This window comes from Streptomyces sp. NBC_00727, from assembly GCF_045161745.1.
Lineage (GTDB): Bacteria > Actinomycetota > Actinomycetes > Streptomycetales > Streptomycetaceae > Streptomyces.
This window is the reverse complement of the sequence record NZ_CP108981.1, coordinates 6,566,732-6,678,419: the sequence shown is the minus strand read 5'-3', so window position 1 is coordinate 6,678,419 and position 111,688 is coordinate 6,566,732. Positions and strand designations below refer to the sequence as shown.

Annotated in this window: 102 protein-coding genes and 4 pseudogenes (2 of these 106 cut by a window edge); 48 read left to right on the top strand and 58 right to left on the bottom strand. The window is 71.7% G+C overall.

The window, feature by feature from the left end:
• On the bottom strand, nt 1-23 hold the 5' end (the start) of the coding sequence (locus tag OG242_RS30145) for a TIGR02452 family protein (protein ID WP_405901165.1). 808 nt of this gene lie to the left of the window's left edge; 23 of the gene's 831 nt are visible here — the first part of the coding sequence; its start codon is at nt 21-23; its stop codon lies beyond the left edge, outside the window.
• Nucleotides 24-170: 147 nt separating this feature from the next.
• Here OG242_RS30145 and egtA point away from each other — a divergent pair, with 147 nt between their 5' ends.
• Genes egtA through egtD form a run of 4 tightly spaced genes read left to right on the top strand, consistent with a single transcriptional unit; the run spans nt 171 to nt 4,526 of the window.
• Complete coding sequence (gene egtA, locus OG242_RS30140) at nt 171-1,484, top strand: ergothioneine biosynthesis glutamate--cysteine ligase EgtA (RefSeq protein ID WP_405901164.1); 1,314 nt, start codon at nt 171-173, stop codon at nt 1,482-1,484.
• A complete protein-coding gene (gene egtB / locus OG242_RS30135) occupies nt 1,481-2,812 on the top strand; it encodes an ergothioneine biosynthesis protein EgtB (RefSeq protein ID WP_405901163.1) in 1,332 nt (443 codons plus the stop codon). The genes egtA and egtB overlap by 4 nt, the downstream gene beginning before the upstream one ends.
• Nucleotides 2,812-3,567, top strand: a complete 756-nt coding sequence (gene egtC, locus OG242_RS30130) for an ergothioneine biosynthesis protein EgtC (protein ID WP_405901162.1) — start codon at nt 2,812-2,814, stop codon at nt 3,565-3,567. Before egtB ends, egtC begins: the two co-directional genes overlap by 1 nt.
• A complete protein-coding gene (gene egtD, locus OG242_RS30125) occupies nt 3,564-4,526 on the top strand; it encodes an L-histidine N(alpha)-methyltransferase (protein ID WP_405901161.1) in 963 nt (320 codons plus the stop codon). The genes egtC and egtD overlap by 4 nt, the downstream gene beginning before the upstream one ends.
• Nucleotides 4,527-4,577: 51 nt before the next feature.
• Here egtD and OG242_RS30120 read toward each other — a convergent pair whose 3' ends face one another.
• Complete coding sequence (locus OG242_RS30120; protein ID WP_405901160.1) at nt 4,578-5,834, bottom strand: extracellular solute-binding protein; 1,257 nt, start codon at nt 5,832-5,834, stop codon at nt 4,578-4,580.
• 202 nt (nt 5,835-6,036) lie between these two features.
• On the opposite strand from OG242_RS30120, the gene OG242_RS30115 reads away from it, so the two are divergent.
• Nucleotides 6,037-6,252: a dodecin gene (locus tag OG242_RS30115; protein WP_018523108.1), complete on the top strand. Its 216-nt coding sequence runs from the start codon at nt 6,037-6,039 to the stop codon at nt 6,250-6,252.
• A gap of 37 nt (nt 6,253-6,289) precedes the next feature.
• On the opposite strand, the gene OG242_RS30110 is transcribed toward OG242_RS30115, so the two are convergent.
• Nucleotides 6,290-6,775 carry a hypothetical protein gene (locus OG242_RS30110; protein WP_405901159.1) on the bottom strand — a complete coding sequence of 162 codons (486 nt, stop codon included), beginning with the start codon at nt 6,773-6,775 and terminating at the stop codon, nt 6,290-6,292.
• Between the two features lie 74 nt (nt 6,776-6,849).
• On the opposite strand from OG242_RS30110, the gene OG242_RS30105 reads away from it, so the two are divergent.
• A complete protein-coding gene (locus OG242_RS30105; RefSeq protein WP_405901158.1) occupies nt 6,850-9,270 on the top strand; it encodes an ABC transporter in 2,421 nt (806 codons plus the stop codon).
• 247 nt (nt 9,271-9,517) lie between these two features.
• A complete protein-coding gene (locus OG242_RS30100; RefSeq protein ID WP_405901157.1) occupies nt 9,518-11,287 on the top strand; it encodes a glycosyl hydrolase family 18 protein in 1,770 nt (589 codons plus the stop codon).
• Between the two features lie 69 nt (nt 11,288-11,356).
• Here OG242_RS30100 and OG242_RS30095 read toward each other — a convergent pair whose 3' ends face one another.
• Genes OG242_RS30095 through OG242_RS30085 form a run of 3 tightly spaced genes read right to left on the bottom strand, consistent with a single transcriptional unit; the run spans nt 11,357 to nt 14,758 of the window.
• Nucleotides 11,357-12,103: a succinate dehydrogenase/fumarate reductase iron-sulfur subunit gene (locus OG242_RS30095; RefSeq protein WP_405901156.1), complete on the bottom strand. Its 747-nt coding sequence runs from the start codon at nt 12,101-12,103 to the stop codon at nt 11,357-11,359.
• Complete coding sequence (locus OG242_RS30090) at nt 12,100-14,049, bottom strand: fumarate reductase/succinate dehydrogenase flavoprotein subunit (protein ID WP_405901155.1); 1,950 nt, start codon at nt 14,047-14,049, stop codon at nt 12,100-12,102. The genes OG242_RS30095 and OG242_RS30090 overlap by 4 nt, the downstream gene beginning before the upstream one ends.
• Before the next feature lies 1 nt (nt 14,050).
• Nucleotides 14,051-14,758 carry a succinate dehydrogenase gene (locus OG242_RS30085; RefSeq protein ID WP_405901154.1) on the bottom strand — a complete coding sequence of 236 codons (708 nt, stop codon included), beginning with the start codon at nt 14,756-14,758 and terminating at the stop codon, nt 14,051-14,053.
• A gap of 95 nt (nt 14,759-14,853) precedes the next feature.
• On the opposite strand from OG242_RS30085, the gene OG242_RS30080 reads away from it, so the two are divergent.
• Nucleotides 14,854-15,738: a LysR family transcriptional regulator gene (locus OG242_RS30080; protein ID WP_405901153.1), complete on the top strand. Its 885-nt coding sequence runs from the start codon at nt 14,854-14,856 to the stop codon at nt 15,736-15,738.
• A gap of 105 nt (nt 15,739-15,843) precedes the next feature.
• Here OG242_RS30080 and OG242_RS30075 read toward each other — a convergent pair whose 3' ends face one another.
• Nucleotides 15,844-18,018: a putative bifunctional diguanylate cyclase/phosphodiesterase gene (locus OG242_RS30075; RefSeq protein ID WP_405901152.1), complete on the bottom strand. Its 2,175-nt coding sequence runs from the start codon at nt 18,016-18,018 to the stop codon at nt 15,844-15,846.
• On the bottom strand, nt 18,015-18,833 hold the full coding sequence (locus OG242_RS30070) for an SAM-dependent methyltransferase (protein ID WP_405901151.1): 819 nt from the start codon (nt 18,831-18,833) through the stop codon (nt 18,015-18,017). Before OG242_RS30070 ends, OG242_RS30075 begins: the two co-directional genes overlap by 4 nt.
• A gap of 1,115 nt (nt 18,834-19,948) precedes the next feature.
• Here OG242_RS30070 and OG242_RS30065 point away from each other — a divergent pair.
• Both OG242_RS30065 and OG242_RS30060 read left to right on the top strand, forming a co-directional pair.
• Nucleotides 19,949-20,716 (top strand): hypothetical protein, encoded by a 768-nt coding sequence (locus OG242_RS30065; protein WP_405901150.1) that lies wholly within the window; start codon nt 19,949-19,951, stop codon nt 20,714-20,716.
• Nucleotides 20,717-20,880: 164 nt separating this feature from the next.
• Nucleotides 20,881-21,435: a hypothetical protein gene (locus OG242_RS30060; RefSeq protein WP_405901149.1), complete on the top strand. Its 555-nt coding sequence runs from the start codon at nt 20,881-20,883 to the stop codon at nt 21,433-21,435.
• Nucleotides 21,436-21,530: 95 nt separating this feature from the next.
• Here OG242_RS30060 and OG242_RS30055 read toward each other — a convergent pair whose 3' ends face one another.
• Nucleotides 21,531-22,193: a hypothetical protein gene (locus OG242_RS30055; protein ID WP_405901148.1), complete on the bottom strand. Its 663-nt coding sequence runs from the start codon at nt 22,191-22,193 to the stop codon at nt 21,531-21,533.
• A 313-nt stretch (nt 22,194-22,506) separates the two neighbouring features.
• Here OG242_RS30055 and OG242_RS30050 point away from each other — a divergent pair, with 313 nt between their 5' ends.
• Nucleotides 22,507-23,166, top strand: coding sequence for a class F sortase (locus OG242_RS30050; RefSeq protein ID WP_405901147.1), 660 nt, complete (start codon nt 22,507-22,509; stop codon nt 23,164-23,166).
• Between the two features lie 9 nt (nt 23,167-23,175).
• Here the strand turns inward: OG242_RS30050 and OG242_RS30045 are convergent, their stop codons facing one another.
• Nucleotides 23,176-24,015 carry a polysaccharide deacetylase family protein gene (locus OG242_RS30045; RefSeq protein ID WP_405901146.1) on the bottom strand — a complete coding sequence of 280 codons (840 nt, stop codon included), beginning with the start codon at nt 24,013-24,015 and terminating at the stop codon, nt 23,176-23,178.
• A gap of 163 nt (nt 24,016-24,178) precedes the next feature.
• Between OG242_RS30045 and OG242_RS30040 the strand changes: the two genes are divergently transcribed.
• Nucleotides 24,179-24,640: a universal stress protein gene (locus tag OG242_RS30040; protein WP_405901145.1), complete on the top strand. Its 462-nt coding sequence runs from the start codon at nt 24,179-24,181 to the stop codon at nt 24,638-24,640.
• Nucleotides 24,641-24,806: 166 nt separating this feature from the next.
• Complete coding sequence (locus tag OG242_RS30035) at nt 24,807-25,376, top strand: sigma-70 family RNA polymerase sigma factor (protein WP_405901144.1); 570 nt, start codon at nt 24,807-24,809, stop codon at nt 25,374-25,376.
• Here OG242_RS30035 and OG242_RS30030 read toward each other — a convergent pair.
• Complete coding sequence (locus tag OG242_RS30030) at nt 25,310-25,507, bottom strand: zf-HC2 domain-containing protein (protein WP_405901143.1); 198 nt, start codon at nt 25,505-25,507, stop codon at nt 25,310-25,312. The two genes, OG242_RS30035 and OG242_RS30030, sit on opposite strands and share 67 nt — an antisense overlap.
• Nucleotides 25,508-25,636: 129 nt before the next feature.
• Here OG242_RS30030 and OG242_RS30025 point away from each other — a divergent pair, with 129 nt between their 5' ends.
• Nucleotides 25,637-26,140, top strand: coding sequence for a hypothetical protein (locus tag OG242_RS30025; RefSeq protein WP_405901142.1), 504 nt, complete (start codon nt 25,637-25,639; stop codon nt 26,138-26,140).
• Nucleotides 26,141-26,150: 10 nt separating this feature from the next.
• On the opposite strand, the gene OG242_RS30020 is transcribed toward OG242_RS30025, so the two are convergent.
• The 10 genes from OG242_RS30020 to OG242_RS29975 form a co-directional block, all read right to left on the bottom strand.
• The gene (locus OG242_RS30020) at nt 26,151-27,341 is read right to left on the bottom strand and encodes a sensor histidine kinase (RefSeq protein ID WP_405901141.1); all 1,191 of its coding nucleotides are present in this window, start codon (nt 27,339-27,341) and stop codon (nt 26,151-26,153) included.
• Nucleotides 27,338-28,819 (bottom strand): cation acetate symporter, encoded by a 1,482-nt coding sequence (locus tag OG242_RS30015; RefSeq protein WP_405901140.1) that lies wholly within the window; start codon nt 28,817-28,819, stop codon nt 27,338-27,340. The genes OG242_RS30020 and OG242_RS30015 overlap by 4 nt, the downstream gene beginning before the upstream one ends.
• Nucleotides 28,816-29,178, bottom strand: coding sequence for a hypothetical protein (locus OG242_RS30010; RefSeq protein ID WP_037710719.1), 363 nt, complete (start codon nt 29,176-29,178; stop codon nt 28,816-28,818). The genes OG242_RS30015 and OG242_RS30010 overlap by 4 nt, the downstream gene beginning before the upstream one ends.
• A 64-nt stretch (nt 29,179-29,242) precedes the next feature.
• A complete protein-coding gene (locus OG242_RS30005; RefSeq protein WP_405901139.1) occupies nt 29,243-29,995 on the bottom strand; it encodes a LytR/AlgR family response regulator transcription factor in 753 nt (250 codons plus the stop codon).
• Between the two features lie 39 nt (nt 29,996-30,034).
• Nucleotides 30,035-30,895, bottom strand: coding sequence for an Fpg/Nei family DNA glycosylase (locus OG242_RS30000; RefSeq protein WP_405901138.1), 861 nt, complete (start codon nt 30,893-30,895; stop codon nt 30,035-30,037).
• 33 nt (nt 30,896-30,928) lie between these two features.
• Nucleotides 30,929-31,786 carry an amidohydrolase family protein gene (locus OG242_RS29995; protein ID WP_405901137.1) on the bottom strand — a complete coding sequence of 286 codons (858 nt, stop codon included), beginning with the start codon at nt 31,784-31,786 and terminating at the stop codon, nt 30,929-30,931.
• Nucleotide 31,787: 1 nt separating this feature from the next.
• Nucleotides 31,788-32,099: an L-rhamnose mutarotase gene (locus OG242_RS29990; protein WP_405901136.1), complete on the bottom strand. Its 312-nt coding sequence runs from the start codon at nt 32,097-32,099 to the stop codon at nt 31,788-31,790.
• Nucleotide 32,100: 1 nt separating this feature from the next.
• Nucleotides 32,101-33,084 carry an aldo/keto reductase gene (locus tag OG242_RS29985; protein WP_405901764.1) on the bottom strand — a complete coding sequence of 328 codons (984 nt, stop codon included), beginning with the start codon at nt 33,082-33,084 and terminating at the stop codon, nt 32,101-32,103.
• A 131-nt stretch (nt 33,085-33,215) separates the two neighbouring features.
• Nucleotides 33,216-34,595, bottom strand: coding sequence for a wax ester/triacylglycerol synthase family O-acyltransferase (locus tag OG242_RS29980; RefSeq protein WP_405901135.1), 1,380 nt, complete (start codon nt 34,593-34,595; stop codon nt 33,216-33,218).
• A gap of 149 nt (nt 34,596-34,744) precedes the next feature.
• Complete coding sequence (locus tag OG242_RS29975; protein WP_405901134.1) at nt 34,745-36,811, bottom strand: SpoIIE family protein phosphatase; 2,067 nt, start codon at nt 36,809-36,811, stop codon at nt 34,745-34,747.
• Nucleotides 36,812-37,095: 284 nt separating this feature from the next.
• Between OG242_RS29975 and OG242_RS29970 the strand changes: the two genes are divergently transcribed.
• Entirely contained in the window at nt 37,096-38,463 is a 1,368-nt protein-coding gene (locus OG242_RS29970) for an FAD-dependent oxidoreductase (protein WP_405901133.1), read from the top strand.
• Nucleotides 38,464-38,579: 116 nt separating this feature from the next.
• Here OG242_RS29970 and OG242_RS29965 read toward each other — a convergent pair whose 3' ends face one another.
• A complete protein-coding gene (locus OG242_RS29965) occupies nt 38,580-39,179 on the bottom strand; it encodes a hypothetical protein (protein WP_405901132.1) in 600 nt (199 codons plus the stop codon).
• A gap of 183 nt (nt 39,180-39,362) precedes the next feature.
• Here OG242_RS29965 and OG242_RS29960 point away from each other — a divergent pair, with 183 nt between their 5' ends.
• Entirely contained in the window at nt 39,363-40,796 is a 1,434-nt protein-coding gene (locus OG242_RS29960; protein ID WP_405901131.1) for a carotenoid oxygenase family protein, read from the top strand.
• On the opposite strand, the gene OG242_RS29955 is transcribed toward OG242_RS29960, so the two are convergent.
• Entirely contained in the window at nt 40,693-41,994 is a 1,302-nt protein-coding gene (locus OG242_RS29955; protein WP_405901130.1) for a DUF6777 domain-containing protein, read from the bottom strand. The two genes, OG242_RS29960 and OG242_RS29955, sit on opposite strands and share 104 nt — an antisense overlap.
• Nucleotides 41,995-42,159: 165 nt before the next feature.
• Here OG242_RS29955 and OG242_RS29950 point away from each other — a divergent pair, with 165 nt between their 5' ends.
• From OG242_RS29950 to OG242_RS29940, 3 genes are read left to right on the top strand one after another with little or no spacing between them, the layout of a single operon-like run.
• Nucleotides 42,160-43,011 (top strand): YndJ family protein, encoded by an 852-nt coding sequence (locus OG242_RS29950; RefSeq protein ID WP_405901129.1) that lies wholly within the window; start codon nt 42,160-42,162, stop codon nt 43,009-43,011.
• Nucleotides 43,008-43,544 (top strand): DUF1990 family protein, encoded by a 537-nt coding sequence (locus OG242_RS29945; RefSeq protein ID WP_405901128.1) that lies wholly within the window; start codon nt 43,008-43,010, stop codon nt 43,542-43,544. The genes OG242_RS29950 and OG242_RS29945 overlap by 4 nt, the downstream gene beginning before the upstream one ends.
• 33 nt (nt 43,545-43,577) lie before the next feature.
• A complete protein-coding gene (locus OG242_RS29940) occupies nt 43,578-44,981 on the top strand; it encodes a lipase maturation factor family protein (protein ID WP_405901127.1) in 1,404 nt (467 codons plus the stop codon).
• Nucleotides 44,982-44,985: 4 nt separating this feature from the next.
• On the opposite strand, the gene OG242_RS29935 is transcribed toward OG242_RS29940, so the two are convergent.
• Genes OG242_RS29935 through OG242_RS29895 form a run of 9 tightly spaced genes read right to left on the bottom strand, consistent with a single transcriptional unit; the run spans nt 44,986 to nt 53,129 of the window.
• Complete coding sequence (locus OG242_RS29935; protein ID WP_405901126.1) at nt 44,986-46,335, bottom strand: ammonium transporter; 1,350 nt, start codon at nt 46,333-46,335, stop codon at nt 44,986-44,988.
• Nucleotides 46,336-46,375: 40 nt separating this feature from the next.
• Nucleotides 46,376-47,335, bottom strand: coding sequence for an urease accessory protein UreD (locus OG242_RS29930; RefSeq protein ID WP_405901125.1), 960 nt, complete (start codon nt 47,333-47,335; stop codon nt 46,376-46,378).
• 1 nt (nt 47,336) lies between these two features.
• Nucleotides 47,337-47,957 carry an urease accessory protein UreG gene (ureG, locus tag OG242_RS29925; protein ID WP_405901124.1) on the bottom strand — a complete coding sequence of 207 codons (621 nt, stop codon included), beginning with the start codon at nt 47,955-47,957 and terminating at the stop codon, nt 47,337-47,339.
• A 31-nt stretch (nt 47,958-47,988) separates the two neighbouring features.
• Nucleotides 47,989-48,732: an urease accessory protein UreF gene (locus tag OG242_RS29920; RefSeq protein ID WP_405901123.1), complete on the bottom strand. Its 744-nt coding sequence runs from the start codon at nt 48,730-48,732 to the stop codon at nt 47,989-47,991.
• 5 nt (nt 48,733-48,737) lie between these two features.
• Nucleotides 48,738-50,462 carry an urease subunit alpha gene (gene ureC / locus OG242_RS29915; protein ID WP_405901122.1) on the bottom strand — a complete coding sequence of 575 codons (1,725 nt, stop codon included), beginning with the start codon at nt 50,460-50,462 and terminating at the stop codon, nt 48,738-48,740.
• The gene (locus OG242_RS29910; RefSeq protein WP_405901121.1) at nt 50,462-50,947 is read right to left on the bottom strand and encodes an urease subunit beta; all 486 of its coding nucleotides are present in this window, start codon (nt 50,945-50,947) and stop codon (nt 50,462-50,464) included. Before OG242_RS29910 ends, ureC begins: the two co-directional genes overlap by 1 nt.
• Nucleotides 50,944-51,810, bottom strand: a complete 867-nt coding sequence (locus OG242_RS29905) for a sirohydrochlorin chelatase (RefSeq protein ID WP_405901120.1) — start codon at nt 51,808-51,810, stop codon at nt 50,944-50,946. The genes OG242_RS29910 and OG242_RS29905 overlap by 4 nt, the downstream gene beginning before the upstream one ends.
• A 2-nt stretch (nt 51,811-51,812) precedes the next feature.
• On the bottom strand, nt 51,813-52,118 hold the full coding sequence (locus tag OG242_RS29900; RefSeq protein WP_405901119.1) for an urease subunit gamma: 306 nt from the start codon (nt 52,116-52,118) through the stop codon (nt 51,813-51,815).
• Nucleotides 52,119-52,169: 51 nt separating this feature from the next.
• Entirely contained in the window at nt 52,170-53,129 is a 960-nt protein-coding gene (locus tag OG242_RS29895; protein ID WP_405901118.1) for an urea transporter, read from the bottom strand.
• Nucleotides 53,130-53,319: 190 nt separating this feature from the next.
• On the opposite strand from OG242_RS29895, the gene OG242_RS29890 reads away from it, so the two are divergent.
• Both OG242_RS29890 and OG242_RS29885 read left to right on the top strand, forming a co-directional pair.
• Nucleotides 53,320-53,790: a fluoride efflux transporter FluC gene (locus OG242_RS29890; protein WP_405901117.1), complete on the top strand. Its 471-nt coding sequence runs from the start codon at nt 53,320-53,322 to the stop codon at nt 53,788-53,790.
• Complete coding sequence (locus OG242_RS29885; RefSeq protein WP_405901116.1) at nt 53,787-54,161, top strand: fluoride efflux transporter FluC; 375 nt, start codon at nt 53,787-53,789, stop codon at nt 54,159-54,161. The genes OG242_RS29890 and OG242_RS29885 overlap by 4 nt, the downstream gene beginning before the upstream one ends.
• Before the next feature lie 70 nt (nt 54,162-54,231).
• On the opposite strand, the gene OG242_RS29880 is transcribed toward OG242_RS29885, so the two are convergent.
• A complete protein-coding gene (locus OG242_RS29880) occupies nt 54,232-54,408 on the bottom strand; it encodes a hypothetical protein (RefSeq protein ID WP_405901115.1) in 177 nt (58 codons plus the stop codon).
• A gap of 348 nt (nt 54,409-54,756) precedes the next feature.
• Nucleotides 54,757-56,241 carry an SDR family NAD(P)-dependent oxidoreductase gene (locus OG242_RS29875; RefSeq protein WP_405901114.1) on the bottom strand — a complete coding sequence of 495 codons (1,485 nt, stop codon included), beginning with the start codon at nt 56,239-56,241 and terminating at the stop codon, nt 54,757-54,759.
• A 202-nt stretch (nt 56,242-56,443) separates the two neighbouring features.
• Here OG242_RS29875 and OG242_RS29870 point away from each other — a divergent pair, with 202 nt between their 5' ends.
• The 5 genes from OG242_RS29870 to OG242_RS29850 all read left to right on the top strand — a co-directional run bounded on the left by OG242_RS29870 (nt 56,444) and on the right by OG242_RS29850 (nt 61,409).
• Complete coding sequence (locus OG242_RS29870) at nt 56,444-57,346, top strand: RNA polymerase sigma factor SigF (RefSeq protein ID WP_405901113.1); 903 nt, start codon at nt 56,444-56,446, stop codon at nt 57,344-57,346.
• 200 nt (nt 57,347-57,546) lie between these two features.
• The gene (locus tag OG242_RS29865) at nt 57,547-58,806 is read left to right on the top strand and encodes a PP2C family protein-serine/threonine phosphatase (protein ID WP_405901763.1); all 1,260 of its coding nucleotides are present in this window, start codon (nt 57,547-57,549) and stop codon (nt 58,804-58,806) included.
• The gene (locus OG242_RS29860) at nt 58,796-60,415 is read left to right on the top strand and encodes a CHASE3 domain-containing protein (protein ID WP_405901112.1); all 1,620 of its coding nucleotides are present in this window, start codon (nt 58,796-58,798) and stop codon (nt 60,413-60,415) included. The genes OG242_RS29865 and OG242_RS29860 overlap by 11 nt, the downstream gene beginning before the upstream one ends.
• Nucleotides 60,412-60,855 (top strand): response regulator, encoded by a 444-nt coding sequence (locus tag OG242_RS29855; protein WP_405901111.1) that lies wholly within the window; start codon nt 60,412-60,414, stop codon nt 60,853-60,855. Before OG242_RS29860 ends, OG242_RS29855 begins: the two co-directional genes overlap by 4 nt.
• 98 nt (nt 60,856-60,953) lie before the next feature.
• Nucleotides 60,954-61,409: an ATP-binding protein gene (locus OG242_RS29850; RefSeq protein ID WP_405901110.1), complete on the top strand. Its 456-nt coding sequence runs from the start codon at nt 60,954-60,956 to the stop codon at nt 61,407-61,409.
• A 39-nt stretch (nt 61,410-61,448) separates the two neighbouring features.
• On the opposite strand, the gene OG242_RS29845 is transcribed toward OG242_RS29850, so the two are convergent.
• Nucleotides 61,449-62,624: a PP2C family protein-serine/threonine phosphatase gene (locus tag OG242_RS29845; RefSeq protein WP_405901109.1), complete on the bottom strand. Its 1,176-nt coding sequence runs from the start codon at nt 62,622-62,624 to the stop codon at nt 61,449-61,451.
• Between the two features lie 80 nt (nt 62,625-62,704).
• Between OG242_RS29845 and OG242_RS29840 the strand changes: the two genes are divergently transcribed.
• The gene (locus tag OG242_RS29840) at nt 62,705-63,217 is read left to right on the top strand and encodes a MarR family transcriptional regulator (RefSeq protein ID WP_405901108.1); all 513 of its coding nucleotides are present in this window, start codon (nt 62,705-62,707) and stop codon (nt 63,215-63,217) included.
• Nucleotides 63,218-63,464: 247 nt separating this feature from the next.
• Nucleotides 63,465-63,797, top strand: a complete 333-nt coding sequence (locus OG242_RS29835; protein WP_405901107.1) for an STAS domain-containing protein — start codon at nt 63,465-63,467, stop codon at nt 63,795-63,797.
• A gap of 72 nt (nt 63,798-63,869) precedes the next feature.
• On the opposite strand, the gene OG242_RS29830 is transcribed toward OG242_RS29835, so the two are convergent.
• A complete protein-coding gene (locus OG242_RS29830) occupies nt 63,870-66,218 on the bottom strand; it encodes a GH92 family glycosyl hydrolase (protein ID WP_405901106.1) in 2,349 nt (782 codons plus the stop codon).
• Between the two features lie 253 nt (nt 66,219-66,471).
• Between OG242_RS29830 and OG242_RS29825 the strand changes: the two genes are divergently transcribed.
• Nucleotides 66,472-67,674, top strand: coding sequence for a DMT family transporter (locus OG242_RS29825; protein WP_405901105.1), 1,203 nt, complete (start codon nt 66,472-66,474; stop codon nt 67,672-67,674).
• On the opposite strand, the gene OG242_RS29820 is transcribed toward OG242_RS29825, so the two are convergent.
• Nucleotides 67,644-69,053 carry a transglycosylase family protein gene (locus tag OG242_RS29820; protein WP_405901104.1) on the bottom strand — a complete coding sequence of 470 codons (1,410 nt, stop codon included), beginning with the start codon at nt 69,051-69,053 and terminating at the stop codon, nt 67,644-67,646. The two genes, OG242_RS29825 and OG242_RS29820, sit on opposite strands and share 31 nt — an antisense overlap.
• 314 nt (nt 69,054-69,367) lie before the next feature.
• On the opposite strand from OG242_RS29820, the gene OG242_RS29815 reads away from it, so the two are divergent.
• Nucleotides 69,368-71,908, top strand: a complete 2,541-nt coding sequence (locus OG242_RS29815; protein ID WP_405901103.1) for a glycoside hydrolase family 3 C-terminal domain-containing protein — start codon at nt 69,368-69,370, stop codon at nt 71,906-71,908.
• Between the two features lie 8 nt (nt 71,909-71,916).
• Nucleotides 71,917-73,014: a LacI family DNA-binding transcriptional regulator gene (locus OG242_RS29810; RefSeq protein ID WP_405901102.1), complete on the top strand. Its 1,098-nt coding sequence runs from the start codon at nt 71,917-71,919 to the stop codon at nt 73,012-73,014.
• 74 nt (nt 73,015-73,088) lie between these two features.
• On the opposite strand, the gene OG242_RS29805 is transcribed toward OG242_RS29810, so the two are convergent.
• On the bottom strand, nt 73,089-74,447 hold the full coding sequence (locus OG242_RS29805; RefSeq protein ID WP_405901101.1) for an ROK family protein: 1,359 nt from the start codon (nt 74,445-74,447) through the stop codon (nt 73,089-73,091).
• A 229-nt stretch (nt 74,448-74,676) separates the two neighbouring features.
• Between OG242_RS29805 and OG242_RS29800 the strand changes: the two are divergent.
• Both OG242_RS29800 and OG242_RS29795 read left to right on the top strand, forming a co-directional pair.
• Nucleotides 74,677-74,990: pseudogene (locus OG242_RS29800) on the top strand (extracellular solute-binding protein); the annotation flags it as partial.
• A gap of 59 nt (nt 74,991-75,049) precedes the next feature.
• Nucleotides 75,050-75,294: pseudogene (locus OG242_RS29795) on the top strand (family 1 glycosylhydrolase); the annotation flags it as partial.
• A gap of 983 nt (nt 75,295-76,277) precedes the next feature.
• On the opposite strand, the gene OG242_RS29790 reads toward OG242_RS29795, so the two are convergent.
• Together OG242_RS29790 and OG242_RS29785 are read right to left on the bottom strand one after the other, a co-directional pair.
• The gene (locus OG242_RS29790) at nt 76,278-76,859 is read right to left on the bottom strand and encodes a TetR/AcrR family transcriptional regulator (RefSeq protein WP_405901100.1); all 582 of its coding nucleotides are present in this window, start codon (nt 76,857-76,859) and stop codon (nt 76,278-76,280) included.
• A 272-nt stretch (nt 76,860-77,131) separates the two neighbouring features.
• Nucleotides 77,132-78,520, bottom strand: a complete 1,389-nt coding sequence (locus tag OG242_RS29785) for a cellulase family glycosylhydrolase (RefSeq protein WP_405901099.1) — start codon at nt 78,518-78,520, stop codon at nt 77,132-77,134.
• A gap of 240 nt (nt 78,521-78,760) precedes the next feature.
• Between OG242_RS29785 and OG242_RS29780 the strand changes: the two genes are divergently transcribed.
• The 7 genes from OG242_RS29780 to OG242_RS29750 all read left to right on the top strand — a co-directional run bounded on the left by OG242_RS29780 (nt 78,761) and on the right by OG242_RS29750 (nt 86,317).
• Nucleotides 78,761-79,783, top strand: coding sequence for a LacI family DNA-binding transcriptional regulator (locus tag OG242_RS29780; RefSeq protein ID WP_405901098.1), 1,023 nt, complete (start codon nt 78,761-78,763; stop codon nt 79,781-79,783).
• A 322-nt stretch (nt 79,784-80,105) separates the two neighbouring features.
• Nucleotides 80,106-81,218, top strand: a complete 1,113-nt coding sequence (locus tag OG242_RS29775; protein WP_405901097.1) for a lytic polysaccharide monooxygenase — start codon at nt 80,106-80,108, stop codon at nt 81,216-81,218.
• A 141-nt stretch (nt 81,219-81,359) separates the two neighbouring features.
• On the top strand, nt 81,360-82,100 hold the full coding sequence (locus OG242_RS29770; protein ID WP_405901096.1) for an MgtC/SapB family protein: 741 nt from the start codon (nt 81,360-81,362) through the stop codon (nt 82,098-82,100).
• A 49-nt stretch (nt 82,101-82,149) separates the two neighbouring features.
• Nucleotides 82,150-83,766: a PucR family transcriptional regulator gene (locus OG242_RS29765; RefSeq protein ID WP_405901095.1), complete on the top strand. Its 1,617-nt coding sequence runs from the start codon at nt 82,150-82,152 to the stop codon at nt 83,764-83,766.
• Between the two features lie 183 nt (nt 83,767-83,949).
• Nucleotides 83,950-85,326, top strand: coding sequence for a diaminopimelate decarboxylase (locus tag OG242_RS29760; protein ID WP_405901094.1), 1,377 nt, complete (start codon nt 83,950-83,952; stop codon nt 85,324-85,326).
• A gap of 77 nt (nt 85,327-85,403) precedes the next feature.
• The gene (locus tag OG242_RS29755) at nt 85,404-85,880 is read left to right on the top strand and encodes a MarR family winged helix-turn-helix transcriptional regulator (RefSeq protein WP_405901093.1); all 477 of its coding nucleotides are present in this window, start codon (nt 85,404-85,406) and stop codon (nt 85,878-85,880) included.
• A gap of 2 nt (nt 85,881-85,882) precedes the next feature.
• Entirely contained in the window at nt 85,883-86,317 is a 435-nt protein-coding gene (locus OG242_RS29750) for a hypothetical protein (RefSeq protein WP_405901092.1), read from the top strand.
• Between the two features lie 358 nt (nt 86,318-86,675).
• On the opposite strand, the gene OG242_RS29745 is transcribed toward OG242_RS29750, so the two are convergent.
• From OG242_RS29745 to OG242_RS29710, 8 genes and pseudogenes are all read right to left on the bottom strand, one after another.
• Entirely contained in the window at nt 86,676-87,314 is a 639-nt protein-coding gene (locus OG242_RS29745) for an aspartate/glutamate racemase family protein (protein WP_405901091.1), read from the bottom strand.
• Between the two features lie 20 nt (nt 87,315-87,334).
• The gene (locus OG242_RS29740; RefSeq protein WP_405901090.1) at nt 87,335-87,688 is read right to left on the bottom strand and encodes a GNAT family N-acetyltransferase; all 354 of its coding nucleotides are present in this window, start codon (nt 87,686-87,688) and stop codon (nt 87,335-87,337) included.
• Between the two features lie 31 nt (nt 87,689-87,719).
• On the bottom strand, nt 87,720-88,145 hold the full coding sequence (gene panD, locus OG242_RS29735; RefSeq protein WP_405901089.1) for an aspartate 1-decarboxylase: 426 nt from the start codon (nt 88,143-88,145) through the stop codon (nt 87,720-87,722).
• 482 nt (nt 88,146-88,627) lie between these two features.
• Nucleotides 88,628-89,065 (bottom strand): SMI1/KNR4 family protein, encoded by a 438-nt coding sequence (locus OG242_RS29730; RefSeq protein WP_405901088.1) that lies wholly within the window; start codon nt 89,063-89,065, stop codon nt 88,628-88,630.
• A gap of 437 nt (nt 89,066-89,502) precedes the next feature.
• Nucleotides 89,503-90,163, bottom strand: a pseudogene (locus tag OG242_RS29725) (RHS repeat-associated core domain-containing protein); the annotation flags it as partial.
• Between the two features lie 237 nt (nt 90,164-90,400).
• A pseudogene (locus OG242_RS29720) lies at nt 90,401-91,345 on the bottom strand (family 43 glycosylhydrolase); the annotation flags it as partial.
• A 438-nt stretch (nt 91,346-91,783) separates the two neighbouring features.
• Nucleotides 91,784-92,302 (bottom strand): GNAT family N-acetyltransferase, encoded by a 519-nt coding sequence (locus tag OG242_RS29715; RefSeq protein ID WP_405901087.1) that lies wholly within the window; start codon nt 92,300-92,302, stop codon nt 91,784-91,786.
• A 121-nt stretch (nt 92,303-92,423) separates the two neighbouring features.
• Nucleotides 92,424-93,893, bottom strand: coding sequence for an endo-1,4-beta-xylanase (locus OG242_RS29710; RefSeq protein WP_405901086.1), 1,470 nt, complete (start codon nt 93,891-93,893; stop codon nt 92,424-92,426).
• 303 nt (nt 93,894-94,196) lie between these two features.
• Between OG242_RS29710 and OG242_RS29705 the strand changes: the two genes are divergently transcribed.
• Complete coding sequence (locus OG242_RS29705; protein WP_405901085.1) at nt 94,197-95,669, top strand: non-reducing end alpha-L-arabinofuranosidase family hydrolase; 1,473 nt, start codon at nt 94,197-94,199, stop codon at nt 95,667-95,669.
• A gap of 53 nt (nt 95,670-95,722) precedes the next feature.
• Here the strand turns inward: OG242_RS29705 and OG242_RS29700 are convergent, their stop codons facing one another.
• Both OG242_RS29700 and OG242_RS29695 read right to left on the bottom strand, forming a co-directional pair.
• A complete protein-coding gene (locus OG242_RS29700) occupies nt 95,723-97,381 on the bottom strand; it encodes a catalase (protein ID WP_405901084.1) in 1,659 nt (552 codons plus the stop codon).
• A gap of 133 nt (nt 97,382-97,514) precedes the next feature.
• Nucleotides 97,515-97,760, bottom strand: a complete 246-nt coding sequence (locus OG242_RS29695) for a DUF6480 family protein (RefSeq protein WP_405901083.1) — start codon at nt 97,758-97,760, stop codon at nt 97,515-97,517.
• A 241-nt stretch (nt 97,761-98,001) separates the two neighbouring features.
• Between OG242_RS29695 and OG242_RS29690 the strand changes: the two genes are divergently transcribed.
• The 3 genes from OG242_RS29690 to OG242_RS29680 are packed head-to-tail and all read left to right on the top strand — an operon-like array spanning nt 98,002 to nt 99,736.
• Entirely contained in the window at nt 98,002-98,724 is a 723-nt protein-coding gene (locus OG242_RS29690) for a hypothetical protein (protein ID WP_405901082.1), read from the top strand.
• Entirely contained in the window at nt 98,721-98,975 is a 255-nt protein-coding gene (locus tag OG242_RS29685; RefSeq protein WP_405901081.1) for a hypothetical protein, read from the top strand. Before OG242_RS29690 ends, OG242_RS29685 begins: the two co-directional genes overlap by 4 nt.
• Nucleotides 98,972-99,736 (top strand): metallophosphoesterase, encoded by a 765-nt coding sequence (locus OG242_RS29680; protein WP_405901080.1) that lies wholly within the window; start codon nt 98,972-98,974, stop codon nt 99,734-99,736. Before OG242_RS29685 ends, OG242_RS29680 begins: the two co-directional genes overlap by 4 nt.
• A gap of 66 nt (nt 99,737-99,802) precedes the next feature.
• On the opposite strand, the gene OG242_RS29675 is transcribed toward OG242_RS29680, so the two are convergent.
• The 5 genes from OG242_RS29675 to OG242_RS29655 all read right to left on the bottom strand — a co-directional run bounded on the left by OG242_RS29675 (nt 99,803) and on the right by OG242_RS29655 (nt 103,772).
• Nucleotides 99,803-100,069, bottom strand: a complete 267-nt coding sequence (locus tag OG242_RS29675) for a DUF4235 domain-containing protein (RefSeq protein ID WP_405901079.1) — start codon at nt 100,067-100,069, stop codon at nt 99,803-99,805.
• Entirely contained in the window at nt 100,066-100,533 is a 468-nt protein-coding gene (locus OG242_RS29670; RefSeq protein ID WP_405901078.1) for a DUF3618 domain-containing protein, read from the bottom strand. The genes OG242_RS29675 and OG242_RS29670 overlap by 4 nt, the downstream gene beginning before the upstream one ends.
• Complete coding sequence (locus tag OG242_RS29665) at nt 100,530-100,943, bottom strand: phage holin family protein (RefSeq protein ID WP_405901077.1); 414 nt, start codon at nt 100,941-100,943, stop codon at nt 100,530-100,532. The genes OG242_RS29670 and OG242_RS29665 overlap by 4 nt, the downstream gene beginning before the upstream one ends.
• A gap of 120 nt (nt 100,944-101,063) precedes the next feature.
• Nucleotides 101,064-102,113 carry a YihY/virulence factor BrkB family protein gene (locus OG242_RS29660; RefSeq protein ID WP_405901076.1) on the bottom strand — a complete coding sequence of 350 codons (1,050 nt, stop codon included), beginning with the start codon at nt 102,111-102,113 and terminating at the stop codon, nt 101,064-101,066.
• A 99-nt stretch (nt 102,114-102,212) separates the two neighbouring features.
• Complete coding sequence (locus tag OG242_RS29655) at nt 102,213-103,772, bottom strand: polysaccharide lyase family 1 protein (RefSeq protein WP_405901075.1); 1,560 nt, start codon at nt 103,770-103,772, stop codon at nt 102,213-102,215.
• A gap of 439 nt (nt 103,773-104,211) precedes the next feature.
• Between OG242_RS29655 and OG242_RS29650 the strand changes: the two genes are divergently transcribed.
• Both OG242_RS29650 and OG242_RS29645 read left to right on the top strand, forming a co-directional pair.
• Entirely contained in the window at nt 104,212-105,126 is a 915-nt protein-coding gene (locus OG242_RS29650) for a diiron oxygenase (RefSeq protein WP_405901074.1), read from the top strand.
• Nucleotides 105,127-105,147: 21 nt separating this feature from the next.
• Nucleotides 105,148-106,788, top strand: a complete 1,641-nt coding sequence (locus tag OG242_RS29645; RefSeq protein WP_405901073.1) for an FAD-dependent oxidoreductase — start codon at nt 105,148-105,150, stop codon at nt 106,786-106,788.
• Nucleotides 106,789-106,831: 43 nt separating this feature from the next.
• On the opposite strand, the gene OG242_RS29640 is transcribed toward OG242_RS29645, so the two are convergent.
• Entirely contained in the window at nt 106,832-107,356 is a 525-nt protein-coding gene (locus tag OG242_RS29640; protein ID WP_405901072.1) for a DoxX family protein, read from the bottom strand.
• Nucleotides 107,357-107,591: 235 nt separating this feature from the next.
• On the opposite strand from OG242_RS29640, the gene OG242_RS29635 reads away from it, so the two are divergent.
• Both OG242_RS29635 and OG242_RS29630 read left to right on the top strand, forming a co-directional pair.
• The gene (locus OG242_RS29635; protein WP_405901071.1) at nt 107,592-109,607 is read left to right on the top strand and encodes an FAD-dependent oxidoreductase; all 2,016 of its coding nucleotides are present in this window, start codon (nt 107,592-107,594) and stop codon (nt 109,605-109,607) included.
• 43 nt (nt 109,608-109,650) lie between these two features.
• Nucleotides 109,651-110,187 carry a PadR family transcriptional regulator gene (locus tag OG242_RS29630; protein WP_405901070.1) on the top strand — a complete coding sequence of 179 codons (537 nt, stop codon included), beginning with the start codon at nt 109,651-109,653 and terminating at the stop codon, nt 110,185-110,187.
• A gap of 74 nt (nt 110,188-110,261) precedes the next feature.
• Here the strand turns inward: OG242_RS29630 and OG242_RS29625 are convergent, their stop codons facing one another.
• Both OG242_RS29625 and OG242_RS29620 read right to left on the bottom strand, forming a co-directional pair.
• Nucleotides 110,262-111,197, bottom strand: a complete 936-nt coding sequence (locus OG242_RS29625; protein ID WP_405901069.1) for a hypothetical protein — start codon at nt 111,195-111,197, stop codon at nt 110,262-110,264.
• Nucleotides 111,194-111,688: the 3' portion of a phosphatase PAP2 family protein gene (locus tag OG242_RS29620; RefSeq protein ID WP_405901068.1), read on the bottom strand. 321 nt of this gene lie beyond the right edge of the window; 495 of the gene's 816 nt are visible here — the last part of the coding sequence; its start codon lies beyond the right edge, outside the window; it ends in the stop codon at nt 111,194-111,196. The genes OG242_RS29625 and OG242_RS29620 overlap by 4 nt, the downstream gene beginning before the upstream one ends.

Genomic DNA, 111,688 nt, shown 5'->3' with positions numbered 1-111,688 from the left:
ATTCCGCGCAACCGGGCGCTCATGACGCCTCCCCCTTATGGTGCATACGGGGCATGATCGGCGCCCTGTCGCATCGGAAGCAATCGAATATCCGGCGCACTAGGCACTCTTGTGCGATGCCTTTGCAGCGGTTTGGGTAGGACGGACGCACCGGAAAGAGGAGGCCCGGCATGTCATCCGACACTCCCGGCGGCCACGGTCCGCCCGGTCTCGTTCCGCCCCTCGGGGAGGGCGAGGCGCAGGATTTACTACGCGGCATCTGCTTCAAGACGGGCCCGCCGCGCACGGTCGGGGTCGAACTCGAGTGGCTCCTGCACGATCGCGACCACCCGCACCGCCCCGTCCCGCCCCACCTTCTGGAGGCGGCCGCGACGGCCGTCCGGGCGCTGCCCCTGAGCGCGGCGCTCACCTTCGAACCCGGCGGCCAGCTGGAGCTCAGTTCGCGCCCCGCCCCTTCCCTCATGGCGTGTGTCGACGACACCGCAGCCGATCTCACCGCCGTACGGTCCGCCCTGGACGGACTGGGCCTGGCTCCGGCCGGTTTCGGCCTCGATCCCTGGCAGTCACCGCGCCGGCTCCTGCGCGAGCCCCGGTACGAGGCCATGGAGCGGGCGCTCGACCGATGGGGCACGGCCGGCCGCGCCATGATGTGCACCACCGCCTCCGTCCAGGTCTGCCTGGACGCCGGGGAGGAGGAGCCGGGCCCGCTCGGTTACGCGCGACGCTGGCAGCTGACTCATCTGCTGGGCGCGGTCCTGGTGGCTGCCTTCGCCAACTCGCCGTTCCGGGAAGGCCGGCCGACGCCGTGGCGGTCCGCGCGCCAGTCCCTGTGGGCCGCCCTGGACCCGAAGCGGACACTGGCACCGGACGGGCAGCTGCCGCCCCGGGACGCCTGGGCCGCGCACGTCCTGGACACGCCCGTGCTCTGCGTACGGGGAGACGGGCCGTGGGCCGTGCCGGACGGGCTCACGTTCCGTGACTGGATCCGGTCCGGGGTGCCCCGACGGGCGGACCGGAACGACCTCGGCTACCACATCACCACGCTCTTCCCGCCGGTGCGGCCGCGCGGGCACCTGGAGCTGCGCATGATCGACGCGCAGCCCGGTGACGACGGCTGGATCGTGCCGCTCGCCGTCACGACCGCCCTGTTCGACGATCCGGAGGCCACCGAAACGGTGTACCGGACCGTCAAGCCGCTGGCCGAGACCGCCGGTACGGGCGCCGCTCCGCGCAATCCGCTGTGGACCGCGGCCGCGCGCGACGGCCTGGCCGACCCCGAACTGCGCCAGGCGGCGGACGTCTGCTTCCGGCTCGCCCTGGAGGCGCTGCCCCGGCTGGGCGCGAGCCGTGCGGTACGGGACGCGGTGGCCGGCTTCCACGACCGCTACGTCGCCCGGGGCCGATGCCCGGCCGACGATCTGCGGGACCTCCTCACCACGGGCGGGGCGCGCCGCCCGGCCCATCCGAAGGGGAACCTCTCATGACCGAATCCCCCGCTCCCCCGCACGCCGGGGACGGCGAGGCGCTGCGCGGGCGCGCGCTCGCCGCACTGCTGACCGCACGTGAACGCACCACGCTCCTCACCGACAGCGTCGACGACCACGACCTCACCGCCCAGCACTCGCCGCTGATGTCACCGCTGGTCTGGGACCTGGCGCACATCGGCAACCAGGAGGAACTGTGGCTGCTGCGCGGTGTCGCCGGCCGGGAGGCGATGCGCCCGGAGATCGACGGCCTGTACGACGCCTTCGAGCATCCGCGCGCCACCCGGCCCTCGCTGCCGCTGCTGGCGCCCGGGGAGGCCCGCTCGTACGCCTTGGAGGTGCGCGGCAGGGCGCTGGACGTGCTGGAGTCCGCGCCGCTCGGTGACGGGCCCGCGCTGGTCAGGTCCGGCTTCGCCTTCGGCATGATCGCGCAGCACGAGCAGCAGCACGACGAGACCATGCTGATCACGCATCAGCTGCGCTCGGGCCCGGCGGCGCTGACGGCCCCGGAGCCGCCGCGCGCCACGGACGCGCCCACGCTGCCGGCCGAGGTCCTGGTGCCCGGCGGCACGTTCACCATGGGTACGTCGGCCGAGCCGTGGGCCCTGGACAACGAACGCCCCGCGCACCAGCGGGACGTCCCCGGGTTCGTCATCGACACGGCCCCGGTGACGTGCGGCGCGTACCGGGCTTTCATCGAGGACGGCGGCTACGGCGAACGGCGCTGGTGGGCGCCCGAGGGCTGGGCGATGGTCCGGGAGCACGAGTTGGGCGCCCCGCTGTTCTGGTACCGGGACGCCGGGCAGTGGCTGCGCCGCCGGTTCGGGGTGACCGAGCCGGTGCCGGACGACGAGCCGGTGCTGCACGTCAGCTGGTACGAGGCCGACGCGTACGCGCGCTGGGCGGGGCGTCGGCTGCCGACGGAGGCGGAGTGGGAGAAGGCGGCCCGGCACGATCCCGCGTCCGGGCGCTCCCGCCGCTATCCGTGGGGCGACGAGGACCCGACACCGGAGCGCGCCAATCTGGGTCAGCGCCATCTGCGGCCGGCGCCCGCCGGGGCGTATCCCGCCGGCCGGGCGCCGTGCGGGGCGGGGCAGCTGATCGGTGACGTGTGGGAGTGGACGGCGAGCGATTTCCTGCCGTACCCGGGGTTCGCCCCGTTCCCGTACCGCGAGTACTCGCAGGTGTTCTTCGGCCCGGAGCACAAGGTGCTGCGGGGAGGTTCGTTCGCGGTGGACACCGTGGCCTGCCGGGGTACGTTCCGCAACTGGGACCTGCCGGTCCGGCGGCAGATCTTCTCCGGGTTCCGTACCGCGAGGGATCTCTGATGTGCCGTCACATCGCCTACCTGGGGCCGCCGGTCGCCCTGGGCGAGGTGATCTCGCGCCCGGCGCACTCCCTGGTGCGGCAGTCCTGGGAGCCCCGCCGCCAGCGGTACGGCACGGTCAACGCGGACGGCTTCGGGGTCGGCTGGTACGCGGAGGGGGACCCGGTCCCGGGCCGCTACCGGCGTCAGGGTCCCGTATGGGGCGACCAGACCTTCGCAGACCTGGCCCGGGTGGTCCGCAGCCACGCCCTGCTCGCCGCGGTCCGGGACGCGACCGGGGCGGACCCGGACGGCGAGGCCGCCGCGGCGCCGTTCGCCGCGGACCGCGTCCTGTTCAGCCACAACGGCGCGGTGAAGGACTGGCCGGGTTCGATGGCGTCCGTGGCGGCCGCCCTGCCCCCGGCCGAGCTGCTGCGGCTCACCGCCCGGAGCGACTCCGCCCTGGTGTGGGCCCTGGTCCGGCACCGGCTGGCGTCGGGCGACCCGCTCGCGCAGGCCGTGGCGGACACCGTGCTGGAGGTCGCCGAAGCCTCCCCCGCGTCCCGGCTCAACCTGCTGCTGACCGACGGCCGGTCCATCGTGGCGACCGCCTGGGGGGACACCCTGTGGCATCTGACCGAGCCCGGCCGGCGCACGGTCGTCGCCTCGGAGCCGTACGACGACGATCCCCGCTGGCACGAGGTACCGGACCGCACCCTGCTGACCGCGACCGCCGGCGACGTCCTGCTGACCCCGCTGAAGGAGCCCTGCGCGTGAGTCCCTTCCTGCTGACCCGCACCCTGCCCGAGGACGCGACGGACGCGGCGCTGCGCGCCGACGTGCTGCACGGTCTGACCCGGCACCCGAAGACGCTGCCGCCCAAGTGGTTCTACGACGCCCGGGGCAGCGAGCTGTTCGAGGAGATCACCCGGCTCCCCGAGTACTACCCGACGCGCGCCGAGCGCGAGATCCTCATCGACCGGGCCGCGGAGATCGCCGCCGCCTCGGGCGCCCGCACCCTGGTCGAGCTGGGTTCCGGCTCGTCCGAGAAGACCCGGTACCTGCTGGACGCGCTGACGGACCTGCACAGTTACGTACCGGTCGACGTCAGCGAGAGCGCACTGCGCGGCGCTGCGGACGCCCTGCTGAAGGAGCGGCCGCGGCTCTCCGTGCACGCCCTGATCGCCGACTTCACCGCCGGGCTCACGCTGCCCGAGACGCCCGGGCCCCGGCTGGTGGCGTTCCTCGGCGGCACCCTCGGCAATCTGCTGCCGAGTGAGCGGGCGGTGTTCCTGAAGTCGGTGCGCGACCTGCTGTCGCCGGGTGACACGTTGCTGCTCGGCACGGATCTCGTGAAGGAGGAGGAGGTGCTCGTCGCGGCCTACGACGACGACGCGGGGGTGACGGCGGCGTTCAACCGGAACGTGCTGTCGGTCGTCGACCGCGAACTGGGGGCGGATTTCGTGCCGGAGGACTTCGCCCACGTGGCGCGGTGGAACCCCCGGGAGGAGTGGATCGAGATGCGGCTGCGGGCGCGCCGGCCCCTGACGGTGAAGATCCCGGAACTGGATCTGGTGGTGCCGTTCGACGCGGGCGAGGAGCTGCGCACCGAGGTGTCCGCGAAGTTCCGCGAGGACGGCGTGCGCCGCGAACTGGCTGCCGCGGGGCTCCGCCTGGCCCATTGGTGGACGGACTCCGAGGACAGGTTCGCGCTGTCGCTGTCCGCGGTGGACTGACCGGGGCGCGGGGCGGGGGCGGGTTGTCCGGCCCCGCCCCGCGTCGGCGGGTCAGCTGCCGGCGAGCAGTTCGGTGATCTTCTCGGACGCGGTCTTCGCCTCGGTCGCCGGGTCGCCGCCCTGGAGGACCGCGGTCATGTAGGGCTTGATCGGGTTGTCGGCCTCGACCGCCGCCCACTGCGGGGAGTTGGGGGTGGCGTGGCCGCGCGCGGCGCCCTCGGCCATCGCGGCGGTGCTCTCCTGGCCCTCGACGACACGGGCGAGGGCCGGCTTGTTGGGCACGTAGCTCATGGTCTTGGCCAGCTCCTCCTGCCACTTGGCCCCGGCCAGGGCCTTGATCACCTCGTAGCCCGCGCTGCGCTGGTCGGCCTTCTGCGGCACGATCAGGTCGGAGCCGCCGGTGAACACCGAGCCGGGCGCCTTCGCGGTCTTGCCGGGGATCGGGAAGTAGCCCAGTCTGCCCTTGAGTTCGGGGTTCTTCTTCTCGATGAGGGTCGCGGTGCTGGGGGTGGAGATGATCTGGGCGACATTCCCCTCGGCGAACACATTGCCCTGCGGGGGCTTTTCCTCGTCGGCGTTCTTGGGCCCTTCGCCCAGCGCCTGGAGTTGGGAATAGAACTGCATGCCCTTGAGCGCGGCGGGCGTGTCGAGAGCGCCCTGCCAGTCGCCTCCCTTGTCGTCGGCTAGTTCCCCGCCCTCGTCCCAGATGAACCCGGCGAGGACGTACCAGTTCTGTCCCGGCAGGTACATGCCCTGGTTTCCGTCGCGGTTGAGTTTCTCGGTGTCCGCGAGCCACTGCGCGCGTGTCTTCGGCGGATTTTTGATACCTGCCGCCTCGAAGAGATCCTTGTTGTAGATCACCACTCGGTTGGCCGCGTACCAGGGGATTCCGTACTGGACGCCACCGATGCTGCCCGGCTCGGCGAGACCGGGGATCCAGTCCTCACTGCCCAGGTCACGCATGGATTCCAGGGTCAGGTCACGCAGGTTGCCGCTCTCGGCGTACTGGGCGACCTGGGTGTTGCCGACCTCGATGACGTCGGGGGTGTCCTTGCCGGCGAGCGCTTCCAGGACCTTCGGGCCGATGCCGCCCCATTCCTGGATCTTGAACTCCAGTTCGACCGAGGAGTGCTCCTCCTCGTACGACTTCTTGAAACGGTCCAGGAAGTCGGCGGTAACGCTGTTCTTCATCAGCCAGATCGTCACCTTCTTGTCGCCGGAGCCGCCCGTACCGGGGATCAGGCCGCACCCACCCAGTGCAACGGTGGAAATAAGGGCGACAGCTCCGAAGAGCATGCGGTTCTTCACGGATTCACCTTCTGCGGAACGGCAGGACGACATATGCGGACCCGGTGTGGGGGACTGCGGGCTGCGCTCGCACGGGTGTGGCTGGATTTTGGTATGGACCAATACTTTGGTCAAGGGCCGTTCCGGACATGCGTGACGACTGCGACCCCTCGCGAACCGGGCCGAGGTAGGGCACCTTGGTAAGGGCGAGAGGAGACAAACCATGACGAATCACACGTATCGTGTCACCGAAATCGTAGGAACCTCCCAGGAGGGCGTGGACGAGGCCATCCGCAACGGCGTCGCAAGAGCCTCGGAAACGTTGCACAATCTCGACTGGTTCGAGATCACGCAGGTGCGCGGCCAGATCGAGGATGGCCGAATCGCGCACTACCAAGTCGGCCTGAAAGTGGGATTCCGGCTCGACGACCCGCAGTGACGCGAGGGGCCGTCGCCGCCCCGCGGGTACGGTCGGGTCAGGTGCGCCCCTCCCGCTCCTGCGCGTCCTTCAGCTCGGGCGAGGCCGGCGTCCAGCGGGCGCGCACCACGGTGAATCCGGCCAGCTCAGCGGCGTCGCAGACCAGCTCGTCGTCGTCGACGAGCATGCGTACCGTACGGCCGCGACCGAGCCGCTCCAGGATCTCCAGCTTGGTCCGGCGCGCCGGCCGGCGGTCGTCGTTGCGCCGCATGTGCAGCCGTCCCTCGGGCAGCCCCTGCCGGGACAGCCAGACCACGGTGTCCTTGCGGCAGCGCTCGGGCCGCCCGGTGAGGTAGACGATCTCGCACTCCCCGGCGCTGCTCAGCACCAGGCGTACGCCCTCGTCCAGCGGCGGGTCGTCGACCGCGGCGGCGAAGAAGCGCGCCCAGTCGCGGCGGCCCTCCAGGAAGTGCTGGCGGTGGGCGGTGTCGGCGAGCGTACCGTCAAGATCGAACACGGCCACCGGCCGGACGTCGTTTGTCATGCGGCCAGCAAACCAAGCGGCAGCCCCGTCCGGCGAACCGGCACGACCACCGAGCGCACGGAGACCCCGCCCCCATGACCTCGTCCCACGATCCGTACGTCCGGGTCCGAGGCGCCCGCGAGCACAATCTGCGGAACGCCGACGTCGACATCCCCCGCGACACCCTCACCGTCTTCACCGGCGTCTCCGGTTCGGGCAAGTCCTCGCTGGCCTTCGGCACGATCTACGCGGAGGCGCAGCGCCGCTACTTCGAGTCCGTCGCCCCGTACGCCCGGCGGCTGATCCACCAGGTCGGCGCCCCCGCCGTCGGCGAGGTCACCGGGCTGCCGCCCGCCGTCTCGCTGGAGCAGCGCAGGTCGGCGCCCGGCGCCCGGTCGTCCGTGGGCACGGTGACGACGCTGTCCAACTCGCTGCGGATGCTGTTCTCCCGGGCCGGCGACTACCCGCAGGGGGCCGAACGGCTGGACTCGGACGCGTTCTCGCCGAACACCGCCGTCGGGGCCTGTCCGCGCTGCCACGGCCTCGGACAGGTCCACCGCACGAGCGAGGAGCTGCTGGTCCCGGATCCCGGCCTGTCGATCCGGGAGGGCGCGATCGCCGCGTGGCCGGGGGCCTGGCAGGGCAAGAACCTGCGCGACGTGCTGGACGCGCTCGGCTACGACGTGGACCGGCCGTGGCGGGAGCTGGAGCCGGCCGACCGGGAGTGGATCCTGTTCACCGACGAGCAGCCGGTGGTGACGGTCCACCCGGTACGCGAGGCCGGTCGCATCCAACGGCCCTATCAGGGCACGTACATGAGCGCGCGACGCTACGTGATGCACACCTTCGCCGATTCGAGGAGCGCCACCCTGCGGGCGAAGGCCGAGCGCTTCCTGACCAGCGAACCCTGCCCGGTCTGCGAGGGCAGCAGACTGCGGCCGGAGGCCATGGCCGTCACGTTCGCGGGCCGTACGATCGCCCGGCTCGCGGGCCTCGCGCTCACCGAACTCGCCGACGTGCTGACGGCGGCGGGCGGCGACGGGACCGCCCGGGTGCTGACGGCGGACCTCCTCGCCCGCATCTCGACCGTCACCGAACTCGGCCTCGGCTACCTCAGCCTGGACCGCACGGCCCCCACGCTCTCCTCGGGCGAGCTGCAGAGGCTGCGGCTGGCGACCCAGCTGCGGGCCGGCCTCTTCGGTGTGGTGTACGTCCTGGACGAGCCGTCGGCCGGTCTGCATCCGGCGGACACCGAGGCGCTGCTCGCGGTGCTGGGGCGGCTGAAGGAGGCCGGCAACACGGTCTTCGTGGTGGAGCACCAGATGGACGTGGTGCGGCGGGCGGACTGGCTCGTCGACGTCGGGCCGCTGGCCGGTGAGCACGGCGGCCGGGTGCTGCACAGCGGGCCGCCCGCCGGGCTCGCCGGGGTCGCGGACTCGGCCACCCGGCGCTTCCTGTTCCCCGACGCCCCGCCCCCGCCCCGCGAGGTCCGCGCTCCCTCGGGGTGGCTGCGGCTGTACGGGGTCGAGCGGCACAACGTGGGCGGGGTGGACGCGGCGTTCCCGCTAGGGGTGTTCACGGCGGTCACCGGGGTCTCCGGCTCCGGCAAGTCGACACTGGCGGGGCAGGTCCTGGCGGGCGCACTGGCCGACCGGCGGGCCGCCGCGGAGGACCGGGAGCAGGAACGGCCCGTGGCGGGATACGCCCGCGCCGAGGGGCTGGACGCGGTGGACCGGCTCGTCCAGGTCGACCAGCGCCCCATCGGCCGTACGCCCAGGTCCAACCTGGCCACGTACACCGGTCTCTTCGACGTGGTGCGCAAGCTCTTCGCGGCCACGCCCCTGGCCCGGGAGCGGGGGTACCGGGCCGGCCGGTTCTCCTTCAACGTGACCGGCGGCCGGTGCGAGACCTGCCAGGGCGAGGGGTTCGTCTCGGTGGAGCTGCTGTTCCTGCCGAGCACGTACGCGCCCTGCCCGGACTGCCGCGGTGCGCGGTACAACCCGGAGACGCTCGACGTCACGCTGCGCGGGCTGAACATCGCCCAGGTGCTGGACCTGACCGTGGAGTCGGCTGCCGGGTTCTTCGCGGACACGCCGGCCGCCGCGCGCAGCCTGGACACGCTGCTCGACGTTGGGCTCGGCTATCTGCGGCTCGGGCAGCCGGCGACGGAGCTGTCCGGCGGCGAGGCGCAGCGGATCAAGCTGGCGGCGGAGCTCCAGCGGGCCCGGCGAGGCCACACGCTGTATCTGCTGGACGAGCCGACGACGGGGCTGCATCCGGCCGATGTCGAGGTACTGATGCGGCAGTTGCACGGGCTTGTGGAGGCCGGCTCCACGGTGGTGGTCGTGGAGCACGACATGACGGTGGTCGCGGGCGCGGACTGGGTGATCGACCTCGGTCCGGGCGGCGGTGACCGGGGCGGCCGGATCGTCGCCGCAGGGCCTCCGGCGGAGGTGGCACGGGCGCCGGAGAGCCGTACGGCGGGATATCTGCGGGCGGCCCTGGGCCTCGCCTGAGCGACTGCCCCGCCTCAACTCCGCCGTGGCGCCTGCGGATTGGCGACCGGTGCGGGGATGGGGAATGAAACAGTAAAGAATGTTGACAGTTAGCTGGTCCATACCAATCATGGGCATGCCACACGGTCGTTCGTCGCCGTGCGGCATGTGACCCCCGGCCGGGAATCACAGGAACGGGCCGCGCCCTTCACCGGGCGCGGCCGAGCCGTGCATCCGCCCGTTGTCCCACCCCGCTGGGAGCTGCCCCATGAGACGTCCAAGAACAGTCGGCGCCGTCCTGAGCGCCTTGGCCACCGCCGTCGCGTCCGCAGGTCTGGTCCTCGGATCAGGCGCCGGCGCGCAGGCCGCCACCACCGCCGCCACCCCCATGCCCGCGCACGTCTTCGCCCCGTACTTCGAGGCGTGGAACGGCGACAGCCCGGCCGCGCTCGCGCAGGCGTCCGGTGCCAAGTACCTGACGATGGCCTTCATCCAGACGGAGTCCCGCGGCTCCTGCACCCCGTACTGGAACGGCGATTCGAGCATGCCGATCGCCCAGTCCGAGTTCGGCGCCGACTTCACCACGATGCGGTCGCGCGGCGGTGACGTGATCCCGTCGTTCGGCGGCTACACCGCGGACAACACCGGCACCGAGATCGCCGACAGCTGTACGAACGTCGACTCGATCGCCGCCGCGTACGAGAAGGTCATCACGACCTACGACGTGTCCCGCCTCGACATGGACATCGAGGACAACTCGCTGACGAACAGCGGCGGCATCGACCGCCGCAACAAGGCGCTCAAGAAGGTCCAGGACTGGGCCGCCGCCGCCGGGCGCCCGCTCCAGATCTCGTACACCCTGCCCACCACCACGCACGGGCTCGCCGAGTCCGGACTCGCGGTGCTGGAGAACGCGGTGTCCAACGGCACCAAGGTCGACGTCGTCAATCTCATGACGTTCGACTACTACGACGGCGCCGCGCACGACATGGCCAAGGACACCCAGACGTCCATCACCGGCCTGAAGGGCCAACTGGCCTCGCTGTACCCGTCGAAGACCGAGGCCCAGCTGTGGGGCATGACCGGCATCATCGAGATGCCCGGCATCGACGACTACGGGCCGGCCGAGACCTTCACCACGGCCAACGCGCCCGTGGTGTACGACTGGGCGGTCTCCAAGGGCGTCGGCACCCTGTCGTTCTGGGCGCTCCAGCGCGACAACGGCGGCTGCCCCGGCACCGGCGGGAGCGACACCTGCTCCGGCATCGCGCAGGACACCTGGTACTTCACGCACACCTTCGCCCCGTTCACCAGCGGCGGCAGCGGCCCGGTGACCGACGACTACTCGGTGGCCGTGACCCCCTCCTCGGCCACGGTCGAGCCGGGCAAGTCGACGACCGCCACCGTGAAGACCGCGGTGACCTCGGGCGCCGCCAAGACCGTCGCGCTGACCACGAGCGGTGCCCCGGCCGGGGTGACCGCCACGCTCAGCCCGACCTCCGTGACGGCCGGCGGCTCCTCGACGCTGACGTTCAGCGCCTCGTCGTCGGTCGCGCCGGGCTCGTACACCGTCAACGTCACCGGCACCTCCGGCACGCTCAGCCACTCGGCGGCGTTCACCCTGACGGTGCCCGGTTCCGGCGGCGGTACGGGGTCGCTGGTCAACGGTGACTTCGAGACCGGTGCGCTCGGTCCCTGGACCTGCGAGTCCGGTGGCGCGGTCGTCTCCTCGCCGGTGCACGGCGGTGCGCACGCGCTGTCCGTCGCGGCGACCTCCTCGCAGACCGGCGAGTGCGCGCAGACGCTCACCCTCTCCCCCAACACCAAGTACACCCTGCAGGGTTACGTACAGGGGAACTACGCGTACCTCGGTGTCCGGGGTGGCGCGACGGCGAGCACCTGGGGCCTGTCGAGCGGGTACACCAAGCAGTCGGTGTCCTTCACCACCGGCTCCAACGGCTCGGTGACGGTCTACCTGCACGGCTGGTACGGCCAGGGCACCGTGTACGGGGACGACCTCTCGGTCACCAAGGCCTGACCCGGTACGCATACGGCATCGAGGGTCCCGGAGGCGGGCGGCCTCCGGGACCCTCGGCCGTGCGGCGGCTCAGCGGCGCGCCTTGCGGGTGGCCCGCAGCCACTCCTTGTTCATGGCCGAGATCGACGGCAGCGGGATGCCCTTGGGGCACGCGGTGGCGCACTCGCCGGTGAGCGTGCAGCCGCCGAAGCCCTCGCTGTCCATCTGCTCCACCATGTCGAGCACCCGGGTCTCCCGCTCGGGGGCGCCCTGCGGCAGCACGTTCAGGTGGTTGACCTTGGCAGAGGTGAAGAGCATCGCCGAGCCGTTCGGGCAGGCCGCGACGCAGGCACCGCAGCCGATGCACTCGGCGTGCTCGAAGGCGAAGTCGGCGTCCGGCTTGGGCACGGGCGTGGCGTGCGCGTCCGGAGCCGTACCGGTCGGGGCGGAGATGTAGCCGCCGGCCTGGATGATCCGGTCGAAGGCCGAGCGGTCCACGACCAGGTCCTTGACGACCGGGAAGGCCGAGGCGCGCCAGGGTTCGATGTCGATGGTGTCGCCGTCGTGGAAGGCGCGCATATGGAGCTGGCAGGTGGTGGTCCGCTCGGGGCCGTGCGCGTCGCCGTTGATGACGAGGCTGCACGCGCCGCAGATGCCCTCGCGGCAGTCGTGGTCGAAGGCGACGGGGTCGTCGCCGGCGAGGATCAGCTCCTCGTTGAGGGTGTCGAGCATCTCCAGGAACGACATGTCCTGCGAGATGCCGTCCACCTCGTACGTGGACATGGCGCCGGGGGCGTCGGTGTTCTTCTGGCGCCAGACGCGCAGGGTGAGCTTCATGCGTAGCTCCGCTGGGTGGGGTGGACGTACTCGAAGACGAGGTCTTCCTTGTGCAGGACGGGGGCCTCGCCGGTGCCGGTGAACTCCCAGGCGGCGCCGTAGGAGAACTCCTCGTCGCGGCGGGCGGCCTCGCCGTCCGGGGTCTGGGACTCCTCGCGGAAGTGGCCGCCGCAGGACTCGGCGCGGTGCAGGGCGTCGAGGCACATGAGCTCGGCGAGCTCCAGGTAGTCGACGACGCGGTTGGCCTTCTCCAGCGACTGGTTGAGCTCGTCGCCGGTGCCGGGGACCTTGATCCGGCGCCAGAACTCCTCGCGGATCAGCGGGATCCGGGCGAGCGCGGTGCGCAGCCCCTCCTCGTTGCGGGCCATCCCGCAGTACTCCCACATGAGTTCACCGATCTCGCGGTGGAAGGAGTCGGGGGTGCGGTCGCCGTCGACGGCCAGCAGCAGGTTGAGCCGGTCCTCGGTCTCGGCGACGGCCTCCTCCACGGCGGGGTGCGAGGCGTCGACCTCGTCGTGGTGGGGGTTGCGGGCGAGGTAGTCGTTGATGGTGGAGGGCAGGACGAAGTAGCCGTCGGCGAGGCCCTGCATCAGCGCGGACGCGCCGAGCCGGTTGGCGCCGTGGTCGGAGAAGTTGGCCTCACCGATCGCGAAGAGGCCCGGCACGGTGGTCTGGAGGTCGTAGTCGACCCAGAGCCCGCCCATCGTGTAGTGCACGGCCGGGTAGATCCGCATCGGGGTCGCGTACGGGTCCTCGGCGGTGATCCGGGCGTACATGTCGAAGAGGTTGCCGTACTTCTCCTCGACCTTCGCCCGGCCCATCCGTCCGATGGCCTCGGCGAAGTCCAGGTAGACGCCCTGGCCGCCGGGTCCGACGCCGCGCCCCTCGTCGCAGACGTTCTTCGCGGCGCGCGAGGCGATGTCGCGGGGCACGAGGTTGCCGAAGGAGGGGTACTGGCGCTCCAGGTAGTAGTCGCGCTCGTCCTCGGGGATCTCGTTGGCAGGGCGGGTGTCGCCCTTGGCCTTCGGTACCCAGATGCGCCCGTCGTTGCGCAGCGACTCGCTCATCAGCGTCAGCTTGGACTGGTGGTCGCCGGTGCGCGGGATGCAGGTGGGGTGGATCTGGGTGAAGCAGGGGTTCGCGAAGTGGGCACCGCGGCGGTGGGCCCGCCAGACGGCGGTGGCGTTGGAGTTCATCGCGTTGGTCGACAGGTAGAAGACGTTCCCGTAACCACCGCTGGCGAGGACCACGGCGTCGGCGAAGTAGGTGTCGATCTTCCCGGTGACGAGGTCGCGGGCGACGATGCCGCGCGCCCGGCCGTCGACGACGATCAGGTCGAGCATCTCGGTACGGGGGTGCAGTTCGACGTTGCCCGCGGCGATCTGCCGGGACAGCGCCTGGTAGGCGCCGAGGAGCAGCTGCTGTCCGGTCTGGCCGCGAGCGTAGAAGGTGCGGGAGACCTGGACGCCGCCGAAGGAGCGGTTGTCGAGGAGTCCGCCGTACTCGCGGGCGAAGGGGACGCCCTGCGCCACGCACTGGTCGATGATCTCGACGGAGATCTGGGCGAGGCGGTGCACGTTGGACTCGCGGGCGCGGAAGTCGCCGCCCTTGACGGTGTCGTAGAAGAGGCGGTGCACCGAGTCGCCGTCGTTGCGGTAGTTCTTGGCCGCGTTGATGCCGCCCTGTGCGGCGACGGAGTGTGCCCGGCGGGGCGAGTCCTGGAAGCAGAACTGGACGACGTGGTAGCCCTGTTCGGCCAGGGTGGCGCCGGCTGAGCCGCCGGCCAGGCCGGTGCCGACGACGATGACGGTGTGCTTGCGCCGGTTGGCGGGGTTGACCAGCTTGGCCTCGAAGCGGCGGGTGTCCCAGCGTTCCGCGACGGGGCCCGCGGGGGCCTTGGTGTCGGCGAGAGGTTCACCGGTCGTGTAGTGCGTGTAGTCGTTCATGTCAGCTCACCACTCCGGTCATGACGGCGACGGGTACGGAGATGAAGCCCACCGTCAGCACCAGCGCGAGGACATTGGCGAGGGTCTTCAGGAAGCGGTCGCGGCTCGCGCGCCCGGCGCCCAGGGTCTGCGCGGCGCTCCAGAACCCGTGCTGGACGTGGAGCCCCAGGGCGAGCATGGCGACGATGTAGATGACGTTGCCGTACCAGGTCGAGAAGGTGTCGATGACGTTCTGGTACGGGTGGCCGGACTGGAATCCGCCGGAGTGCACGGTGCCGGTCGTCAGGTCCAGGATGTGCCAGACGATGAACAGCCCGAGGATGGTCCCGCCGTAGCGCATGGTGCGGGTGGCGTAGCTCGCTCGCGCTCGCTCGTGCACGTACTTGCCGGGCCGGGCCCGCAGGTCGCGCCTGCTGAGCTGGTACGCGGAGACCGCGTGCAGCACGACGGCGGCGACGAGCACCACGCGCACGATCCACAGCGCCCACTCGTGGTGCAGGAACGGCTCGCCCATCACGCGCAGCCAGTGCGCGTAGCCGTTGAACTCGTCGGACCCGAAGAAGATCTTCAGGTTTCCGATCATGTGGACGACCAGGTAGAGGAGCATGACCAGACCGCTGACGGCCATGATCGCCTTCTTGCCGACGGTCGAGCCCCAGAGCGCACGCGTCATGGACGGCCGTCGGTCCGTCCGGGTTGCCAATGCCATGGACACGACGCTAGGGCCGGAGGGCCTGATCAGTCCAAGTCATGGAACAGCTGATCTCCATAGGCATCTCCTATGAAGCGGGGTAGCGTGGGGTGATGCAGTTCCAGCAGCTCACCTATTTCGTGGCCGTCGCCGAGGCCCGGCACTTCACCCGCGCCGCCGAGGAGGTGCACGTCTCGCAGCCCTCGCTCTCCCAGCAGATCCGGGCCCTGGAGAACGAGCTGGGCGCCGAGCTGTTCAGCCGGGCGCGCGGCAACATCACGCTGACGGACGCGGGCGAGGCGCTGCTCCCGCTGGCCCGGCGCATCCTGGCCGACGCCGACACGGCACGCCACGAGGTGCAGGAGCTCGCCCAGCTGCGCCGGGGCCGGGTGAGGCTGGGGGCGACACCCAGCGTGTGCACGGGGCTGCTGCCCGAGGTGCTGCGCGCCTTCCACGACCTGCACCCGGGTATCCAACTGCTGCTGGAGGAGGGCGGTTCGCACGATCTGGTACGGGAGCTGGCGCGCGGGGCGCTCGATCTGGCCCTGGTGGTGCTGCCGCTGCCGGCCGCCTCCCCTGCGCTGACCACGGTCGAGCTGCTCCAGGAGGACCTGGTGGTCGTCTCGTCGGCGCAGCGCCCCCGGCCGGGCCGGGGCGGGCGGGTCCGGATCGCCGACCTGGAGGGCCAGCCACTGGTGATGTTCCGGCACGGCTACGACCTGCGGGAGCTGACGGTGGCCGCCTGCCGGGCCGAGGGCTTCGAGCCGTCGTTCACGGTGGAGGGCGGCGAGATGGACGCGGTGCTCGGCTTCGTCCGCGCGGGCCTGGGCATCGCGGTCGTCCCGCACATGGTCGCCACCCGGGCCGGGGCGGACCTGCGCACGACGCCGCTGGCCCGCCCGGGGCTCCGCCGCACCATCGCGCTGGCCCACCGCAGCGACGTGGCCCCGCCGCGTGCGGCCCGCGAGCTCCAGCGGGTCCTGCTGGGGCCTGTCTGACCGTTCCCGTCGTCGCCCGCAGGGCGGCCGCGGGAACGGTCAGACAGGCCCCAGCAGGGCGGGCGGACACGGCTTCCTCGTAAAAAGGGTGTCCGCCCGCCCGGCTCACACCGCGTCGGCCAGCAGCAGCGAGTGGATGCGGTCCGGCGCGCCCGGGCGGGCGTAGTACCAGCCCTGGGCCGTGTCGCAGCCCAGCTGCCGCAGCTGCTCGGCCTGGGCGCCCGTCTCCACGCCCTCCACGGTGACCGCCAGGTCCAGGCTGTGCGCGAGCGAGACGATCCCCTCGACGATCTTGAGGTCGACCGGGTCCGCCGGATGGTGCTGCATCCCCTGGGTGAAGGACCGGTCCAGCTTCAGCACGCTCACCGGCAGCCGCCGCAGGTTCGCGAGGTTGGAGTACCCGGTGCCGAAGTCGTCCAGCGCGATGTCGACGCCCATCTCGGCCAGCTGGCGCAGCGGTTTGAGCAGGTCCTCGTCGGCGCCGATGAGCGCCGACTCGGTGACCTCCAGGCACAGGGCGCCCGCTTCGAGCCCGGAGCGCTCCAGGACGTCGACGGTCTCCGCGACCAGATGCGGGTGGTGCAGCTGGGCGGGCGAGAGGTTGACGTTGATGCGCAGCGGGCCGCCGTCGGTGTGCCGCTCCTGCCAGAAGTTGGCCTGCCGGACCGATTCCTCCAGGACCCAGCGGCCGAGCGGCACGATGAGCCCGGTGTGCTCGGCCAGCGCGATGAACCGGTCGGGCCCCAGCACCCCGTGCTGCGGGTGGCACCAGCGCACCAGGGCCTCCGCGCCGTGCACCGTGCCGTCGTGCAGGTGCACCAGCGGCTGGTACTCGATGAAGAACTCGCCGCGTTCCAGAGCGGCCGGCAGGGCCGTGGTCAGCCCGTGCCGGGTGATGGCCCGGGCGTCCGCTTCGGCGTCGGCCAGCTCGAAACGGTTGCCGCCCGCCGACTTGGCGCGGTACATGGTGATGTCGGCGCTGCGCAGGACCTCCGCGGCGCTGCGTTCCCCGGCGGGGCCCTCGACGACGCCGACGGAACCGCGGACGGTCAGCTCGCGCCCGTCGAGCCGGATGGGTGTGCCGAGCACGCCGAGGATGCGGCAGGCGAGTTCGTCGACCTCGGCGGGCGAGTCGAAGCTCGTCGTGAGGGCCACGAACTCGTCGCCGCCGAGCCGGGCGACCATCTCGCCGGGCGCGGTGGCACAGGTCTGGAGGCGGTCGGCGACCTCGACGAGCAGCCGGTCGCCCGCGGCGTGGCCGAGGCTGTCGTTGATCGCCTTGAAGCCGTCGAGGTCCAGGTAGCAGAGGCCGAAGCGGCTGCCGTCACCGGCTGAGAGCGCTTTCTCCAGGCGCTCGAAGAAGAGCGTCCGGTTGGGCAGGCCGGTGAGGGCGTCGTGGGTGGCCTCGTAGCGCAGCCGCAGGTTGAGGAGCCTGCGCTCGGTGGTGTCCTCCAGCAGCGCCAGCTGGTATTCGGGCCGGCCCTCGGAGTCGCGCAGCAGCGACACCGTCAGGTTGGTCCACAGGACGGTGCCGTCGTTGCGGTAGTACGGCTTCTCGACCCGGTAATGCTCGCGTTCGCCGCGTACCAGCTCGTTGTAGTACTTCCAGACCTGCGGGGAGTCCTCGGGGTGGACCCACTCGTTGACGCGGTGGCTGAGGACGTGGTTCTCCAGGCCGCCGAACATCCGGGTGAGGGTGTCGTTGATCTCCAGCACATTGCCGTCCAGGTCGGCGATGCCGATGCCGATCGCCGCGTCCTTGAAGACGGCCCGGAAGCGCGCCTCGGTGGCGTGCAGGGCCTGTTCGGCGTGGGAGCGGGCGGCGAGCGCCGACCGGGCGATGGCCTCCTGCTCGGCCAGCGTCCGTTCGCGCAGGGCCTGGGTGAAGCCGGCCGCCACCGCGTGCTGGACGCGGGCACAGCGGGAGCGGCTGTCCTCGGTGGTCAGGGCCACCGGCCCGTTGCTGCCGCAGTAGAGCACCAGGTAGGAGTCGACGACGCCGAGCGTGGAGCTCAGCGCGTCCGGGTCGGTGCAGTGGGCGGCGACGAGCGCGTCGCCCACCGACGCCGCCGCCGCCGGGTCGAACGGGCGGGCGTGCAGGGTCTCGCTGAGCGTGCGGGCCAGCGGGAGCAGGTGCTGCTCGAACTCCGGCCGGGTCATGGAGGTGGCCGTCGACGGGAAGATGGCGCGGCTCCAGATGGTGGCGAACCTCCGGAGCCGGTCCTCGGGGCCGTCGGGTGCCGCGTCCGGGCCTCCGGACGGCTGGGCGGGAATGCTCACGCCTTGCGTCCCACTCCCGCGATGCCCGAGAAGGCGTACGGGTCCTCGTTCTCGGGCGCCGCGGTGCTCTCGGGGCGCCACTCCGGCATCGCGACGAGGCCCGGCTCGACGACCTCGAAGCCGTCGAAGAAGCCTGCGACCTCCTCGCGGGTACGCATGATCAGCGGGTTGCGGATGTTCTGGTACACGCCGACCGCGCCGCCGGCCTCCTCGCGGGTCAGCGGAATGCCCTCGTACGCGGCGTGGGTGACGACCAGGAAGCTGCCGGGCGCCAGCATGTCGCGGAGCGCGGCGACGGCGGCCCGCGGGTCGTCGGAGTCCTCGATGAAATGGAGTACGGCGACGAGCAGCAGCGCCATGGGGCGGTCGAAGTCGAGGAGCTTGGCGACCTCGGGGCTGTCCCGGATCTCCTGGGGCCTGCGCAGGTCGGCGGTGGCGATCGTCGCGCCGTCGTTGCCCTCCAGGACCGCCCGACTGTGCGCTACCGCGACCGGGTCGTGGTCGACATAGGCGACCTTGGCCCCGGGGTCGATGGCCTGGGCGACCTCGTGGACATTGCCGAACGTGGGTATCCCGGAACCGATGTCGAGGAACTGGGTGACGCCCTCGCTCAGGGCGAATCGCACCGCCCGTCGCATGAACGCCCGGTTCGCCTGCATCACCTTGGGAAGTCCCGGCATGAACTCCATGGCCTTCCGGGCCGCTTCCCGGTCCACCTCGAAATTGTGCGAGCCGCCCAGATAGAAGTCATACATTCGGGACACGCTCGGCGTCGAAATGTCAATGCCTTGCGGTGCCCAGGCGGGACGCTCCATCGATGTCTCCAACAAGTCGCCACGGCGATCCGGCCATGTTCATGGTCAGTGTGGACCAGAGGCTACTGATCCATCGCCAAGAGGGCGAGTAGAAACGGAAATTAGCCGTCCGTTATTGGTCACACTCGCATGGCATGTGCAACCGCCTCGTCGCTGCCCGTCACATTCGGCGAACGGAAGGGATCAAATAGTTCACTCCCGGACTACTTTGGCGCACCGCCGGACTCGGCGCTCCCGGGGGCCGGCGTCATGTCCCGCGGGAGCCTTGGCCTTTGGCGCCCGCTGGGCGGATGCGCCGGGAACGGGGCGCGGCGACCGAGGTTCCGACGGACCGTCACCCCTAACCCCCGACACCGTTCCCACGTGTGGAATCCCCGGGTCCGGTGACGCCGGCTCGGAGGCCATTCTCGGCACGGGGGTCGACAATCGGCCATTTCCGAAGACAGAGGCCCGGCAGGGGCCTGTTCCTTTTCATCGCCTCTCCAAACCCTCCGCACTCCAGGTCCCCTCCATCAGGCGAATCCCCAGCGACTCCGGCGTGCCTGCGCGCGGCCCGGAACATGCTCCCCGTCGTGCACGGATCACTCATCTGGCGGCTGACCGCGGCGCTCGCGCTCACCTGGCTGCTGACAGCTCCCACCCCCGCGATCGCCGACAGCTGCGCGTACGCGTCCATCGGGGATGACGACGGCGGGACGGCCGTGGCCGTGAGCGGCGACGACAGCTGCTTCGCGGGGCCGGTGCCGGAGCCCACTCCGACGCCCACACCGAAACCGAAGCCCCCGCCTCCACCGCCGCCTCCCCCGAAACCGGCACCACCACCGCCGCCACCGCCCCCTCCGGCGCCCGAGCCCGAGGTGGCACCCCCGCCACCGCCTCCCCCTCCTCCGCCGCCCGCCCCCGCGCCGAAGCCCACGCCGAAACCGAAGCCCTCGCCGTCCGTACGCCCTTCGCCTTCCGTCACCCACATCGCGCTCCCCGCCTACCGCAGACCGGTGCGCAAGACACCGGAGCGCCACACCTCGTTGGTCTCGCTCACCTTGGTGATCACCGCCCCCGCGGTGTTCGCCGTCGCCGTGCTGCGGCCCCGTTCCCGATGAACCCCGGAGACGCTCATGTCGGAATGGCTCGTTCTCACTCTCGCCATGGTCGCGGCCACGGCCGTCGTCCTGACCATCGCCGTCCTCAGCAACCGCAGACTCCCCGAGGACGACGACCCGTCCGAAACCCCCGATGTCATCGAGTACATGACGATGATGATCGGCGTGATCTACGCCATCGTGCTGGGCCTCGCCATCGCGGGTGTCTGGGAGGGCCGGAGCGCCGCGCAGGAGTACGTACGCCAGGAGGCCCAGGCTCTGCACGAGGTGAGCGCGCGCTCCTCCGTCTACCCGCAGGAGGCACGCACCCGCATCCGGGCCGACGTCGACGCGTATGTGAGCTACGTGGTGCACGACGAGTGGCGGACCATGACCGAGCACGGGACGCTCAGCGACCGCGGGGCCGAGCTGCTGGACAAGGTACGGGCCGACGTCACGGACTACCGGCCGAAGACGGACCACGAGGGTGAGGCGTACCAGCCACTGGTCGACCAGGTGGCCGCCGCCGACGACGCCCGCAGTTCCCGGGGGCAGAGCGCCGGCGCGACCATGCCCGGGGTGGTGTGGTTCGGGCTGATCATCGGCGCCCTGGTGACCGTGGGGCTGATCTTCACCCTGCAGATCCGCCGGACGTTCCGGGAACTCCTGCTGGCGGGTCTCTTCAGTGTGCTGATCGCCTTCCTCCTCTTCCTGATCTGGGACTTCGACTCACCGTTCGGACGGGGCTTCTCGGCCACCGCCGCCCCCTTCCTCGACCTCTTCCCGGGGGCGGCGGACGGATAGCCGAGGACCGGTGCGCCGCCCGGGGGACAGCGGTGCCCCATTCGACGGACCCCGATCGCGGCCGGAATGCACCACTTCTAGCGTGGGCCGCATTCGAGGTGCATTTATGACGCTTTGTGGAAATCCGTTCCGCAGCTGCTCCTCGGGGACCCGGAGGATTCACCATGCGCGCAATACGTGTCGCCCCCGTCGCTCTGCTCGGCGCCGCAGCACTCGCCCTGACCGCCCCGGCCGTGACGGCGTACGCCGCGACCACGGGCGGTCCGTCGGGCGGCGGGAACGGGTACACCGTGACGCCGTCGGTGGTCGCGCCCGGGGGCAAGGTCACCCTGGCGGCCCGGGGATGCTCGACGACGGCCACGGCGTCCTCGGGGGTGTTCGACACCGTCACCATCCCGGTGAACGGCAGCAGCCAGGCCACCGTCGACCGGGACGCCAAGCCGGGCGCCGCCTACGAGGTGACGTTCATCTGCAACACCTCGCCCAGCTCCACGGCCAAGGTGAATCTCACCATCAGCGCGGCCACGGGCACGCCCACCACGAGCTCGACGAGCACCCGCGCCGCCACGGCCTCGCCGGCCGGGGTGCAGGGCGGTCTCGGCGGCAGCATCGACAGCGTGAACTCCGGTGAGATCGTGGCGGGCACCGCGCTCGCCGTGGCCGCCGGCGCCGGTGTCGTGTTCTTCGTGCGCCGCCGCAGGGAGAGCCGCTCGCACTGACCGGTACGAACGAATGGGCAACGAGAGTCGCCCCGGGTCCTGTCACAGGACCCGGGGCGACTTCGGTTATCGGTCCGGCGGGGGCGTCCTTGCGGTCAGGCCGCCCCATGACCCGTCCTCCGGCGGCGCATGACGTACATGCCTCCGCCGAGGGCCGCCGACGCGACGAGGCCCGCGCCGACACCCATCTCAGCCGGGCTCGCGGCCATCGAGCCGCCGAGCCCGCCCTGGGCGCCCCGGCTGTCGAGCACGGTGAAGCGGTGGCCGGCCGTCCGGTCGGTGCCGTCGCAACGGACCGTCAGGTTGTACGTGCCGGGCGTCGCGTCGTTGAGGATGCGGACCCGGGCGTGGCCGACCCGGCCGGCCGAGAGCCGGGTGGTGCGGAAGGCGTTGGACGAGACGCTGCCGCCCCGGCCGCAGCCCTCGGCGCTGACCTGCATGGCCGCGCCCTGGTGCACGCGCTGCGGGTCGACGGTCACGTTGTTCGGGCCGTTGTTGCGCCCGTTGCCGTTGTTGTTGCCGTTGTTGTTCCCGTTCCCGTTCCCGTTGCTGTTCCCGTTGTTGTTGCCGTTGTTGTTGCCGTTGTTCCAGCCGCCCTGGTCGTTCCAGTCGTTCTGGTTGTTGCCGTTGTTCTGGTTGTTGTTCTGGTTGTTGTTCTGGTTGTTCCCGACGTCTCCGCCGGCGGCCGCCATCGGGGCACCGACCCCGAGGGCGGCGACGGCGGCCGCGGCGACAACGAGAGCGCGTGTAGCACGCATCGTTCGAACCTCCACCGGGAAGCGCCCCGGGGCTCTGTGCGCCGGGATGGATCGACGAGAACGCCTCCCATGACGAACCCTCACCAGAACCTTGATCCACCGCATTTCGGCGCTGCTCCACACCGGTGATCCGACACGCCGTGCGAGCGCACCCGGAGAAGACGGACGCGCAGGTCACAGACCGTCAGAAGTTTTGTCCGCCCGCTACTCCGATAAGCATCCGGGTGGCTCGCCGCCACCCGTTCGCCCTTCTCTGATCGCCGCCCGGCCGCACCGGGCCTAGCGTTCTGCTCGTCGCGACGAAGGGAGAACCATGGGCCGGGACAACTGGCGACCGGAACGGATCAGACACTCGCCCTGGGGCGCGCTCGCCCTGGCGATGCTCACCGGTCTGGCACTGATGCGCAACGGCGCCGACCTCTCCCCCGGCCCGCCGCAGCCGGTCGCGGCCGCCTCGGTGGGGCACCTGAAGAACGTCCCCGCGGCCCCGGCGGCGGGCCCGGCCGTCAAACCGCTCCCGTACGCGCCCGTCGCCCGCCTGGCCATCCCCTCCATCCAGGTCGACGCCCCGGTCATCGACGTGGGCCTGGACCCGGACGGCTGGATCGAGACCCCGCCGCCGGAGGACCCGAACCTGGCCGGCTGGTACCAGAACGGCATCGCCCCGGGCCAGACCGGCACCTCCGTCATCGTCGGCCATGTCGACAACAAGGCGGGCCCGGCGGTCTTCTACGGACTGGGCTCGCTGAAGAAGGGCGACCGCGTCGAAGTCGACCGCAGCGACGACCGGGTGGCGGTCTTCGAGGTGTACGGCGTCGAGGTCTTCGCCAAGAACGACTTCCCCGGCGCCCGGGTCTACGGCGACACCGGTCAGCCGGAGCTGAGGGTCATCACCTGCGGCGGCGGCTACACCAAGGCCAACGGCTACGACGGCAACGTGGTGGTCTTCGCCCGCCTGGTGGACACCCGCTGACGCCGGGGTTCAGCGCCGCGGCACCGTGAGCCGGTATCCGTCGTCCAGCAGTTCCGGGAGATACCGGCGCAGCGCCGCCACGCTCTGCGAGCGGTCGCCGCCCGCGTCGTGCGAGAGCACCACCACTCCGGGGCCCGCCCCCTGCCTGACCCGGCGGACGATGCTGTCGGTGCCGGGCACGGTCCAGTCGAGGGTGTCCACGGTCCAGGCCATCGGTTCCATGCCCATGGCGGCACCGATCTCGAAGGAGTTGCGGTTCCACGCCCCGTAGGGCGCCCGGTACCAGAGCGGCGCCGCGCCGGTGATCTTCTCGATGGCCTCGCTGGTGCGGCCCAGCTCGTCGGTGACCCCGGCCCTGGAGAGCTTGGTGACCAGGGGGTGCGTCCACGTGTGGTTGCCCACGGTGTGCCCCTCGTCGGCGATCCGGCGTACGAGGTCGCGGTTGTCGTTCGCCATCTCCCCGCAGAGGAAGAACATCGCCCGTACGTCGTGCTCGCGCAGGGTGTCCAGGATGTGCGGGGTGTAGCGCGGATCGGGGCCGTCGTCGAAGGTCAGCACCATGGCGTGGCCGATGTCGGTCAGCTGCTCGAACGGCCGGGTGCGGACCGGCGGCGCCGCCGGGCGGTAGCGGGGCGGCGTGTGTCCCGTCATGGGCCGCAGCCTATAGGCGAGCGGCCGGGTCCGGAGGACGGCGGCCTGCGATCCGGCCGCCCCCGCCGCGGGCTTCGCCGGGCGGGGCGGCGAGGTGACGGGGTCCGCCACGACCAGGCTAACGGCGGTGGCGGTACCCAGGCCGGCGGCCAGCCGCAGGACCGTTCTGCGCGGGAACAGCCTGTGATCACTCTTCATGCCCCACTGCTCGCACGTCCGCCGGACCGCCCACCTCAGCGACACTGCTCGCCGGGTGTTTTGCACCCGGATGGCGGGAACGCGTCCGCGCACGTGGCGGGCGGTGCGCGGCACCGGGGAGGCCGGGCCGGGGGCCGACGGGTGAGCCGATAACCTCACTGCCGTGACAGATCAGCACTCCCATCAGTTCGAACGTGGCACAGACGGACCGAAGGTGATCGTGGCGGGCCTCGACGGTTCCGAGTCGTCGATGCGCGCCGCGGCCTACGCCGCCGGGCTCGCCCGGCGCCAACGGGCCATGCTGGCCCTGGTCTACGTCCAGCCCGTGCTCGCGGCGGGCGCGGCGCTCGGTGCCCCGGTCGGCGACGCCACGGGGGAGGTCGCCGAGGGCCTGGTGAGCGAGATCCGGGCGGCGACGGAGCGGCTGAAGGACATATGGGATGTGCGCTGGGAGTTCCACACCTTCCGCGGTGATCCGTACAACGGTCTGGTGACCGCCGCCGACGAGCTCAAGGCGGACGCCGTCGTCGTGGGTGCCTCGGAGTCCGCCGGGCACCGCTTCATCGGCTCGGTGGCCGTCCGCCTGGTGAAGGCCGGCCGCTGGCCGGTCACCGTGGTGCCGTAGCGCCCCCGTCCGGGGTGCCGCCCGACCGTTCACCGCACCATTCGCCGCTCTGAGCGACCGCTCGTCGCACGGGGCGGCGTTTGTCCTGTTCCTCGTGGCCTGAATGCGCTCGTATACGCCAGGTCGGCAGCGAGACGGCAGGACCTTGGCGGGAAGGGCGTTCATCATGACCACGACGACGACCGATGAGCGGGCCCTCGCGGAGCTCCAGCGCGAACACGGTCCCGCCCTGCTCCACTTCCTGCTCGGGCTGACGTTCGGCGACCGGCAGCGCGCCGAGGACCTGCTCCAGGAGACGCTGGTGCGGGCGTGGCAGCACCCGGAGGCGTTCGACGGCCCGTACGAGTCGATGCGGCCCTGGCTCTTCACCGTCGCCCGGCGGCTGGCGATCGACGCCCGGCGCTCCCGGCTGGCCCGGCCGGCCGAGGTCAGCGACGTGGTCCTGGAATGCGCCCCGGCCGGTGCCGACACCGCGGAGTCCGCCGTCGCGGCGCTCGATGTGCGTGAGGCGGTGCGCGCCCTGAGCCCGGAGCACCGGTCGGTGCTGGTGCAGATCTACTTCCGGGGGCTGAGCGTCGGCGAGACCGCGGAGTTGCTCGGGATACCGGCGGGCACGGTCAAGTCGCGTTCGTACTACGCGCTGCGGCTGCTTTCACGCCGGCTGCCCGGCTACTCCAGCAGGTCCTCCTCCCGCAGCAGCGCCAGCAGTTCCGCCGCCTCCGTGGTCGCCGCGTAGTCGGCGGCGCACCGGTCGCAGCCGCGCAGGTGGCGGGCGACGGTGCGGGCCTCGCCGGCGGTCAGCGCGTCCAGGACGTAGGCGCCCAGCAGTTGCCGTACATGCGGTCCCTCCCCGGGGTCGGCGGTCATCGCAACCTCATGTCTTTGACGGATCGAGTCCGGCGGATCCTGCTCTTCTGGCCACGCGGGGCGCGCTCCCCCGGTTCAATGCTGCGTGGGCCGCACGGCCCGGAGACCGAGGAGATGAGGCGATGCGGGATGCCTCCGGAACGTCATGAGGGGCCCGGCGAGGGCGAGCTGCCGGTCCCGATGGCCTGGATGTACGCGGAGTACCTCGCCGACGAGTTGCTGCGCACCGGTGACCTGATGGAGCCGGCGACGCTGGAGTACCGGGCGGGCCGTGACGCGCTGGCGCTGACCATCTTCCTGCTGGACGGTGCGGTGGCCGAGGCGCTGCCGGCCGCGCGGGTGGACGAGCTGCGGCTGCTCACCGCGTACGGGGCGCCGTGGCGCCGCTGGGTGTGCGAGCGGCTGCGCTCCCCCGTGCGCGGCTGCACCGGCGCGGACCTGGCGCTGGCCCGGGCGGCCTGGCGGTGGCTGGAGGGGACCGAGCTGCTTGCGGCCGACCTGGAGGCCATCGGCCCGCTGCCCTGGGAGCTGGAGGACGGCGCGGACCAGGACGTCGAGGAGACCGTGCAGGTGTGGACCCCGGCGTGGCAGCTGGGCCTGCCGCTGGGGCATCTCGCGGTGCACCTGTATTAGGGGGCGTCTGTCAGGAACCATGCACCCCGGCGCGGTACTTCGGCAGCCGTACGGTGATCCGCATCCCGGCGCCGATGCCCGTCTCGATGACGAGCCCGTAGTCGTCCCCGTACACCTGGCGGAGCCGTTCGTCGACGTTGAGCAGGCCGATGCCGGTGGATCTGCCGCCTTCTCCGCGCAGGATGTGGCGCAGCCGCTGGGGGTCCATGCCGGTGCCGTCGTCCTCGATGACGACCTCGGCCTCGGAGCCGGCGTCCAGGGCGCTGATGGTGATGCGGCTGGAGGTGACGGCTCCCTCCAGGCCGTGTTTGACGGCGTTCTCGACGAGCGGCTGGAGGCAGAGGAAGGGCAGGGCGACGGGCAGCACCTCGGGGGCGACCTGGAGGGTGACGGAGAGCCGTTCGCCGAAGCGGGCGCGGACCAGGGCGAGGTACTGGTCGATGGAGTGCAGTTCGTCGGCGAGGGTGGTGAAGTCGCCGTGGCTGCGGAACGAGTAGCGGGTGAAGTCGGCGAACTCCAGGAGCAGCTCGCGGGCCTGCTCCGGGTCGGTGCGGACGAAGGAGGCGATGGCGGCCAGTGAGTTGAAGATGAAGTGCGGGGAGATCTGGGCGCGCAGGGCCCTGATCTCGGCCTCGATCAGCTGGGTGCGGGAGCGGTCGAGTTCGGCGAGCTCGAGCTGGACGCAGACCCAGCGGGCGACCTCGCCCGCGGCCCGGGCCAGGACGGCCGATTCGCGCGGGGCGTAGGCGACGAGGGTGCCGAGGACGCGGTGGTCGACGGTCAGCGGCACGGCGACGGCCCACTTCAGCGGACAGTCCAGGTCGTCGCAGCCGCTGCGGAAGGCGGTGTCCCGGCCGGTCTCCAGGACCCCCGCGACCTGCTCCATGACGTGCCGGCCGTGGTGGTCGCCCTCGCCGTCCCAGACCAGGACCCCGTCGCGGTCGGTGAGGCAGAGCGCGTCGGTGCCCAGCAGCGAGCGCAGCCGGCGGGCGGACCTGCGGGCGCTGTCCTCGGTGAGCCCGGCGCGCAGCGGGGGCGCGGCCAGGGACGCGGTGTGCAGGGTCTCGAAGGTGGCGTGCTCGACGGGCGTGCCGACGTCGCTGGTGCGCAGGGGCCGGGCGGTGCGGCGGCCGAGCAGGAGGCCGCCGCCGAACAGCAGCAGGGCGAGCACGACGATGACGGCGTATCCGGCCCCGGTCACCGGTGCCTCCCGGTGGTGAGCGCTTCGGGCAGGTGGAAGCGGGTCATGGCGGCGTTGGTGCCGGGGGGTATCCGGCTCGGCGTGGCGAGGGAGACCAGGATCATGGCGAGGAAACCGACGGGCACGGACCAGACGGCGGGCCAGGCGAGCAGGGCGTGCGGCCACCCGGGCGGGCGTACCGCGCCGCTGACCGTGATGGCGACGGACAGCAGCGCGGAGCCGCCGCCCAGCAGCAGGCCGGCCACCGCGCCGGGCGGGGTGAGCCGGCGCCACCAGATGCCGAGGACCAGCAACGGGCAGAAGGAGGAGGCGGAGACGGCGAAGGCCATGCCCACGGAGTCGGCGACGGGGACCCGGCTGACCATCAGCGAGCCGGCCAGCGGCACGGAGATGGCGAGGACGGTGGCCAGCCGGAAGTGCCGTACGCCGCGCGAGGGCAGCACGTCCTGGGTGATGACCCCGGCGACGGCCATGGTGAGCCCGGACGCGGTGGACAGGAACGCGGCGAACGCGCCGCCCGCGACGAGCGCCCCGAGCAGGTCTCCGCCGAGTCCGCCGATGACCCGGCCGGGCAGCAGGAGCACGGCGGCGTCCGCGTCGCCGCCGTGGATCAGCTCGGGGGCGTACAGGCGGCCCAGCGCGCCGTAGACGGGCGGCAGGAGGTAGAAGACGCCGATGAGGGCGAGGACGGCGACGGTGGTGCGGCGGGCGTCGCGGCCGTTGGGGCTGGTGTAGAAGCGGACGACGACGTGCGGCAGGCCCATGGTGCCGAGGAAGGTGGCGACGATGAGGCCGTAGGTGGCGTACAGCGGATGGTCGGCGCGGAAGGCGGAGAGGTGTTCGTCGAAGGTGACGCGGGGCCGGCCGTCGCCCTGCCAGGCCAGCACCAGGAAGATCGCGGGGACGAGGAGCGCGGTCAGTTTCAGCCAGTACTGGAAGACCTGTACGAAGGTGATCGAGCGCATGCCGCCGGCTGCGACGGCGAGCACGACGACGGACGCGACCAGCACGTCGCCGAGCCAGCCGGGCGCCCCGGTGAGGATCTTGAGGGTGAGTCCGGCGCCCTGGAGCTGGGGCACGAGGTAGAGCCAGCCCGCGCCGACGACGAGGACGCTGACGAGTCGGCGCACCTGCCGGGACTCCAGGCGCCCTTCGGCGAAGTCGGGCAGGGTGTACGCCCCCGAGCGGCGCAGCGGTGCGGCGACGAAGACCAGCAGGACCAGATAGCCGGCGGTGTAGCCGACCGGGTACCAGAGCATGTCGGGGCCGTGGACGAGGACCAGTCCGGCGATGCCGAGGAAGGAGGCGGCGGAGAGGTATTCGCCGCTGATCGCGGCGGCGTTGAGCCGGGGGCGCACGGTGCGGGAGGCCACGTAGAAGTCGGAGGTGGTGCGCGAGATCCGCAGCCCGAATCCGCCGACGAGGACGGTGGCCAGGACGACGACGGCGACGGCCGTCACCGCGTACGCGCGGCTCACGGGGCGGGGCGGCCTTCCACGAGCCGGGCGAAGTCGCTCTCGTTGCGCTCGGCGCGGCGCACGTACCACCAGGCGAGCAGGGTGAGCGGCGGGTACGCGGCGAAGCCCAGGACGGCCCAGACGACGGCGGAGCTGTGCAGGGCCTCGAAGACGAGGGGCAGGGTGCCCACGACAGCGGCGAGGACCGCGAAGGCGGTCAGCCCGGCCCGCAACTGCCCGCGCATCAGCGAGCGGACGTAGGCACCGCCGAGCGCGGTCTGCTCGTCGATCTCCGACTGGGTGCGGTAGCGCGGCAGCGGGCGCACCCGCCGGGGCTCCCCCGTCACCACTTCGCGCCGGGGTGTGGGCTCTGCGGACATGGGGCCGGAGTGTAGGCGGCGTCCTGCCCTGCTGGGAAGGGGTTCCGGGCCCGGTAGCCGCTGGTCAGCGGCCGGTCCCGCGCATCAGCAGATCGCGCAGCGCGCGGGTGTGGCGGCGGCTGACGGCGAGTTCCGCGGTGCCGATGCGCACGCTCATGCTGCCCGCGTCCAGGCGCAGTTCGTCGATCCGGCCGAGGGCCACGAGGTGGCGGCGGTGGATGCGGACGAAGCCCCGGGTGCGCCAGCGCTCCTCCAGGGTGGTCAGGGGGACGCGGACGAGGTGGCTGCCGGTGGCGGTGTGCAGCCGGGCGTAGTCGCCCTGGGCCTCGGCGTAGGTGATGTCGTCGATCGGGACGAAGCGGATGACGCCGCCCAGCTCGACGGGGATCTGGTCGTGTGCGGTGTCGTGGACGGGGGCGGAGCGGTCCCCGACCTGCTCGGCGACCCGCCGGACGGCTTCGGCGAGGCGTTCGCGGCGGACCGGTTTGAGGACGTAGTCGACGGCCTTGAGGTCGAAGGCGTGCACGGCGAAGCCCTCGTGGGCGGTGACGAAGACGATGAGCGGGGGCGCGGCGAACCCGGCGAGGAGCTGGGCGACGTCGAGGCCGGTCAGTCCCGCCATGTGGATGTCGAGGAAGACCACGTCGATGGCGGACGGGTCGTCGGGCCCGGCGTCGACGGCGCCGCCGATGCGGCGCAGCGCCTCGGTGGCCCCGGTGGCTCCCTCCGCGCTGCGGATGCGGGGGTCGGCGCGCAGGAGGTAGAGGAGTTCCTCCAGTGCGGGTTCTTCGTCGTCGACGGCGAGTACGCGGAGCATGAGGCCGGAGTGTAGGGCCTGGTTCTCCGGACGGCGCCCCTACTTGAGCAGCCTGGACAGGCGACGGTCCGCGAGGGGTTTGCCGCCGGTCTGGCAGGTCGGGCAGTACTGGAGCGCGGAGTCGCTGAAGGAGACCTCGCGGATGGTGTCCCCGCAGGCCGGGCACGCCTGTCCGGTACGTCCGTGCACGCGCATCGCACTCTTCTTCTCGGCTTTCAGGCGGCCCGCCTCGACGCCTCCCGAACGAACCACGGCGTCCTCCAGGGTGGAGCGCATGGCGTCGTGGAGCCGGGTGATCTCCTCGTCGGTGAGGTTCGCGGTGAGCTTGAAGGGCGACATCTTCGCTACGTGCAGGATCTCGTCGCTGTAGGCGTTGCCGATCCCGGCGATGAGCGACTGGTCGCGCAGCGCGCCCTTGATCTGGCGCCGTTCCCCGGCGAGCAGCGCGGCGAACGCGTTTCGGTCGAAGGACGGGCCGAGCGGGTCGGGCCCCAGACGGGCGATCCCGGGCACCTCTGCCGGGTCGCGCACGAGGTGGACGGCGAGGCGCTTGGTGGTGCCGGCCTCGGTGAGGTCGAAGCCGTCGCCGCCGGTGAGGACGGTACGCAGGGCGAGCGGGCTCTTGCCGGGGCGCGGCGGGGCTGCCGGGAAGGCGTCGTTCCAGCGGAGCCAGCCGGCCCGGGCGAGGTGGGTGATCAGGTGGAGCGGGCCGACGCCGATGTCGAGGAACTTGCCGTGCCGCCGTACGTCGGTGGCCGTCCCGCCGTGCAGGGCGGTGAGCGGCGGGTCGTACGTCTTGAGGACGCTGATGGCGACGGGCAGGACGCGGTCGATCTCCTTGCCGACGAGGTGGTCGTCGAGGAAGAGCCGCAGTGCTTCGACTTCCGGCAGTTCGGGCATGCTCCCAGCCTGCCGCAGCGGCGCCCGGGACGCCTACCGAAGGCCGTACACGCGTTCGGCGGTGGTGGCGAGCACAGCGTCCCGCTCCTCCTCGCCCAGGCCCTCGATCAGGGTACGGGTGGTGTCCAGCACCTCTCCGTACGTCGCCGCGAGCCCGCACACCGGCCAGTCGGAGCCGAACATGAGCCGCCCGGGCCCGAAGGCGTCGATGACGGTCTCGGCGTACGGGCGCAGGTCCGCGGTGCTCCAGGTGCGCCAGTCCGCCTCGGTGACGAGCCCGGAGAGCTTGCAGACGGTGTTGGGGAGGGCGGCGAGGGCCCGCAGGTCGTCGGCCCAGGGCTGGGTGTGTCCGGTCGCGACGGGCGGTTTGCCCGCGTGGTCGAGCACGAACAAGAGGCCGGGGAGCGCGGCGGCGGCCCGGGTGGCGGCGGGCAGCTGGTGGGGCAGGACCACCAGGTCGTAGACGAGCCCGGCGTCGGCCACGGCGGCCAGGCCGCGCAGGACGTCGGGCCGCAGCAGCCAGTCCGGGTCGGGTTCGCCCTGGACCTGGTGGCGCAGGCCGACGAGCCGGTCGCCGCCGGGCAGTTCGCGCAGGGCGGCCAGGGTGCCGGCGATGTCCGGGGCGGTGAGGTCGCCCCAGCCGACGACGCCGGCGACCAGCTCGCTCCGGTCGGCGAGCGCCAGGAACTCGGGCGTCTCCTCGGCCGCGGTGACGGTCTGGACGAGCACGGTGGCGCCGACTCCGGCCGCGCGGGCCTCGGGCTCCAGTTCGGCCAGGGTGAAGTCGCGGCGCAGGGGGGCCAGCGCCTCGCCGGTGATCCAGTCCTGGTCGCGTACCGACAGGTCCCACACATGGTGGTGGGCGTCCACGACGCGGGGCCGGGCGGTCATCTCACAGCTCCCGGACCACGGGGAGCCCGGCTTCGGCGCCCTCGGCGGAGTGGTCGTGCGCGACGTCCAGGAGACCGTCCATCCGGGCCTGCCAGGCGACGTTGACGGGCAGCTGCTCCAGCTCCGCGGGGAGGCGCGCGTAGTCGTCGCAGTCGATGAGGTGGAACAGGTCGGTGCCGCTGCGCCAGATCGTCCAGGAGCGGGCGCCGGCCGCCCGGATCGCGCGGGTCAGCTCCGGCGGGACCTCGCGGTGCGCGGCCTCGTACTCCGCGGTGCGGTCGGCGCGGACCTTCGTATGAAGGGCGATCCGCATGTCAGTGTCCGTTCCCGGGCAGCAGGCCATGGTCGCGCAGGTCGTCCCAGAGGGCGTCGGGGATCTCCCGGCCCAGCTGTGCGGCGGCGTCGCGCACCTCGTCCGGGGAACGCGTGCCGACGAGCACCCCGGCGACGGCCGGGTGGGTGAGCGGGTAGTGCAGGGCGGCGGCGCGCAGCGGTACGCCGTGGGCCTCGGTGACGCCCTTCAGGTGCAGGGCCCGGTCCAGCAGGTTGAGCGGGGCGGTGGCGTAGTCGTAGGTGGCGCCGGGGCGCGGATCGGCGAGGAGGCCCGAGTTGAAGACCCCGCCGACGACGACGCTCCGGCCGCGCGCGGCGGCGGCCGGCAGGAGGTCGGTGAGGGCCGCCTGGTCGAGGAGGGTGAACCGGCCGGCGCACAGGACGACGTCGACGTCCGTGTCGCATACGAAGCGGGTGAGCATCGCGGTCTGGTTCATGCCGGCGCCGATCGCCCCGACGACCCCTTCGGCGCGCAGCTTCTCCAGTTCCGGGTACGCCTCACCGAAGGCGGTTTCGGCATGGTCGTCGGGGTCGTGGAGGTAGGCGATGTCGATGCGGTCGAGGCCGAGGCGGTCGAGGCTGTCCTCGATGCTGCGGCGGACGCCGGCGGCGCTGAAGTCCCAGCGGCGGCGGTGTGTGGCGCGTACGGCGAAGCCTTCGGAGAGCCCGTCGGAGGCGGTGGTCTCCCCGGGGGGCAGCGGGTCGAGGACGCGGCCGACTTTGGTGGAGAGCGTGTAGGCGTCGCGCGGCCGGCGGCGCAGTGCCTCGCCGAGGCGGCGTTCGGAGAGGCCGAGTCCGTAGTGCGGCGCGGTGTCGAAGTAGCGGATGCCGACGTCCCAGGCCGCGTCGACGGCCGCGGCGGCCCGCTCCGGCTCCACCTCGCTGAAGAGGTTGCCGATGGCGGCCGCGCCGAAGGAGAGTGCGGTGATCTCCACCGTGCTGCCGCCGAGCCTGCTGCGCCGCATTCTGTCGCCGCCCTCCCCGATGATCGCTGCCACACAGCGAATATTCATCGGATGACTCGGACGCGTCAACACCCTTGCGGGCATTGATCACGGTAACCGGGCGTCGATCTGTCCGATCTATGCCATGGTCGTCAGTTCTCCCCCACCGCCGCCAGGAGCGCTTCCATTTCCTCGTCGGCGCACCGTGCCAGCCCTTCCAGATCGGGCAGCGCCTTGCCGTCGCCGACCAGGCCGATGTGCACGCGTGAGCCGTACGTGGTCAGCGCGACGGCCATGGACTGCCCCCGGGCCAGCGGCGCCATCGGGTAGAGGGCGCTCAGCGGACAGCCGGCCAGCGAGAGCCGCGAGCGCGGCAGGGGCACGCTGGTGACCAGGACGTCGAAGAGCATCCGGGCCGCGTTCCCGGCGAGCGGAGCGCCGAAACGGTGGGCCAGCGAGGGCAACTGGTCGGCCAGTACGGCGACCGCGCCCGCTCCCCGCAGCGGCCCCGCCGCCTTGTTGCGGTCCATCGCCTCGCGCACCGCGCGCAGCCGCTCACGGGGGTCGGGCTCAGAGACGGGGAGGCCCAGGAGATACGCGGACAGCCGGTTGCCGGTGGCCGCCGCCGCACCGCCCGGCCGGCGCCGGGAGACGGGGACCAGGGCGCGCGGATCGTCGCCCGGCGGGGTCTCACCGCGCTCCAGCATCCAGCGGCGCAGCGCTCCCGCCACGACGGCGAGCAGTACGTCGTTTCCCGTCCCGCCGGTCGCGCGGCGGACGCGCCGCACGGCGTCGAGGTCCAGGTCCGCCGTGGCCAGCCGCCGGGTCCCGCTGGAGACCGCCCTGAGCACCGGTGCGCCACGGAGGTCGAGGCGGCCGGCCCGTACGAGCGAGGCGCCGACGCCGAAGGCGCGGCCCAGGTCCTCGATCCGTTCTAGGGCGAGCCCGGCGACCTGGCGGGGGCCGGGCATCCAGGACCGGGGCGGTACCGGTCGCGGCCGGGCGGCCGGGCGGGGGCGGGCGGTCGCGGAGGCGATCTGGTCGAAGATCCCGGCCCCGATGGCGACCGCCCGCATCCCGTCGGCGAGGGCGTGGTGGAGCTTGACGAGCACGGCGAACGGGCCGCCGGCGGGGCCGTCTACGAGGTACATCTCCCAGGGCGGCAGGCCCCGCCGCAGCGGCCGCTCCATCAGCTCGCCGGCCAGCCGGGTCGCGGCCTCCATGAAGCCGGCGCCGCCGGGCGCGGTCTCCTCGGCGGGCAGCCGTACGCGCCGGACGTGATGGTGGACGTCGAAGTCCGGGTCGGTGGACCAGGCCGCGCCGCCGACGGGCAGCAGGACGTCGCGTACCCGCATGCGCAGCCGGGGGATGGCGGCGGCGCGGGCGCCGAGGAGTTCGAGGAGCGCGTCGGGGCCGGGGTCCGCGCCGGGCGGCGGTGCGAAGACGGCGAGCGCGCCGAGGTGCATGGGGTGGGCAGCGGACTCGAGGTGCCAGAAGGCGAGATCGAGGGGTGCCAGTAGCTCAGTGCCCAACGGGTCCTCATGTCGTCGAAGACGGGAGACCGACCAGGTCGAAGTCAATCTCCGACGGTCCATCACGGTCAAGTGCAACCACGTTACGTTCAGTTACATTCCAGTTGTGCTCAACCCCTCCTCCGTCCGGACGAAGGGCGGCCGCCGGGTCAGTCGCGTGGCGGAACGACGAACTCGCTCCAGACGCACTTGCCGGTCCCCCGCGATTCGACGCCCCAGGCGTCGGCCAGCTGGTCGACGAGCATCAGGCCCCGGCCGGAGACCCCCGCCTCGCCTGCGTCGCGGCGGCGCGGCAGCGCGCTCGACCGGTCCTCGACGTCGACCCGGAGCCGCCGGTCCGGTCCGGTGAGCACCCGGATGGTGACGATGGCGCCGCCGTCGGTGTGCATCAGGGCGTTGGTGACCAGTTCGTCGGCGGCCAGCTCGACCTCGTCGGCCCGGTCCTTGGCGCCCCATGCCCGGACCGCGGCGCGGATCATGTGGCGGGCCGAGCTGAGCGCCTCGGGGTCGTTCTGCGCGACGTGCTGCTGGAGCCGGCCGCCCGACCGGGGGGCCTGGGCGGCCTTGCGGCGCAGCAGCAGCATCGCCACGTCGTCCTCGCCGCCGCGCTCGTCGACCGACGCGCAGAGCCGGTCGGCGAGCTGTTCGAGGTCCTGCGGTCCGTTGGTGATCAGGGCGGTGAGCCGCTGCGTGCCCTCGTCGAGATCGGCGCCGGGGAGCTCCACCAGACCGTCGGTGAACAGCACCATGGTCTGCCCGGGGTCCAGCTCGACGGTGCCGACCGGATATTCGAGCCGGCCGAACTCGGCGGAGAGCCCGAGCGGCAGCCCGCCCTCGGAGGGCACCCTGTGGCAGCCGCCGTCGGAGTCGCGCACCAGCGGGTCGACATGGCCGGCGCGGACCAGCTGGACGACGCCGGTGGTCAGGTCGGCCTCGGCGTAGGTGCAGGTCGCGAAGCGGTCGGTGTCGAGTTCGTGCAGGAAGACGGAGGCCCTGGCCATCACCGTGGCGGGGCTGTGCCCCTCGGCCGCGTACGCCCGCAGCACGATCCGCAGCTGCCCCATGACGGCCGCCGCGTGGGTGTCGTGGCCCTGGACGTCCCCGATGACGGCACCGACCCGGCCGCCGGGGAGCGGGATGACGTCGTACCAGTCGCCGCCGATGTCCCGGCCCAGCCGGGCCGAGCGGTAGCGCACGGCGATCTGGGCGCCGGGCACGTCGGGGATCCGGCGCGGCAGCATGGCCTGCTGGAGCCCTTCGGCGAGGTCGTGCTCCTGTTCGTAGAGCATGGCGCGCTGGAGGCTCTGGGCGATGGAGCTGCCGAGGGCGAGCAGGAGGTTCCGCTCGTCGGCGGTGAAGCCGTCCTTGCCGCTGTAGAGGAGGCCGAGCGCGCCGATGGGGCGGGCCTGGGCGATCAGCGGGAGGTAGGCGGCGGAGGTGATCCCGAGGTGGCTGATGTGCGGCCACAGGACGGGGTAGGAGGTGGCGAAGTCCTCGGCCGACTCGATGAAGCGGGGGCCGAGCGTGCGGACGACCTCGCTCATCGGGTACTGCTCGTCCGTGCGCGTGTACCGCGTTCCCGGCACGAACGAGCCATCGGGCCCGTCGGCCACCAGGTGGATGCGGCCGGCCTCGATCAGCCCCATGACCAGGCTGGTCGCGCCGAGCAGGGCCAGGCCCTCGGAGTTCTTCAGGACCTCGATGACGTCCTTGACCGTACGGGCGTGGGCCAGCGCGGCCGTGGTCGCGTCCACGAGGCTGGTCCGGCGCCTCAACGCCTCGTCCAGTTCGCGGCGGGCGGCGGACTCGGCGAGCTCCGGGCCCGCGTCCCGGACGATGCCGATGATCCGGCGCGGCCGGCCGCTGTCGTCGCGGCGGACGAAGCCCTGGGTGTGCGCCCAGCGCAGAGTGCCGTCGCGCGACTGGAGGCGGAAGTACGCCCCGTAGTTGCTGCGGCCGCTCTTCAGCACCTCGGAGACCATGGCGTCCAGCCGGACCCCTTCGTCCGGCGGCACGCGCAGCCCGAGCGTCTGCGGCCGGTTGTCGTACTCGTCGGCCCTCAGGTCGAACACGTCGAGGGCGGGCCGGTCCATGTGCATGAGCCCGCTGTCGAGATCCCAGTCGAAGCTGCCCATTCGGTTCAGGGCGAGGCTGAGATCCGGGTGGGCGGGCCAGTCGTCCGGGAGTGACAGGGCACCCGCTACCCGATCATCCATGTGCGTCACTCTGCCACTATTTGTCCGAATCTTCGACTGAACCGTCCATTTGGTGAACGTGCGATGGGACACATTCACAGAAGGGTCCGAGGCGCCTGGTTCCAAGGGATTCCGGCACACAGGGGCAGGGCGGGGGCGGGACGGGGGCCGAATACCGGCCGGTAACGGCGCCCCGCCCCGAAAACGGGTCCGAGCAGGGGCTAACGTGTGCGGCGGGGGTCGACTAAGCCTTGCCTTACCAAGCGGCCCTGCTCCTGATCGTCCGTTCGAAGGAACAGCTCGCCATGACACGCCCCGTCCGCGTCGCCATCGTCGGAGCCGGTCCCGCCGGCATCTACGCGGCGGACGCGCTGCTCAAATCCGACGCGGCCGCCGACCCGGGCGTCTCCATCGACCTGTTCGAGCGGATGCCCGCCCCCTTCGGCCTCATCCGCTACGGCGTGGCGCCCGACCACCCGCGCATCAAGGGCATCGTGCAGGCGCTGCACCAGGTGCTGGACAAGCCGCAGCTGCGCCTCTTCGGCAACGTCGACTACCCGAACGACCTGGGCCTCGACGAGCTGCGCACGTTCTACGACGCGGTCATCTTCTCGACCGGCGCCGACGCGGACCGCGCTCTGGACATCCCGGGCAACGACCTGGACGGCTCGTACGGGGCCGCCGACTTCGTCTCCTGGTACGACGGCCATCCGGACGTCCCGCGCACCTGGCCCCTGGAGGCCGAGAAGGTCGCCGTGCTGGGCGTCGGCAACGTCGCGCTCGACGTGGCCCGCATCCTCGCGAAGACCGCCGACGAGCTGCTGCCGACGGAGATCCCCGCCAACGTCTACGACGGCCTGAAGGCGAACAAGGCGCTGGAGGTGCACGTCTTCGGCCGGCGCGGCCCGGCCCAGGCCAAGTTCAGCCCGATGGAGCTGCGGGAGCTGGACCACTCGCCGAACATCGAGGTCATCGTCAACCCCGAGGACATCGACTACGACGCGGGTTCGATCGAGACCCGGCGCGGGAACAAGCAGGCCAACATGGTCGCGTCCACGCTGGAGAACTGGGCGATCCGCGACGTCGGCGACCGGCCGCACAAGCTCTTCCTGCACTTCTTCGAGTCGCCCGTGGAGATCCTCGGCGAGGACGGCAAGGTCACCGGGCTGCGCACCGAGCGCACCGAGCTGGACGGCACGGGCAACGTGCGCGGCACCGGCGCCTTCCACGACTGGGACGTACAGAGCGTCTACCGGGCGGTGGGCTACTACTCGCAGGAGCTGCCGAAGCTGCCCTTCGACGTCGCGTCCGGCACGGTGCCGCACGCCGCGGGCCGGGTGCTCGCGGGCGACCGGCCGATGGAGTCGGTGTACGTCACCGGCTGGATCAAGCGGGGGCCGATCGGCCTGATCGGGCACACCAAGGGCGACGCCAACGAGACGGTCGCCTGCCTGCTGGAGGACCACGCCGCCGGCCGGCTGCCCGCCCCGGAGCGGCCCGAGCCGGAGGCCGTCACCGCCTTCCTCGAGGAGCGCGGCATCCGCTACACCACCCGTGAGGGCTGGTACCGCCTCGACGCACACGAGCGCGCCCTCGGTGCCGAACAGGACCGTGAGCGGATCAAGGTCGTGGAGCGCGAGGGAATGCTGGACGCCTCGGAGGCCGGCAACTGACACCACGGCGACGGCCCCGCACATCCCTTCCGGATGTGCGGGGCCGTCGCCGTGAGGGGGCGGCGTCCCTGGAGCGCGTTCACGTTGTCGCCGAGGGTCCGTGGGAACGGCGTGCTTCATGGCGAGGCGTGCTCGTTTCGGGCCCGCTCGCGCACCCGGTCCGGATAGCGCTCGGTGAAGCGCACGGCGAGCACCAGCAGGACGACCGGGATGATCCAGTTGAACCAGTCGCGGCCCGACGAGGTGTGCAGCGCGAGCAGACCCAGCAGGGCGGTGGCGGCGAAAACGGCACCCCACAGCAGCGTCAGCACCCGGTTGACGTGGCGGAACACCGGCGTCCCCCACACCTCACGGGGCGTCGACTCACGCGCGTACTGCTCGGTGAACGGGATGAACGCCAGCGAACCGAGCGCCACGACCGCGATCACGGCGCTGGACAGCACCTGGGCGTACTTCTCCACCCAGTCCAGGTCCTGGCGGTCCAGGAACAGCGCCAGCACGCTCAGCAGCGCGAAGAAGACGATGCCGGTGACCTCCAGGACCTTGAAGGAACCCCGGCGCATGTCCGGCAGATTGAGCACCACGGCGGACACCAGACCGGCCAGCGCGGCGTACTCCCAGGTACTGGGGGACGCGACGACGATGAAAATGATCCACGGAGCGAATGCGAAGAACAGGTTCCCGGTCCGCCGCTTCTTGGGAGGGGTTTCAGCCACCGGACACCTCCAGGGTGTGGCCCGGCACGGCGATGTGCCGCGTCTTCCATGGTGGGCCCCTGGAGCGCCCGCCGCATTCCGCGCCGGGGGACGCGTTGCGGCGGGCCGGGGCCGGGGATTCAATGAAGAGTCAGCTCGGCCCGCATCCGGGTGCGCCCCCACGCCCCGGCAAGGGAGGCCGCCATGGCCGCACATGCCGCACACGCCTTCGACCCGAGCCGCGTGGTCCATCTCTCCGGCCGCTTCGCCCCCGTCACCGAGGAGGTCGACGAGGCCGAACTGAGCGTGACGGGCTCGTTGCCCGACGAGTTGGACGGGGTGTTCCTGCGCAACGGTCCCAATCCCCGCTTCACGCCGATCGGTTCGTACCTCTACCCGATCGACGGTGACGGCATGCTGCACGGAGTGTGGATCTCCGGCGGCCGCGCCCGCTACCGCAACCGGTTCGTCCGGACACCAGCCCTGGTCGCCGAGGAGCGGGCCGGGCGGGCGCTGTGGGGCGGGATCGAGTCGATGATCCTTCCGCAGGTGCCGGACGTCGAGCCGGAGCTGGCCGGCACCTTCCGCGACATGCCCGACATCAACGTGGTGCGCCACGCGGGACGGCTGCTGGCGCTCGCCGAGTCCGACTCCCCGTTCCTCATGACGCCCGACCTGCGGACCGTCGGCAAGGAGACGTTCGACGGTGCGCTGCCGGCCGGGATCACCGCGCACCCCAAGACCGACCCGGTCACCGGCGAGATGCTCGTCTTCTGCTACGGCCTGGAGCCGCCGTACCTCACCTGGTCCGCCATCGGTCCCCTGGGCGACGTGGTCCGCGGCCCCACGACCGTGGACGGGGTCGACGAGCCCATGATGATCCACGACATGGCGATCACCCCGCGCTTCCTGGTGCTCGTGCTGGCGCCGGTGTTCTTCGACATCGGGGCCGCCGTGAGCGGCGGTTCCATGATCGACTGGCGGCCTGAACGCGGCACCCGCGTGGCCCTGATCCCGCGCGACGGAAGCCCGGTGCGCTGGGCCGCCGACGACGCGTTCTGGCTGTGGCACACGGTCAACGCGTACGACACCGAGCCCAGCGGCGGGGACGTGGTGCTGGACTACGTGCAGTGGACCCGGCTGTCCCTGGGCGCGCCCGCCGAGGGCGCCGGGCCCAACCACGCGGGCCTGGTGCGCGCGGTCATCGACCCCCAGGCCGGCACGATGCGCCGCACGGTGCTGGACGACGTCCGGATGGAACTCCCCCGCACCGACGACCGGCTGATCGGCCGGCGCCACCGACAGCTCGCCGTGGCCTCGGACTCGGGCAACCCGGACCTGCTGCCGGGCGAGTTCGACGAACTGCGCTGGTACGACGGCAACGACCCCACCGGTACGCATGTCGCGTGGCGGGCGGGGAACCTCTCGGTCGGCGAACCGGTCTTCGCCCCCGTACCCGGCACCGGTCCGGGCGAGGGCGGCTACTGGATGACGTACGCCACCGACCGCACCGACGCGAGCAGCTGGCTGCTCGTCATCCCGTCCGAGGACCCCACGTCCGGCCCCGTCGCCCGCGTGCGCATTCCGGTACGGGTCCCGCTGGGTCTGCACGGGAACTGGCTGCCGACCGAGGAGTGAGCCCGCGGGCCCGGCACGATCCGAACGCGCGGCCCTCGGACACGGCCCAGCCTCCCGGGGGCAGCTGGATCGACGTCGGCGGCGCGTCGGTCATCGGCGGCTCGTCCGGCTCCGACGGACCCCCCGAAGGCTCGTCCGTGGGGTCACCGGTCGGCGCGGGGCAGTGCGTTTCGCCCGGCGTCCGGGCGGGAAGGCCGCCGGCCACCGCCGGTTCACCGGGCGGTTTCGGCGCGGCCTGCGTAGGGCAGTCCTCCGGCGGCCGGGTGCGGGACGGCGTCGGCTCCGACGGGCCGTCCGGGCTCGGGGTCTCGGGCTTCTTCGTGCTCGGCGCCGGTACGTCGGGGAGCGGGCCGGTGATGTCGGTGCCGGGGTCGTAGGGAGGCGGCACCTCGGGTTCACGGTCGCCGGTGCCCTCGTCGCCGACGGGCCGCGCGAGCCAGCTGTGATGGACCACGTCGACGATCACCAGCTCCGCCACGGGCTGTGCGGCAGGCTCGACGACGACGGTCCGCGCCGGGTCGAACCCCGCCCACCGCTCCCCCGCCCCCGCAGCCGCGTCCGCCTCCCCGGACGGCGGGTCCAGGGGGTTCCCGCAGACGCAGCGGATACGGGGCAGCCCCCGGCCGTCGACCATGACCGCGGTGCCGGCCTGGAGGACGGACTGGTACGTGGTGACCTCACCGGCCCGGAAGCCGTGCCCCGTGACCAGTGTGTCGGCGCGCAGCTGGACGGGCGTCAGGCCGCGCACGAAGCCGGCGAGCCGGTCGCGCGGGACCGACACGGTGCGCGCGAAGGCCTCTTCCTTAGCCGGGTCGACGGCGAGCATCCGGATCAGGGCCTCGACGTCGCAGGATGGGACGGCACGCGTTCCGGCGTAGAGACCGGGCGTCGATCCGGTGCGCGCAAGCCCTTTTCCCTTGCCGGGCGCGGACGGTGAGCGGGGCGCTCCGGACCGCGTGCCCTGCGGCCGCACGACGGGGCCGCCCGCGGCGGAAGCCGTGAAGGGGGCGGTGCCGGGGTCGGCGGCGGGCTGGAGGAGCACGTCCCCCGCACCGGCCGTCCCGGTGGCGGGGCCGCTGCCCCCGGAGGTGTCCCGGGCGCAGCCCGCGGCGAGGAGGAAGCCGGCGGAGAGCAGGGCGAGCGCGGTGCGTCGCGGTCGTATGCGTGAGTGCACGAGGAAGGTCTCCTGCCTGGTCACCGGTCTCCCGGTCGCTCCTCCCATGTCTGCCGCACTTCCCCCGCCGCCGCAAGCCAACCGCCTCCCGAGAGGCGTACACCCCTGCCGCCTTGAACGCGTTCAAGTAACCCCGTAGAGTCTGCGTCGACGGCGATTTGAACACGTTCAACTCGGGGGTGGTGAGTCATGTCGGTCCTTGTCGGGCTGATCGTGATGCTGGGGATGCTGGTGATCGTGCCGGCCGGGCTGCGGCTCGCCGACGCACCGGAACTGGCCCGGATCGGACGGTTCTGGCCGGTCTTCGCCGTCCCCGGCGCGGTCTCGCTCTGGCTGCCACGCGGTACGGCCGCCACGGTCCTGGCGCTCTGCTACGGAATCGGGGCCGCGCTTCTCGCGCTGCACGCCGTGCCCCGCGCCGTCCGCCGCGACGGCCCCCTGCGTTCCCCGGCGACGGCGCCGGCCGAGATCGCCCTGCTCACCGCGCTGGTGACGCCGGCCGTCGCCGCCACCGCGCTGGTCGCCGAACGCGCCGGACACCCGCTGTTCGGCTTCGGCCTCGGCATCCTGGCGCTGACCGTGCCGCATTTCCACTTCGCCGGGTTCGCCGCCGCCCTGGTCGCGGGCCTGGTGAGCCGGGTGGCCGACGGCCCGGCGGGCCGGTTCGCGGCGCTCAGCGTGCCCCTGGGCACCCTGTTCGTGCTGGCCGGCTACTTCATCGGCGACTGGGCCGAACTCGCCGGTGCGGTGGTCCTGACGGCCGGGATGTGGACCGTGGCGCTGCTGACCTGGCGCACGGTCCGGCCCGCCCACCGCGACCGCGCCACCCGGCTGCTGCTCGCCGTCTCGGCCGCCGTGCTCGCGGTGACCATGGTCCTCGCCCTGACCTGGGCGCTGGGCGAGGCGACGGGATTGCCGCACCCCGGCCTCCTCTGGATGGCCGCCACCCACGGCGTGGGCAACGCGCTGGGGTTCGCGCTCTGCTCGGTCCTCGCCTGGCAGCGCCTGCACCTCCACGACGACGAAGGAAGCATCCGATGAGCAGCCTCAACTACGCGGAGGTGGGAGTCACCCGCCTCGGTCCGCTCCCCGACGGCTACAACCACCTGCACCACCGCACCGGAGTCGGGCGCGGCCGCGCCGACTTCGAGGCGGCCGGTGCGGCGATCACCGAGTTCCGGATGCACCGCGGGTCGGGGGCGCACGTTGAGGCGTCCACGCCACGCGCCGACGCGGGGACGGCCGTTCGGGTGGCGGTGCAGGCCGGTCCGCTGCGGCTCGCCGTCCCCTGCCGGGTGATCTGGGCCGAGTACGGTCCGGCGCGGATCGGCTTCGGGTACGGGACGGAGACCGGCCACCCGGAGCGCGGCGAGGAATGCTTCACGGCCGAACTCGCCGAGGACGGCACGGTCTCCTTCACGGTGATGGCGTTCAGCCGGCCCGCCCGCTGGTACTCGCGGCTCGGCGGCCCGCTGGTGCCACCGCTCCAGCGGTGGTACGCCCGCCGGCTCGGCCGCACCCTGCGCCGCATCGTCACGGAGGAGCGCGAGCGGCGCGCGGCGGCCGGCCGATGAGCCCGGGGGCGGCGCCGGGCCATACTGGTAGCGATGGAGTGGTTCACCGCTGACGGGTACTGGCTCGGCCGGCTGGTCTTCCAGAAGGCCCTCGCCGTCATCTACCTGACCGCCTTCCTCGCCGCGGCGCTGCAGTTCCGGGCGCTGGTCGGTGAGCGCGGCATGCTGCCCGCCACCGACGCCCTGCGGCACACGTCCTGGCGCACCGCCCCGGGGCTCTTCCGTCTCCACTGCTCCGACCGCTTCTTCGCCCTGGTCGCGTGGACCGGCTGCGCCGTCTCCGTCGCGCTGATCGCGGGCGCGGACAACCATGTGCCGCTGGGGGCCGCCATGGCGCTCTGGGCGGTGCCGTGGGTGCTGTATCTGTCGATCGTGCAGGTGGGCGGCGTCTGGTACGGCTTCGGCTGGGAATCGCTGCTGCTGGAGACGGGTTTCCTCGCCGTCTTCCTGGGGAACGCGGGCACCGCGCCACCGGTGCTCGTGCTGTGGCTGCTGCGGTGGGTGCTGTTCCGGCTGGAGTTCGGCGCCGGGCTCATCAAGTGGCGCGGCGACGCCTGCTGGCGGGACCTGACCTGCCTGGACTTCCACCACGAGACGCAGCCGATGCCGGGGCCGCTGAGCTGGTTCTTCCACCGTCTGCCCCGGCCCGTGCACCGGGTCGAGGTGGCGGCCAACCATGTGACCCAGCTGCTGGTCCCGGTGCTGCTCTTCACCCCGCAGCCGGTGGCGACCTTCGCGGCGGGCCTGATGATCGTCACCCAGTTGTGGCTGGTGCTCTCGGGCAACTTCGCCTGGCTGAACTGGCTGACCATCACGCTCGCCCTGCCGGTCATCGACTGGTCGCCGGTGACCGAGCCGCCCGCCCAGCGGGGCGCGCCCGTCTGGTACGCGGTGCTGGTCATCGCGGTCACCGCGCTGGTCCTGGCCCTGAGCTACCGCCCGGCCCGCAATCTGGTCTCCCGCCGGCAGGTCATGAACCGGTCGTTCGACCCGCTGCACCTGGTCAACACGTACGGCGCCTTCGGCAGCATCAGCCGGGTCCGGCTGGAGGTGGTGGTGGAGGGCACCGAGGACGCGGTCGTCCACCCGGGCACGGTGTGGAAGGAGTACGGCTTCCGGGGCAAGCCGGGAGATCCGCGCCGGCTGCCGCGCCAGTTCGCCCCCTACCATCTGCGGCTGGACTGGATGATGTGGTTCGCGGCGCTCTCCCCCGCGTACGCCAGGTCCTGGTTCGGCCCGTTCGTGGAGCGGCTGCTGGAGAACGACCGGGACACGCTGCGGCTGCTGCGGCACAACCCGTTCCCGGAGGCCCCGCCGGCCCAGGTGCGGGCCCGGGTCTTCCGCTACCGCTTCACCACCTGGAGCGAACTGCGGGCCACCGGCTGCTGGTGGCACCGCACCTTCGTACGCGACTTCCTGCGCCCGACCAGGGCGTAGGCGGCTACTTCTCGCTCTCGCGGGCCCGCAGGAGGCGGCTGATCTGCTTGACCAGTTCGTCGTCGCTCGCCACCCGCCGCCCGGAGACCAGCGCGCCGAGCCGCTCGGCGGTCTGGAAGTCGTACGCGCGCTCGGCCTCCTCGCCGGGCACGAGGGCGTACTCCTCCTTCGCCCGGAAGCCGACGGTCAGGTCGACGGCCTTGGCGATGATCCAGGTGAGGATGAACGAGAACGCGATCACGGACACGATCGCCACCATCTGCTTGCCGAGCAGGCCCCAGCCGCCCCCGTAGAACAGGCCCTCCTTGCCGCTGACGCGGGCCGTGGCGAAGAGGCCGACCATGACCAGGCCGATCAGGCCGCCGACCCCGTGCACCCCGACGACGTCCAGCGTGTCGTCCACGCCGAAGCGGAACTTGAGGGTGATCGCGTACGCGCTCACCGCACCGACGACGAGCCCGGTGATCACCGCGCCCAGCGTGTTGATCTCGCCGCACGCCGGAGTGATGGCGACCATGCCCGCGACGGCGGACGACACCACGCCCATGGTGGTCACGCGGCCGGTGCGCCACTTCTCGACCAGCGGCCAGGTCACCATGGCACCCGCCGCGCCGAGCTGGGTGTTGATGAAGGCCGCCGCGGCCGTGCCCTGGTCGGTGAGCGCGGAACCGGAGTTGAAGCCGAACCAGCCGAACCACAGCAGACCCACGCCGATGACCACCAGCGGGATGTTGTTGGGGCGCTCCTCGCGGCGGGCGAAGTCGCGCGGTGCGCGCAGCACCAGCGCGACGGCGAGCCCCGCCACCCCCGAGTTGAGCTCCACCGGAAGCCCGCCGGCGAAGTCGAGGGCACCGAGGTGCTTCACGATCCAGCCCTGTTTGTCGAACACCCAGTGCGCGATGGGGATGTAGACGATCAGCAGCCACAGCACGACGAAGACCAGCCAGCCCCGCATCGTGGCGCGGTCGGCGATCGATCCACTGATCAGGGCCACGGTGATGACGGCGAAGCCCATCTGGAAGGTGCTGTAGATGTACGTGGGGATGGCGCCGGTCAGCGTGTTCAGCTCGACGCCCTTCATGAACACGTGATCCAGGTTGCCGATGAGCCCGGCGCCGCCCACGTCGGGCCCGAACGCCAGGGTGTAGCCGATGACCCACCAGACGAGGGTCCCGAAGGCCAGCGCGGCGAAGCTCATCTTGATCATCATGAGCACGTGCCGGGTGCGCACCATGCCGCCGTAGAAGAACGCGAGGCCGGGCGTCATCAGCAGGACCATGGCGGTGGCGGCGAGCAGCCAGGCGGTGTCCCCGGAGTCGTACGCGGCCGGCATGGGCGCGGGAGCTGTCATCATCGGCGATACCTCGTGCAGAGAAGGGGCGAAGCGGGAAGCACTACGGCTTGCGCAGGTCGGGCGGCGGGTGGCCGGTGAGCAGCCGGCGTACGGCGTGCCAGGCGGCCCGGTGTGCGGCGGCCACCCCGACCGGGCTGTCGTCGAGAAGCCGCACCCACGCGCCGCAGTCCCGGGGCAGCACGCTCACCCCGTACAGGACGCCGAGCCCGGCGAGTGCCTCGTGCAGGGTGTCGGCGAGCGCGGTGGCGGGAACGCGGTCGGTCACCACGAAGAGCGAGGCGACGTGGTCGTGGCCGGCGAAGACCCCGGGCCCGAGGACTCCGGTGCCCGGCTGCCGGGGCGTCAGGCGCAGGGTGTCGATGGCGAGGAGGGTGCCGTCGGGCCTGCGGATGCGCAGGTCGGTCGCGAGCGTCCGGTAGGTGTGGCGTTCGCCGCGGGCGAGCCGGCCCGCGGTGAGGGTGTCGCCGACCAGGACCGTGGCGCCGGGCGCGACGGTGACCTCGGTGCTCTGGTAGAAGCGCGCGTCCTGGAACGGGATCAGCGGGTCGGGGAGGTATTCGACGTAGCTGCCGGCGTCGGCCGTCAGGTGCACGCGCTGGCTCGCGTAGTCGTGCTCCATCCGGAAGATCTTGGTGGCGGCCTGGGTCGTCAGGTGGACCTGGGTGTCCGGGCCGCAGCGGAAGTCCATCCGGTAGCGGTCGGCCTGGGCGATGCCGCCGCCGGTGGCCATCAGATACACGTAACTCATGCCGGGCTGCGCGGGGTCGATCCACAGCGGCCGCATGATCTGCAGCGGTGTCTTCTGGTAGCGCCCGACGAGTTCGGTGCGCCCGCCCCGTACGGCGAAGGCGAGGTCGAGGATGCCGACCTTGGCCGGGGAGCCGGGCGCCAGCGTGTCCGGGACGGAGGCCAGGGCCGCCACGTCCGGGGGGACGCGGACGGCGGTGTAGTACTCCTCGGCGAGCCGGCCGGCCTTCGGCCGCTGCGGGGCTAGCGGCATGTCAGATCAGCACCTTGCGGCGGGATTCGAGGTAGCCGGCGATCTCGTCGACGCCCACACCGGTCAGGCAGTCGGTGAGGACGACGGGTCCGTCTCCCCTGACCCGGTGGGCGTCGGACTCCATGACGCCGATGTCCGTGCGCACGTACTGCGCGATGTCGATCTTGTTGATGACGAGGAGGTCGGAGTCGGTGATGCCGGGGCCGCGCTTGCGGGGCATCTTCTCGCCCTCCGCCGTGTCGAGCACGAAGAGGAAGAGGTCCACGAGCGCGGGGCTGAACGTCAGCGTGAGGTTGTCGCCGCCGGACTCGTACAGGAGCGTGTCGGTGTCCGGGAAGCGCTCCAGCATCTCCGCGCCGGCCGCGAGGTTCATCGTCGGGTCGTCGCGTACGGCGGTGTGCGGGCAGGCGCCGGTCTCGACGCCGACGACGCGCTCGGGTTCGAGGACTCCGGCCAGCGTGCGGCGCACGTGCTGGGCGTCCTCCTGGGTGTAGATGTCGTTGGTGATGACGGCGGGGCGGTGGCCGCGTGCGATCAGGACCGGGACCAGCGCCTCGATGAGCGCGGTCTTGCCGGAACCGACGGGTCCGCCGATGCCGACCCGGAGTACGTTGTCGTCCATGGTGTGCTCCTAGAGGTGTCGTGGTGGGTGCTCAGCTGGCGAAAAGGCGGGCTTCGGCGCGCTCGTGACGGCCCGACATGACGTCCGAGGCGAAGACGGTGGCGCCGACGTCGTCGAGTTCCCTGCGCAGCGCCGCGTCGACGGCGGCCTCGATGACGGGCGCGGCGCCCCTGAGCAGGGTCTGCGCCGTACGGTGGTCGGTGAGCCTCAGCCGCAGGGCGGCGCCCGCGAAGCTCACGCAGAACGCGAACAGGTCGGCGGCGACCGCCTGCCGGACCGGGACACCGGTCGCCGCGTAGACGACGCCGGCGGCCACGGCCTGGGTGCCGGGGGCCTCACGGCGCACGACCCGCTCGTAGTAGTCGCCGATCTCCGGGCACCCGAAGACCTCGTGGCCCAGGTCCAGGAGCTGCCGGCCCGTCCGGGTGGCGGCCTGGCGCATCTCCCGGCCGAGCTTCGTGGCGAACAGGTGCTCGTCGATCCGGACCACGGTCTCCGGGTCGCCCGCCGCGGTCGCCCGGTGGGCCAGGGCGAGCGCGGTGGCGTCGGCGGGCCCGACGCCGTGCAGCAGCAGGTCAGCCAGCAGCGGCGGCAGGCTCTGCGCGTCCACGGCGCCCGCCTGGGCGAAGCCCTCCAGGCTGTGCGAGAGGGTGTAGAAGCCGCTGGGGAACGCCGAGTCGGTCAGCTGGAGGCTGACCAGCAGCGGTCCGAGGCCCGCGGCCGTGGTCCCCGCCGGGCCGGGGTCGCCCGCGATGTCGCCCTCCTTGCGGTACATCGGCCCTAGACCAGGAAGTAGAGGTGGTTCAGGGGCAGCTTCTCGGCCGGGTCGATGGTGGCGACCTTGCCGTTGAGCGTGACCTTGAACGTCTCCGGGTCGACCTGGATGTCCGGCAGGACGTCGTTGCGGACCATGTTGTGCTTGCCGATGGTGCGGGTGCGGCGCACGGGCAGGACCTTGCGGTCCAGGCCGAGCCGCTCCGGCACGCCGGCGGCGATGCCCGCCTGCGACATGAACGTGGCGTGCGTGGCCTGGAGCGCCTTGCCGTACTGCCCGAACATCGGCCGGTAGGTGACCGGCTGCGGGGTCGGCAGCGAGGCGTTGGGGTCGCCCATCTGCGCCCAGGAGACGAGGCCGCCCTTGATGACCATCTTCGGCTTGGCGGCGAAGGAGTGGATGGGCCAGAGCACGATGTCGGCGAGCTTGCCCTTCTCGATCGAGCCCACGTAGTCGGAGATGCCGGTGGCGATGGCGGGGTTGATGGTGAGCTTGGCGAGGTAGCGCAGCACCCGCTGGTTGTCGTTGCGTTCCGAGTCGCCCTCCAGCACGCCGAGCTTGTCCTTGCAGTGGTGCGCGGTCTGGAAGGCCCGGGTGACGGACTCGCCGATCCGGCCCATGGCCTGGGAGTCGGAGGAGAACATGCTGATCACGCCGAGGTCGTGCAGGACCGACTCGGCGGCGATCGTCTCGGCCCGGACCCGGCTGTCGGCGAAGGAGACGTCCTCGGGGATGTCCCGGCTGAGGTGGTGGCAGACCATCACCATGTCGAGGAGCTCGTCCACGGAGTTCTTGGTGTACGGCAGCGTCGGGTTGGTCGACGACGGCAGGACGTTGGGCTCGCCGGTGACGCGCAGGATGTCGGGGGCGTGGCCGCCGCCCGCGCCCTCGCTGTGGAAGGTGTGGATGGCGCGGCCGTCGATGGCGGAGCGGGTGTCCTCGAAGAACCCGCCCTCGTTCAGGCTGTCGGTGTGGATGGCCACCTGGACGTCGTGCTCGTCAGCGACGTTCAGCGCGTTGTCGATCACGGCCGGTGTGGAACCCCAGTCCTCGTGGACCTTGAGCGCGCAGGCACCGGCGACGACCTGCTCCTCCAGGGCGCCCGGGAGGCTGCCGTTGCCCTTGCCCATGATGCCGAGGTTGACCGGCAGGGTCTCCGCCGCCTGGAGGAGCAGGCCGATGTTGTACGGGCCGGGGGTGCAGGTGGTGCCGTTGGAGCCGTCCGTGGGACCGGTGCCGCCGCCGATGAGGGTGGTGATGCCGTTGGTCAGAGCCTGTTCGGCCTGCTGCGGGGCGATCAGGTGGACGTGGCTGTCGATGGCGCCCGCGGTCGCGATCAGGTGTTCGCCGGCGATGGCCTCGGTGCCGGGTCCGATGACCAGGTCCGGGTCCACGTTGTTCTGGGTCTGCGGGTTGCCGGACTTGCCGATGCCGACGATGAAGCCGTCCTTGATGCCGATGTCGCACTTGACGACGCCCACCATCGGGTCGATGAGGACCACGTTGGTGATGACGGTGTCGAGCGCGCCCTGGGCGGCGGTGGCCTGCGGGTCGGAGGCCATGCCGTCGCGCATGGTCTTGCCGCCGCCGTAGACGACCTCGTCGCCGTACAGGCCCTCGCTGTAGTCCTTCTCGACCTCGACGACGAGGTTGGTGTCGGCGAGGTGGAAGCGGTCACCGACCGTCGGACCGAACATGTCGGTGTACTGCTTGCGGGGCAGGATGGGCATCAGCGCGAACCCTTCTTCTTGTCCTTGGCGGCCTTCGAACCCTTGGGACCCTTGGCCCCGTCCTTGCCGGCGCCCTCGGACTCCACCTTGGGGCCGGATCCGGCGGGCGTGTTCCGCGCACCCTGGAAGCCGCGTTCGATGGCCTTGCGGACGGCTTCGACGCGTGCGGGGTGGGAGGCGAGGCTGCCGTTGAGCAGCCCGCTGAAGCCGGTGAGCCGGCCGGTTCCGGCATACGCGCAGAGCTCGACCTCGCGCGTCCCGCCGGGCTCGAACCGTACGGAGGTGCCGGCGGCGATGTTGAGGTGCGTGCCGAGCGTCGCCTCGCGGTCGAAGGAGAGCGCCGAGTTCACCTCGAAGAAGTGGTAGTGCGACCCGACCTGCACGGCCCGGTCGCCTGTGTTGCTCACGGTGACCTTGACCGTGCGCCGGCCCGCGTTGAGTTCGATGGGGTCGTCCCCGTACAGGTACTGCTGACGGAACGTCATGCGATGCTCCTGATGCCTCGGTCCGCCCCAGCGGCGGACGGGTGGTGGTGGTGCCGGTGCCCGGTCCCGGGGCCGTGCTCGTGGGGGTGTCCGTGCGCATGGCCGTGGTCGTGGCTATGGCCGTGGCCCTCGCCCGGCGGGTGGGTGTGGGCGTGGCCGTGGTGGTCGGCGGCGGCGAGTCCGGCCGAGATGCCGTCGTCACCGTGTTCGCTCCAGCGCCGGTGCGCGTCGGCCACCCGCTCGTCCAGGACCCGGCGCAGCGCGGGGTCCGGCACGAGGGGGCCCGCGTCCGCCACCGGGACCGTTGCCGCGCCACCCGGGTCCACGGCCGTGAACGAGGCGGGCAGCAGCGTCACGCGCTCCGCGCCGAGCAGCGCGCAGCGCCGGGCGCCTTCGGCCGGGCCCGGGTCGCCGCCGTCGAACGCGACCTCGACCAGCGTGTGGCGCCCGTAGCGGCGTACGAGCGCGGCGACGCGGTGGAGCTCGGCGTCCTCGAACGGGTCGCCGGAGGGGGCGGCGACGAGGAGCGCGGAGTCGGCGGGAACCCGGCCGGCGGCGGCGCGCAGCCAGGCGACGAGGTGCTGGGCGGTGCCGAACGGCTCGGTGAGGAGCACGGCTCCCGGCCCGGCGTCGGGGACGGCGCGCAGGGTGCGGGCGGTGTCCGCGACGAGCCCGGGTTCACGGCCGAGGGTCATCGGGACGACGACGGCTCGCTTGCCCCGGCGCAGGTGCGCGGCGACGGTCCGGAAGAGGGCGCGCCCGTTGGGGACGATGCCCACGTCCGGGCCGAGTCGCCCCTCCAGCGCCCGTCCGTACGCGGCTTCGTGGCCGCAGACGGCGATGACGGCCACGTTCCCGGCCATGGTCAGCCGCCGATGGGGTCGTGGACGGAGACCAGCTTGGTGCCGTCCACGAAGGACGCCTCGACCTGGAGGAGGCCGAGCATCTCCCGTACGCCGGACATGGTGTCGTCCTCGCCCACGATGTGGCGGCCCAGCTCCATGCAGTCCGCGACGCTCCTGCCGTCGCGGGCCGCTTCGAGGATCGCCTCGGTGATCAGCGCGACCGACTCGCTGTAGTTGAGCTTCAGGCCGCGGTCCTGGCGCTTGCGGGCCAGGTCGGCCACGACGTACACGAGCAGTTTGTCGATCTCGCGGGGGGCGAGGTTCATCGTGGGTACCTTCCTCGGTGTGTGCGGGGGGGCTGGTGGTCTCGGGTCCGGTCAGCTGCGGCGCAGGCGCGGCAGCAGGGGGACGGCCGCCAGCAGCGTCCAGGTGGTGAGGATGAACGGCCAGGTGAAGGTGTGGCCGCCGAACGGTTTGAAGAAGGAGGTCAGGGCGGCGGTGAGGCCGGTGCTGACCATCGCGCCGAAAATCGCGTAGGCCGCGGTCCAGGCGGTGTTGGCCATGAAGACGGCCCCGAGGCCGATGGCGACGAGCACCGCGTTGTAGCCGTAGATGCCGTTGGCGATCAGGTCGGTCGGCGCGCCGAGCAGCCAGGCGGCGACGATCCCGGCGATGCTGCCGGCGGCGGCGTAGAGCACGACGCGCAGGCCGGCCAGGGCGAGTCCGGCGAGCATGATCAGTCCGACGTACCAGCTCTCGACGAGGAAGATCTGCGAGACGTTGTTGAAGAAGGCGTGCCAGAGGTCGTTCCAGGTGATCCCGGTGTCCCCGCTGGTCGTGTTGGAGACGGCCGCCGGGGCGCCGTGCCAGACGCGGTCGAAGGACGGGGCGCCGACCACCATCACGCCGGAGACCAGGCAGAAGGGCGCGGTCATGGGGGTGAGGTTGTACGGCGTGAGGAACGTGGCCAGGGTCGCCATGAGAATGACGCACAGGACGGCGCCCACGACGGTCAGCACGTAGGTGGCCGGGTGGTTCCCCAACGAGGAGATGAGGGCGATGCCGGTCAGGCAGCCCGCGAACCCCTGCATGCCGAGTGCGATGCTCCCCCGGTCGACGGCCAGCGCGTAGGCGGTGGCGGTGGCGACCAGCGTCCCGATCGTCGCGAACAGTCCCGTCTGCCAGCCCGCCACCCACAGACCGGCGAGGATCGCGGCGCCGGTGTACAGACCGGCCTGGAAGTCGACCTGCCCGACACCGCGCAGTGACGCCAGGAGGTACGCGGACGGCTGGCGGCTCTCCAGCCGCCGGACGAGATCCGGTTCGGCGAGGGACAAGGCATGCTCCAGCGTCTCGTCAGTGGTCCGGGCATGACGGCCGCAGGGGCGAATCCGTCATATGCCATACAGCCACATAAAGTTCGCCTTCTCTCGCGGGAGCCGGAACCGGTAGCCCACTCGGGTGCTCCCCCGGGCCACGCCGCACACCCGCCCCCGGGTGTCCGGCCGCCTTCCGTACGTTCGGCGGATGGCCCAGAAGATGCGGTTGCACCGGCACAGCCACCCCGATCACCATCCGGGCGTACAGCTCCCGGTCGTGGTGGCCGTCGCGGTCGGCGGAGCCGCGGGGGCCTGCGCCCGGTACGCCGCCGAACGCCTGTGGCCTACGGGTACCTTCGCCTTCCCCTGGACGATCCTGCTGGTCAACGCGGTGGGCTGTTTCCTGATGGGGATCCTGATGGTCACCCTGAAGTTGCGCTTCCCCGGGGCTCCCCGGCTCATCAGCCCGCTGCTCGGCACCGGTGTGCTCGGCGGGTTCACCTCGTTCTCGCACTACACGGACAACGTGCGGCAGCTGTTCGACAACCATCAGCCCGGCTACGCGGTCGGATACCTGGTGCTGACGGTGGCGGCGGCGCTGGCGGCCGTGACGGCGGGGGCCTTCGCGGCGCACTTCGCCTTCGGCCGTTCCTACGGCGTGCGGGGCGAGGCGTCATGACCGACTGGCTGCTCGTCCTGGCCGGCGGCCTGGTGGGGGCGCCGGTGCGTTACCTGCTCGGCGTGGACGCGAAGTTCCGCCTGCACAGCGTCTTCCCGTGGGGTACCTTCGCGGCCAACGCGGGCGCGGCGCTGATCCTCGGCTTCGTGGCGGAGGCGGCGACCGACGGCGATCTGGGCACCCGGCTGAATCTGCTGCTGGCCACCGGCTTCTGCGGGGCCCTGTCGACGTGGTCGACGTTCTCGTACGAACTGCTCACCCTGAGTTCGGCCCGCCGGCTGGGCCTCGCGGCGTCCTATCTCCTGGCCACCGTCGCCGCCGGAGTGGGGCTGTCCTTCGCCGGGGCCGCTGTCGCACGCGCGGTGTTCTGAGCACGCGCCGCACAGGCGAACGCGCTGTGGCCCGCCCCCGGCGGGGGCGGGCCACAGCGCGTTGCGAGGCTCAGTCGATGCCGGGCAGGATGTGCGGCTCGGCGAGGTCGTCCTCGTAGCCGGCCAGGCGGATCGGCGCGGACCTCGCCCAGACCTCGATGTTCTGGAGCTTGTCGCTGCCGGTCCCCGGCTTTCCGTGCCGTTCGGCCGGTCGCTCGTCTTGTTCGGTCAGTTCCGGTGTCGTCACCGCGCACTCCTTCGTGTCGCGTAGCCCCGGGCGTTACCGACGCTCCGGTTCTCATTGCCGGGAATCAGCTGCCCATGCGGGGCAGGGGCAGAAACAGTTCGGTCGCGGTGGCGCCGGGTACGGGGCGGGACGGCGACTTGGTTGACAAGTCTGTCCCAGGACGGTCGAGGAAGGTTCGTGGACTCCTCGATGACGTCCGTTCACATCAGAGTAACCAAATGAGCGCCTCCGCGCTCGATGGAACGTGTGCCATGAGTCACTTTCAGCCACCGCGTACGGAAAAGACCCGGCCAGGTAAACATCCCGGCCGGGTCTTCGCACGGTGGGGGCGGGCACGCCCCTGCTCCCCTACCAGTTGGCGGGGGCGTAGTCCTTCAGGAAGCAGCCGTGAAGCACCTCGCCCGCCTCGCCGCGCACGATCGGGTCGTAGACCCGGGCAGCGCCGTCGACCAGATCGAGCGGGGCGTGGAAACCCTCCTCCGCCAGCCTCATCTTGTCCGGGTGCGGGCGCTCGTCGGTGATCCAGCCGGTGTCGACGGCGGTCATCAGGATGCCGTCCTTCTCGAACATCTCCTGCGCGCTGGTGCGGGTCAGCATGTTCAGCGCGGCCTTGGCCATGTTGGTGTGCGGGTGCCCCGCGCCCTTGTAGCCCCGGCCGAACACGCCCTCCATCGCGGAGACGTTGACCACGTAGGAGTGCTTGGCCGCGGTGGCCGCCATGGCCGGGCGCAGCCGGCTGATCAGGATGAACGGCGCGGTCGAGTTGCAGAGCTGGACTTCCAGCAGCTCGATCGGCTCGACCTCGTCGACTGTCTGGATCCAGCTGTTGGTGTCGTGGAGGTCAGGTACGAGACCGCCCGCGTCGATCGCGGTGCCGGCGGCGATCCGGGCCGGTGACGCCGAACCGCTGACCAGGGCCAGGTCCGCGACGTCCTGGGCGCTGAGCCCTTCCTTGCGCGCGGCGGGCAGGGCAGCGACGCGGTCGACGCTGCCGCTGCCGAAGGTGCCGATCACCTCGGCGGCGGGCAGCTCACCGGCGGGCAGCGGGGCGGACTCGGCGGAGAGCAGTTCGCTGTACGCCTGCGGCGAGCGGCGGACCGTCTGCGCCGCGTTGTTGATCAGGATGTCGAGGGGACCCTCGGCCGCCACCGAGTCGGCGAGGGCGACGACCTGGGCGGGGTCGCGCAGGTCGATGCCGACGATCTTCAGGCGGTGGATCCACTCGTCGCTGTCCTCCATCGCCTTGAAGCGGCGGATCGCGTCATTGGGGAAGCGCGTGGTGATCGTGGTGTGCGCCCCGTCACGCAGCAGCCGCAGCGCGATGTACATGCCGATCTTGGCGCGGCCGCCGGTGAGCAGCGCCCGGCGGCCCGTCAGGTCGGTGCGCGCGTCGCGCCGGGCGTGGTTCTCCCGGGCGCAGTCCTGGCAGAGCTGGTGGTAGAACGCGTCGACCTCCACGTACCGGGCCTTGCACACGTAGCAGGACCGGGGCCGCTGGAGGATGCCGGCGATCTCGGCGGTGGCGGACGAGGACGGCAGGACGCCCTGCGTCTCGTCGTCGATGCGCTCGGCCGAACCGGTGGCGGTGGCCTCGGTCACCGCCTTGTCGTGCGCGGTCTTGGCGGCCCGGCGCTCCTGGCGGCGGCGCTGCTTCACGGTCCGGTAGATCCCGGCGGTGGCCCGGCGCACCACGACGGCGTCCGGGTGGTCGACCTCGATGGTGTCGAGCTCGTCGAGCACACTCAGGCAGACGGCCAGCCGCTCCGGGTCGATACCGGGACCGAATTCCTCGGTTCCGGCCACGATCTCGGGGCCGTCCTCTGTCACCGTCATCGCCGTTCCTCTGTACTCGTACCGGCCGCACCGCGGGCGTGGGGCTCGGTCAAGTTTGCCATGATCCACGGGCTGCTCCATTCGGGTGGAGCGGAGGCGCGGAACAGCGCCGCGAAAAAATTCGGCATCAGTTGTGCATGCCGCCGCAGATCCGGGGCAGGCGGTGCGCGAAGCACTCGGCGACAAGGAGGGGCCAGACATCATGGCGACCACGACGGAGAAGACCGACGGAGTCCTCGGCGACGCGTGCACGCTCTCGGAGCAGGAGGGCGCACCGCTCGGTGCGGAGACCGCGGAGCTGCCGTGGATCGAGGACACCGGGAAGGTGGCTCCGAAGGACGCCCGTGCCCTGTCGAAGATGTTCCTGGACCGGCTGCAGACGCTGGAGGAGGGCACGCACGAGTACCAGTACGCGCGCAACACCCTCATCGAGATGAACCTCTCACTCGTACGGTACGCGGCCTCGCGCTTCCGCAACCGCGGCGGTGACGACACGGAGGACATCATCCAGGTCGGCACCATCGGTCTGATCAAGGCCATCGACCGCTTCGACCTGTCGCGCGAGGTGGAGTTCGCCACATTCGCCGTCCCCTACATCGTCGGCGAGATCAAGCGCTTCTTCCGGGACACCACCTGGGCGGTGCACGTCCCTCGCCGGCTCCAGGAGCTGCGCGTCGACCTCGCGAAGGCGAAGGAGGAGCTGTCGTCCCGGCTGGACCGCGATCCGACGGTCGCCGAGCTGGCCGCCCACCTCGACCTGCCCGAGGAAGAGATCATCGAGGGCCTCGTCGCGGCCAACGGGTACTCGGCCGGATCGCTCGACACCCCCACGGCGGAGACCGACTCCGGCAACGAGCAGCGCTCGTACGCCGATGTGATCGGCGAGAGGGACCCCGGCATGGAGACCGTCGAGAACCTCCACACGCTGGCGCCCCTGCTGGAGCAGCTGGACGAGCGTGAGCGCCGGATCGTGCAGATGCGCTTCGGCCAGGAGATGACGCAGGCACAGATCGGCGCGGAGCTGGGCGTCTCCCAGATGCACGTGTCCCGGCTGCTCGCCCGTATCGTCAAGCGGCTGCGCGCGGGAATGTCCGTCGAAGCCTGACCGGTTCCCGGCCTCGGGCGCGCGAGCGTAACCGGCCCCGAGACCGCGCCACCCTCTCGAATCGGTCACACACCGACGGAGTGTGGCCGAAGACGCTGTGAACGACGCCCGGCGGCGGATTGCCGGGCGTCGTTCACATATGCTGCGCAACACCGGCGGGTGGCCCGCACGGTGCAAGGAGAGAGTGAAAAGTGGCTGAGATGCGCATGGGCGCCCCGGCCCGACCTCCAGCCGCAGGGGCCTTCCCGGTCCAGGCGGCTTCCGAGGCGGACGACCGGGGCTCCGTGTGGGACGTCAGCGGCACCATCCTGCTGGTCGAGGACGACGCGGGTGACGCACTGCTCGTGGAGGAGATGCTCGCCGACGGTGAGCTCGACTCGGGGCTGACCTGGTGCAAGACCCTGTCCGAGGCGCTGGCCTACCTGCGGTCGCACCGGGCCCCGGTCTGTGTCCTGCTCGACCTGCACCTGCCCGACGTACACGGCCTGCGGGCCGTCACGCAGATCGTCGAGTCGTCCCCGGACGCCGCGATCGTGGTGCTGACCGGCCTCGCGGAGGCCGACGCCGGACTCGACGCGGTGGCGACCGGTGCGCAGGACTACCTCATGAAGGGGCGGCTCGATCCGCAGGCGCTCTCGCGCGCGATCCGATACGCCCTCCAGCGCAAGCAGGTCGAGCGGGCCGCCTCCGCGCTGCGCGCCAACCAGCTGATGGCCCAGGAGAACGCACGCCTCGAACGCGGGCTGCTGCCCGTCCCCCTGCTGAACGACGACAGCTTCCAGGCCGTCGCCCGCTACGAACCGGGGCGCGCCCACGGACTGCTCAGCGGTGACTTCTACGACGTGGTCCAGACGGGCGACGGCACGGTGTGGGCGGTCATCGGTGACGTGTCGGGGCACGGTGCGGCGGAAGCGGCGCTCGGCGTCTGCCTGCGGGTCGCCTGGCGCACGGCCGTCCTGTGCGGTACGGATCCGCTGCAACAGCTCGGGCTGCTGGAGTCGATCCTGGTCGCCGAGCGCTCCGACCCCCATGTCTTCGCGACCGTCACCTCGCTCGTCTTCCCGCCCGGCGGCGACCGGGTCCGCATCATACGGGCCGGCCACCCGGGGCTGCTGCTGCGGCGCGGCACGGAGGTCGAGTGGGTGGAGCCCGAGGGCGGCATGGCGCTCGGGCTGCTGCCCGGGTACGGCCAGTGGTCCGTCACCGATCTTGAGCTCGCGCCCGACGCGGCGCTCGTCCTGTTCACCGACGGCCTCTTCGAGGGGCGCACCGGCCCGCGCAGCAGGCTGGGTGAGGAAGGGCTGCTCGGCATGGCCCGGGACCTCGCACCTCTCGCCGCCCGCCCGTTCGTCGACGCACTGGTCGCGGGCGCATCGGAGGCCGCGGCCCCGCACGGGGGCCTCGCCGACGATGTCGCAGTCCTGCACCTCGGCTGGAGAAGCACCGCACATGAACAGTGAGATACCCGACACCTCTGTGAAGCCCACCGGAACGTGGGCACGGCTGTCCGTCCAGAACTGGGTCCACCTGATCCTGGCCGCCTTCGTCCTCGTGGTCTGCGGCTGCGTGATCGCGGGCGGTCTCGTCCTGGCCAGCATCTCGGACCGGACCACCGAGCTGGTGGACCGCATCCAGCCGGCCCGCTCCGCCTCCTTCCAGCTGCAGAACGCGCTGCTCAACCAGGAGACGGGGGTACGCGGCTACGCGCTGACCGGTGACGCCTCCTTCCTGGAGCCCTTCGCCGAGGGCAAGAAGGAGGAGAAGGAACGGCTGGACCGCGTGCGCTCCGCGATCGGCGACAGCGCACCGTACAACCGCGACCTGGACCGGATCGCCGCCGCCTCCTCGGAGTGGCGACGGGTGCACGCCGACCCGCTGATCGCCGCCGTCCGGCGCGACGGCCCCGGGAACCGTTCATCGGCCAAGACCGCCGAGAGCAAGGCCGCCTTCGACAAGCTGCGGCAGCTGTACGGCACCCAGCAGGCACATCTCGACGCCGCCCGGGATCGGGCACGCGCCCAGCTGGACGACGCCCGCCACACCCGCGACCGGGTGCTCGCCGCCCTGCTGATCGTCTTCGCCCTCTGCGTGGTCGCCCTCAGCATGCTGCTGCAGCGCACCGTGGGACGGCCGCTGAACGCCCTGGCCGAGGCGTCCCGCCGGGTCCGCTCCAACGACTACCGCCGGCAGCGGATCGAGGTGCGCGGGCCCTCCGACGTACGGGCGGTGGCCTCCGCGGTGGAGGACATGCGGGGCAAGCTGGTCGAGGAGCTCGACGCGGCACAGGAGCGGGAGGACGTGCTGGCGCAGCAGACCGTGGAGCTGCGCAGGTCCAACTCGGAGCTTGAGCAGTTCGCGTACGTCGCCTCGCACGACCTCCAGGAGCCGCTGCGCAAGGTCGCCTCGTTCTGTCAGCTGCTGGAGAAGCGGTACGGGAACGAGCTGGACGGCCGCGGCAAGCAGTACATCGACTTCGCGGTGGACGGCGCCAAGCGCATGCAGGTCCTCATCAACGATCTGCTGACGTTCTCCCGGGTCGGACGCGTCCACGACAGCTGGACCCCCGTCGAGCTGGACCGGTCGCTGGACCGGGCGCTGGCCAATCTGGCGATGGTGATCGAGGAGTCGGGGACCACGGTCGTCCGCGAGACCCCGCTCCCCCCGGTCACCGGGGACGCCACGACGCTCGCGATGATCTGGCAGAACCTGATCGGGAACGCCGTGAAGTTCCGCCGCTCCGACGAACCGTGCGTGATCACGGTCCGGTGCGAGCGGGAGGGCGACGACTGGCACTTCACGGTGACGGACAATGGGATCGGCATCGCGCCCGAGTTCGCCGAGAAGGTCTTCGTCATCTTCCAGCGCCTGCACGCCCGTGACGAGTACGACGGGACCGGCATCGGCCTGGCCCTGTGCCGCAAGATCATCGAATTCCACGGGGGCAGGATCTGGCTGGATCCCGATTCCCGTCAGGGGGCGCGGGTCCACTTCTCGCTGCCCGCCGACCCCGAACCCGCGGGTACCAACGACACCGCATCCCCTGCGGAGATCTCCGGAGACACCAAGTGAACGCTCCCGTGCAGCCCATCGAGGTCCTGCTCGTCGAGGACGACCCGGGCGACGAGCTGATGACGCGTGAGGCGTTCGAGGACAACAAGATCCGCAACACGCTCCACGTGGTCCGCGACGGCGAGGAGGCGCTCGACTTCCTCTACCGCCGCGGTGCGCACACCGAGGCGCCCCGGCCCGATCTGATCCTGCTCGACCTGAACCTGCCGAAGTACGACGGCCGCCAGGTGCTGGAGAAGATCAAGCAGGACCCGGAGCTCGCGCTGATCCCCGTCGTCGTGCTGACGACGTCCTCGGCCGAGGAGGACATCCTGCGCAGCTACAAGCTGCACGCCAACGCCTACGTCACCAAGCCGGTCGACCTGGACCAGTTCATCGCTGCCGTCCGCCAGATCGACGACTTCTTCGTCACCGTGGTGCGGCTTCCCGGTCGCGCGTAATATTCGCTGTCGACGCATGGGAGTGGGATCTCCCGACGCGGGTACACGATCACAAGAAAGAGGTCTGCGACCTCCCCGCTGCGCCCTGGCTGGAGCACATGAACGAACAGGCGATCTCCCCGCCGGACGACTCCCCCCGGAGCTGTCCGCCCACGGAGGCATTGCACAGCGCCGAGGTGTTCAACGGCGAACCGGGGTGCATTTCCCGGGCACGGGCACTGGCCGACCGCTTCCTCGCCCGGCTGGTGTCCGAGTGGATGGCCGTGCTCGGTGCGCACACCCGTAACGACCTGATGCTGGCCGTGAGCGAGCTGGTCACCAACGCGGAGCGCTACAGCCACGGCCCGTATCTGCTGGAGCTCGAGGGCACGGCGGAGCGCATCAGTATCACGGTGTACGACAGCAGCAGCGCGCTGCCCGTTTTCTACGCCCCCGACCCGAGCCGCCTGGGCGGTCACGGCATGGAGATCGTGGTGGCGCTGTGCGACCGCGTCACGGCCGAGCGGGTGCCGGTCGGCAAGCGCATCCGGGCCGAGTTCACGCTGAGCAGCTGAGCCGGGGAGCACCGGACCGGGCAGCGCCCCGGCCCGGGCTCAGCCCCTGGCGGTCGGCCGGCCGAACCAGTCGATGCACATGACCATGGCGTCGTCGAGCGAGTCCGACGCCCGGTGTTCCGCCAGTTCCCGCAGGACCGCGCCGGGCACGGCGGCCGCCGGCAGCAGCCGGGTGGCGAGGACGGCCCTGGGCAGGCCCCGTTCCGCGAACATCTCGCCGAGCGGTGAGACCGCGTCGTACACCCCGTCGCTGACGAGCAGCAGCCGGTCGCCGGGGCGCGCCTGGAGGTGCTGCACGGCGTACTGCGACTCCTCGAACATCCCCAGCGGGAGCTGGGCGTCCAGGGCCACCCGTGTGACCGTACGGCCGCGCAGGCGCCACAGCTGCGGGGAGCCCGCGTCCACCGCCTCGACCGATCCCGTGGGCAGGTCGAAGCGGAGCAGCAGGGTGGAGACGTGGGCGGCGCCTCGGTGCTGGTCGTAGATGGCCTGGTCGGCCAGGGCCGCCTGGTCCGCGATGCCGATTCCGGCCCTCCTGGCGTTGCGCAGGGCGTTCACGGCCAGGTTGGTGAGCAGGGAGGCGCGGATGCCCTCCCCCATGCCGTTGGTCACGGCGACGCTGAGCTGGTCGCCCTCCGCCGCCCAGTCGAAGTTGTCGCCGTGGATCGCGTAGGCGGGTTCGAGCTGGGCGCCTATGGCGTACTCGGCGGTGGTGAACGATCTGGCCGGGAGGAGCTGCCACTGCATTTCGGCGGCGAGGGTGAGGCGTGTGGTGCGCCGGACCCGCTGGTAGTGGTCGGTGTCCCGGTCGGCGACGACGATCTCGTGCGCGAGGAGATCGGCCACCTGGGTGAGGTCGTCCATGACCTGCGGCGTGGAGCGCGTGGAGGGCAGCCGGACGGTGAGGATGCCGAGGCGCTCGCCCCGGACGGTCACCGGGAAGTGGTGGTCGGCCGCGTCGTCGGAGCCGGTACGGCCCTGGTGCGGGCGCTGGCTGCCGAAGGCGCGGCCCTGTGCGCTGTTGTGCAGGGAGAGCGGCCTGGTGTGCCCGTCGGCGGCGTCGACCGGGTTGAGCACGGTCATTCCGTAATCCGCCAGGAGCAGTTGCACCGAGAGGGCTCCGTAGGAACTCACGAGGATGGTACGCACCGTCTCGACCAGGGCATACGGCGGCGTCGCGCGGAGCGCTCGTTCGATCCCCAAGGGGGCATTCACGCTGTTTCGCCCATTCTTCGGTGAGTGACGGGAACGGAGCCAGGCTGACAGGAGCACGCTACGGGTGACAGAGTGGATGAATGCCCCACCGCACCGGACTCCCTCACCGCCCTGAACAGGTGTCCGAGGAGGTCTGTGCCGCGTCCGAACTTCTGGAGGTGTTGTGGGGGCGCGGCCAGGAGACCGCCGCCCGGGATGTGGTGTCCCCGTCCCAGCTTCGCGCGCTGCTCGTCATTGAGCAGCAGGAGGGGAGCAATCTGCGCTCGCTGGGCGAGGCGCTCGGCTCGCGGGCGCCCTCGGTGAGCCGCTTGTGCGACCGGATGGAGGCCATGGGCCTGGTGCAGCGGGACCCGAGCCCGACGAGCCGCCGGGAGGTCGAGCTGAGGCTGACCCTTCAGGGCCGCGAACTGCTGGAGGAGTACCGGGCGATCCGCACACGGGAGCTGACCGCCGTGCTGCAGAGGATGCAGCCCTCCGATGTGGCGGCTCTGGCCGTGGGGCTCGCCGCGTTCCGCTCGGCGGCATCGCAGCGGCTCACCGGCGAGCGAAGTGCCACCGCCCGGCTTCGCGACGATGTCGCGGACAGCGCCTAGGTTCATGCACGCCCCTGCTTCCGCGTTCCGAAGGCGCCGCTCGGCGGGCGCTCACGTTGATCGTTCGGTACAGATTGTTGCCCCACGAAGAATGTTGTCAAATGGCAACTGTTACTTTTATCGTTGAGCATTCCCGCCGCGAGCAGGGACGGAGCAGAATACGAACCGTCCGACTGATCCGGCGGTCCCCCGCCGTCCAGTGCATCATGAGGTGAACGTGCTTCCACCGCCCAGCGCCGGCCGAGCCATGCAGATAGTCCCACGGCACGAACGCGGCGCGTTGGTGCTCGCGGTAACCGGTGACCTCGACATCGACAACGTCGCGCCCCTCGGCGCGGCGCTGGAGAACGCGTCGCAGGAGGGCACCGGGCCGGTCGTCGTGGACCTGGCCGACGTGAGTTTCGCCGACTCCACGACGGTGAACGTGATTCTCCAGGGACAGACCGCTCTCGGTCCCCGGCTGCGGCTCGCCGCGCCCTCCGTCTTCATGGAGCGGCTGATCTCCGTCCTCGGGCTCGACAGCGCGGTCCCGGTCTTCCCGAGCGTCGCCGAGGCGATCGACCCGCCGCTTCCCGCGTAGCGAAGAGGCAAACGCCGAGCGCCCTTCCCCCCGCCGGCGGGGGGAAGGGCGCTCGGCCGTGCGGCCGCCGGGTCAGCCCAGGGCGGGCGGGGCGTCCTCGGGCGAGGTGCCCCACGCCGACGGCTCATCGCCCACCCTGAAGGAGAGCGAGCGGGCCGACCGGATGTCGTCCGTGGTCAGGTACGTACGCGCCTGCCGCTCGCCGTCCAGCCTGGCGGACTGGATGTAGCGGTCTGCGTCCGATGTGCCGGGAGCGCTGACGGTCAGCGCGCCGCGGGGGTAGTAGCGGCGGTCGAGCTTGATGTCGACACGCTCGAACGCGGGCGTGGACAGGCCCCAGGTGTCGGTGCCCGGCTGGACCGGGAAGACACCGATCGACGACAGCACCATCCAGGCGGACATCGTGCCGAGGTCGTCGTTGCCCGTCATGCCGGTCGGGCCGTTGGTGAAGAGCGTCAGGGCGGCGTGCACCACATCGGTCGTCTTCCACGGCTGGCCGGTGGACAGGTAGGTGTACGGGGCGATGAGGTCGGGCTCGTTCTGCGGGTTGTACTTGTCCGCGTTGTAGTACGCGTACGGGCCGTTCACCCACACCTCGCGGGCGGTCTTCGCCGGGTCGGCGAGGAGCTTGTCGTACGCGAAGAACGAGTCGAGCCGCTCGTTGGCGGCGTCCTTCCCGCCGATCAGGTCGACCATGCCGGGGATGTCCTGCGGGACCATCCACTGGTACTGCCAGGACGTGCCCTCGTGGAACCCCTCGCTCTCGGCCGGGTCGGCGGGGCCGGTGAACGCGCCGGCGGCGTCGCGGGCGCGGAAGAAGCCGGTCGAGGGGTCGAAGATCTTCCGGTAGTTCTGGGCGCGGGCCTCGTAGCGCGCCGCGTCCGCCTTGTGGCCGAGGTCGCGGGCCATCTCGGCGAGCATGCCGTCCGCCAGGGCGTACTCCAGGGTGGCCGAGGCGCCGTGGTCGAAGTCGGAGTCGCCGGGCTTGGCGTGCGGCCGGTCCTTGATGTACGGGGCGTAGCCGTCCTTCAGGTACTGGACGTTGGCTTCGCGGCCCACGGGCGCGGAGTCGGTGGGCGGCACCCCGTCGGCGTTCTTCTTCAGGGCGCGGTACGCCTCCTCCTCGTACCCCTTCAGCAGGCCCTGCTGGTAGGCGTTGGTGAGGAAGGGGGTGACCGGGTCGCCGGTCATGATGTTCGTCTCGACCGTGCCGTAGCCCCACTTGGGCAGCCAGCCGCTCTCCGCGTCGATGCGCAGGACGGATATGGCCATGTCGCGGGACTCGCGCGGGGCGAGCAGCGAGAGCAGCTGGGCCTGGGTGCGGTAGGTGTCCCAGAGCGACCAGTTCTGGTAGTAGGTGAAATTCTTCGCGCGGTGCTTCTTCTGGTCCCAGCCGGTGTAGCGGCCGTCCACGTCGCTGCCCACGTTGGGCGCGAGGAAGGACCGGTAGAGGGAGGAGTAGAAGGTGCGGCGGAGCTCGTCGCTGCCGCCCTGGGCCTTCACGCCTTCGAGGCGGTCCTCCCAGGTGCGTTCGGCGGCGCGCCGGACGTGGTCGAAGCTGTGGCCGCCCTCGGCACGGAGGTTGAGCGCGGCCCCCTTGGCGTCGACGTAGCTGAGGGCCGTGGTGGCCTCGACGGTGCGGTCCTCGGTGGTGTCGAACCGCAGCCAGGCGCCGTTGCGGGCGTCGGTGGCCGTCGACTTCTTCGCGCCGGTGACGGCAGCGCCGTTCCAGGTGCCGGACGTGGTGAAGGGGCGGTCGAAGCGGGTGACCGTGTAGACCGTGTACGGCTTGGTGTCCTGGCAGAAGCCGCTGCCGGTGATGGCGGTCCGCACGGTGCGGTTGTCGAGGATCTCCACCTCGGAGGAGAGCGTCCGGTGCAGCGACTGGCCCGCGTTGAGCAGGACGTTGGCCTTGTCGGTGGCCGGAAAGGTGTAACGCTGCACGCCGGTGCGCTGGGTGGCGGTCAGCTCGGCCTCGATGCCGGTCTTCAGCCCGACCTGGTAGTAGCCGGGGCTCGCCTTCTCGTCGTCGTGGCTGAACCCGGCGGCGTATTTCGCGTAGTCGGTCTCCGTGACGTCGCCGGTGGTGGGCAGCGTCGGCAGGTCACCGCCGAGTCCGCAGCCGACACCGGAGAGGTGGACGGAGGAGAAACCGCGGATGTGGTCCTCGCCGTAGTCGTACCCGGTGTTGTGGCCGGTGTCCGGCGAAAGCTGCACCATACCGAAGGGCACGGAGGCGCCGGGATAGGTGTTGCCCTCGTTCTGGGTGCCGATGAACGGATTGACCAGGTCGGTCAGCCGGCCGTCGCTCCGGGGGGCGGCCTCGGCGGTGGCCCCGGGGAGGAGGACACCGCCCAGGAGCGCGGCGGCGGCGAGTGCGGCGGCCGGGCCGCGCAGTCTCGGCCGTGGGGTCCGATGCATGGGGTCTACTCCTTAGGACAACGTTGTCAGAGCGCGATCATTCTTGGATTCGGCTGCGATCCGCGTCAAGGGGTCGGACGGGCACCTTGCGTGTCGGTCCGGTGAAGGCGGCCGCCCCGCATGATCCTTCTGACGTCGGCCGCCCGGAGGACTACCGTCAGGAGGAGGACACCGGAACCACTCCCGTACTACCAAAGCAGTACGCCGGATCGCCGCCTCAGGGACGACGACGCGGCGGCTGGAAAAGGGGATCGTGGTGTACATGAGTTCCCTTGCGCTGTCCGTGCTGCTGTCACTGGTCTCCGCGGTCGCCTACGCGGCCGGGGCGATCGTCCAGGAGCGCGTGGCCGTGGCCTCCGACGGCCGCTCGCTCGCACCGCTGCGCAACCGCGTCTGGTGGGCGGCGGTCACGCTGAACGGCCTGGGTGCCGTCCTGCACGTCGTGGCGCTCGCGTACGGCCCGCTGAGCCTCGTACAGCCGCTGGGGGCGCTCACCATCGTCTTCGCGCTGCCGATGGCCGCGTTGTTCGTACGCCGCCGGGCCGGGGCGACCGCCTGGCGAGGCGCGGTCATGGCGACGGTGGGTCTTGCCGGGCTGCTGGCGCTGACGGGCGGCTCCGACGCGCACAGCCTGGGCGCTCCGCAGCAGTTGATGCTGGCGGTGGTGACGTTCGGCGCGGTGGCCGCGCTGGTCCTGCTCTCCCGGGCGATGCGCCGGCCGGTGATGCGGAGCGTGGTGCTGGCCGGGGCGGCGGGCGTCGCGTTCGGCATCGCCTCGGTGTACACGAAGACCGTGGCCATGGAGTGGACCGCGGGCGCGGTGAAGTCCGGGCTGATGCCCCTGCTGGTGATCGCCGCGCTGGCGGGCTCGGGCCTGCTGCTGTCCCAGGCGGCCTACCGGGGCGCGGGGCTGACCGCTCCGCTGGCCACGGTGACCGTGGTGAACCCGGTGGTGGCCGCGGCGGTGGGCATCACGCTGTTCGGCGAGCAGTTCCGGCACGGGGCCACGGGCACGGCGCTCGCCCTGCTGTGCGGGGCGGTCGCGGCCGGCGGGCTGATCATGCTGACGACGGAGCGGATGGGCGCGGAGCGGCTGGAAGCGGTGCCCGCTCCGGACGAGAGCGCGGAGACGGCCGCCGCATCCGCGGCCGTGGACGAGGAAGCCGGGGACGTCGCGGAGGCCGGGAACGCGGCGGAGGCCGCGGATTTCGACGGGCCCGCCGGGGCGTCGACCCCGACGGGCGTTCCGCCCCGCCCGGTGGAGCCGGCTCCGGCCGTCGCTTCCGGGGCCGCGGGCCGGCGGACCCCTCCCCCGGCGCTGCCGGTGCGGATGCCCCTGGAAGGGCTGGCCGGCCGGGTGGAGTTCGACCCGCCCCCGGCCGCCGGGCGCAGGGCCGCCGGGGAGACCGGTGACGGAGGGGGCGTTCAGACGCTGACGCCGCCCGCCCTCAGGTAGGCCAGCGGGTCGATGTCGGAGCCGTACTCCGGGCCGGTACGGACCTCGAAGTGCAGGTGCGGGCCCGTGACGTTGCCGGTGGCGCCGGAGCGGGCGATCCGCTGGCCGCCACCGACGTGCTGCCCGCCGCGCACGAGCAGCGAGGACAGGTGCGCGTACTGGCTGAACTTGCCGTCGCTGTGCCGGATGACGACCTGGTAGCCGTACGGCCCCGCCCAGCCCGCCGACACGACGGTGCCCGCCGCCATCGCCTTCACGGACGTGCCGGTGGGCACCGGGAAGTCGACGCCCGTGTGGTAGCCGCTGGACCAGGAACCGGCCTGGTGGTAGGGCGTGCCGGTGCGGGCCGCGACGGGGGCGGTGAGCGAGCTGTGCTTCTGCGTGTGCTCGGTCTTGTGCGTCTCGGTCTTGCGGGTCTCGGTCTTGCGGGGTTCGGTCTTGCGGGGTTCGGTCTTGCGGGTCTCGGTCCTGTGCGGCTGCGTCTTCTTCGGCTGGGGGTGCGACTGCGGCTTGGCCTGCTGCTTCCGCTGCTTCTCGGCGGCGGTCTTCGCGTCCGACTTGGGGGCCGTTTTCGGAGTGGCCTTCGGGGCGGCCTTCGGGGTCGCTTCGGCCGCGGTCTTCGGGGGCGCCTTCGTCGCGGTCTTCGGCTCGTTCCCGGTCGCCGTTCGCGGTGCGGGCTCGGCCGTCCTCGGGGTTCCGGTCAGGGTCAGACGCTGGCCGGGGAAGATCAGGTCCGGGTCGTCGCCGACGACCCCGCGGTTCGCCGCGTAGAGCCGCTGCCAGCCGCCCTGGAGGTGCCGGTCGGCCGCGATGCCGGAGAGCGAGTCGCCGGGCGTGACGGTGTACGACTCCCGCTTGCCGGGCACCGTCGTCGGGGTGGCCGCGGGCGCGGTCTGCTTGGTCTTCGGCGTGCGGGTGGACAACGAGGCGCTGTCCGGCTTCTTCGGGGTCGCCACGCGGGCCGAGCGCTCGCTCTGCGGGCTGATGTCGGGCGTGGCGCCGCCCTGGGTGAGGCCCGCCCTTCCGGAGCAGACCGGCCAGGCGCCGGGGCCCTGGCTGTCCAGGACCTTCTCCGCGATGGCGATCTGCTGGTCCCTGGTGGCCAGGTCGGCGCGCGGTGCGTAGTCCGTACCGCCGTACGCCGCCCAGGTCGAGCGGGTGAACTGGAGACCGCCGAAGTAGCCGTTGCCGCTGTTGACGTGCCAGTTGCCGGTGGACTCGCAGGCGGCGACCTTCTCCCACACGTCGGCCGACGCGGCTCCCGCCGACGCCGCCGTGAGGAGCGGGAGCGCGAGGCCAGCGCCTCCTGCCGTGACCGTGAGCGAAGCCCGGTTGATGCGGCTCGGCTGGTATCTGCGGTGCCGTCCGTTCGCGGCCATGACTTGGCTCCCCCACTGACTGTAGGACATGTCGCAAGCGGTCAACTTATGTGCAAACAGCGGGTGATGACAAGACCACGGTACGTTTCGGCCAACGGTGCCAGAAGTGGTCCGCGCACCCTGGGTGCAGGGTGAGCCGGGCGCCCCCGGGCGTGCCGACGCCGTCACCATCCCGGGCGCGTCCCTCGCCCCGCGTGAGCGAACGGACTTGCCACAGCCCGCCATTGACATGGTCGGCGACGACCGGGGACGCTGGGCGCGACAGCCGGGAGAGCGCTCTCCAATATCCGTGGGAGCGCGGTGCACGAAGGAGCATGGCCGCCATGACGGACGAAGAGACCGAACCGCTGCTCGACAAGCTCGACGCGGCCCAGAAGGTCCGGCTGCTCACCGGTGCCAGCACCTGGCGCACATACGGCGAACCCGCTGTCGGGCTGCGTCCGCTCACCCTCTCCGACGGGCCGGCCGGTGTACGGGGCGAGACATGGGACGAACGAGAGACCTCGCTCGTCCTCCCCTCCCCCACCGCGCTCGCCGCCTCCTGGGACGAGCGGCTGTTGACGGACCTCGGCGCGCTGCTCGCCTCCGAGGCGCGGCGCAAAGGCGTCGACGTGCTCCTGGCCCCCACCCTGAACCTGCACCGTTCACCGCTGGGCGGCCGGCACTTCGAGTGCTTCTCCGAGGACCCGCTGCTCACCGGTCGCGCGGGCGCCGCGCTCATCCGGGGCATCCAGTCGGGCGGAGTGGCGGCCACCGCGAAGCACTTCGTCGGCAACGACGCCGAGACGGACCGGCTGAACGTCGACATCCGTGTGGATGAACGCACCCTGCACGAGGTGTACCTCGCCCCGTTCGAGGAAGCCGTCGCGGCCGGCGTGTGGGCGGTCATGTCCGCGTACAACAAGGTCGGCGGCGTGACCATGTCCGCTTCCCCGCTGCTTGAGCGCCCCCTCAAGGAGAACTGGGGCTTCGACGGCCTCGTGGTCTCGGACTGGGGAGGCGTGCGCACCCTCCTGGAGACCGCCCGCTCCGGCCAGGACCTGGCGATGCCCGGTCCGGACGGCCCATGGGCGGCCGGCCTGCTCGCCGCGCTCGGACAGGGACTGGTCCCCGTCGGCGTCGTGGACGACAAGATACGCAGACTGCTGCGGCTGGCCCGCCGGGTGGGCGCCTTCGGGTCCGGCCAACCGGCGCAGCGGTCCGACCGCCCGGCGCACCGGCCCGCGGTGGCTCCGGCCGCCGCGCGCACCCTGCTGCGCCGCGCCGTTTCCGCCGGCGCGGTGCTCCTGCGCAACGAGGGCGGGCTGCTGCCGCTGGACCCCGCCGCGCTGAAGTCCGTCGCCGTCATCGGACCGCACGCCACGGCGGTACGCATCCAGGGCGGGGGCAGCGCGGAGGTGTTCCCGGAGCACGTGGTGACCCCGCTGGCCGGGATCGAGCGGGCGCTCGACGGGGTGGCGGCGGTGACGTACCGGCCGGGCCTCCCCTTGTCCGGCCGGCCCGAGCCGCTCGGCCGCGACCGGGCTCGCGATCCGCGCGACGGCGAGCCCGGGGTGCTGGTGCGGCTGCTCGACGCGCAAGGGGCCGCACTCCACGCGGAACACCGCCTGTCCGGGCGGATCGTGGAGCCCTCGGTGCCGGCCGGGGACGCCGCGCTGGTCGAGATCCGGACGCTGTACCGGCCCGCCGAGAGCGGCACGTGGTCCTGGGCGGTGGGCGGCTGGGGCGACATCTCGCTGTCCGTCGACGGCCACGAGGTGCTCTCCGGCACGTTCCCGCTGGACAGCGACGACCCGACCCGGGTGCACGTCGCCCCGCCGCTGTACACCGCCCGCGCGGAGATGACCGCGGGCCGGGAGGTGGAGGTGGTCGCGCGGCGCTCGCTCGCCCCGGGCTCGGGGGTCGCGACGGTCCTCGCCGCGGCCCCGCACGCCGGCGACGCGGACGGCGCGCTCGCCGAAGCGGTCGCCGCCGCACGCGCGGCCGACGTCGCGGTGGTGGTCGTGGGCACGACGGAGCAGAGCGAGTCGGAGGGGCACGACCGCGAGAGCCTGGCCCTGCCGGAGGGCCAGGACGCGCTGGTGCGGGCGGTGGCGAGGGCCAACCCGCGCACGGTCGTCCTGGTCAACGCGGGCGGCCCGGTCGCCCTGCCCTGGCACGAGCGGGTGCCCGCGCTGCTGCTCGCCTGGTTCCCGGGCCAGGAGGCCGGGGACGGACTGGCCGACGTGCTGTTCGGGCGCGCCGAGCCCGGGGGACGGCTGCCGACCACCTGGGCCGCCGCCCAGGACGACGTGCCGGTGCTCGGGACCGCCCCCGGCGCCGACGGGCGGCTGCACTACGCGGAGGGCCCGCACATCGGATACCGGGCGTGGCTGCGGTCCGGAACCGCTCCGGCCTACTGGTTCGGCCACGGCCTCGGGTACACCGGCTGGGAGTACGAGGAGCTGACCGCCCCGGAGTCGGTGCGTCCCGGGGAGCCCTTCGACATACGGGTGCGGGTGCGCAACAGCGGGCGGCGGCGCGGGCGGGAGGTGGTGCAGGTCTACCTGGCGCGGCGTGGTTCCGCCGTCGAGCGCCCGGTGCGCAAGCTCATCGGTCACGCGGCGGTCGAGGCGGAGCCCGGGGAGAGCGCGGTCGCGGTGGTCCGGGTGGACGGGCGGGCCCTGGCCCACTGGTCGCCCGAGCAGCACGGGTGGGAGACGGAGGCGGGTGCCTTCACGCTGCTCGGGGGCCGTTCGGCGGGCGATCTGCCGCTCACCGCGAGGATCGTGGCGCGGCCGGGCCCGGACTCGGCCGGGAAAGGATCCGGTAACGGTTCGGAGCACGATGGAGAGCGCTCTCCACTGATGCTATAAATGCGCTCATGACGGATGATCTGCGACCGGCCGGTACACCCACTCTCGAGGACGTGGCGAGGGCGGCCGGTGTTTCCCGCGCCACCGTCTCCCGGGTGATCAACGGCGTACGGAATGTCGACCCGGTGATCCAGGAGGCCGTCCGCCAGGCGGTCGCCTCCACCGGTTACGCGCCCAACCGCGCGGCCCGCTCGCTGGTGACCCGGCGCACCGACGCCATCGCGCTGGTGGTGTCCGGCGCGGGCGTCGAGCCGGAGACGGAGGAGGGCGCGCAGCCCGACGAGGCGAACGCGGAGGGGACCGACGGGTCGTCGTTCACCGGGCAGGTCTTCGCCGACCCCTTCTTCGGCCGGGTGGTGACCGGGGTGGTCAACTACCTGCGTCCGCGCGGGATGCACCCGGTCCTGATGTTCGCCGAGACGTCACGGGCGCGCAAGGACGTCGTGGCGTTCCTGCGCCAGGGCAGCGCGGACGGTGCGCTGGTCGTCTCGACGCACGCGGAGGACCCGCTGCCGGGCATGCTGACGGACGCCGGGCTGCCGGCCGTGCTCTACGCGCGGCCGGCCCGGGCGGCCCGGATCAGCTATGTCGACGTCGCCCACCAGGACGGGGCGCGGCTGGCCGCCGAGCATCTGCTGGCCCGGGGCTGCCGGCGTATCGCGACCATCACGGGACCGCTCGACGTGCCCGCGGTGCAGGAGCGGCTGGCCGGCTTCCGGGACACGATGGCGCGCGAGGGGCATCCGTACATCGCGATCGCCGAGGGGCGGTTCACCCAGGCGAGCGGGGAGACCGCGATGGAGCGGCTGTTGGCCGAACACCCGGACCTGGACGGGGTGTTCGCGGCCAACGACCTGATGGCCACGGGCGCCTGCCATGTGCTGCGGGATCGCGGCAAGCGGGTGCCGGAGGACGTCGCGGTGATCGGCTTCGACGACAGCAGCGCGGCCCTGGCCTGCCGTCCGCCGCTGACCACGGTCCGCCAGCCGGTGGAGGCGATGGCCGCCGAGATGGCCCGGCTGCTGATCGAACGCCTGGGGAAGCCGGAGGGCGCGGCGACCTCGGTGATCTTCGAGCCGTCGCTGGTGGTGCGGGACTCGGCGTAGGGCCGCAAGGGCGGGCCGTACGGCCACGGACCCGGCGTAACCCCGGCCCACCACCGCCGCCTCACCCCGCCGCCTCACCCCGTCGCGTCCGCCTCCGTCCGGGACCGCTCCCGTCCGCGCACCGCTGCCGCCGGGGTCCGGGGCGCCGGTGCCGTGGAGCCGGGCCGGGACGCCGGTGACGGGCGGCCGCCGCCGCGGGCCAGGAAGTCGGCCAGGGGAAGCGTCGCCGCGCCGACGGTGACCGCGTCGGGGCCCAGGCGGCCCATCTCGATCGTGGTCCGGGCCGCCGCGTGCTTCAGCGCGTACTCCTGCGCGTACCGCCGGATGTCGGGCAGCAGATGCGGGCCGATCAGCAGCCCCGCCCAGCCGCCGAGCAGGATGCGCTCGGGCAGGAAGAGGTTGATCAGATCGCCCAGCGCCGCGCCCAGGCACTCGGCCGTCTCGTCGAGCAGCGCGACGGCCACCGGGTCGGGCTCGGCGCCGTCCGCCGGGTAGGCGGCCGCGAGCAGCGCGGCGAGCGCGGTCTCGTCGTCGGCGTCGGCGGGGAGCGGGCCGCCCGCCTCCTGCCAGCGCTCGCGCATCGCCTCGGCCCCCGCATACGCCTCCAGGCAGCCGATCGAGCCGCAGCGGCAGCGCCGGCCGCGCAGCTGCACGGTGCTGTGGCCCCACTCCAGGGCCTGGCTGCTGCGGTCCTCGTCGAGGAGGTCGCCGTGGTTCACGCAGGCGCCGACGCCGGAACCGATGAGGGCGATCGCGGAGGCGCCCGCGCCCCGCCCGCCGCCGAACCACATCTCGGCCTGGCCGAGCGTCTTGGCGCCGTTGTCGATGAAGAAGGGAACCTCGGGCGGCACCCGCACGGCGTCGCGGAGCAGCCGCTCGAAGGGGACGGCGCTCCAGTCGATGGTCTGGCCGTGGACCACGGAGCCCACGTCGCCGACGACGCCGTCCGGCGCGTGGCGCTCGATGATGCCGGGCACGCCGATCCCGATGCCTAGCAGCCTGTGCGGGTCGGCGCCGGCGTCCCGCAGCACGTCGGCGACGCCGCTGCGGACATGGCCGACGATGCGGTCGACGTCGTAGCCGTGCTGGGCGAGCAGCCTTTCGGTGCGGGCGAGTTCGGTGAGGGAGAGGTCGAAGAGCTCCACCCGGATGCGGGTCTCACCGATGTCGATGCCGATGAGGAGGCCGCCGCCGGGGGCGACGCGCAGCAGGGTGCGGGGGCGGCCGCCGTCGGAGTCGACGACTCCGGCCTCCTCCAGGAGGTTCTCCGCGGCGAGTTCCGCGACGACGTTGCTGATGGAACCCGAGCTCAGCCCGGTGGCGGGGCCGAGCTCCTGGCGGCTCAGCGGGCCGTCGAAATACAACCGTTGCAATACCCGCGCCCGGTTGCCCCGTCGCAGGTCACGCACGGTCCGTCTGTTGCGCTCAGCCATGTGGCTCCTTCCCTGACGGAAACATACCGTGACCCCGGGACTTGACGCGACCTTCTGTCACCTCTTGCATAACGTCATAAATTAAGCCCTGAAGGCCGTTCGGTTCTCGAACACGGCCTTCCTCCCCGGAAAGGGACGGTCACGCAGGCGCACCATCAGAGCCGCGGCAGCCGTCACCCTCGCGATCTCCATAGCCGCCGGTGTCACCGGCTGCGGAGGCGGTTCGTCCTCGGCCGGCGCGGAGGGCAAGGGCCCCGCCGCGGTCCCGCTGCACTCGAGGGCGTACGCGCGCCCGGGCGCCGAGGGCTCCAATCTCTCCAACAACATCCACCAGACCTTCGTCCTGGGCCAGCAGCACGGCGCCGACTTCTTCGACGCCGAGGGCAAGCCGACCTTCAGGGCAAGAACACCGACTCCATGGTCGCGGGCATCAACATGGCGGTGTTCAAGAACACCAAGAACATCGACGGCGCCAGGAAGTTCGTGAAGTTCATGACGAGCGACGCCGAGCAGAAGCTGCTGAACAAGGCCTACGGGTCGATCGGTGGCGACAGCGGTGACGTGGCCCGCGACCACTACCACCGGGTGCCGGACGACATCGGCGGACGCAGTACCTGGAGGAACACCTCGCGGCATGCGCCCGCGCCGTCCGCAAGGGCGCCCCGCCGGCCGGCTACTTCGCCTGGTCGCTCCTGGTCGACTTCGAGTGGGCGTACGGCTACGACAAGCGGTCGGCCTGGTCCACGTCGACTACGCGCCCCAGCGCCGCACGGTCAAGACCAGCGGCCGGCGCTACGCGGAGCTGATCCGCGAAGCGACGACACCCCGCTCCCACAAGGCCGCCTGACCCCGGCCTCGCACCCGGACAACCCCCGGCCGCGACGGACCACCGCCGCCGCAGGGGGTTTCGCGCTGCGCGGCGGAACTGCCGGGGCTGCGGCCGACCGCCGCAGGCCGTTCGCTAGCATCCTGTCGCGTGACGAGGCGGGGATGGCGGCTGGGTTGTGTGGCGGTACTGGCGGCGATATGCGTCTCCGGACCGGGGCGCCCTGACGTCGTCCGTACGGCGTCCGACCTCGGCCCTCTTCCTGCCGACCGCTACACGTACACGGCGCGGGACTACCAACGGTCGCAGCAGGCAACGGCGTTGCTGGTGCGCCAGTGCATGGCGGAGCGCGGCCACGCGGACTTCCCGCTCGACCCCCGCAACCCCAGTGACCCCATCGCCCTCACGGCGGTCTCCACCGACTACGGCACCCTGGACCTCGCCTCCGCCCGCCGTTGGGGATACGGCTGGGACCCGGCGAAGTCGCGGGCGGACCGGCCGACGGGCCGCCGGATGACCAATGCCGAGTACGCCGACTACTCCCCCTGCCGGACCCAGTCGGATCTGCGGCTGATGCGCGGCATCGATCTCAAACGGGACTGGCTCTACGCGAATACCCGGGCCGTCGAGATCGCCGAGGTGGTCAAGCGCGACCCGGGCCTCCGCGCGGCCTGGGACGAGTGGTCCGGCTGTATGGCCGGCCGGGGGTTCACGCGCTACTCCGACCCGGTGGCGGCGTACACGGACACCGCCTGGCACCGGGGCAGCGACGGCAACACGAGGCACACCGAGCGGGAGCGTGACACCGCCGTCGCGGACGTCACCTGCAAGCGCCGCCACCACACGGCCGAGATCTGGCACACCACACGGGCGCGGGAACAGGCCGCCGACATCACACAGCACCGCGCCCGCTACACCGCCGGCCTGGAGGCGCTGCGAACCTACCGGGCGACGATCACCGAGGTGCTGCGCACGCTCGGGTTAGGGCTCCGGTGGAGCGGCGCCTACGCTTCCCCGGTGGCCCGAGCCCAGTTCGACAGCAGAAAGTGCAGGGCCTCCACCGCACGCTCCCAGGAGGTCTGCACGGGCCGCGGCGCCTCGAAGCCGCCGTCGGCCTCCAGGGTGGTGAAGCCGTGGAAGGTGCTGCGCAGCAGGCGTACCGCGTCCGTGAGGTCGGGCTCGGTCAGGCCGTACGCGCGCAGCATCGCCGAGGTGGTGCGCAGGGTGCGGTGGTACGCGGGTGCCTCGGCGACGATCGCGGGGTCGACGCGGTACTGGGTGGCCGCGTACCGGCCGGGGTGCTCCAGCGCGAAGGTGCGGTACGCGTCGGCGAACGCGACCAGTGCGTCCTTCCCTGCCCGGCCGGCCACCGCCGCCTCGATTCGGTCGATGAATTCCTCGGCCGCGAGCAGCGCGACGCGGGTCCGCAGGTCGTCCAGGTTCTTGACGTGGGAGTAGAGGCTGGCGTCCTTGACGCCGAAGCCCCGCGCCAGCGCGGAGATGGTGACCTTGTCGAAGCCGGTCCCGTCCGCCAGATCGGCCGCAGCCACCACGACCCGATCGGTCGTGAGCCCCGCGCGAACCATCCCCACCCCTGCCTGTGCGTTTCCTAGGGCCCTTAGCTTTCCCGAATATACACAGGAGCCCGCGGTGGCCACGGAGAGCCGTGACCACCGCGGGCTTCCGTACCGCGCCGACAGCGGGGAGTGGGTCGGCGCGGTGGCCCGAGATCGCCCGGGAGAGCGCTCTCCAATAACGGACCCAGTGTCTCGCCGCTGTCGACGGAGTGTCAAGGTTCGGCCGTGTCCGCACATGGCTGTGAGGGCCCCGGCGCACCGGAGCCCTCACATTTCACGGATCAGCTGGTGGGGAAGTTGTCCGGAGTGCTGATCCGGGACTTGAGCAGGGCGCCCGACTCGGTGAGCACACCGCTGCTGCTGTAGTCGCCGCCGTCACAGGTGCCGGGCTTGAACGCGGCACTGCTCTCGTTGGCGTCGGAGTAGGTCCAGTTCGCGTAGCTGATCTTCAGCTGGTCGAGCAGGTCCAGCCAGGCGGTGGTGCTCGCCCGGTCCAGCGCACCGCCGCCGGTGGCGCTGACCGTGCCGAACTCCGTGACGAAGAGCGGGAGTTTCGAGGCGGCCCGGCTCACCGTCGCACGGTAGTTGTCCTTGTGGCTGGCGGCGTAGAAGTGGAACGCGTACATGATGTTGGTGGCGTTGACGGGGCTGTTGACGACCTCGCTCTCGTTCGAGCCGTCCGAGACGCCGAGGGACGACCAGCCACGCGTACCGACGATGACGACCGCGTCCGGGTCGGCGGCCCGGATCACCGGGATGACCTGCTCGGCGTAGTTCTTGATACCGGCCCAGCTCACACCGTTCGGCTCGTTGGCGATCTCGTAGATGACGTTCTTCTTCGAGGCGTTACGGGCGGCGACGGACGCGAAGAAGGTCTTGGCGCGCTCCAGGTTGTAGTTGGGATCGCCCGGCGTGAGGGTGTGGAAGTCGATCAGGGCGTACATGCCACGCGCCTCGGCCATGTCGACCAGGCTGTTGACCTTGCTGGTGAAGCCCGCCGGGTCGGTCTCGTAGCCGTCCTCCTGGACGTACATGGCGGTACGCAGCAGGTCTGCCTTCCAGTCGTTCGCCAGGGCGTCCAGGGACGCGTTGTTGTAGCACTGGCTGAACCACTGGAGGCCGTGCGTGCTCATGCCGCGCAGCTGGATGGGGCGGTTGTACTGGTTGCACAGGTTCGTGCCGCACACGTGGAGCCGGCCGTTGGTCTCCACCGGGGTGCCGTCGCCCGTGGCGGGCGGCGGATCGTCGTCGTCTCCCCCGCCGCCGACGGAGCCCGTGCACGCGACGCCGTTCAGCGTGAAGCCCGTGGGCTGCGGGTTGGAGCCCGTGAACGAGCCGACGAAGCCCAGATCGGCCGTGCCACCGGTGGCCAGGCTGCGGTTCCAGTCGACGCCTGCGGCGGTGACCGCGGAGCCGGACTGCGACCATGTGGCGTTCCAGCCCTGGACGACCTTCTGACCGGAGCCCGGCAGGGTGAACTTGAGCTGCCAGCCGTTCACGGGGTCACCCAGGTTGGTGACCTTGACGCCGCCCTGGAAGCCGCCCTCCCACTGACTGGCGACGGTGTACTCCACCTTGCATCCGGTGGCCGCAGCCGCCGGAGGGCTGGCCAGGACCGTGAGGCCCATGACCGTCGCGCCGGTCGCCAGTAGAGCCAAGAAGCGTTTCACAGCATTTCTCCTCGTTCGAAGGGGAACAACTGAGGAACTTTCGAATGGGAGCGCTCCCAGAACCCATCGGCCCGAGACCGTACACGCCGCCGGGCCCCGCGCATAGGGATCCGACGCTGTCATGCACAAGTAAACTTGGGAGCGCTCCCAGACGCGACAGCCGCTACGAGCCGTCGATCGGCCATTCGCTCAGCCGTTCCCCCTCCTGGCCGTAGGATCGGGTGCTCTTGGGGGTGGTCCATGCTGAACAGGAGTTCCGGCACGCCGACGCTGGAAGAGGTCGCCGCGCTCGCCGGGGTGGGGCGGGGCACGGTCTCCCGCGTCATCAACAACGCCTCGGGCGTCAGGGAGTCCACCCGCCGCGCCGTGCAGCGCGCCATCGACGAACTGGGTTACGTGCCCAACCTGGCCGCACGCTCCCTGGCCGGGCAGCGCGCGGGAGCCGTCGCCCTGGTGATGACGAAGACCGACTGGAGGCTGTTCGGGGAGCCGTTCTTCTCGGAGATCGTGCGCGCGGTCGGAGATGCCCTCGACGAGCGCGGCGTGCAGCTGCTCCTCACCCTCGTCCGGACGGACAGCGAACGGCAACGGCTGCTGGAGTACGTGCGCGGCGGCCGGGTCGACGGGGTGCTGCTGATGTCGGTGAGCGCCGAGGACCGGCTGCCCGACATGCTCGCCGACGCCGGGGTGCCCACGGTGCTGCTGGGCCGGCGCTCGGGCGACGAGCGGGTCACCTACGTGGACGCCGACAACGTTGGCGGAGCGCGGGACGCGGTGGGTCATCTGGTGCGCGGCGGCCGGACGACCATCGCCGCGATCACCGGACCACCGGAGATGTACGTCGCCCAGTGCCGGCTGCGCGGGTACCGGGAGGCCCTGCACGAGGCGGGGTTCGCCGAGCTGCCGTCCCTGGTCGCGCAGGGCGACTTCACCGAGGCCAGCGGGCGGCGCGCGATGACCGGCCTGATCGAGCGGCACCCGGAGGTCGACGCGGTGTTCGCCGCGTCGGACAGCATGGCCGCCGGTGCGCTGGCCGCGCTGTACGCGGCGGGGCGCCGGGTGCCGAAGGACGTGGCGGTGGTCGGCTTCGACGACTTCGAGCTCGCCGAACAGACCGAACCGCCCCTGACGACGGTCCGCCAGCCGATGGAGGAAATCGGCCGGGCGATGGTGCGGCTGCTGCTGGAGGAGATGAGCAGCCCGAAGGTGGCCTGGCACCACGTGATCCTGCGGACGCGGCTGATGGTGCGCGGGTCGGGCTGACGCGGGCGCCGGCGGGCGGCGCGGGTCCTGGAGCACGACGCCCACCCGGCCTCGTCGCCGCCCCGCGGCCGGCCCCTTTCGGCCGATGGCGTCCGATGGGTTGTCAGGGACACGGCGACTGCCCTACAGTCCCCTACCAACGAATACATGGGAGCGCTCCCACGCGACGCACCCTCCGCGGCCCACCCACCCCCACGGCCCACACCGCCCGGGCTCGGCGGGCGATCCGCCACGTCACCGCCGGTTCGACCCCCACCGCGGTGCGGCCTCCTGACGCACGTCCCGCACGACGACTGCCCCCGCACACGCAGAAGGAGACACCATGGCAAGACCAAGAACACAACTCGCCTCGCTGGCAGCGGTATTGGCGACGCTGCTCGGCGGCATCGCCTTCACCCTGCTGGGCCAGGGCAGCGCACAGGCCCACGGCGTCACGATGTCGCCGGGATCGCGCACCTACCTCTGTTACCTGGACGCCAAGACCACCACGGGCGCCCTCGATCCGACCAACCCGGCGTGCAAGGCCGCGCTCGCGGAGAGCGGCGCGACGTCCCTGTACAACTGGTTCGCGGTGCTCGACTCCAACGCGGGCGGCCGGGGCCAGGGTTACGTCCCGGACGGCACGCTGTGCAGCGCCGGCGACCGTTCTCCGTACGACTTCACCGGCTACAACGCACCGCGCGGCGACTGGCCCCGTACGCACCTGACCTCGGGCTCCAAGATCGAGGTCGACCACAGCAACTGGGCGGCGCACCCGGGTTCGTTCCGGGTGTACGTGTCGAAGCCCGGGTACTCGCCCACGTCCGAACTGGGCTGGGACGACCTGGAGTTGGTGCAGACGGTCACCAACCCGCCCGCCGTGGGCTCGCCGGGCACCGATGGCGGTCACTACTACTGGGACCTGACGCTGCCCTCGGGCCGCTCGGGTGACGCGGTGATGTTCATCCAGTGGGTGCGCTCGGACAGCCAGGAGAACTTCTTCTCCTGCTCCGACATCGTCTTCGACGGCGGCCACGGCGAAGTGACCGGCATGCGCGGCTCCACCACCCCGACGCCGGACCCGACCGACCCGACGCCGGACCCCACGGACCCGACACCCGATCCGACCGACCCCACCGACCCGCACACCGGCTGCATGGCGGTCTACAGCGTGACCAACTCCTGGAGCGGCGGCTTCCAGGGCTCCGTCGAGGTCATGAACCACAACACGACGGCGCTCGACGGCTGGTCCGTGAACTGGAAGCCCGGCGCGGGCACCACGGTCAGCAGCGTGTGGAGCGGGGTGCTGAGCACCGGGTCCGACGGCGCGCTGACGGTGAAGAACGCCGACTACAACCGTACGATCCCGCCGGACGGCAGCGTGACCTTCGGGTTCACCGCGACCTCCACCGGCAACAACTTCCCCGTCGGTTCGATCGGCTGCGTCAATCCGTAGCCGCTGACGCGGGCGGCGGCGGTTCCCGAGCGGTACGGGAGCCGCCGCCGTGCCGATCGCGGCCGGGACCCGAATGGCCGGGTACGGTGGAGTCTGTCCGATCAGGATCCGCCGGACAGGCCCGCCGGGCCCGGAGGCTGCGTGGCACTCGACATCAACGAACCGTTCGGTCAGAACTGGACGCACGCCGCGCAGTTCGGCATCGCGTTCGTCCTGTCGAGTGCGATCGGCATCGAGCGCGAGATCCGCCAGAAGGCGGCCGGGCTGCGCACGTACACGATCGTCGGGCTCGGCGCCGCGCTCTTCACGCTGGTCAGCAAGTTCGGCTTCTCGGACGTCGTGGTCACCGGCCAGGTGGAGCTCGACCCGTCCCGGGTCGCGGCCCAGATCGTCTCGGGTCTCGGTTTCATCGGCGGCGGCGTCATCTTCGTCCACCGGGGCTCGGTGCGGGGCCTCACCACCGCGGCCTCGATCTGGCTGACCGCCGCCGTGGGCTGCGCGGCCGGTGCGGGACTCCCCGTGCTCGCGACGCTGGCCACGCTCGCCTATTTCCTGGTGTCGTACGGGGTACGCCCCCTCGCCCACCGGCTCCCCGTTCTGCGCAACGCCTCGATCGGCTACCACATCACGTACACCGAGGGTGTCGGGGCGCTGCGGGAACTGGTCAACCACTGTACGGAGACCGGGTTCGCCGTCTCCGAGCTGACCACGCTCTCCGGCTCGGGCCGGTACCGGCGCCGCCGCTCGCAGGAGGACGCCGAGCGTACCGTCGAGATCGCGCTGAGCGTGCAGGGCCGGGGCGACCCCGATGCCCTGACCGCCCGGCTGGCGGGCACGGCCGGGGTCCTGGCGTGCAGCCGCAGCGACCTCGCCGACGAGTGACGGCCGGTCCCGGACGCGCCGCCCGGGCGCGCTCGTATGCTCGGCTTCCATGACGAGCCGTGCGTCCCTCCCGCCGGAGCCCTCCGTCGCGCTCCGCGAACTCCTCGCCTTCGACGACGGTGGGAGCCTGCGGCTGCTCCTCGCACCCGCCGGCCGTGACGTCGGGGTGCGGGGTGTGGCCGTGGGCGAGGAGGGCCCGGCCCGGCCGCTGGACGGCTGCCTGGTCCTGGTCACCGGTGCGCCGGTCTCGTCTCCCGAAGCCTCCGCCCCGGTCCGCGAGGCAGCGCGCCGGGGCGCGTCCGGCGTGGTGCTGCGCGCCGTGGAGGGGGTGGCCGCCGCACCGCAGGTGGCCGCCGCCGCCGAGGAGGCGGGGGTCGCCCTGCTCACCCGCGCGGAGTGGGCCGACTGGACGGACACCGCCGCGCTGCTGCGTTCCGCGCTGGCCTGCGCACGGGCGGGGGCCGACGACGGGACGGCGGGGCGGATGGCGGCCGGGGGCCCGGAGAGCCTGAGCGCGCTCGCGGCGGCCGTCGCCGAGTACACCGGCGGTTCGATCACCATCGAGGACACGCGCCTGCGGGTCCTGGCCCACTCCGCGACCGGCCCCGACGCCGATGTGCTGCGCCGGTCCACCATCCTGGGCGGCCGGGTGCCGGAGTGGCGGGTCGCCGAGCTGCGGCGCAGCGGGCTGCTCCGGGCGCTGTGGACGTCCCGGGACGTGATCCACCGCGCGGCCGACGCCGAGGGACCCGAGCGCCTGATCATCGCGGTCCGCGGCGGCCCGGAGGTCCTCGGCTCGATCTGGGTGGCCGGAGACGGACGCCCCCTGCGCCCGGACGCGCCGGACGCCCTGCGCAGGGCCGCCGAGGTCGCCGCTCCCCTCCTGGTCCGGCACCGGCTGCGCGAGAGCGGCGCCGCCCGCCGCAGCGAGGTCGCGCTGCGCGGACTGCTGTACGGGGAGGGGGACGCCCGCACGCACGCCTGGTCGCTCGGCCTTTCCCCGGACGCGGCCTGCGCGGTGGTGGTCGCCGAGCCTTCGACCGCCGCATCCGCCCCGGGCGGCCGTGCCCTCGACGTACCGGCGCTCCAGGCGGCGACGTACCGCCCCTCCACGCGGGTGCTGCGCGACGGGGACCGGCTGCTGGTGCTGCTGCCCGTGGAATCCGGCGCGGAGCGCGGCGCTGCGGCGCTGGCCCGCGAGCTGGCGGGCCAGGGCGCGGGCGCCGGGGTGCTGGCGGGGGCCGGTCCGGTGGTCGCGGGGGCGCAGGGGGTGCGGGGCTCGTACGACGAGGCCCTGCTCATCGTGCGGGTGCTGCGCGAGCGGGCGGAGGCGGGCGGCGCGCAGCGGTCGGCGGACGCGGCGGGCGTCGGCCCCTCGCTGGACGTCGCCCGGGTCCTGGACGCGGCCCGGCCGGTCTGGGAGGCGGGGAACGGGCCGGTGCACGAGCTCGTCCGGGTCGATCTGGCGGCGGGCGGCGAGCTGGTCCGGTCCCTGGCGGCCTACCTGGACGCCTCGGGCGATGTCGCGCGGGCGGCGGGCCGGCTGGTCGTCCACCCCAACACGCTGCGCTACCGGCTGCGGCGCGCCCGGGAGCGGTTCGGGGTGGACCTGGACGACCCCGACACCAGGCTGCTGGTCACGCTCGCGGTGCGGCTCAGCGGGTAGGTTGCGGTCTGTCCGTGCGGCTGTGGTCCCTGACCGCCAGTTGGCCGCCCGGACAGGGAAGCGCACCGTTCTTGGCCGCCCGGACAGGGAAGCGCACCGTTCTTGGCCGCCCGGACAGGGAAGCGCACCGTTCTTGGCCGCCCGGACAGAGACCTGGGGGCACTCATCGCCGACTCTGGCTCCATGAGCCTTTCTTCGCCGTCCTCCGCCCTGTCCCCCTCTCCCTCGGCGCCGTCCGCGCGTGTCGCGGCGGTGGTCCGCCACGCCGTGGCCGCCGGTCTGCTGGGTGAGTCCAGCCCGGTCGCCGGCTTCATCGACACGGACGGCGTACGCGCGTCGGTCGCCGCCCTGCACGAGGCGTTTCCCGGGGTTCCCGCCGTGCTGCACACGTTCGCCGCGAAGGCGTCCTCGCTCGTCCCCGTACTGCGGCTGCTCGCCCGGTGCGGCATGGGCTGCGAGGTCGCGAGCCCCGGTGAGCTGCGGCTCGCGCTGGACGCCGGGTTCGCGCCGTCGATGATCGTCCTCGACTCCCCCGCCAAGACGCGGGACGAGATCCGCCGCGCCCTGGCCGTGGGCGTGGCGATCAACGCCGACAACCTCGACGAGGTGGGCCGGATCGCCTCGCTGCGCCCGGCGGACGCGGTGTCCGCCATCGGGCTCCGGGTCAACCCGCAGGTCGGCGGCGGGTCCATCGGCGCGATGAGTACGGCCACGGCCACGTCGAAGTTCGGCGTGGCGCTGCGCGACCCCGGCGCGCGCGAGCAGGTCGTGCAGACCTTCGCCGCGCACCCCTGGCTGACCCGGCTGCACGCCCATGTCGGCTCGCAGGGCTGCTCGTTGGAGCTGATCGCGGCCGGGATCGCCGAGACGTACCGGCTGGCCGAGGAGATCAACGAGACGCTGGGCCGCCGGCAGGTCACCGGGCTCGACATCGGCGGCGGTCTCCCGGTCAACTTCGCCGACGACGAGGTACGCCCCACCTTCGCCGCGTACGCCGAGGCACTCCGGGCCGCCGTGCCCGGACTCTTCGACGGCCGGTACGAGCTGGTCACCGAATTCGGCCGCTCCCTGCTGGCGAAGAACGGCTTCATCGGCGCGCTGGTCGAGTACACGAAGGACGCGGGCGGCCGCCGTATCGCGCTGACCCACGCGGGTGCCCAGACCGCCACCCGTACCGTCTTCATGCCGGATGCCTGGCCGCTGCGGGTCGGCGCCTTCGACGCGGAGGGGCGGCCGAAGGACGGGCGGCCGGTGGTCCAGGACGTCGCGGGGCCGTGCTGCTTCGCCGGTGACGTCGTCGCGCACGCCCGGGAACTGCCCGAGCTGCGGGCGGGCGACTACGTGGTGCTGTACGACACGGGGGCGTACTACTTCTCGACACCGTGGTCGTACAACAGCCTGCCGCGCCCGGCGGTGTACGGCTTCGACGTCGCCGGTGCGAACGGGCACGAGGAGCCGGTGGTGCGGTTCGCGCCGGTGCGCGACGCCCAGTCGCTGGACTCGGTCTCCGCCGAGAGCGGCCTCGCGCACGCCGACGCACTGCTGGATCTGCGGGACTGAGGCAGCGGGCTCCAGGCTTTCGCAGTCCTCACAGAATTTAGTAGCCATGGACATAGTTGCCATGTACGGTACCTGGCATGAGCAACGCGATCGAGGGCGCGACCCCGGGTTTCCTGGTCTGGCGCCTGTCCATGAAATGGCGGGTGGCCCTCGACCGGGCCCTGGCCCCGCTCGGCCTGACGCACGCGCAGTATTCGCTGGTCGCTTCCCTGCAGGGCATGGAACACGCGGGGGCGCGTCCGAGTCAGCGGGTGCTGGCGGACCACACCGGACTCGAAGCGCTCTACGTCTCGAAACTGGCCCGCGCCCTGGAGGCTGCGGGGCTCGTCGAGCGGACCACCGACCCGGCCGACAGCAGGGCGGTCCTGCTGTCCCTGACCGAGCGGGGCCGCGCGGCGACCGGCCGCGCGGTCGAGGTGGTCCGGGAGCTTGTCGACGGGCTGCTCGCACCCCTGGGCGGCATCGGCGGCGCCGGTACCGAGGCGTTCACCGAGGCACTGACGGCCCTGCTCGACGTGCCCGTTCCCCCAGTCACCGCTTCCCGCGAGGAGTAATCATGGCTACCGCACCCGCTGTCAACGGCCAGGTCATCGGAATGGCCCACTACGCCACCCGCGCCGTCGCCGAACGGCTTCTGCCCCAGGGCACCACCTTCAACCAGGCCCTGGCCCTCAACGCCGCCGAGGCCGCGGGCGGCACCATCGGGCGCGGCCCGCTGATCGAGCGCCTGACCGGCGCGGTGAAGCTCGGCCTCACGGCGGCGGAAGCCACCGTCGGGGCTCTGACGTCCGCCGGGCTGCTGGAGGAGCGGCCCGGGGGCCTGCTGGCGCTCAGCCCTGCGGGCGACGCGCTGGTCCAGTCCTACAAGGCAGGTGTCGCCGGCATCGCGGCCGTGCTGTACGGGGACCTGCCGGCCGAGGACCTGGCCGCGGCGGGCCGGGTGCTGACCGAGGTGACCGCGCGGGCCAACGCGATGCCGGCCGCCGGCTGACCGGCCGCCCCGGTCAGCCGACCGGCGACGGCTCGGGCTCCGGAGGGGGCACCGGGTCGGGGTCCGGGGACGGCGGCTGCGGAATCGGGTCGGGCGCGGGCCCGGGCGGCGCGGGCGTCGGCGCCGGGGGCGTGGGTGCGGGCGGGGTCGGCGCGGGCGGCGTCGGCTCCGGCAGCGGCCCCGGGGTGGGCGCCGGCGGAACGGGGTCGGGGAACGGATGAGTCATCTCGGGCCTCCGAACGTTCGGGGGTGGCTCTCTCTTTCCACCGTCTCCCGGAGCGGCTGCCCGCGCCCGGCGAGCCCATACGTGCGGATGCGGAAGAGTGCTGCGTACGGCCCACGGACCGGCCCGGCCGGCTCAGCCCTCCGCGGCCGCCACCGCGGCGGCCAGCCCCGGCCGTGGGCTGGACAGCACCGGGACCCCGGCGGTCGTACGGCCGGCCGCGCCCGCCATGGAGCCCTGGGCCAGCACGATGACGTCCGCGTCGCTCACCGCGTCGGCCGCGGCGGCGACGAGGTCGAGGCTGCCGTCCTGGTCACCGGCGACGAAGCGGTCCCAGGCGCCCTCCACCAGCACGGTGCGCACGTCGGCCCCGGGCAGGCCGGCCGCGGCCGCCTCCTCGGTGAGCAGTGCGCGGGTCGGCGCCAGGGTGGAGGCGAGCGTGGCGAGGACGGTGACCCGTCCGGCCCGGACGGCCGCCGCCGCCATGGGCCGGTCGACGCGCAGGACCGGGATGCCGACCGCGACCCCGGCGGACTCGGCCACGGCGCCGATCGTCGAGCAGGTGCAGAGCACGGCGCCCGCCCCCTCGGCGGCCAGTTCCGCCACCAGCGCCTCCACCTCGTCCGCCACCGCGTCGGGCCCCAGGGCGGCGGCCCCGGCCAGCAGTTCCTCGCGAACGACATGACGCAGGACGGTGCCCGGGTGGTCGGCGTCGCGCAGGGCGTCGAAGACCGGGACATGCACCGGCGAGGTGTGGAGCAGCGCGAGCGTCACGGAGGGCCCGTCCTTCCGGTTCAGTACAGCTCGGGGTGCGAGGCGAGCTGCGTCTTCGCGCGCTCCACCAGCTCGTCCGGCGCCTCGGGGGCCTCATCGGGATGGCGCGAGGCCCACTTGGCGGCGTACGGGCACAACGGCACGACGGGCACGCCCTCGCGCCCCGCCATGGCGTAGAACTCCCTGACCAGGGCGCCCGCGATGCCCTTGCCCTCGTGTCCGGGCTCGACGACGGTGTGGACGGCGACGAGCCCGGCGGGCTCACCGTCCATCACGAAGTACGCGACGACTCCGACGGCCTCGCCGCCCTCGTACGCGGACAGCCTGCCCGCCGCCCGGTCGTCACGGATCTCGGGCCCGGTCTGCTCTGCCATGGCGGATTGCTCCCTAGCTGGACGAGCCGCCTCAGCGCGCCGCGGGCACCGCGTGCGGGCTGCGCTCGGTGTCACTGCCCGGCACGGGCGCGGAGGCGTCGGCACCGAGTGCGACGATGCGGTTGTCCGCGTCGACGTGCACGATACGCGGGACGAGGGCCCGCGCCTCGGCATCCTCGACCTGGGCATAGCTGATGAGGATGACCAGGTCACCCGGGTGTACGAGGTGGGCGGCGGCGCCGTTGATCCCGATCACCCCGGAACCGCGCTCGCCCTCGATGACGTACGTCTCCAGCCGGGCCCCGTTGTCGATGTCCACGATGTGCACCAGCTCACCGGGCAGCAGATCCGCGGCCTCCATGAGCTCGGCGTCGACGGTGACGGAACCCACGTAATGCAGGTCGGCCTGGGTGACGGTGGCACGGTGAATCTTGGACTTGAATATTGTTCGCATCATCGAGACACTCCTGAACATAGGCTCCCTGCCTGCATTTTTGCAGGTCAAGTGCGGTTCCCCTACCTTACAACGAGTCGCATGTTCAGTCAGCTTTAGCAGGGTTTTTGAGGACTGATGCTGACCAATTGCCGACTTTCCTGACGCATCGTCAGGCGTTGCGGGAAAGCTTCGCCGACCCTCCTGGACTTCACCGCGACGACTGCACAAGCCTACGCAGCAGCCTTCGAAGAGTGTCCGTGATCACCGTCACTCTGGCGGTCTGGGCCGAGCTCAGGCGCGAGGGCGGTCACCGGGGATCCGGACTGCGCACCACCTACTGCCACCGCCGACTCCACGGTGAAATAGAGCACATTCCACCAGTCGAATACGAGATCAACCACTACCGCACAACCACGAAACCCCAGGTCACAACCACAAGCTGAAGTCTCAATCCAACCCGGAACGGTTCAGTTCCGATTCGGACCGGTGTGGAGGCGTCGCGGTCAATCGCGATACCAGTCCTCGCCATCGCTACCGAGCGCGCTGCGGAGATAGTTCTCGAGGGAAGCCGACACCCATGTGCGGCTGTCGGTTTCGTGGTCCCACACGAAGACGTCCCCATCGCGTGCCGGATCGCGGACGAATGCGAACTGATCGCCGCCGCCGTTGTCCCCGAAGAACATGAGTGCGTCAAAGGACTGGTAGAGCTCCCGGAATCGCGTGTTCTGTCGGAAACCCTCGTTCTCGGAGAGGATCTTCTCGGAACTCCAGACGATATCTGTTCCGTAGTCGTCAGTGATCCCGTCGGTTTCGAGGAGGAGCTCGCGCAGGGACTGCGGTACGGCCTGCCCCAACTGCCGCTCGACGGCAGCCAGGGACATCTCGTCGGCCGGGTCCGTGAGGCCGACGCCCGGGAACTCCGATGCGATTTCTCGCCACATTATTTCCTCGTTCCGCCGATCTGGTGTCTATCTGATGCGCGGGCTGAACCAGTTGCCGAGCTTATCATCCACGTGGGTGACATGATCGAGCACATCTTGCCTGGTGGGATTCGAGTGCGTGCGATAAAACTCGTTCCAGGACACACGGATATCACTGAGGTGGACCTTGCTGTTGATGTCTCCCTTGGGAATTCCGCGCAGGTTTTCAAGAGAGTGAATCTCGTCGGCAGAGAAAAGGCCCGGGTAGCGTTTGAGGACCTGCTGCTCGATGGCGTGGTGGACGACGACCTTCCCCTTGAGTTCCGGGTGTTCGTTGAAGAAGGTCCGCTTGTACTTGTGGTCGGCCGTGCTGCCGACAGAGCCCTCTTCCCGGGTCGGGATCTCCTTGCCGAGGGGCGTCGTCTGTTTGTCTTTCGCGTTCTTGGCGGCGTCCTTGCACGGCGTCAGGCCGAACGGATCCACCCACAGATGCGGATTGTGGACGTACGCCACGGAGTTGGGGGCCGCGGCCAGACCGAGCGGATCCGGGGACACATAGCGCGCGGTCTCCGGGTCGTAGTGGCGGAAGTGGTTGTAGTGCAGCCCAGTCTCCGGGTCGAAGTACTGGCCCGGGAAGCGCAGCGGGGTGTACGTGCTCGAACCGCGCGCCCACGACGTCGTGCCCCATACCGTGGACCTGGCCTGCCAGGCGATGTCGCCCTGCTCATCGACGAGTTCACTCGGTGTGCCGATGAGGTCGGTGACGATGGCGAAGAACCGGCTGTCGACCGTTTCCTGCGGGCTGTCGCCGCCGAGGATACGCTCGGTCTGCGTGAGGGGATGCATGCCTTGGTGGTCCCAGGTGAGCGCCACCGGGCCCGGCAGGTCCGGCGAGTCGGTGAGCTGCTCGCACAGCGTCGCACCGTCCCAGGTGAACAGGGTCCGCTCGACGACGGTGTCCGAATCGTCGGCCAAGCGCGTCTTGCTGGTCCTGCGCCCCAGTGGGTCGTAGGTGTAGCGCCAGCGGGTGCTGTCGGGCGTGACGACACCGACGATGCGGTCCTCGACGTCCCATTCGTAGCGCCAGGTCTCCGGCTTGCGGGAGAGCCGGTACTTTTGAGTCCTGGACGGCCGCGTCGCTGCAGGTCCACTGCCGTACCCCGGCGCCCGGCTCGGTGATCCAGTCGAAGTCGTCGAGGCACAGGCCGCTGTTCCTGTTGCGGTTCCGACGGGGGTTCCGGTCTCACCCGACGGAGCGGGCAGGACGGTGGAGGTGGAGACCGGTGTGCCCAGGTCCGGCGTTCCGTCCGCGTGCCACGAGATCTTCTGCACCCGGGTGGTACGGGTCGTGCCGCAACCGTCCGATGCCGAGGAGTTGGCATGGTAGGCGATCCATGTCTCGGTGCCGTCCGGTGAGCTGAAGAAGGAGTTGTGTCCCGGTCCGAACACGCCGGCCGCGTCGTCGCGCTGGAAGACGGGATGGGCGGACTTGGTCCAGGAGGAGGCCGCCAGTGGGTCTCCCCCGACGTACGTGAGCATTCCGAGCCTGTAGTTCGGGCCGTTGCAGTGGCTCGCCGAGTAGGTGATGAAGGTGCGGCCGTTGTGCTGGAGGGCGAACGGGCCCTCGTTGACCTTGTACCCGGCCGTTTCCCAGCCGTAGGTGGGCCGTGACAGCCGGACGGGGGTCCCGGTGATCGCCCACGGGTTGGACATCTTCGCCATGTACAGGTCGGTGTTGTTGTCGACGGACGGATCGCGCTGGGCTCACGCCAAGTAGCGCACCCCCTTCACGACAAAGGTGGTGGCGTCCAGGGAGAAGCTTTCCCACTGGGTCCTGATCTGCCCCTTCTCGGTCCAGGCGGCGGTCAACGGGTTGGCGCCGGTGCCCTCCAGGACGTACATCCGGATCACCCACGGGTCGGTGGAGCTGCCGGCGGCGAAGTAGACGTACCACTTGCCGTCGATGAAGTGGATCTCCGGGGCCCAGACGTGATCGGCCATCGTGCCGGTGGCGTGCCGGGTCCAGATGGTCGTCTCGGGGGCCGTGGCCAGGCCCTGGATGGTGAGGGCCCGGCGCAGCACGATCCGGTTGTACTCGGGCACGGTGGCGGTGAAGTAGTAGTAACCGTCCGAGTGCTTGTAGATCTGGGCGTCGGCGCGCTGCTCGGCGATCGTGTTGACGTACACGGCCGCCGGCGAGGCGGGCACGGCGGCCCGTGCGGTCGAGGGAAGGGCCAACGCCGCGAGGACGGCGGCCGCGACGGCGGCGGAGGTGCGGGACAGAAGACGCGGTGCGGGCATGGGCTGCTCCTGGGGTTCTGCGGGGTCGGCGCGGCGTCCTGCTGGCCCCAAGAGCGTTAGCGCTCACATAGGTACGGTCAAGAGTGCGCGCGAGATCGCTCGCCGCGTCCGGTGGGACGATCGACACGACGGGGCCTTGTGGGCAGAACCCTTACCGGGCAACCCGAGTAGGGCGGTCCGAGCGTCCGCTCTCACCCTGCGACAAGGGAAGACGGGAGCGTTTCAACCAGCTGAGAGCGCTCACACTGTGGTCAGGAGGCGGCCGCGCCGGTGAGGCACTGGACGGCCGTCCGGCAGGCGTGACCCTCCGCGCCCGGGCCGTTCACCCGTTCCGGGGGAACCGGGGTCAATGCTGCCGTGGCCGCGGTCGGCCCACCGGGAGGTGACGGCCTTCCCGCGGATGAGGGAGTGGGCCCCTCGGCGTTCTGGAAGCCCCGTCTACGAGAGATCCTTGCGCATCAGCGTGCACATCGTTTCGTAGCGGTACAGCGAACCATCCGGGGCCTTCTCGTCCCACGAGTCCGGCTGGCGGTCGAATGCGACGTAGCCGAGTCGTTCGTAGAGCGCTCGGGCCCGTGGGTTGTTCTCCTCCACTCCGAGCTCGGCCTGCCGCAGACCGCGACGCCTGATGCGCTGCTCCGCCGCCTCCACCAGCAGCGTGCCGACCCCGCACGACTGCAGTGCGGGATGGACAGCCAACTGCCACAACGTACCGGCCCCCTCCTTGACCCGGTAGTCGACCCCGCCCTTCGCCAAGGGCATGTCAGCGGCGGAACAGACCGCGAGGTAGTCCACCTCTCCGAGCCGCACGCGCTCCAGCTGCTTCGCGACGCCGACCAGGTGCTGTTCGGACCCCGACCACCCGCAGTGCGCCAGATCCGCGGGCACGAGATCGCGCACCGACAGCTTCAATACGACGTCGACCATCTTCACCGCCTCCGGCCAGCCAGCATCCATGCCCGCTCCACGGGAGGCAACGCCGTTTCCGTACGTGTCCGTCGATTCGCGTCCCCACGGCAGCCGAAAGGGCCGGAACCGAGTCCGCCATCGGTTCCGGCCCCGCCTCACGGGCAGTTCCTCAGGTGCGGGTCCACCGCTGGTTGCTGCCGTTGGAGCAGGAGTAGAGCTGGATCTGGGTGCCGTTGGCGGTACCGGTGCCGACGGCGTCGAGACACAGTCCGGACTGGACGCCGACGATGGTCCCGTCGGAGTTGAGGCGCCACTTCTGGTTGTCGCCGCCCCAGCAGCTGTAGATCTGGATCTTGGCGCCGTTGCCGCTGCCCGCGGCGTCCAGGCACTTGTTGCCGTAGACCCGCAGCTCACCGGCGGCGGTCTGTTCCCACTTCTGGTTGGTGGCGTTGTGGCAGTCGTACAGCTGGACCGCGGTGCCGTCCGACGTACTGGAGTTGGGCACGTCCACGCAGCGGCCGGAGGCGACACCCTTGAGCTGTCCGCTCTGTCCGCCCTCTTCGCCGCCGTCACCGTCACCGTCACCGTCACCGGGATCGGTGGACGAGCCGCTGTTGAGGGCGTTCAGGACGGAGGTGTACGCGGCCTTCTTGCTGCCGTCGTTGTTGAACAGCAGCGGCGTGTCCCCCGATCGCCAGGAATCGCTGTCGCGGACGCCCCAGACGGTGATGCCGAGGCAGCGCGAGACGGCCAGGCAGTCGTTGGTCACGCTGGCGTAGGTCGAGGCCGAGGCCCCCTGGATGTCGAGCTCGGTGATGGCCACATCCACGCCGAGGTCCGCGAACTTCTGCAGGGTCGTGCGGAAGTTGCTGTCGTAGGGGCTGCCGCTGTTGAAGTGCGACTGGAAGCCGACGCAGTCGATCGGCACGCCGCGCGACTTGAAGTCGCGGACCATGTTGTACACGCCCTGCGTTTTGGCCCAGTTCCAGTTCTCGATGTTGTAGTCGTTGTAGCAGAGCTTGGCGGACGGGTCGGCACTGCGCGCGGTGCGGAAGGCGACCTCGATCCAGTCGTTGCCCGTGCGCTGCAGATTCGAGTCGCGGCGGCCGCCCGAGTTGCCGTCGGCGAAGGCCTCGTTCACAACGTCCCACTGAACGATCTTGCCCTTGTAGTGGGCCATCACGCCGTTGATGTGGTCGATCATCGCCTGGCGCAGCGAACTGCCGCTCAGGCTCTGCATCCAGCCGGGCTGCTGGGAATACCAGGCAAGGGTGTGACCGCGCACCTGCTTGCCGTTCTGTACCGCCCAGTTGTAGACGCGGTCGGCGCTGCTGAAGTTGAACTGGCCCCGCTGCGGCTCGGTCGCGTCGATCTTCATCTCGTTCTCGGCCGTCACCATGTTGAACTCACGGCTCGCGATCGACGTGTACGCCGAGTCGCCGAGCTTGCCCGAGGCGATGGCGGTGCCGAAGTAGCGGCCGCTCTGCGCTGCCGCGGCGCCGAGCGTGTTCTCGGCGGCGTGGGCGTTCGACGGTGCGACCAGTGCGGCCGACACCCCCAGGGCGCCGACGAGCAGCGCCGGCAGAAGAGCGCGGAGCGGACGGCTGAGAGCGGATCTCGAAAGGGCGTAGGAGCCCATATCTGTGCCTCCTCGGTAGGACATCGCGGAAGGAACGAAGCGCGGCGGACCGCGTGGCCCGCCCAGACACGGATGATCGAGGCTTTGACCGTGGATCGTCAATACTTCCAACCAAGAATGTTTCTGTCAGTTGATCGAAACATTTCGAAACGCTGTAGTAGGCGTTCTCCGCAAGAGGATCCGTCGAATGCCTTGACTGTGAGCGCTAACATTTCTAACTTATGGCACCACACGCCGAGCCGTTCTCGAAATGTTTCGGTGATGCGCCTGTCCCCCAGTGCCCCGCTCGCAGGAGGTCCCCGCATGCGGTTTCGCCACGCGTTCCCCTTCCATCCAGGACGCCTACTCGCCCTCCTGGCCCCCTTGTTGCTCGTCGCCGGCTTCCTCGGCGCCCAGCCCGCCGAAGCAGCGACGGTCGATGGCAACGCCTCGTACGTGCTGGTCAACCGCAACAGTGGCAAGGCCCTGGACGTCTACAACATGGCGACGGGTGACGGCGCCCGTATCACCCAGTGGTCCCGGAACGATCAGGCCCAGCAGCAGTGGCAGTTCGTCGATTCCGGGGACGGCTACTACCGCGTCAGGTCCCGCCTCTCGGGCAAGGTTCTGGACGTCTACAACTGGTCCGCTGCGAACGGCGGCTCGATCGTCCAGTGGACCGACCTGAACGCCACCAACCAGCAGTGGCGCCTGGCCGACAGCTCGGACGGCTACGTGAGGCTCATCTCGCGCCACAGCAACAAGGCCCTCGAAGTGCAGGGCGCTTCCACCGCCGACGGCGGGAACATCGTCCAGTACGACGACTGGGGCGGCGCCAACCAGCAGTGGAAGCTGGTGAAGGTCGGCGACGAAAACCCCGGCACCGGTACGTGTGAGCTCCCGTCCGCGTACCGCTGGAGCTCCACGGGCGCGCTGGCGCAGCCCCGGTCGGGGTGGGCCTCGCTCAAGGACTTCACGGTCGTGCCGTACAACGGCAAGCAGCTCGTCTACGCGACGACTCATGACAACGGGACGAGCTGGGGTTCCATGAACTTCGGCCTGTTCAGCAACTGGTCGGAGATGGCATCGGCCAGTCAGAACACGATGTCGTCCGCGACCGTCGCCCCCACGCTGTTCTACTTCGCACCGAAGAACATCTGGGTTCTCACCTACCAGTGGGGGGCGACCGCCTTCTCCTACCGGACGTCGGACGACCCCACCGACCCGAACGGCTGGTCGGCCCCGCAGACGCTCTTCTCCGGAAGCATCAGCGGCTCCGGAACGGGCCCCATCGACCAGACGCTCATCGGGGACGGGACGAACATGTACCTGTTCTTCGCCGGTGACAACGGCAAGATCTACCGGGCCAGTATGCCGATCGGGAACTTCCCGGGCAGCTTCGGGACGTCCTCGACCGTGGTCATGAGCGACACGACGAACAACCTGTTCGAAGCACCGCAGGTGTACAAGCTCCAGGGCCAGAACCGGTACCTCATGATCGTCGAGGCGATCGGCTCACAGGGCCGCTACTTCCGCTCGTTCACGGCCACCGGCCTGAACGGGACGTGGACACCCCAGGCCGCGTCCGAGAGCAACCCCTTCGCCGGAAAGGCCAACAGCGGCGCCACCTGGACCAACGACATCAGTCACGGCGAGCTGATCCGCACCGGCCCCGACCAGACCATGACCGTCGACCCCTGCAACCTGCAGTTGCTCTACCAGGGCCGCAGCCCCTCGTCCGGCGGTGACTACGGCCTCCTGCCCTACCGTCCCGGCCTGCTGACGCTGAAGCGCTGACAGCACCGGGTCCGGCCCTCCCGCGGTGGATGCGCGGAAGGGCCGGACGCGCGTCAGCGGGTGACGACGTGCCGTTCGTCCGGGACGCAGTGGGTCATCGTCAGTCCGGTGACGTCGCGCGGCGGGTTGTCGCCGAGGCGGGAGAGCCGCTGCCGGTCCTCGTTGGTCAGGTTCTGACCGGCCAGGGGCTCCAGGCCCTTGACGTCCTGGGGGCCGATGCCGAGCCCTTCGCCGATCTTGAGGCCCAGTTCGTTCTCCACCAGGAGGAAGTGCCAGACCATCCGCTCCTGGACCGGCCGGTCGCACTGCGAGAGCAGGTTGACGAGGTTGTGCACCAGGTCGTCGCGTTCCCACTGCTCCATGAGCTGGTAGCGCTGCCCGGCCTGGAGGTAGTCGTTGGTCCGGGGGATGCGCTTGCGCATGAGCCTGCCGCGCAGTTCGGGGCCGACCTCGTCGTGCGTGGGGTACTCCGCCTCGCGCAGGCCGCCGGTGATGGACGGCTCGTAGTTGACGATCGGGTTACCGCCGCCGCCGTCGACGTGGTACGTCATCAGGCCGTCGCGCTGGTTGGTGCGTACGGTGGCGTTCTTGGCCTGGTTGACGGGCAGTTGCAGGTAGTTGGGCCCGACCCGGTAGCGCTGGGTGTCGCTGTACGAGAAGGTGCGGCCCACCAGCATCTTGTCGTCGGAGAAGTCGAGCCCGTCGACCAGCACACCGGTGCCGAAGGAGATCTGGTCGTTCTCCGCGAAGTAGTTCTCGGGCATCCGGTCGAGCACCATCCGGCCGACCCGCCTGGGCGGGAAGTCCTGCTCCGGCCAGGTCTTGGTGTCGTCGAGCGGGTCGAAGTCGAGCTCGGCGTGCTCGTGGTCGTCCATCAGCTGGACGACCAGCTCCCACTCCGGGTGGTCGCCCCGCGCCACCGCCTCGTACAGGTCCTTGGTGGCGTGGCCGAGGCCGGCCGCCTGGACGTTGGCGGCGTCCTCCTCGGTCATGCTGCGTACGCCCGCCCTGGGCATCCAGTGGTACTTCACCAGGAAGGACTCGCCCGCCTCGTTGACCCACTTGTAGGTGTTGACGCCGAAGCCCTGCATGTGGCGGTAGTCCGCCGGGATGCCGCGCGGGCTGAACAGGTTGACGAGCATGTGCATGGACTCGGGCGTCTGCGACATGAAGTCGAAGATGCGCTTCGGCTGCTGCTCGAACGTGACGGGGTCCGGCTTGAGCGCGTGGATGACGTCGGGAAACTTGATCGCGTCCCTGATGAAGAAGATCCCCAGGTTGTTGCCGACGAGGTCCCAGTTGCCGTCCTCGGTGTAGAACTTCACCGCGAAGCCGCGCGGGTCGCGGGCCGCCTCGGAGGAGTCCCGGCCGCCGATGACGGTCGAGAACCGCACCGCCACATCCGTACGCTTGCCGCGCTCCTGGAAGAGCTTGGCCCGGGTGAAGCGGGCGATGGGCTCGTCGCCGAAGGCGCCGTACGCCTCGAAGTAGCCGTACGCGGTCACACCCCGGGCGTGCACGACGCGCTCGGGGATGCGCTCGCGGTCGAAGTGGCTGATCTTCTCCAGGAACTGGTAGTTCTCCAGGGTCGCCGGGCCGCGGGCGCCCACGGTGCGCTGGTTCTGGTTGTCGTACACGGGATGGCCCTGCCGGTTGGTGAGCGTCTCGCGCTCGTCACCGGCGGCGGGGCCCCTGCTCGATACGTCCGTCACGTGCGTCGACTCCTTCGAAACGTGTATCTATGCTCCACTTCATCAAGTTATGCGAGGTTTGCACGCAGGGCAGGGTGAGCCATCCGTGCGTGCGCCCCGAGAGGCTGGGCCGTTCGGGTCGTCCCTTTCCGCGTCAGAGCAGCAGGATGATCGCGTAGACCAGGAAGAACGCCGCGATGAGGACCGTCACGCCGATGATCAGCGCCATCGGCGCCTTCGCCCAGCCCTTCGGCGGGTTGTACGTGGTGTCCCGGGGGCCCGTCCCCGACAAGCCGCTCTCGGCGGGCGGGGTCTCACCGGGCGGTACCCCGCCGCCGGGTTCCAGTCCCGGGGTCTCGCGGGGTTCCGGGTCGGGGTTCGGGGTCTGCGAAGGAGTCATGTGATCCACGTTCCCTGATGACCGGCGGGTACGCAGGCCCACGGCCTGCCCCCGCCCGCCCCCGGCGAGGAGGTGGCGCCCCGGCCCCTGCGGTAGAACGGAGACGTCGCGCGGGACGCGAGGCGCGCGGCCCGTGTCGAAAGCGGCGGACCGGGTACCGGTTCCTGCCTGGGCAGGAACGTCGGAGACGGCCGGCCCGCACGATCAGTGCAGCAGCCGGCGTCCGGGAACGGAGCAGCAGGTGACGCGGAACGCGAAGGACCCCACCCCCGACGGCGAGCCGGTGCGCAGGTTGCGCCCGACCGGTCCGCCGGACGGGCCCGTCGGCGGGTCGCCGCACCACGAGGTCCCCGCGCAGGAGCTGCCGCCCGACCTGAACCAGGCGATCCTGGAGGCGACCAAGCAGGTCGCCGTCCTCCTCAAGCGCGGCGGGCACGCCTTCGCGCTGGCCGGGAGCGTCGCCGTCTACGCGCACGGCGGGACCGGGAACCTCCAGCACGACGCGGACTTCTGTGTGCTGCCCGAGGAGGCGGAGGCGGTGGCGGCGACGCTCGCGGAGGCCGGGTTGCCGGTGTTCGCGCCGCCCGAGGACTGGCTGCTGAAGGCCAAGTGCCTGGGCCAGGACATCGACCTCATCCACGAACTGGCCAACCGGCCGGTCGGCCCGGAGCTGCTGGGCCGGGCCGTGGACCTCTCCGTGGACTCCGTCCACATGCCGGTGCTCGCGCCGACCGATCTGATGCGGTCGCTGCTGGCCGCCTTCTCCGCGCACCACTGCGACTTCGGCGCCGTGCTGCCGATCGCCCGACAGCTGCGCGAGAAGGTCGACTGGCCGGCCCTGCGCCGCGAGTACGGGGACGAGCCGATGCCGGACGCCTTCCTCTACCTGCTGGAACGCCTCGGAGTCGTCGCCCCGGAAGAGAACCCCGATCGAGGAGCCCCCGCGCAAGGAGGAGAACGATGAACGCCCCGCCCGATGTCGAGTACCGCATCGCCCATCTCAAGGAACGGCTCGCCGCCGAGGAGACGGGCGACCTCGGCATCCGTATCGAGAACCGGGGATCGTCCGTCACGGTCATCGGGGCCGTGCCCACCGTGCACTCCCGCGCGGCGCTGATGGACACCGTGAACGAGGAGCTGGCCGGGCTGACGGTCCACTTCGACGTCGTCGTGGCCGAGTGCGCGGCCCCGGACCACCCGGAGGAGGTCATATGATCCGCGTCGCCGCCGTCGGGGACATCCATATGGGACCGGACAGCCAGGGGGTGCTCAGGCCCGCCTTCGAGACCCTCGGCGACTGCGCGGACCTGCTGCTCCTGGCCGGGGACCTCACCCGCCACGGCACACCGGAGGAGGCCCGCGTGGTCGCCCGGGAGGTCGCCGGTCTGCCGGTCCCGGTCGTCGCCGTGCTCGGCAACCACGACCACCACGACGAACGGCCCGACGAGGTCACCGCCGTCCTGCGCGAGGCGGGCGTGCGGGTGCTGGAGGGCGAGGGCACCGTCGTGGAGACGGGCGGGCACCGGGTGGGGGTGGCCGGCACCAAGGGGTTCGGCGGCGGGTTCGCCGGGCGCAGCGGCGGGGAGTTCGGCGAGCCGCTGATGAAGGAGTTCATCCGGTACACCCGGCGGTGCGCCGACGGGCTGCGGACCTCGCTGGAGGAGCTGGCCGGGCAGGGCTGCGAGGAGCGCATCGCCCTGACGCACTTCGCGCCGGTCCCGGACACGCTCGCGGGGGAACCCCTGGAGATCTACCCGTTCCTCGGGAGCTACCTGCTGGCGGAGGCGATCGACGCGGCGGGGGCGGACCTGGCCGTTCACGGCCATGCCCACGCGGGTACGGAGCACGGGATGACCAGCGGTGGCATCCCGGTACGCAATGTCGCCCAGCCCGTGATCCGCAAGGCGTTCAACGTCTACCACCTGCACGGTGACCGGAGCGGGAGCGGCGAGAGGGCCGCGGCCGGCAGCCGGTAGCCGCCGCGCACGGCGGAGGGGCCGGCGCCCTGTCACACGCGCCGGCCCCTCTCCGTCTGTGCTGCGTCAGCCCGGCCAGCTGCCCGTCAGGCGGCGGGCGGTCACGGCGCCGGAACGCTCTATCGCCGCCTTGACCACGGCGAAGATGGCGCCCTGGACGGCCGCGGCCAGCAGGATCTCCTTCCAGCGGCGGTCCTCGTCCATGGCGTCGGGGGCGTCGCCCTCGCCCTCGACGACCTTCCACACCTGCTTGAACGCCATGCCCGCGAGCATGCCGCCGGCGGCGCCGAGGACGAGCCCGACCGGCTTGTAGGCGATCTTGGCCGCGTTCACCGGCGGTGGCTCCGGCTGCGGCGGACCAGGAGGACTGCGGCGATCAGGGCGCCGGCAGCGAGCAGCGGGGTGCGGTTGGCGCGCGCCGCGGTGGCGGCCTGGCCTGCGGTCTCGCGCAGCGGTTCGGGTGCCTTGTCCGCCGCGTACTGTCCGGCCTTCGTCGCGCTCTCGCGTACCTGGGCGGCGGCCTGGGCCGTCTTCTCCAGGACGGGGTCGGGCGTGTGCTCCTTCAGCTTCTGGGCGGCCTGGGCCGCCTTCTCGCGCACCTGGCCGGTGGCCAGGGCGGCCTTCTCCGCGGTCTGCTGCTTCACAGCGGCCGTCCTCTCCTTCGCCTGCGCCTTGACGTCCGCCTTGGCGGCCAGCGCCTCGACGGTCATCCCGAGTTCGTCACGGGTGTGCTCGACCTGCCTGCGCAGGTCCTCGGGTGTGGGGTTCTCGTTGTCCGTCCGGTGTGTGTCGCTCATCGGTGTGCCTTTTCCTTGATCTCTGCCACATCGGCCTTGACGCTGTCGATGGTCTGCTCGGGTGCGGGCGTCCCGGCCTCGGTGATCTGCCGCTTCCCCGCCAGGGCCGCGACGGCGGCCACGGTCGCCAGCACCGCGGTGACGACGAGGGCCGCCGCCCACACCGGCAGGACCGACGCGAGGGCGGCGATGCACGTCACCACCAGGGCCTGGGCCGTGAGAAAGCCCAGCAGGCCGGCGGCGCCGAAGAGGCCGCCGCCCCTGCCGTACCGCTTGCCCTTCCGGGTCATTTCCACCCGGGCGAGTTGCATCTCCTCCCGGACCAGCTCCGAGATCTGCTGCGAGGCACGCGAGACCAGCACGTTCACCGACTCATCGGTGGCGCGGGCCTGACGCTCCATCGTGCTCATACGAGGTCACCTAGCCTTCGTCGATCGTCCGAATCGTGTGCCGCGCCCATCCGTCCGGCGCAGCGGCGCGGGTGTCGGTCCCGGCACGACTACCCCGTGATCGTCCGGGTACTGCCCGATTCATTCCTCCATCCGGCGGCGGTCCTCGTCGGTCCAGGCGCGGGTGTCGCGCGGGGCGACGTACGGCTCCTCGTCCTCGGGCAGGCCGCCGGCGATCGCGCGGCGGCGGGCCATCTCGGCGTCGAATTCGAGGCCGAGCAGGATCGCGAGGTTGGTGATCCACAGCCATACGAGGAAGACGACGACGCCCGCGAGGGTGCCGTAGGTCTTGCTGTACGAGGCGAAGTTCGCGACGTAGAACGCGAAGCCGGCGGACGCGGTGAGCCAGATGAGCATGGCCAGGAAGCTGCCGGGGGTGATCCACCGGAACCCGCGGCCCTTGGCGTTCGGGGCGGCCCAGTACAGGAGCGCGATCATGAGGATGACCAGGAGGACCAGGACCGGCCACTTGGCGATCGACCACACGGTCAGGGTGGTGTCGCCGATTCCGAGGGCGGCGCCGGCCTGCCGCGCGAGGGCGCCCGAGAAGACGACGATGAGCGCGCTGACACAGGCGAGGACCATCAGGGCCACGGTCAGGGCGAGGCGCAGCGGCAGGATCTTCCACACCGGCCGGCCCTCGGGCAGGTCGTAGACGGCGTTCGAGGTGCGGATGAACGCGGCGATGTAGCCGGATGCCGACCAGACGGCGACGGCGAGGCCGGCGATCGCCATGACCGACCCGACGCCGGCGTTCCCCTGGAGCTGGTGCACGGCGTCCGTGATGACGTCGCGTGCGGAGCCGGGCGCCAGTTGGCGCAGGTTGTCCAGGACCCGCTGGGTGGCGGACTCCCCCGCGATGCCCAGCAGGGATACCAGGACCAGTAGTGCGGGGAACAGCGACAGGACCCCGTAGTACGTGAGTGCCGCGGCCCGGTCGGCGAGTTCGTCGTCCTTGAACTCCTTCGCGGTGGAGCGCAGCACGGCGAGCCAGGACCGGCCGCTCAGGTCGCTGGGCTGGTCGGGTGCCCGTTCCTCGACTTCTTCCCCGGGCCCCACGTCCGGTGCCGGGCCGTCGGCGTCGTGCCGGTGTTCTTCCCGGTCGGTGCCGGGGCGCGGTGTCCGTGTCATACGGTGCGGTTTGCCCGCCCGGCGTGACTCATGTGTGCGGCGGCCCGGTCCGGGGAGATCGGTGCTCCCGGACCGGGCCGCCTGTCTGCGGTTCGGTGGCTATCCGGCGTACGTCTCGAACTCCGCGACCCTCGGCGTGCCACTGGCGCCGGTGATCTCGAAGGTGATCTTGCGCAGGGAGGTGGCCGGGATGGTAATGCTGCCGGCGCCGCTGCCGGTCTTCAGGACCGCGCCGGTGTCCGCGTTCAGCAGCCGCCAGGAGCCGATCACACCCTGGGCGCCCGCGGCCTCGCGGATGGTGACGGCGGAGACGCTGGTGGCGGAGGGCCACTTGACGGAGACGGAGCCGGTCGAGCCGGCCGGGGACCAGTAGGTGCCGAGGTCACCGTCGCGCACGTTGCCGTAGCTGGTGCCGCTCGCCTTGCTGGAGCCGTCCGAGCCCGCGCCGAGGCTGAGGTTGGTGCCGGTGGGCGTGGTCGGGTCGGTCGGGTCCGGCGTGGGATCGGTCGGGTCCGGCGTCGGGTCGGTCGGGTCGGGGGTCGGGGTGGTGGTGGAGCAGTCGCCGTCGGAGACCTTCAGCCCCTTGTTGGCTCCTGCCGTGCTGGTCACGATGGCGGGCACGCAGGAGGAGTCGTCGAGGGTGTACGCGTAGGGGATGCTGACCGTGGTGTTGGACTGCGGGTTCGGGCCGGCCGGGTGGTTCTCCTCGCCGGGCGAGGACCAGGTGATGTTGTCGAAGGTGTTGCCGCTGACCTGCCAGTACCCGGTGGCGTCGGTGTAGAAGGTACCGAGGACGTCCTTGGAGTCCTTGAAGTAGTTGTTGTCCACCTTGGCGTGGGCGCCGGCCCGGGAGTTGATCCCGGACTTGTTCAGCTTCACGTAGTAGTTGTTGTAGATGTGGGCGATGCCGCCGCGCAGCAGGGGTGTGCGGGAGTCGACGTTCTCGTACAGGTTGTGGTGGAACGTGACGTAGCCGTTGTCGAGCTGGGTCTCGCTGGAGCCGATGAGGCCGCCCCGGCCCGAGTTGCGCAGGGTGCTGTAGGACAGCGTGACGTACTGGGTGTTGTCCTTCATGTCGAAGAGGCCGTCGAACCCGTCGTCCTCGCCGCCGGACGCCTCCAGGGTGGCGTGGTCGACCCAGACGTTGCGGACGTCGCTCTCCATGCCGATGGCGTCTCCGCCGTTGGAGGTGGGCGAGCCGGATTTCTTGACGTTCTTGACGGTCACGTTCTGGATGATGATATTGCTGGACTGGCGGATGTGGATGCCCAGTTGGTCGAAGACGGCCCCGCTGCCGACGCCGACGAGCGTGACGTTGCTGATCTGCTTGAGCTCGATGACACCGGCTGCCGTGTTGCAGCTGTCGCCGGACACCTTGGCGGTGTTGGCGTGGTTGATGGTGCCCTCGACCTCGATGGTGATCGGGGTGCTGCTGCTGGCCCGGCCGCACAGGGCCTGGTGGATCTGGGTCCCGGTGGTGGCCCGTACGGTCTGACCGCCCGCTCCCCCGGTGGTCCCGCCGTTCTGGCTCGCGAAGCCGGTGGCGCCGCCCGCCGCGGCGGCCGAGGCCTCGGGCATCGTCAGGACCGCACCGGTCGCGGCCGCCAGGGCCATCGTGGACAGTGCCGCGGAGAGTCGCAGTGCGACTGGTCGCCTCATGTTCGTTCCCATTCGTCGAAGAGAGATGGAAAGCGCTTTCTGGATGGCGAGAATAGAGGCGGTAACGCTGGCAGTACAAGGATGTGAACACGGAAAGACGGCGCTTTCTTGATTTGGGCACGACAAATCTATGCCGTTCACGGCCCAACCGGGTCGTAACGACCGCGCGGCCCTCCCCCGGCCGGACAGCCGGCTGGACGAGAGCCGCCCACCGGGGCACACCAACACCACGCGCACACCCGCGCCGTGGAGAGAACGTGGGCATTTCCGCCGCGGGGGTAGTTCGCGCGAGCCTCTTGCTATACCTTCCGTCTAACAGCTTGCTAGACGTCGCGTCTAACAAGCGAGGGCGGCGTCCGCCGGCAGGCGGTCTCATCGGGCGGCACGGGATGAGGGCCGGACGGCGCCGGGTCGATCTCTCGAGTCAAGGAGCCGCAGCATGGCAAGCAGCACCGTTCGGCCGGAGGACCAGGACCGGGCCGCCGAGCAGGACGTCGCCCGGCGCCTGCTCGATTCGTCCGCGAAGCTCTCGTACGACCCCGCCACCGAGGTGGACTGGGACACTCCCCTGGACACGGACCACCACGGAGCCAGCCCCGAGTGGAGCACGCTCTACGCCACCCCGTACTGGGCCGAACTGACGGAGGCTCAGCGCAAGGCGCTGACCCGTCAGGAGGCCGCGTCCGTCGCCAGCACCGGCATCTGGTTCGAGATGATCCTCCAGCAGATGGTGCTGCGGGACATGTACGCGAAGGACGCGACCGACCCGCGCTTCCAGTGGGCCCTGACCGAGGTCGCCGACGAGTGCCGGCACTCGATCATGTTCGCCCGGGGCGCGGCGAAGCTCGGCGCTCCGGCGTACCGGCCGCGCCGTCCGGTGGTCGAACTGGGCCGTGCCTTCAAGACCCTTGCCTTCGGCGAGGCGGCGTACGCGGCGATCCTCGTGGCGGAGGAGGTGCTCGACGTGATGCAGCGCGACTGGATGCGCGACGAGCGCGTCGCGCCGTTCGTCCGCACGATCAACAACATCCATGTGGTGGAGGAGTCGCGCCACATGAAGTTCGCCCGCGACGAGACCCGCAAGCGCCTGCGCGGCGCCGGCCCGGTGCGCCGCCACCTCAACGCGCTCGTCGTCGCCATCGCCTCGTACTACATCGTCACCAGCATGGTGAACCGGGACGTCTACGCGAACGCCGGCCTGGACGCCGCGCGGGCGCGGGCCGAGGCGAAGACCAACGAGCACCACAAGTCCCTGATGCGGTCGAGCTGTTCGGGGCTGATGGAGTTCCTGGCCTCGGCCCGTCTGCTGACGAAGCCGGCCCTGTTCTTCTACAAGCGCGCCGACCTGATCTGACCCGAGCCGAGAGCCCGAGCCATGACCTACGCCATCACCCAGACCTGCTGCAGCGATGCCACCTGTGTCGCCGTGTGCCCCGTCAACTGCATCCACCCGACGCCGGAGGAGAGGGACTTCGGGCGTACGGAGATGCTGTACGTCGACCCTGAGACCTGCATCGACTGCGGGGCCTGCGCCGACGCCTGCCCGGTGGACGCGATCTTCCCGGTGGACAGCCTCTTCGGGGCGCGCAAGGAGTACGCCGCCATCAACGCGGCCTATTACGCGGACCGGGAGCCGGAGCCCGCCGCCGGGCCCAACTTCCATGCCTGGGGCGCGCCTTCCTTCGAGCGGAGCCTGCCGTCGGACTTCGCGCCGATCCGGGTGGCGGTCGTCGGGACCGGGCCCGCCGGGATGTACGCGGCGGAGGACCTGCTGCTGCACACCAACGCCGAGGTGACCCTGGTCGACCGGCTGCCGGTGGCGGGCGGCCTCGTCCGGTACGGCGTGGCGCCGGACCACCCGGGGACGAAGGGGGTGGGCGAGACCTTCGCGCGGTTCCACTCCCATCCCCGGGTACGGATGCACCTCGGGGTCGAGGTGGGCAAGGACATATCCGCCGAGGAGCTGGCCGCGCACCACGACGCGGTGATCTACGCGGTCGGGGCGGGCGCCGACCGCCGGCTCGGCGTCCCGGGCGAGGACCTGCCGTCCAGTATCGCGGCGACGTCGTTCGTCTCCTGGTACAACGCGCACCCCGAGGTGGCCCCGGGGGCCGTGGACCTGTCCCGTGCCGAGCGGGTGGTCGTCGCCGGGAACGGCAACGTGGCGCTCGACGTGGCGCGCATCCTCGTCGCGGACCCGGGCGGGCTCGCGGGCACCGACATCGCCGACCACGCGCTGGCCGCCCTGCGCGGTTCGGCGGTGCGCGAGGTCGTCCTGCTCGGCCGGCGCGGCCCGAAGGACGCGGCGTGCACCTCGTCCGAGCTGCTGGCGCTGAAGCATCTGCCGGGTGTGGAGCTGGTGGTGGACGACCACGATCCGCGCATCGGCCCCGCGATCGAGGGCTCGGCGCCGGGCGGACCGGCCGCCGTGCTGCGCGGGGTGCGCCGGGAGCGCGTGGACTGGTCGAGCCCGCCGGCCGAGGGGCGGCGCATCGTGCTCCGCTTCCACTCGGCGCCCGTGGAGATCGGCGGCCGTGACGACGTGACGGGCGTGCGGGTCACTGCGGACGGGGGCGAGGCGGAGATCCCGGCGCGGTTGTTCCTGCGGGCCATCGGGTACCGGGGCCTGGCGGTCCCCGGTCTGCCCTTCGACGAGGCGAGCGGCACGGTGCCGCACGAGGGCGGCCGGGTGGCGGGCCTGCCCGGCACGTATGTCGTCGGCTGGATCAAGCGGGGGCCCTCCGGGGGCATCGGTGCCAACCGCACCTGCGCGGCGGAGACCGTCGGCACGCTCCTCGCGGACGCGGTCGCCGGTAAGCTCCCCTCCCCCGCCCACCCGGCCAAGGCGTTCGGCCGCCTGGTCCGGGGCCGCGCCCGCCAGGTCGTCGACGCACGCGGCCTCGCCGCCATCGACCGGGCCGAGCGGGCGCGCGGCCGGGACGGCGGACGCCCGAGGGTGAAGTTCGGCACGGTCCCGGAGCTGGTGGCGGCGTCGAAGGGGCGGGGGCGCCGCTAGGGCCTGACGGGGCGGGCCCTGGGCCGAGGCCCAGCGGCCCCCCTCAGAACTCCTCCGCCTCCGGCACCCGCGCCCGGGACCGCTTGCCGACCACCGCGGCGGCCGCCGCCGCGCTGCCCGCGAAGGCCAGGGCGACCATCCAGGGCTGGTTGAAGGCGTGGCCGGTGGCGTGGTCCACGGAGTAGCGCCCCGGGCCGGCGAGGCCGATCGCGGCGGCGGTGAAGCCGAGGAACGCCGGGTACTCGTAGCCGCCGCCCTGCGCGAAGAAGCCCGCGGGGGCGTGGACGGCCACCGCTCCCGCCATCGCACCGGCGGCCGCGGCTCCGGCGGCCGGCGTGGCCAGGCCGAGGGCGAGCAGGAGGCCGCCGCCCGCCTCGCCGAGTCCGGCGGCGACCGCGCTGTGCTTCGGCGGATGGAAGCCCATCGCCTCCATGGCGGCGGCGGTCCCCTCGACTCCCCCGCCGCCGAACCAGCCGCCGAGCTTCTGGGCGCCGTGCGCGGCGAGCACCGCGCCGGTGCCGACGCGCAGGAGGAGCAGACCGAGGTCGTGGCGGTTGACACAGCCCATGGGGATTCTCCGGAGGGTGTCGGGGCCCCGCCCGGACGACGAGGGCGCCTGGATGCCGTACCCCACCACTCTCCGTGCCGCGCACCGCGTGCGGACCGTGTTGTTACGCCGTCCGGGCGACCCGGGCCGGGGCGTGAGCCGTGACACAGTGCGACGAACGCCATTGTGCAACTTGTTGCACAATGGCGTTCCCGTGGTTTAGAACTGGGGCGACGCCACAGCGAGGAGCCGCCGCATGAGCCCGTATCCGCACCTTCTGAGCCCGCTCGACCTCGGGTTCACCACCCTGCCGAACAGGGTGCTGATGGGGTCGATGCACGTCGGTCTGGAGGAGGTCGAGAACGGCTTCGAGCGCATGGCGGCCTTCTACGCCGAGCGCGCCCGGGGCGGCGTCGGTCTCATGGTCACCGGCGGCATCGCGCCCAACGAACGGGGCTGCTCGTTCCCCGGCGGGGCGAAGATGACCACCGAGGCGGAGGCGGCGGAGCACGCCCGGGTGACCTCGGCGGTGCACGAGGCGGGCGGCCGGATCGCCCTGCAGATCCTGCACTTCGGCCGGTACGCGCATCACCCGGACCTGGTGGCGCCGAGCGCGCTCCAGGCACCGATCAGCGCGTTCACCCCGCACGCCCTGACCGAAGACGAGGTCGAGGCGACGATCGAGGACTTCGCGACCGCGGCGGCGCTGGCCCGGAGCGCGGGGTACGACGGCGTCGAGATCATGGGCTCCGAGGGCTACCTGATCAACGAGTTCATCGCCTCCGCGACCAATCACCGCGAGGACCGCTGGGGCGGCTCGTACGAGAACCGCATCCGCTTCCCCGTCGAGATCGTGCGCCGGGTCCGCGAGCGGGTCGGCAGCGACTTCATCATCATCTACCGGCTCTCGATGCTGGACCTGGTGCCCGGCGGCTCGTCCCTGGAGGAGGTCGTGCGGCTGGCCCGGGAGATCGAGGCGGCCGGCGCGACGATCATCAACACGGGCATCGGCTGGCACGAGGCCCGCATACCCACCATCGCGACCTCGGTGCCCCGGGCCGCGTTCACCTGGGTCACCGAGAAGGTGCGCGGGGCCGTCTCCGTACCGCTGGTGACGAGCAACCGCATCAACACCCCGGAGGTGGCCGAGCAGGTTCTCGCGTCGGGCCGCGCGGACATGGTGTCGATGGCCCGGCCGTTCCTCGCCGACCCGGACTTCGTCGCGAAGGCGGCGGCGGGGCGCGCGGACGCGATCAACACCTGCATCGGCTGCAACCAGGCGTGCCTGGACCACATCTTCAGCGGCAAGGTCACCTCCTGCCTGGTCAATCCGCGCGCCTGCCACGAGACGGAACTCGTCCTGTCGCCGACCCGCACCCGCAGGCGCGTCGCCGTCGTCGGCGCCGGGCCCGCCGGGCTCGCCTGCGCGGTCACGGCCTCCGAACGCGGCCACGAGGTCACACTGTTCGACGCGGCCGACGAGGTCGGCGGGCAGCTCGACGTGGCCCGCCGGGTGCCCGGCAAGGAGGAGTTCAACGAGACGCTGCGCTACTTCCGCACCCGGCTCGCGGAGGAGAAGGTCGGTCTGCGGCTCGGCACGCCGGTCGGCGCCGAGGACCTCGAGGGCTTCGACGAGGTCGTGCTGGCCACCGGTGTCACCCCCCGCACCCCGCCGATCCCCGGGGTCGATCACCCCAGCGTCGTCAGCTACCTCGACGTGCTGCGCCACGGCGCGCCGGTCGGCGACCGGGTGGCGCTCGTCGGGGCGGGCGGGATCGGCTTCGACGTGGCGGAGTTCCTGACGGACGGCGGCGAGGCGGCGAGCCTGGACCCGGAGGTGTTCTTCCGGCAGTGGGGCGTCGACACCCAGTACCGGGGGCGCGGCGGCCTGGCGGCCCCGGAGCGCCCGAAGACCGCCCGTACCGTCCACCTGCTCCAGCGCAGGGCGAGCAAGGTCGGCGCGGGCCTCGGCAAGACGACCGGCTGGATCCACCGCACCGAACTGCGCCACCGCGGGGTCACGATGACGGCGGGCGTCACGTACGACCGGATCGACGACGAGGGCCTGCACATCACGGTCGGCGACGAGCAGCACGTACTGCCGGTCGACACGATCGTGCTGTGCGCCGGCCAGGAGCCGCGCCGGGACCTGTACGAGGAGCTGCTCGCCGCCGGCCGGGGCGCGCATCTGATCGGCGGCGCCGACGTCGCGGCCGAGCTGGACGCGAAGCGCGCGATCCGGCAGGGCACGGAACTCGCCGCCGCCCTCTGAACCGGACGGCCGGGCCGCCCCGGCCGTCCCTAGGATGCACCCCATGTCACTGCCGCACGCGATCCTCACCGCCCTGCTGGAGAAGCCGTCGTCGGGCCTTGAGCTGACCCGCAGGTTCGACCGGTCGATCGGCTACTTCTGGTCGGCCACGCACCAGCAGATCTACCGCGAGCTGGGCAAGCTGGAGCAGGCCGGGCAGATCAGGGCGCTGGAACCGGCCCAGTCGGCCCGGGGGCAGAAGAAGGAGTACGAGGTGCTGCCGGCCGGCCGCGAGGCGCTGTCCGCGTGGGTGGCCCGGCAGGAGGACCCGAAGCAGGTACGCGATCCGCTGCTGCTGCGGATGCGGGCGGCGGCGGTGGTCGGTGCGCCGGGCCTCGACGCGGAGCTGCGCCGCCATCTGGAGCTGCACCGACGGCAGCTGGCGGAGTACCGGGCGATCGAGATCCGGGACTTCCCGCCGGAGCGGGACGCGCCCGGGGACCGGCTGCGGCATCTGGTGCTGCGCGGCGGCATCGACCTGGAGAACTTCTGGATCGGGTGGCTGACCCGGGCGCTGGCGGACTACCCGGAGCCGGCGTGAGGAGTACGGCTCGGGGCGCGCCGTCGCGATCCCGCGCAGGGCTCGGCGCCCGGTGACCCGTACAACGTACGGATTCAGTGGCGCCCCGCGCCGATCCGGCGTCGCTGTTCGCGGCGCGCCGGGCGGGGGCTGCTGATGACCACCCGTGACGGGGTGGCCGCAGGGGCCCCGGCGACGGCGGGGGCGGTCTGTGCCTGGGCGCGGCTGAGCAGGATGACGCCCCTGACCGCCGCCGCCGTGCCGAGCAGCGCGGGGACGATGCCGGCCGGGCCGCCCTGGAACCGCTCCCCGAGCAGGGCCAGGCCGATGGCCGCGGCGGCGACCGGGTTGGCGAGGGTGACGACGGCGAGCGGCGCCCCGAGGCCGCCCCGGTAGGCGGTCTGGGAGAGCAGCAGCCCGCCCATCGCGAACGCGGAAACGAGCACGGCGACGACCACCAGGCGGGCGCTGAGCAGCGGTCCGGTGTGGTCGGTGGCCGCGACGGTCAGGGTCTGGGTGAGCGCCGAGGCGACGCCCGAGGTGATGCCGGACGCCGCCGCGTGCCGGAGCCCGGGGCGGGCGCCGGGGCGGCTGAGGCCGGCGACGAGGGCCATGGTCCCGGCGCCCACGGCCAGCGCCTCGGGCAGGGTGAGCGTCTCCTGCGGGGCGGCTCCGCCCGCCGTCAGGAGCAGGGCGCCGAGGCCGAGCAGCGTGAGCAGGGTGCCGCGCCACTCGGTGCGGGTGACCCGGCGGCCCGCGGCCCGGGCGCCCAGCGGTACGGCCGCCACCAGGGTCAGCGCGCCGAGCGGCTGGACCAGGGTGAGCGGCCCGTACTTCAGGGCGGCCACATGCAGCAGGGCGCCGCCCGCGTTCATGCCGACCGCACACCACCAGGCTCCGCGCCCGAGCAGCCGGAGCGTGCCGGTGCCCGGTGCGGTGCGGCCGGCCAGCCGGGCCTGGGCCACCGCGGCGGCGGCGTAGGCGGCCGCGGAGACGAGGGACAGCGCGACGGCTGCCAGGGTGGCGTTCACCGGCGTGCCCCGGAGGTGGCGTACACGGTGGTGTGCTCCCGCTGCGGCACGACGGACGGCCACGGCCGCGGCGGGCGGACCGGCTCCGCGCGCCGCAGCGGCAGCGCGGCGAGGGCCAGCGAGAGCAGGGCGGCCACCACGATCGAGTCGAGCCAGTAGTGGTTGGCGGTGCCGACGATGACGAACAGGGTGATCGCCGGGTGCAGCAGCCACAGCCAGCGCCAGCGGGAGCGGGTGGCGACGACGAGGCCGATGCCGACCATGACGGCCCAGCCGAAGTGCAGCGAGGGCATCGCGGCGAACTGGTTGGCCATGGAGTCCGTCGCGGGCTGGGCGCCGTACACCGAAGGTCCGTAGACCCGGCCGGTGTCGACGAGATGCGCGGTGGCGAGCAGCCGCGGCGGGGCGAGCGGGAAGAGCAGGTGCAGGGCGAGCGCCGAGCCGGTGAGCGCGGCGAGGACGCGGCGCGACCACACGTAGTGGCGGGGGCG

Coding starts and splice junctions, on each gene's coding strand:
- OG242_RS29665 (WP_405901077.1), bottom strand. CDS start 100,943: ATGAGCACGATGGAGCGTCAGGCCCGCGCCACCGATGAGTCGGTGAAC.
- OG242_RS29775 (WP_405901097.1), top strand. CDS start 80,106: ATGGCAAGACCAAGAACACAACTCGCCTCGCTGGCAGCGGTATTGGCG.
- OG242_RS29930 (WP_405901125.1), bottom strand. CDS start 47,335: ATGCCGCTAGCCCCGCAGCGGCCGAAGGCCGGCCGGCTCGCCGAGGAG.
- OG242_RS29985 (WP_405901764.1), bottom strand. CDS start 33,084: ATGCGGCGCAGCAGGCTCGGCGGCAGCACGGTGGAGATCACCGCACTC.
- OG242_RS30105 (WP_405901158.1), top strand. CDS start 6,850: ATGACCTCGTCCCACGATCCGTACGTCCGGGTCCGAGGCGCCCGCGAG.
- OG242_RS29730 (WP_405901088.1), bottom strand. CDS start 89,065: ATGTGGCGAGAAATCGCATCGGAGTTCCCGGGCGTCGGCCTCACGGAC.
- OG242_RS29875 (WP_405901114.1), bottom strand. CDS start 56,241: ATGACGGTGACAGAGGACGGCCCCGAGATCGTGGCCGGAACCGAGGAA.
- OG242_RS29830 (WP_405901106.1), bottom strand. CDS start 66,218: ATGCATCGGACCCCACGGCCGAGACTGCGCGGCCCGGCCGCCGCACTC.
- OG242_RS29630 (WP_405901070.1), top strand. CDS start 109,651: ATGTCACTGCCGCACGCGATCCTCACCGCCCTGCTGGAGAAGCCGTCG.
- OG242_RS29685 (WP_405901081.1), top strand. CDS start 98,721: ATGAACGCCCCGCCCGATGTCGAGTACCGCATCGCCCATCTCAAGGAA.
- OG242_RS30095 (WP_405901156.1), bottom strand. CDS start 12,103: ATGAAGCTCACCCTGCGCGTCTGGCGCCAGAAGAACACCGACGCCCCC.
- OG242_RS30100 (WP_405901157.1), top strand. CDS start 9,518: ATGAGACGTCCAAGAACAGTCGGCGCCGTCCTGAGCGCCTTGGCCACC.
- OG242_RS30090 (WP_405901155.1), bottom strand. CDS start 14,049: ATGAACGACTACACGCACTACACGACCGGTGAACCTCTCGCCGACACC.
- OG242_RS30050 (WP_405901147.1), top strand. CDS start 22,507: ATGGGCCGGGACAACTGGCGACCGGAACGGATCAGACACTCGCCCTGG.
- OG242_RS29660 (WP_405901076.1), bottom strand. CDS start 102,113: ATGACACGGACACCGCGCCCCGGCACCGACCGGGAAGAACACCGGCAC.
- ureG (WP_405901124.1), bottom strand. CDS start 47,957: ATGGACGACAACGTACTCCGGGTCGGCATCGGCGGACCCGTCGGTTCC.
- OG242_RS30080 (WP_405901153.1), top strand. CDS start 14,854: ATGCAGTTCCAGCAGCTCACCTATTTCGTGGCCGTCGCCGAGGCCCGG.
- OG242_RS29900 (WP_405901119.1), bottom strand. CDS start 52,118: ATGAACCTCGCCCCCCGCGAGATCGACAAACTGCTCGTGTACGTCGTG.
- OG242_RS29890 (WP_405901117.1), top strand. CDS start 53,320: ATGGCCCAGAAGATGCGGTTGCACCGGCACAGCCACCCCGATCACCAT.
- OG242_RS29650 (WP_405901074.1), top strand. CDS start 104,212: ATGGCAAGCAGCACCGTTCGGCCGGAGGACCAGGACCGGGCCGCCGAG.
- OG242_RS29865 (WP_405901763.1), top strand. CDS start 57,547: ATGCGCATGGGCGCCCCGGCCCGACCTCCAGCCGCAGGGGCCTTCCCG.
- OG242_RS29945 (WP_405901128.1), top strand. CDS start 43,008: ATGAGCAGCCTCAACTACGCGGAGGTGGGAGTCACCCGCCTCGGTCCG.
- OG242_RS29780 (WP_405901098.1), top strand. CDS start 78,761: ATGCTGAACAGGAGTTCCGGCACGCCGACGCTGGAAGAGGTCGCCGCG.
- OG242_RS29910 (WP_405901121.1), bottom strand. CDS start 50,947: ATGACGTTCCGTCAGCAGTACCTGTACGGGGACGACCCCATCGAACTC.
- OG242_RS30010 (WP_037710719.1), bottom strand. CDS start 29,178: ATGTCCGCAGAGCCCACACCCCGGCGCGAAGTGGTGACGGGGGAGCCC.
- OG242_RS29640 (WP_405901072.1), bottom strand. CDS start 107,356: ATGGGCTGTGTCAACCGCCACGACCTCGGTCTGCTCCTCCTGCGCGTC.
- OG242_RS30035 (WP_405901144.1), top strand. CDS start 24,807: ATGACCACGACGACGACCGATGAGCGGGCCCTCGCGGAGCTCCAGCGC.
- OG242_RS29680 (WP_405901080.1), top strand. CDS start 98,972: ATGATCCGCGTCGCCGCCGTCGGGGACATCCATATGGGACCGGACAGC.
- OG242_RS29805 (WP_405901101.1), bottom strand. CDS start 74,447: ATGGCTGAGCGCAACAGACGGACCGTGCGTGACCTGCGACGGGGCAAC.
- OG242_RS29820 (WP_405901104.1), bottom strand. CDS start 69,053: ATGGCCGCGAACGGACGGCACCGCAGATACCAGCCGAGCCGCATCAAC.
- OG242_RS29760 (WP_405901094.1), top strand. CDS start 83,950: ATGAGCCTTTCTTCGCCGTCCTCCGCCCTGTCCCCCTCTCCCTCGGCG.
- ureC (WP_405901122.1), bottom strand. CDS start 50,462: ATGCCCATCCTGCCCCGCAAGCAGTACACCGACATGTTCGGTCCGACG.
- OG242_RS29995 (WP_405901137.1), bottom strand. CDS start 31,786: ATGACCGCCCGGCCCCGCGTCGTGGACGCCCACCACCATGTGTGGGAC.
- OG242_RS29810 (WP_405901102.1), top strand. CDS start 71,917: ATGACGGATGATCTGCGACCGGCCGGTACACCCACTCTCGAGGACGTG.
- egtA (WP_405901164.1), top strand. CDS start 171: ATGTCATCCGACACTCCCGGCGGCCACGGTCCGCCCGGTCTCGTTCCG.
- OG242_RS30000 (WP_405901138.1), bottom strand. CDS start 30,895: ATGCCCGAACTGCCGGAAGTCGAAGCACTGCGGCTCTTCCTCGACGAC.
- OG242_RS29645 (WP_405901073.1), top strand. CDS start 105,148: ATGACCTACGCCATCACCCAGACCTGCTGCAGCGATGCCACCTGTGTC.
- OG242_RS29935 (WP_405901126.1), bottom strand. CDS start 46,335: ATGATGACAGCTCCCGCGCCCATGCCGGCCGCGTACGACTCCGGGGAC.
- OG242_RS29695 (WP_405901083.1), bottom strand. CDS start 97,760: ATGACTCCTTCGCAGACCCCGAACCCCGACCCGGAACCCCGCGAGACC.
- OG242_RS30085 (WP_405901154.1), bottom strand. CDS start 14,758: ATGGCATTGGCAACCCGGACGGACCGACGGCCGTCCATGACGCGTGCG.
- OG242_RS29940 (WP_405901127.1), top strand. CDS start 43,578: ATGGAGTGGTTCACCGCTGACGGGTACTGGCTCGGCCGGCTGGTCTTC.
- OG242_RS30065 (WP_405901150.1), top strand. CDS start 19,949: ATGTCGGAATGGCTCGTTCTCACTCTCGCCATGGTCGCGGCCACGGCC.
- OG242_RS29740 (WP_405901090.1), bottom strand. CDS start 87,688: ATGGCAGAGCAGACCGGGCCCGAGATCCGTGACGACCGGGCGGCGGGC.
- OG242_RS29765 (WP_405901095.1), top strand. CDS start 82,150: ATGACGAGCCGTGCGTCCCTCCCGCCGGAGCCCTCCGTCGCGCTCCGC.
- OG242_RS30070 (WP_405901151.1), bottom strand. CDS start 18,833: ATGGAGCGTCCCGCCTGGGCACCGCAAGGCATTGACATTTCGACGCCG.
- OG242_RS29790 (WP_405901100.1), bottom strand. CDS start 76,859: ATGGTTCGCGCGGGGCTCACGACCGATCGGGTCGTGGTGGCTGCGGCC.
- egtB (WP_405901163.1), top strand. CDS start 1,481: ATGACCGAATCCCCCGCTCCCCCGCACGCCGGGGACGGCGAGGCGCTG.
- OG242_RS29850 (WP_405901110.1), top strand. CDS start 60,954: ATGAACGAACAGGCGATCTCCCCGCCGGACGACTCCCCCCGGAGCTGT.
- OG242_RS30060 (WP_405901149.1), top strand. CDS start 20,881: ATGCGCGCAATACGTGTCGCCCCCGTCGCTCTGCTCGGCGCCGCAGCA.
- OG242_RS30025 (WP_405901142.1), top strand. CDS start 25,637: ATGCCTCCGGAACGTCATGAGGGGCCCGGCGAGGGCGAGCTGCCGGTC.
- OG242_RS29705 (WP_405901085.1), top strand. CDS start 94,197: ATGCGGTTTCGCCACGCGTTCCCCTTCCATCCAGGACGCCTACTCGCC.
- OG242_RS29635 (WP_405901071.1), top strand. CDS start 107,592: ATGAGCCCGTATCCGCACCTTCTGAGCCCGCTCGACCTCGGGTTCACC.
- OG242_RS29885 (WP_405901116.1), top strand. CDS start 53,787: ATGACCGACTGGCTGCTCGTCCTGGCCGGCGGCCTGGTGGGGGCGCCG.
- OG242_RS29905 (WP_405901120.1), bottom strand. CDS start 51,810: ATGGCCGGGAACGTGGCCGTCATCGCCGTCTGCGGCCACGAAGCCGCG.
- OG242_RS30055 (WP_405901148.1), bottom strand. CDS start 22,193: ATGCGTGCTACACGCGCTCTCGTTGTCGCCGCGGCCGCCGTCGCCGCC.
- OG242_RS29975 (WP_405901134.1), bottom strand. CDS start 36,811: ATGGATGATCGGGTAGCGGGTGCCCTGTCACTCCCGGACGACTGGCCC.
- egtC (WP_405901162.1), top strand. CDS start 2,812: ATGTGCCGTCACATCGCCTACCTGGGGCCGCCGGTCGCCCTGGGCGAG.
- OG242_RS29655 (WP_405901075.1), bottom strand. CDS start 103,772: ATGAGGCGACCAGTCGCACTGCGACTCTCCGCGGCACTGTCCACGATG.
- OG242_RS29815 (WP_405901103.1), top strand. CDS start 69,368: ATGGCCGCCATGACGGACGAAGAGACCGAACCGCTGCTCGACAAGCTC.
- OG242_RS29950 (WP_405901129.1), top strand. CDS start 42,160: ATGTCGGTCCTTGTCGGGCTGATCGTGATGCTGGGGATGCTGGTGATC.
- OG242_RS29710 (WP_405901086.1), bottom strand. CDS start 93,893: ATGGGCTCCTACGCCCTTTCGAGATCCGCTCTCAGCCGTCCGCTCCGC.
- OG242_RS29835 (WP_405901107.1), top strand. CDS start 63,465: ATGCAGATAGTCCCACGGCACGAACGCGGCGCGTTGGTGCTCGCGGTA.
- OG242_RS29715 (WP_405901087.1), bottom strand. CDS start 92,302: ATGGATGCTGGCTGGCCGGAGGCGGTGAAGATGGTCGACGTCGTATTG.
- OG242_RS29670 (WP_405901078.1), bottom strand. CDS start 100,533: ATGAGCGACACACACCGGACGGACAACGAGAACCCCACACCCGAGGAC.
- OG242_RS29920 (WP_405901123.1), bottom strand. CDS start 48,732: ATGTACCGCAAGGAGGGCGACATCGCGGGCGACCCCGGCCCGGCGGGG.
- panD (WP_405901089.1), bottom strand. CDS start 88,145: ATGATGCGAACAATATTCAAGTCCAAGATTCACCGTGCCACCGTCACC.
- OG242_RS30030 (WP_405901143.1), bottom strand. CDS start 25,507: ATGACCGCCGACCCCGGGGAGGGACCGCATGTACGGCAACTGCTGGGC.
- OG242_RS29970 (WP_405901133.1), top strand. CDS start 37,096: ATGACACGCCCCGTCCGCGTCGCCATCGTCGGAGCCGGTCCCGCCGGC.
- OG242_RS29870 (WP_405901113.1), top strand. CDS start 56,444: ATGGCGACCACGACGGAGAAGACCGACGGAGTCCTCGGCGACGCGTGC.
- OG242_RS29960 (WP_405901131.1), top strand. CDS start 39,363: ATGGCCGCACATGCCGCACACGCCTTCGACCCGAGCCGCGTGGTCCAT.
- OG242_RS29755 (WP_405901093.1), top strand. CDS start 85,404: ATGAGCAACGCGATCGAGGGCGCGACCCCGGGTTTCCTGGTCTGGCGC.
- OG242_RS29860 (WP_405901112.1), top strand. CDS start 58,796: ATGAACAGTGAGATACCCGACACCTCTGTGAAGCCCACCGGAACGTGG.
- OG242_RS30110 (WP_405901159.1), bottom strand. CDS start 6,775: ATGACAAACGACGTCCGGCCGGTGGCCGTGTTCGATCTTGACGGTACG.
- OG242_RS29990 (WP_405901136.1), bottom strand. CDS start 32,099: ATGCGGATCGCCCTTCATACGAAGGTCCGCGCCGACCGCACCGCGGAG.
- OG242_RS29750 (WP_405901092.1), top strand. CDS start 85,883: ATGGCTACCGCACCCGCTGTCAACGGCCAGGTCATCGGAATGGCCCAC.
- OG242_RS29840 (WP_405901108.1), top strand. CDS start 62,705: ATGCCCCACCGCACCGGACTCCCTCACCGCCCTGAACAGGTGTCCGAG.
- OG242_RS30005 (WP_405901139.1), bottom strand. CDS start 29,995: ATGCTCCGCGTACTCGCCGTCGACGACGAAGAACCCGCACTGGAGGAA.
- OG242_RS30115 (WP_018523108.1), top strand. CDS start 6,037: ATGACGAATCACACGTATCGTGTCACCGAAATCGTAGGAACCTCCCAG.
- OG242_RS30045 (WP_405901146.1), bottom strand. CDS start 24,015: ATGAAGAGTGATCACAGGCTGTTCCCGCGCAGAACGGTCCTGCGGCTG.